We start from the raw sequence: 114,566 nt of genomic DNA on the forward strand, positions 1-114,566 counted from the left end.
GTTCGTGTCCAGGGCAAGGCCGTGATGGTGGCCCTTGCCGCTGTCGATCCCCGCCCATATCCGGCTCATCGTGCTCCTGACATGCGTGTTCGTTCTGTTCGTGCCACGGACGACCTCGCCGGCATTGCTCTACTCAGCGACTGGTTCGCACTTCCTAATCGGCGGCCGAGTCGTCGTGGGGTGCCGGGCGGCGAAGCGTCGAATGCCACGGACGGCAGCGGACTGATAGCCACACCCAGCACCCCTGGGCGACCCAACCCTACGAATGGCTCGATCAACCCGATCAAGAAGGTAGAGCGGACTGACCCGCTCCCCCGCCGGCCCAGGGCTCTTCTGATGGATCTCCGTGGGAGAAGGAGCAGCGTTCGGTGCGTGCTCTCGGCGTGCCGGGCGTCGCGACGCCGCGGAGATCCATCAGAAGAGCCCTAGTCCCCCATCACCAGCCCGTCCTTCGCCGCGCCGCGGCTGAGGACGACGTCCCGGATGCGGTCGCGTACTCCTCGTACGTCGGCGCCCTGCTTGAGCGCCTGGTTGAGGTCGACCGCGCGGCCGGCGTCGATGTCGAACTGCTGGGGAATGAACTCGGCCCTGGTCACCTCCCAGCGGCTGCCCGGCCGCGCGGGCGGGGCGAAGGTGAAGCGGGCGATGCTGGACTCGTTGCCGCGCGGGTCCTGGACGCCCTGGTGGTTGTACATCTCGCCGGCGATCTGGTCGCCCATGCCGTAGACCACCCAGGTGCCGTTGACCTTCTCGTACGCCTGCGGGATGTGGGCGTGGGTGCCGAGGATGAGGTCGATGTCGGGGCGGCCGCCCGTGCGGGAGGCGGTGAGCTGCTGGGCCAGGGCGAGCTGCTGCTGGTCGGGGTCGTCCTGCCATTCGGTGCCCCAGTGCAGGGAGACGACGACCACGTCGGCGCCCGCCTTCCGGGCGGCCCGGGCGTCCGCGACGATCCTGTTCTCGTCGATGAGGTTGACCGCCCACGGCTCGCCCTGAGGCAGCGCGAAGCCGTTGGTGTCGTAGGTGTAGGCGAGGTGGGCGACCCTCGCCCCGCCCGCGCGCAGGACGGTGACGGTGCGCGCCTCCGCCTCGGTGCGCGCCGTACCGGCGTGCCGCACACCCGCCCGGTCGAGGGCGTCGAGGGTGCGCAGGATGCCGTAGCAGCCGTCGTCGAGGCTGTGGTTGGAGGCGGTGGAGCAGCCGTCGTAGCCGGCGGCGGCGAGGGCCTGGGCGACCTCGGGCGGGGATTTGAAGGTGGGGTAGCCGGAGTAGTCGCCGTTCGCGCCGTAGACGGTCTCCATGTGACACAGCGCCAGATCGGCCCGGGAGACGACAGGTCTGATGCCGGAGAACATGGGCCGGAAGTCGTAGCCGGCACCGCCCGCGTCGAAGCGGGCACGGTCGATGATCGAGCTGTGCGGGAGGACGTCACCGGAGGCGACCAGCGTGAAGGCACGGGTCGCCCCCGGCGCCGGGCGGCCGGCCGCCTCGCGGTGCTGGGCCTGACAGGCGGCGCCCGCGGCCAGCAGGACCGTGAGCGCCAGGGCAACCTGGCGTCTGCGTGCAATCATCAGCTCACCCCAATGAGGTCACATTTACCCATAAATAGGTACGAAGCTGAGTGCGCCCCCAAACAACCCCGGGGCACCGATTAGCCCGTCCGGCGCGCACGGACGGGCCTCCGCGACCGGCGCACGGCGCGTCGGGGACCGTTCGTCGTACCGTTCGTCGACGCGATCGACCGTCCGCCGCAGATCCCGGTGCGGGCCCTGTCCCAAATCGGCACCCTGCGATGCCATACGGCCATGACGGCCGGAACCACCCTCACGCACGGGACGACCGCCGAGCACGAGCTCGCCGCGCTGCAGCGCGAGCACGGCCGGCCCCTCTTCGCACTCCTCCTCCGGCTCTGCGACGGCGACCGGCAGCGCGCCGAGGACCTCGTGCAGGAGACCCTCGTACGCGCCTGGCAGCATCCCGAGGCGCTGCGCGCCGACGACTTCGACTCCGTACGGCCGTGGCTGATGACCGTCGGGCGGCGGCTCGCCATCGACGCGCGGCGGGCCCGGCAGGCGCGGCCGGCCGAGGTCGGGGACGCGATCCTGGAGAACGCGCGGGTGATCGGCGACCACGCCGAGCGGGCGGCCGCCACCCTCGACGTACGCGAGGCTGTGAAGACACTCACTCCGGAGCACCGTGAAGTCCTGGTGCTCGTGTACTTCCAGGGGGCGAGTGTTGCGGAAGCCGCGGAGGCCCTCGGGATCCCGCCCGGTACGGTGAAGTCCCGCGCGTACTACGCGTTGCGCGCCCTGCGCCGGGTGCTTCCCGGATATGCGGCCGACCTGCGGTGAAACCAACGGATCAGTCAAACCTCCGTAAAGCGCCTTGCTGAGGACCCCGGTTGAGTAATCGGCTGTCTTCATCCGTGTTCCGGACTGGGGGCTCGGGGCCCCCGAATGGGGCCCGGAGTCGGGCGACGCGCACGCACCGGAGGAAGGCAGGAAGGGATGTTGCACAGAGGTCAAGAGAGCACGGACGGCACCGGCGGCGGTGAACTGGTCGTCCCCATGGCCTGGTTGTACGCCGAGTACATCGCCGACGAGCTGCTCCGGACGGGCGATCTGATGCCGCCGACGTCCTTCGAGTTCCGCGCCGGGCGCGATGCGCTGGCGCTGACCATCTTCCTCTCGGACACCGACGGCGAACTCTCCGGCATCCGGGTGGTCTCCCAACTGGAGAACTGGCTGTCGCTGACGGCCTACGACCAGCCGTGGCAGGACTGGGTGGGCGAGCGGATGGCGATGCTCGCCGCCGAGGCGGCCGAGTCCGGCGGGCCCGCGCCCGACGTGGAACTGGCGGAGGCGGCCTGGCGCTGGCTGGAGGAGACCGAGTTGCTCGCGCCGGACCTGAACGCGGTGCCGGGCGGTGCCGCGGTGTTCGGCGAGGACGAGGGTCCGAAGGTGTGGACGAAGGCATGGCAGCTGGGGCTGCCGCTCGGCCATCTCGCCATCCACCTTTTTTGAGACTGGTTTCGAACCGGACCAATCCGCGGGCCGGGCCGCTCCGAATCCCTTGGTTGCGATTCTGTGTGTGCCTTGAGTGAATCGGCGGTCTGGTGCGTACCGGTGGGAGCAAGGAGTAACCCCACCCGCACCCAACGGCACGAGGATTCGGCATGAGGTCCCAGGAGAGGCATCGCGACGTCGCCGCGTACGCGCTCGGCGTGCTGGACGAGGCGGACGCCTTCCGCTTCGAGGACCACCTCATGGAGTGCGCGCGCTGCGCGGCCTCCGTGACCGAGTTCGGGCCGATCACCCGGCAGCTGATGCTGTACCGCCGGTCGACGCCCCGGTTCGTGCACCCCATGACGCGGCCCGGCCCGCAGCTGCTGGACCGGTTGCTCGGTGCGGTGGCCGCGCGCCACCGGGCCGGGCGGCGGCGCTTCCTGTACGCCGTGGCCGCGTCCGTGGCGATCGGGCTGGCCGGGCCCGGGCTCGCGATGATGTCGGACGGCGGCGGCAAGGAGGCCGTGGCCCTGCGGATCGCGACCACCGACACGACGTCGGGCGTGTGGGCCCAGGTCACCACCGAGGACGAGGACATGGGCAGCCAGGTCAAGCTCGAGGTGAAGGACGGCTCGGGCCCCCGGCACTGTCATCTCGTCGCCGTGGGCCGCGACGGATCCGAGCAAACCGTGACGAGTTGGACCGTGCCCGCGCACGAAGCCCACGCGATCACCATGCAGGGCAGCACGGCGATGCACACGAGCGAGATCGCCCGCTACGAGATCCGCACGTCGGACGGGGAACACCTGGTGACGCTCAAGGCTCACTAGGACCCGGCGCTCACGGATTCACCGGTCCGTCAGAACCCGCTCGAGCGCCGCCCGGCCCGCGGGCCCCCAGGTCCGCTGCCCTCCGGGAAGTCCCCGCTCCCAGGCCTGCCCGATGCCGGCGAGGGAAAGGCCCCGCAGAACGGCCCAGCCCCGCGCCCGCCTGAGCGTCGCCTCGTCCGTGCACCCGTAGGCCTCGAAGAACCCGGCCGCCGCACCGGCCGGCAGAAGCACCCAGGCGGCCGCGAGATCCGTCGCCGGATCGCCCGCGCAGAGGTCCCCGAAGTCGATCACGCCGGAGAGGGTCCCGTCCCCGACGACGACGTTCGCGGGGTGGAGGTCGCCGTGCAGCCAGAGGGGCGGTCCCTGCCAGTCCGGTGCCGCGACCGCTTCATCCCATATACGTTGAATGTCGGCGACGGCGACGCGGGCGGCGACGGATTGCAGGGTCCGGGCGAACCCGTCGGCGAGTGTCCTGAGGGGAACACCGCGATCGCCGCCGGCCGGCGCCTCGGGCGGTGCCGGGATGTGCAGTGCCCTCAGAAATCCCGCGAGAGTGTCGGCCGCGCGCCTGCCGTCGCTGATCGGGGTGCGGTCGGCCGGCTCGCCGGGCACCCATCGGGCGATGTTCCAGGGGCCGGGGAAGCGGGGCGAGGGTTCGCCGACGCGTACGGGGGTCGGCACCGGGAGCGGGAGGCGCGGAGCCAGGACGGGCAGCCACCGGTGCTCCTTGCGGAGCAGGGTCGGGGCACGCTCGGTGCGCGGCAGTCGTACGGCCAACTCCTGCCCCAGACGCCACAGTTGGTTGTCCCAGCCGGACGCCACCCGGCGCAGCCCCAGACCCGCGAGGTCCGGGTGCTGCTCGTGCAGAAGCGAGCGGACCAGGGCCTCGTCGATCTCGGTGTCGTTCACGGGTGTGACAGTACGGGCCGCCGTTGCGCTGTAGCGAGAGCGACGGGGTTTTGTCGTGATGCGGAGTGGGTGCACAGGTGTTGTTGGCGGACCGCTATGAGCTGGACGAGCCGCTGGGGCGCGGCGCGATGGGCGATGTGTGGCGGGCCACCGACCAGGTCCTCGGACGGTCCGTCGCGGTCAAGGTGCTGCGGGCGGAAGAGGCCACGGACACCGAGCGGTTCCGCATGGAGGCGCAGACCGCGGGCCGCCTCAACCACCCCAATGTCGTGGGCGTGTACGACTTCGGCACCCACCACGACCGGCTCTTCCTCGTGATGGAACTCGTCGACGGCTGGACCCTGGCCCAGGAACGCTCCCTGCGCGGCACCCTGCCCCCGTGCGAGGCGGCCGCCCTCGCGGCGCAGATGGCGGCCGGCCTCGCCGCTGCGCACCGGCAGGGCGTGATCCACCGGGACATCAAGCCCGCCAACGTGATGCTCACCACCGACGGCACCGCCAAGATCACCGACTTCGGTATCGCCCGCTTCGCCGACGACGCCACCAGCACGCTCACCGCGACCGGGAAGATCCTCGGCACCGCCGATTACCTGGCCCCCGAGCGGGCCCTGGGCCGGCCCGCCCAACCCGCCGTCGACGTCTACTCGCTGGGCTGCGTGCTGTACGAACTGCTCACCGGGCGCCCACCGTTCCGCGGCGCGACCTCGCTCGCGGTGGTGCAGCAGCACGTCGACGCCGAACCCGTGGCACCCCTCCTGCTGCGGCCCGAGATCCCCGTGCCACTGTCCGACTACGTGCTGCGCCTGCTGGCCAAGGACCCGGCGCTGCGGCCGACCGCGGAGGAGGCGGCCGGCCGGCTGAGTGGCCAGGAGCAGGAGCCGTCCCCGGCCGAGGCGGGCGCCGCCACCGCCTTCAGGCCCGTGGCGTCCGGGCCTCCGGCTCGCGCCCGCGCCTCGCACTCCCGTCCGCGCGGCCGGGGCCGACTGGCCGCGAAGGCCGCGGTGGGCGCCGGTGCCGTGGCGCTGTTCGCGGCGGCCGCGGCGCTCGGGGCGTCGCTCAACTCCGGTGATCAGCAGCCTTCCACGCCGGTTTCGCCGACAGCGACGACGGCCACGTCCGCGCCTGCCGTCGAGACCTCCACCGTCACTGCGCCGCCCGCCGCCCCGACCACCTCACCGCCCCCGGCGAAGGAGGACCACGGAGACGGCAAGGAGCACAAGGGCAAGGGAAAGCACGGCAAGGGCAAGGGCTCCGACGGCTGACCGGGCTGTGCCGACGTCCTCCGGCGCTACATGTCCAGGACGATGTCGCCGCCGGGCCGGGCGCAGCAGATGAGGACCGCGCCTTCGGGCGGAGGCTCCAACGGGTCGGGAGCGTAGGTGACTTCGCCGGACAGCAGGGGTGTGGTGCAGGTGTGGCACACGCCGGTGCGGCAGCTCCAGCGGGCGGGGACGTCACAGGCGTCGGCGAGTTCGAGGACGCTGCGGGTGTCGTCGGGGAACGGCACCGAGAGGCCGCTGCGGGCGAACGTCACCAACGGGCCGGTGCCGGGCGGGCCCGAGGGCGGGTGGGGCGGTCGGGCCGGCTGCTCGGTGAGGCCGGGGTTGATGGCGGGCAGGGCTCCGAACAGCTCGGTGTGGATGCGGGCCGGGTCGATGCCGGCCGTGGTGAGGGCGTGCCGCATGTCCGCCATGAAGGAGGCGGGCCCGCAGACGTAGGCGGTCGCGTCGGCGGGGACGGACAGGGCGATCAGCCTGTTCTCGGTGAGGCGCCCGACGTGGGTGTGTTCCCCTTCGGTGGCCGCGCTGAAGAACACGTGCTCGTGGGCGTGCGGCAGTTCGGCGAGCAGGGCGTGCGCCTCGGCGGCCAGCGGGTGCTCCTGCGGGCTGCGGGCGCCGTGGATCCACCAGATGTCGCGGTCGCTGCCCCGCGCGGCGAGTTCGTGCAGCATCGACAGCACGGGGGTGAGGCCGATGCCGGCGGACACCAGGAGCAGCGGGCCGGTGCCTTCGGTGAGCGTGAACTCACCGCGGGGTGCGGCGACTTGGAGGATCGTGTCCGGCCGCAGCCGGGTGGTCAGATAGCCGCTCGCGGTGCCGTGCGGCTCGTGCTTGACGCTGATCCGGTAGGTGCCGGCATCGGTCGCCGAGGACAGTGAGTAGCTGCGTACGGCGGCGGATTGGGCGCCCTCGGGGATGCGCAGGGTGAGGTACTGGCCCGCGCGGGCGGGCGGGAGCCGGGTTCCGTCGGGGGCGGCCAGGCGGATCGAGGTGACCGTCGTGCTCTCGCGCACCACCTCGGTCACGCGCAGGGCCCGGAAGCCGTTCCAGGCCGGGCCGTCGGTGCTGGGGGTGCCCTCGGCGGCGTCGAGCAGTTCGCGGAAGGAGCCCTGCCAACCCGGGCTCAGGGCGGGGATGTTCAGGGCGCGGCGCAGCATCGCGGGGTCGCGGCCCGGGAGGTAGAGCAGTGCGTCGGTGTCGGCGACGGTCAGCGCGCCGGGCCCGGTCCGGGTGCGGACGATCTCGTCGCCGGCCTCGATGTGCCCCTCGCGCAGGACCCGCATGTAGAAGCCGGGACGGCGGTGGCTGACCAGCAGTGCGGGCAGTTCCGGTGCGCCGAATCGCATCCCGACGCGGTAGCAGGTGACCCGTGGCTGGGTGACCTCGAACTCGGCCTCGCCGATGCGGTACCGGTCGCCGATGCAGACCTCGTCGTCGGGCAGGCCGTCGACGGTGAGGTTCTCGCCGAACCGGCCGTAGGAGAGGTCGTCGCGGCCGAAGTGCCCCTGCCAGTGCCGGTAGGAGTCGATCTGGTAGACGAGCACGGCCCGCATCTCCCCGCCGTGGCCCTGGGTGTCGCCCTGTCCGTCGCCGTCGATGTTGAGGCGGCGGACCATCGCGGGGCCGTGCACCGGGTACTTCCAGACGCCGGTGTGGACGGTGCGGCCCTGCCATGCCACGTCCTTCGGCAGGCCGACGTTCACCGACAGCAAGGACGGCATCGTGCGCTCCTTCCGGTGGTGACGGCCACTGCGGCGGTGCCGGTCACGGCTGCCGGGCGGCGGCCGTCTCGTCCAGGTCGAGGTTGCGGTCGACGCCGTGCGGGACGACGGTCTGGCCGGGTTCCAGCCTCTGCCGGACGCCGTCGAGATGCACCTCGATCTCGTCGGGCTCGAACGACACCATCCCGGAGATGCGCCGTACCTCGGTCCACGCGTCCTCGTACGACCAGGCCGCGCGACGGGCGCCTGCGATGTCGTAGTAACTGGCCAGGCCCTTGTACGGGCAGAACGTCCGGCCCTCGGCCCCGGTCAGCGCGGACTCGTCGACGTCGGCGCGCGGGACGTACCAGCGGGGCGCGAACCCGGACTCGTACAGGACCAGCGGTCGGGTGGTGTCGGCGACGACGCGTTCGCCGCTGCGGACGACGAGGTGGCGGCTGGTGCGGCGGATGTCGATGCGGTGGTGGCCGTCGGCGGCGTGGCCGACGATGCGGTCGTCCTCCTCGTAGAAGGCGTCCATCGCCCGCCAGGCGAAGGCGACCCTGCCCTTCAACTCCTGTGCGTGGTCGGGCAGTTCGGTGTGCTGCCAGGCCGCGCGCGGTTTGCTGTGCGTTCCGGCGCCGACGGTGTACCAGGCGGTCGGCCCCAGGTCGCGGTGCCGGGTGGTGTGCTCGGTCGCCTGCAGGGCGCCGGGAGCGATGTCGGCGAGCGGGAAGTAGGCCACGGGGTAGCGGCCGGGCTCGTGCAGCAGGACGACGCCCTCGCTGTCGGCGATCCACGCGTCGGCGAACCGGACGCGCATGCGCCGGCGCAGTGGCTCGGCGAACAGCATCCGCTCGGGCAGCGGATCGGGGACCAGGAACCGGCCGACCGCTCCGGGGGCGAGCGGTCCTTGCTGCCAGGAGAGGCCCATCGTCTCGTTCCTTTCCGGTCTGTGGGGTGGGGGGTCAGGCGAGCGGTTCAGGTGTCGGCCGCGCTGCTGGTGATCGTCGCGGCCGACGTGACCCTGGTGTCGAAGGAGAGCCCGACCGCGTCGCGGTCCGGGTCGGCGAGGCGGCCACATGCGTGCCGAGGCGGTGGACACCATGTGGTCGACGGTGCCGGGCCGTTTGCCGAGGGCGGCGATCGACGCTCGTCGGTGAGGTCGACGGCCTCGGCGGCGAGGGCGGGCTCGCCCGCGTAGGCGTGGGCGGGGGCGCACCGGTCGCGTCCTGCGGTGACCACGCGGGCTCCAGTGTCCCGGGCGGCCAGGACGACAGCGCGGGCGATCCCGCCGCCGCTCCCGACGAACAGCACCGTCTCGCCCCGCAGGGGCCGGTCACGGCAGTGCCCTTTCAAGGAAGCCGCGGATGGAGCCGGCGGCGGCGTCGAGGTGGCTTTCGAGCAGGAAGTGGCCGCCGTCGAGCAGGCAGATCTCGGCGCCGGGTGCGTCGTCGGCGAAGGCGAGCGCGCCCTCGGGGAGGAAGATCTCGTCGTTGCGGCCCCAGACGGCCAGCAGCGGCACGCCGCTCTCGCGGAGGTAGGCATGCAGCTTCGGGTACAGCGGGAGGTTGCCCGCGTAGTCGGCGAACAGCCGCAGCTGCACCAGGTCGTTGCCGGGCCGGGACAGCAGCGCGAAGTCGTGGTGCCAGGTGTCGGGGCTGACCAGGCTCTCGTCCGGCACACCGTGCAGGTACTGCCAGCGGGTGACCTCGAGGGTCAGCGCCTGGCGCACGGCCGCCTCGGTCTGCGGGTTCTTCTCCTGCCAGTACTCGCGCACCGGCTTCCAGAACTCCGGTGCGAGACCGGCCTCGTAGCCGTTGCCGTTCTGGGTGACGATCGCCGTGACCGCGGCCGGGTTCGCCAGGGCCAGGCGCCAGCCGATGGGCGCGCCGTAGTCCTGCACGTACAGGGCGAACCTCGTGACCCCGAGCTGGGTCAGCAGGCCCTGGGTCAGGTCCGCCAGGGCGTCGAAGGTGTAGTCGAACTCGTCCGCGCTCGGCGCGTCGGACAGGCCGAAGCCCAGATGGTCGGGGGCGATCACGTGATAGCGGTCGGCCAGCAGCGGGATCAGGTTCCGGAACATGAACGAGCTGGTCGGAAAGCCGTGCAGGAGGACGACGGTGGGCGCCCCGGCGGGGCCCGCCTCCCGGTAGAAGAGCTGCTGCCCGCGGACGGTCGCGTAACGGTGGTGGACGGTCGTCATGACTGCTCCGTTCGGTGTCGGCCGACCCCGGTCGGCATCTAACCTCTGTTCGAGCATTGAGCGGTTATAGCTGGAGTCAACCATCCGACCGCTAACCAGTCAAGTGACAATTAAGGGTTAGATTGAGAGTGGGGGTGCTACTTGAGAAGCCGCGACATCCGGCGGTCCGCCAGCGGCTTGCCGCCCGTCTGGCAGGTCGGGCAGTACTGCAGGGAGGAGTCGCTGAAGGAGACCTCGCGGATGGTGTCGCCGCAGATGGGGCAGGGCTCGCCGGTGCGGCCGTGGACGCGCAGGCCGCTCTTCTTCTCCGCCTTCAGACGGCCGGCCGCGACTCCGCGGGAGCGCTCGACCGCTTCGGTGAGGGTGGTGCGCAGGGCCTCGTAGAGACGGGTGGTCTCTTCGGGCGTGAGGGTCGCGGCCAGTTTGAAGGGGGACATCTTCGCCGCGTGGAGGATCTCGTCGCTGTAGGCGTTGCCCACGCCGGCGATCAGGCTCTGGTCGCGCAGGGCGCCCTTGAGTTGGCGGCGCTCGGGTTGGAGGAGTTCGGCGAAGCGGCTCTCGTCGAAGTCGTCCGCCAGCGGGTCGGGGCCGAGGCGGGCGACGCCCGGGATCTCCTGCGGGTCGTGGACGACGTAGACGGCGAGGCGTTTTTGGGTGCCCGCCTCGGTGAGGTCGAAGCCCTCGCCCGTCTCGAGCGCGACGCGCAGCGCGAGGGGGCCCTTGCCGGGGCGGGGCGGGCCGTCCGGGAGCCGGTCCTTCCAGTGGAGCCAGCCCGCGCGGGCCAGATGGGTCACGAAGCGCGGGCCGCCGTCCGTCTCGAGGTCCAGGAACTTGCCGTGCCGGTGCACGGCGACGACCTCGCGGCCCTCGACGGCGGAGAGCGGAGGGTCGTACGTCTTCAGGACGCTGATCGCCACGGGCAGCACGCGCACGATCTCGTGACCGACCAGGTGCTCGGTCAGGAAGTCCTTGAGCGCTTCGACCTCGGGGAGTTCCGGCATACGTCCAGAGTGCCACCCGGCACCGACAGTGCCAGGTGGGTCGGACCCGCAGTACCGGGAGATCCGTCCCGCCGTGCCCGGTGCTCAGTCCCCTTCCGGGACCACGAACTCGCACCACACGCACTTGCCGCCGCCCCGCGCCTCCACCCCCCACACGTCCGTGAGCAGGTCGACCAGGAGCAGGCCGCGGCCGGAGACGCCCGACTCGCCCGCCTCACGGCGGCGGGGCAGGGCGCTGGAGGAGTCCTCGACCTCGACGCGCAGACGGCGGTCGCTGCCGGCGAGGACCCGTAGGGTGACGATCGCCGATCCCTCGGTGTGCATCAGGGCGTTGGTGATCATTTCGTCGGCGACGAGTTCGACCTCGTCGGCGCGTTCCTTGGCGCCCCAGGCGCGGACCGCGGCGCGGATCATGTGCCGGGCCTGAGTGAGGGCCTCGGGGTCGCCGGGTGCCACGTGCTGCTGGAGCCGGCCGCCGGTCTGCGGGGTGTCCAGACCGCGGCGGCGCAGCAGGAGCAGGGCCACGTCGTCCTCGCCGCCGCGTTCCTCGGCCACGTCGATCAGGCAGTCCGCGAGGTCGCGTACGTCGTCCGGGCCGCCGGTGATCAGGCCGGTGAGCCTCTGCATGCCGTCGTCGAGGTCCGCGCCGGGCTGTTCGACGAGGCCGTCGGTGCACAGGAGAAGTGTGTGTCCGGGGTCCAGCTCGATGGTGCCGACCGGGTACTCGAGCCGCCCGAACTCGGCGGACAGGCCGAGCGGCAGTCCGCCCTCCACGGTGATGCGGCGGCAGCTGCCGTCGGTGCCGCGGATCACCGGGTCGATGTGGCCGGCCCGGACCATCTGGACGACCCCGGTGGACAGGTCGGCCTCGGCGTAGAGGCAGGTCGCGAAGCGGTCGGTGTCGAGTTCATGGAGGAAGACGGAGGCGCGGGCCATGACCGTGGCCGGGGTGTGGCCCTCGGCGGCGTAGGCGCGCAGCACGATGCGCAGCTGGCCCATGACGGCGGCGGCGTGCGTGTCGTGGCCCTGGACGTCGCCGATGACGGCGCCGACCCGGCCGCCGGGCAGCGGGATCAGGTCGTACCAGTCGCCGCCGATGTCCCGGCCGAGGGAGGCCGAGCGGTAGCGGACGGCGACGTCGGCGCCGCGGACGCTGGGGATGGTGCGCGGCAGCATGGCCTGCTGGAGGCCGGTGGCGAGGTCCTTCTCCTGCTCGTAGAACATGGCCCGCTGCATGCTCTGCGCGATGCTGCTGCCGAGGGCGACCAGGACGTTGCGGTCCTCCGGCGAGAAGCCGTGCCGGTCGTTGTAGAGCAGGCCCATGGCGCCTATCGGGCGGGCCTGGACGATCAGCGGCAGATAGGCGGCCGAGGTGATGTTCAGGTCGGTGAGGTGCGGCCACAGAAGGGGGAAGCCCTCGGCGAACTCGTCCGGGGACTCGATGAAGCGGGGCGTGAGGGTCCGTACGACCTCGCTCATCGGGTAGGGCTCGTCGATACGGGTGACGAGGGTGCCCGGGACGAAGCTGCCGGCGGGGCCCTCGGCGATCAGCCGGATGCGGCCCGCCTCGACCAGACCCATGACCAGGCTGGTGGCACCGAGGTGGGTCAGGCCGTGGGTGTCCTTGAGGACGTCGATGACGTCCTGGACGGTACGGGCGTGCGCGAGCGCGGCGGTGGTGAGCTGGACGACGTTGGTCTGCTCGCGTCGGGCCGCGTCCTGGGCGGCCGCCTCCCGGCGGTCCTGGCTCTCGCTGAGCTCCTGGGTGGCGTCCCGGACGATGCCGATGATGCGGCGCGGGCGGCCCGTCTCGTCGCGCCGGATGTAGCCCTGGGTGTGGGTCCAGCGCATGGCGCCGTCGCGGCAGCGGATGCGGAAGTAGGCGCCGTAGTTCTCGCTGCCGTCCTTGAGGGCATGGGCGACCAGGCCGTCGAGCCGGTACGCCTCGGCCGGCGGGACCCGGACGGCGAGGGTCTCGGGGTGGTTGTCGTACTCGTCGGGGCGCAGGTCGAAGACCTCGTGGGCCTGGGCGTCCATGTGGAACAGGCCGGTGTCCAGGTCCCAGTCGAAGCTGCCCATCTGGTTGAGCGCCAGGATCGGATCCGGGTGGGCGGGCCAGTCGTCCGGGACTGCCAGGGTGCTCGCTCCCCGATCAGCCATGGGGCCACCTTGCCAGGGTTTGCCCGATTCTTCGAGCGGGGAGGCCGGGGTAATTCCCGTGCTCCCCGGTCTCGGTGGGCGGTCAGCTGTCAAAGACGTCGGTGGGGCTGTCGAAGATGCTGCGGTCGGTGTCGTCGGGGATCGGTCCGGAGGAATGCGGTGCCGTGGTCGGCGGTGTGGAGGTGACCGTCGCCGTCGGGCAGTCGGTGGGCGAGGCGGACGGCGCCGCGGTCGTCACGTCGTCGGTGGCGCCCGGGGTGACGGTCACGGTCGCGGTCGCGCAGTCGGTGGCCGAGCCGGACGGCGAGGAACTCGTGTCGCTCGGGGAGGCGCTGCTCTCGCCGGGCGAGGTGCCGGCGCTGGTGTGCGGCGAGGCGGTGGACTTGCCGGCGTCCGGGCGCGGCGCCGGTGTGCGCGAAGGTGTCGCTGTCCGCGAAGGCGTGGGAGTCCGTGACGGCGTGGGCGTCCGCGAAGGCGTCGGTGTCACCCGTGCCGGTGGTGGCACCTTGTGGTCGTGATGGACGTCGTGGCCGACATGCCGCTCGATCCAGGTGTGGTGGACGATGTCGACGATCGTGATGTTGATGATCACCTGGGGTGCCGGCGTCACCACGACCACCTGAGCGGGCCGGTATCCGGACCAGGGGCGGCCGTTGGACGCCTGGTTGCCCTGTGTCGCGGTGGCCGGCTTCAGCGGGTTGCCGCAGGCGCAGCGCACGCGGGGCACGCCCCGGTTGTCGACGAGCACGGCGGTGCCGGCCTGGAGCACGGACTGGAAGCCGGTCGCCCGGCCGTCGCGGTAGCCGTGGTTGGTGACCCGGGTGTCGGCGCGCAGCACGACGGGGGCGAGGCCGCGCAGATAGTCCGGGACCGACGCCGGTGAGACGCCCGCGACCTGGGCGAAGGCACGGGCCTTGGCCTGGTCGGAGGTCAGATGGCGGATCTGCCGGTCGACGTCGCAACTGCCGACGCGCTCGGTGCCGCCGTAGAGACCGGGCGTGGCGCCCGAGACCGACTGTGCGGATCCGTCCGGCGTCGGCGTTGCGGGAGTGACGGGCGACGGGGTGGCCGTCGTCGTGGTGTCGGTGGAGGCGGTGAAGGGGTCGGGGCCCTGCGCCGCGACGGGCTGCAGAAAGACCTCGCCGCCCGCCTTCGTGTCCTTGTCCCCGCTGCCGCCGCAGGCGGCGAAGAGGAGCGCCGCCGTGAGCGCGCAGACGGTGGCGAAGGTTCCGGTGACTGTTCGCACCTCGTCCTCCCGCCTCGCATCAGGCAAGTTCGTCACTATTGTCTGCTTCACTCACTCGGGTTACGCAAGCGGAGTGGGGATACACGGAGCGTGACGCAGCGCTTCGGCGCGACAATGGAGTGAGGAGCGCATGGCACCGTGGACTGGTTCACCGCACCCGAGTACTGGATGAGCCGGCTGGTCTTCCAGCGGGCTCTCGCCGGCCTGTACCTCGTGGCGTTCCTGACGGCGGCACTGCAGTTCCGTGCGCTGCTCGGCGAGCGCGGCATGCTGCCGATCCCCCGCTTCGTCGCACGGGCGCGCTTCAAGCAGGCGCCGAGCCTGTTCCAACTCCACTACTCGGACCGCTTCTTCGCGGCCTGCTGCTGGACGGGCTGCGCGGTGTCGGCGGCCCTGCTCGCCGGACTGGACTCCCAACTCCCGCTGTGGACAGGCATGTTGCTGTGGCTGGTCCCCTGGGCGCTGTATCTGTCGGTCGTCAACGTCGGCCAGACCTGGTACGCCTTCGGCTGGGAGTCCCTGCTGCTGGAGGTGGGCTTCCTGGCCGTCTTCCTCGGCAACGACGAGGTGGCGCCGCCGATCGTGGTCCTCTTCCTGCTGCGCTGGATCCTGTTCCGGGTGGAGTTCGGCGCGGGCCTGATCAAGATGCGCGGCGACGCGTGCTGGCGGAAGCTGACGTGCCTGGACTACCACCATGAGACCCAGCCGATGCCGGGCCCGCTGAGCTGGTTCTTCCACCATCTGCCCAAGCCCGCGCACCGGGTGGAGGTGGCCGCGAACCACGTCACCCAACTCGTCGTCCCCGTCCTCCTGTTCACCCCTCAGCCGATCGCCACGGCCGCCGCGTCCCTGATGATCGTCACCCAGCTGTGGCTGGTCCTGTCGGGCAACTTCTCCTGGCTGAACTGGATCACCATCGTGCTGGCCACGTCGGCACTCGCTCTCCCGTCCGACGTGCCGTCCCTACCGGCGACTCCGCTCTGGTACGAGATCGTGGTCCTCGCGGTGGCCGCGCTGCTGGCCGGCCTCAGCTACCGCCCGGTCGCGAACATGATCTCGCGCCGCCAGATCATGAACCGCTCCTTCGACCCCCTCCACCTCGTCAACACCTACGGCGCGTTCGGCTCCGTCAGCCGTCTCCGGTACGAGGTGGTGATCGAGGGCACGGACGACGCCGTACCGCACGAGGACTCCGACTGGCGGGAGTACGAGTTCAAGGGCAAGCCGGGCGATCCACGGCGCTGGCCACGCCAGTTCGCGCCCTACCACCTGCGCCTGGACTGGCTGATGTGGTTCGCCGCGCTCTCGCCGTCCTACGCCGGTGCCTGGTTCGGCGCCCTGGTGGAACGGCTCCTGGAGAACGACCACGACACGCTACGACTCCTTCGCCGCTCCCCCTTCCCACCCGACGCGCCACCGCGCTACATCCGCGCCCGACTGTTCCGCTACCGGTACACGAGCTGGCGGGAGCTGCGGGAGACGGGGGCGTGCTGGGAGCGGACGTATGTGCGGGAGTATTTGCCGCCTACGCGGCTGGCGGGGGTGGCGCAGCGGTACTGAGAGTCATCAGGAGAACAGGCGCACCGCAGGGTGGCGGGCCGACGCTCCGTCCAGCAGGCCCGCGTCGTCCCGGCCGCGCAGCCAGCGATCGAAGAAGGCGGCGAGGCAGGCGCGTTCGGCGGCGATCGCGTGCCGCGGGGCGATCGTGCCGATGTTCTCGACGACCGTCTTCCGGGGCAGGCGGAGCTGACGGGCGATCTGCGGGACGAGGGCCTCCGCGTCGGTGTACGTGGCGTGTTCCGCGCCGCGCAGGGTCAGCCCCCGGTGCCAGCCGCGGCTGTGCCGCCACAGGGCGTCCCAGGACGGCACCGTGCCGAGGTCGTTACCGTCCTTGCCCATCAGCAGAAAGGGGCGGTCGAGGCCGTCGGCGGCGACGGTGGAGAGGTCGCCGGGGGTGCTGTCCTCCTGGACGTAGGCGAGCACGCCGTCGAGGTCGGCCGCCGCCGCGATGCGCCGGTCGTCATGCATCGCCTGCAGGGCGGTGAAGCCGCCCGCCGACTGACCGAACATGCCGATGCGCTCCCTGTCCACACTGCCGCGCAGCGCTCGGGGCAGGGCCCTGGGCAGTTCGTCGAGGAGGAAGCGGGTGTCGGCGACCCGCACGGCGAGCGTCTTGCGCAGGAGGGCCGTGATGCGCTCCGGGTCCGGGGATGCCTGGGCGAACTCCGCAGGCAGGACGGTGTGTTCGACACGTCCGCCGGGGAACTGAACGGCCGTGGCGTCGTAGGTGTGATCGAGTGCGACCACGACATGGCCGCGGGAGGCGAGGTCGTCGCAGAGGGTGGTGCCCAGGGAGCGCGGGTCCCCGGCGCCGGGTGAGTAGACGACGACCGGGTACGGGCCGCCGTCCTGGTCGACCGGGGCGCCCTCGTGGGCGTGCGTGCGGGTGGCCGCCCAGTCGACCTTGTCGCCGGGCACACCGGTGAAGCTGTTGAGGGCCGCGAAACCGGCGGCCTCCCCGGGGAGCATCTGCGGTGCGGCGGGGTGTCCGCCGACGGCGCAGGCCGGATAGCGGACGCCGACCATGAGCTCCCGGTAGGGCTGCGACGTGATCCAGGGATCGGGCCGTGAGGCGTCGACGAGGTGCAGGGAGACCGTCCCCACCGGATGCGGCCCGCTGAGCGGGGGCAACGTCAGCCGCACCGGTCCGGCCGCGCGTGGCGTGGCGGAAGCGGTTCGGGCGGAGATGCCGGACAGGGTGACGGCGGCAGCGGCCGACATCAGGGCAGCACGGCGAGTCAGCATGACAGAACCTCTTTGTCCGTACGAGTTCAGCGACTCCCTTCACCTTTGTTGATCGACTCGGCCGTCACCATCCGGCAGACCGGTCGACGCGCCTGGGGGAAAACCCGTACGCGTACGAACACGGGCACGTCACAGGGTGTAGACGCGGGTGGCCGTGTTCCCGAAGACCTCCGCCCGCTCGGACTCGCCCAGCAGAGAGGTCAACTGCGCCGCCGCGTCGATGACTTCACCGTACGTTGCCGCCAACGCGCACACCGGCCAGTCCGACCCGAACATCAGGCGCTCCGGGCCGAAGGCCTCCAAAGCCGTGTCCGCGTACGGGCGGAGGTCATCGACACTCCAGGAGGCGGGGTCGGCCTCGGTGACCAGGCCGGAGAGCTTGGCGAACGTGTTGGGCAGGGCGGCGAGGGCGCGGAGTTCGGAGGCCCAGGGCTCCAGGGCGCCGGAGGCGATGGGAGGCTTGCCCAAGTGGTCCAGGACGAAGGTGAGTTGGGGCAAGGCTGCCGCCGCCTTGGTGCAGGACGGCAGCTGGTGCGACAGGACCACCAAGTCGTAGACCAGGCCCGCTTCCGCCACCGCGGACAGGCCCCGGTGTACGTCCGGGCGCAGCAGCCACTCGGGGTCCGGCTCGCCCTGGACCTGGTGGCGGATGCCCTTCAGGTACTGGCCGCCGGGGAGGGCGCGCAGCCGGGCGAGTTCCTCGGAGATGTCCGGAAGGGTGAGATCCGTCCAGCCGACCACACCCGCGATCAGGTCATGGGCGGCGGCCAGTTCCAGGAACTCCGGGGTCTCCTCCGGGACCGTGATCGTCTGGACCAGGACCGTGCGGTCCACGCCCGCTGCGCTCGCCTCCGGTTCGAGGTCCGTGACGGTGAAGTCCCGGCGGATCGGGCTGTGTTCGGGGATCCAGTCCTGGTCCCTCACCGCCAGGTCCCACACGTGGTGATGGGCGTCCACCGTCATGGCAGCTCCCAGACCACCGGCAGACCCGCGTCCGCGCCCTCGTCGGAGTAGTCGTGGACGACGTCCAGCAGGTCCGCCATGCGGGCCTGCCAGGCGATGTTGACCGGGAGTTTCTCCAGTTCGGCGAGGAGGCGGGCGTAGTCCTCGCAGTCCAGGACGTGGAAGAGGTCCGTGCCGCTGCGCCAGATCGTCCACGAGGTCGCGCCAGCCGCGCGGATCGCGTCCGTCAGCTCCTTCGGCACCTCCCGGTGGGCGGCCTCGTACTCGGCGATGCGGTCCGCGCGGACCTTGGTGTGCAGAGCGACTCTCATCACGCTTCCTCGGCGGGGACGGGGGCGTCGGCCGGCAGGAGGCCCTCCTCGCGCAGCTCCTGCCAGAAGGCGGCGGGTACGTCGGCCGCGAACTGCTCGGCGCAGTCCAGGACTTCCGCCGCCGAACGAGCGCCTACGAGCACGCTCGCGACCGCCGGATGCGCGGCGCAGAAGGCCAGAGCGGCGGCACGCAGCGTGGTGCCGTGGCGGTCGGCGACCGTCTTCAGGCGGAGGGCGCGGGTCAGCAACTCCTGCGGTGCGGCTGCGTAGTTGTACGTCGACCCGGGTCTCGGGTCGGCCAGCAGGCCCGAGTTGAAGGCGCCGCCGATCACCACCGACGTGCCCCTCTGCTCGGCCGCGGGCAGCAGCTCGGCCAGCGCCCGCTGGTCGAGCAGCGTGTAGCGACCCGCGCACAACACCACGTCGACGTCCGTGTCGCGGACGAAGCGGGTCAACATCTCCGCCTGGTTCATCCCGGCGCCGATCGCGCCGACCAGGCCCTCCGAGCGCAGCTTCTCCAGGGCCGGATAGCCCTCCCGGAAGGCCTGCTCGGCGTGGTCGTCGGGGTCGTGGAGGTAGACGACATCGACATGGTCGAGGCCGAGCCGCTCCAGGCTCGCCTCGAGGGTGCGTCGTACGCCGTCCGCGCTGAAGTCCCACACCCGGCGCTTGGTGGCCGGTACCGCGAAGCCGTTGGCCAGGTCGTCGCCGCCACCGTCCCAGGGCTCCAGACGGCGGCCCACCTTGGTGGAGATCGTGCAGTCCGTACGGGGGTGCCCGCGCAGGGCGGTGCCGAGGCGGCGTTCGGACAGGCCGAGGCCGTAGTGCGGGGCGGTGTCGAAGTAGCGGATGCCCCGCTGCCAGGCGGCCTCCACGGCCTCGTACGCCTGCTCCTCGGTCACCTCGGTGAAGAGGTTGCCGATCGCCGCCCCGCCGAAGGCCAGCGGAGTGACCTCGACGTCGCTGCTGCCGAGCCGGTTCACCGGCCCACCGGCCGCAGGCGCAGGCCCTGCATACCGCCGTCGACGGCGAGGGAGGTGCCGGTCGTGGCACCGGACAGCGGGCTGGCCAAGTAGGCGATGGCGCCCGCGACTTCGCTCGGCGAGACGAGGCGGCCGGTGGGCTGGCGGGCCTCCAGGGCAGCCTTCTCCGCGGCCGGGTCGGGGGCCTTCGACAGCAGCCGGCCGACCCACGGAGTGTCCACCGTGCCGGGGTTGACGCAGTTGACGCGGATGCCCTCGCGGACATGGTCGGCGGCCATGGCGAGGGTCAGCGAGTACACGGCGCCCTTCGTCGCGCTGTACAGCGCGCGCTGCGGAAGGCCGGCGGTGGCCGCGATCGAGCAGGTGTTGACGATCGCCGCGTTCTGCGACTGCCTCAGGTGCGGCAGGGCGGCGCGGGCCACCCGCACCATGCCGACCACGTTGACGTCGAGGACCCGGTGCCACTCGGCGTCGTCGTTGTCCTCCACCGTCCCCTGGGCGCCGATGCCCGCGTTGTTGATCAGCGCGTCGAGGCCGCCCAGGTCGGTGACGGCGGCGGCCACCGCCTCCCGCACGGACGTGTCGTCGGTGACGTCGGCCCGGAAGCCGAGCAGCGGCTTCTCGACCGAGGCCGGGTCGAGGTCGAGGACGGCGACCTGGGCGCCGCGGGCGGCCAGGAGTTCGGCCGTGGCCCGTCCGATGCCGGAGGCGCCGCCCGTGACCAGGGCCTTGAGCCCCTCGAAGTCGGTCATGCCGCCTGTCCCTTCTTCGCGTCGAGGTCGGCGACCCAGAAGTCACCGTCGGGGAAGGTGTACCGCGCGATCGACTCTGGGCGCATGGCCGCCGAGAAACCGGGCGCGGTGGGTGCCGTGTAGTGACCCTCTCGGATCACCACCGGGTCCAGGAAGTGGTCGTGCAGATGGTCGACGTACTCGATGACCCGGTCCTCGGTGGTGCCGGTGACCGCGACGTAGTCGAACATCGAGAGGTGCTGGACGAGTTCGCACAGGCCGACACCGCCCGCGTGCGGGCACACCGGCACCCCGAACTTGGCGGCGAGCAGCAGGATGGCGAGGTTCTCGTTGACGCCGCCGACGCGGGCCGCGTCGATCTGGACGACGTCGAGGGCGCCGGCCTGCAGGAGCTGCTTGAAGACGATGCGGTTCTGGACGTGCTCGCCGGTCGCGACCTTGACGGGGGCGACCGCCTTGCGGATGGCCGCATGGCCGAGGACGTCGTCGGGGCTGGTGGGTTCCTCGATCCAGTACGGGTCGAACTCGGCGAGGGCCTTGGTCCAGCGGATGGCTTCGTCGACGTCCCAGCGCTGGTTGGCGTCGATCGCCATACGGATGTCCGGGCCGACGACCGAGCGCGCGACCCGGCAGCGCCGTACATCGTCCTCCAGGTCGGCGCCGACCTTCAGCTTGATCTGCCGGAAGCCGTCGGCCACCGCCTGGGCGGCGAGCCGGGTGAGCTTCTCGTCGCTGTAGCCGAGCCAGCCGGCGGACGTCGTGTAGCCCGGGTAACCGCGCTCCAGCAGCCGGGCCGTGCGCTCCTCGGCGCCCGGCCGCCCCCGGCGCAGGATCTCCAGCGCCTCCTCCGGGGTGAGGGCATCGGTGAGGTACCGGAAGTCGATCTGCCCGACCAGCCACTCGGGGTCGGCCTCGGCGAGCAGCCGCCACAACGGCTTGTCGGCGCGCTTGGCCGCGAGGTCCCACACGGCGTTGATGACCGCGCCGATCGCCATGTGCATCACCCCCTTCTCGGGCCCCAGCCAACGGAGTTGGCTGTCCCCGATCAGGTCCCGGTAGACCGACCCCGGGTCGGCGCACACCTCGTCCACCGACCGTCCGACCACGTGGTGGCGCAGCGCGTGGATCGCAGCGACCTGGACCTCGTTGCCCCGCCCGATGGTGAAGGTGAAGCCGTGCCCCTCCGGACCGTCCTCGGCATCGGTACGCAGCACGACGTACGCGGCCGAGTAGTCGGGGTCCGGATTCATCGCGTCGGAGCCGTCGACCTCGCGCGAGGTCGGGAACCGGATGTCATAGGTGTCGACCGCGGAGATACGGACGGGGGTGCCGGGCGTCGGGGACACGGAGGGCCTTTCGGTCGGTGACAGAGAACGGAGTCGGTGTCAGTCCTGGGCGCGGCCCGTCGTCACACGGGCGATCATGAGGGCGACCAGGATGATTCCGCCGTAGATGGCCTGGATCCAGAAGGACGGCACCTGGGCGAGCGTGAGCAGGTTCTGCACCACCCCGAGCAGGAGTACGCCGGTCAGGGCACCGAACATGGTGCCCTTGCCGCCGTCCAGGCTGATGCCGCCGATGACCGCCGCCGCGAACACGGTGAAGATCATGTTCTGGCCCTGGTTGGCGCTGATCGCTCCCACGTATCCGGTCTGCATGATCCCGCCCACCGCGGCCAGGACACCGGCGACGACGTACACACCGAGCATCACGCGATCGACCCGGATGCCGGCCGCGCGGGCCGCGTCCGCGTTGCCGCCGATGGCGTACAGGGAGCGGCCGACGCGGTGGTACTTCAGGACCAGCCCGGCGACGGCGAAGGCAACTGCCGCCAGCCACACGGACATCGGGACGGTCAGGAAGGTGGAGGTGGCCAGGGAGTAGAAGCTGTCGGGCATGCCGAACAGCGTCTTGCCCTTGGTCGCGCCGACCAGCAGTCCGCGCAGCACGATCAGCATCGCGAGCGTCACGATGAAGGCGTTCAGCTTGAACTTGACGACCAGGACGCCGTTGAAGGCGCCGACGGCCCCGCCCACCAGCAGGATCGCGAACAGGGCCAGCCCGGCCGGGAGTTCGGTCCCCCAGCCCGACTGCGCGGCCGGTAGCACGAGCAGCGCTCCCACCGCGGGTGCGATGCCGACGACCGACTCCAGGGACAGGTCGAACTTGCCGGTGATCAACACCAGCGACTCGGCGAGCACGACCATCGCGAGCGCGGCGGAAGCGCCCAGGATGGAGATCAGGTTGCGCTCGGTGAGGAACGAGTCGTTGACCACCGCACCGAGCACCATGAGCAGCAACAGGGCCGGTACGAGGGCCAGTTCGCGGGCCCGGCGCAACAGCACCGTCCTGGCCGACCGCACGGCGGGGGCCTTCAGCGGCGCAAGGGGCTCGGCCGCCTTGGTGTCAGCCATGGTGGTCCACTCCTTCGATGGAGGCGATCAGCTCGTGGTCGCGCCAGCCCGCCGGGTGCTCGGCGACCACGCGGCCGTGGAAGAGGACGAGGACGCGGTCGCAGCGCCGCAGGTCGTCGAGTTCGTCGGAGACGACCAGGACCGCGGTCCCGTCCTCGCGGGCGCTGTCCACGCGGGCGAGCAGCGACTCCTTGGACTTCACGTCCACGCCCGCGGTGGGGTTGATGAGGACGAGCAACCGCGGTTCGGAGGCGAGGGCGCGGGCCATGACGACCTTCTGCGCGTTGCCGCCGGACAGGTCGGAGACCGGCTGCTCGGGACCCTCGGTGTGAATGTCGAGTCGGTCGATCAGCTCGGTGGCGAAGCCGCGTTTGCGGTCGGTGCCGATGAAGCCGAAGCGGCCGAGCCGGTCCAGGACGCTCATGGTGGCGTTGTCGCCGATGGTCATGCCACGCACCAGGCCCTGCTCGTGCCGGTCGCGCGGCACACAGCCGATGCCGGCCTTCAGCGCGGCCTGCACCGACCCGAACCGCAGCCGCTCACCGTCGAGTTGAGCCGTTCCGGCGGTGGGCGAGCGCAGACCCGCGAAGGCCTCCGCCAGTTCGATCTTGCCACTGGCGCTGGAACCGGCGAGCCCGACGACCTCGCCGCGGCGGACGGTCAGGTCGACGTTCTCGTACGTGTCCGAGGTGAGCCCGCGGGCTTCGAGGAGGACGGGCGCGGAGTCGTCGACGATCTGTTCCTGTACGGCCTGTTCGGCGATCGTCTCGATGGACTCCCCCGCCATGGCCTCGATCAGCGCGGCCCTCGGCAGGTCGGCGACCGGGGCCGTGCTGATCCAGCGGGCGTCGCGCAGCACCGTGACGGTCTGGCAGACCTCGTAGACCTCCTGGAGGTGGTGCGAGATGAACAGGAAGGTGACGCCGGAGTCCTGCAGGCCGCGCATCCGGTCGAAGAGCCGCTCGATCTCGCGGTTGTCGAGCTGGGCGGTCGGCTCGTCGAGGACGATGAAGCGGGCGCCGAAGCTCAACGCGCGTGCGATCTCCACCATTTGGCGGTCCTCGACCTTGAGGTCGGCGGTGCGCGCCTCGGGGTCGACGTGCACGTCCCAGGTGTCGAGGAGCGCGGCCGCCTCGGTCTTCAGCCGACGCCAGCTGATGAACCCGCGCTGCAGCGGCTGACGGTTGATGAAGAGATTCTCGGCGACCGTCAACTCGGGGACGACCGTGGGGTGTTGGTAGACGCAGGCCACCTTGCGGCGCCAGGCGTCACGGTCGGCGAGCGGGGGCGCGGGTTCGCCGTCGAAGCGGACCGCGCCCTCGTCGGTCGCCTCCAGGCCGGTGAGGATCCGGACCAGGGTCGACTTGCCGGCGCCGTTGCGGCCGACGAGGGCGTGGGACTCGCCGGGCAGCACGGTGAGCCGGCCGTCCGCGAGGGCGGTGGTGGGGCCGTACCGCTTGACGATGTCCCGGGCTTCCACGAGCGGGGTGCTGGGGCTGCTCATTTGACCGTGTTGCCCCACAGCTTGGGGTCGTCCACGTTGTCCTTGGTCACCAGCGGCGCGGGCAGCTGGTCCTCGAGGATGCCGCTGGACAGCTTGACGATGGTCGAGTCGTGGTCGGTGGGGCCGGGCTCGAACGTCTTCCCCTGCATCGCCGCCTTGATGTAGTACATGCCGTACTTGGCGTAGGCGTCGGCGGGCTGGGAGACGGTCGCGTCGATCTGGCCCTTGCGGATCGCGTCGAACTCCTGCGGGATGCCGTCGTTGGAGACGATGACGATGTGGCCCTTCTGGCCCGCCGTCTTGAGCATGCTCTTCGACTTCAGGGTCTGCAGGGTGGGCGCGAGGTAGACGCCGCCTGCCTGCATGTAGATGCCCTTGATGTCGGGGTTGGCGTTCAGGAGCGTGTCGAGCTTCGAAGCGGCCGTGTCGGACTCCCACTTGGCGGGGATCTCCAGGACCTTGAGCTTCGGGTACTTCTTCTTCACGCAGGAGCGGAATGCCTCGGAGCGGTCGCGGCCGTTGACCGAGGCCAGGTCGCCCATGATCTGCACGACCTTGCCGCTGGTGATGTGTGCGCCGAGGTACTCGCAGGCCTTCTCGCCGTAGGCGACGTTGTCGGCGCGTACGACCATGGCGACCTTGCCCTTGTCCGGCGCCACGTCCACGGCGACGACCGGTACGCCCTTGCGCTCGGCCTGGTCCAGGCCGGCCTCGATGGCGGCGCTGTCCAGCGGGGCCACGACCAGGCCCTTGACGCCCTGGTTGAGCTGGTTGTTGATGTCGGTGATCTGCTGCGAGGGGTCGCTGTTGGAGTTGACCGTCTTCAGCGCGTCGACACCCTCGGACTTCGCCATCTTCGGCACGTAGTCGTTGTACGACTGCCAGAACGGCGAGGTCAGCAGGGGCAGGATCACCCCGACCTTGCCGGTGCCGCCGCCCCCCGCGCTGCCGGAGCCTCCGGTGTCCTTGGTACTGCCGCACGCGGCGAGCGCGAGCGAGGCGCCGGCGGCCACGGCCACCGCGCCGATCATTCGAAACCTGTTCCGCTTCCCCACTGTCCTGCCGGGCATCTGGCGGCTCCTCGTTGAGCGTGTTCGAGCAGATGCCCGCATACTTATCAGACCACTCGGCCGGAAGAACAGCCTCCAGCGGCAGATTTTCCCAGATTCCAGCCATAGTGGTCCGACCACCTTGCCGGTTAGACTGCGGCGCACCCGGTGAGCGGAGGAATGGCGTGGACGAGACCCTGGACCAAGGGGCACAGCCCGGACCCGCCCCGCAGAAGGGCACCGTGACGCAGCGCGCCATCGAGCAGATCAAGGCGTTGATCGCGGAGGGCCGGCTCGAGCCCGGCCAGCGCCTGCCCACCGAGCGCGACCTCGCCGCCCAGCTGGGCATCTCCCGCAGTTCGATGCGCGAGGCGATCCGCGCGCTCACCGTGCTCGGCGTGCTGGAGGCCCGGCACGGCTCCGGCATCTACGTCACCCAGCTGGAGGCCGGCGATCTCCTGGAGACCTTCGGCGTGGTCGCCGACCTCTCCCGCGGCCCGCGTCTGGTGGAGCTGCTCGAGGTGCGGCGCATCCTGGAGTCGACGGCGACCGCGCTGGCGGCGGCCCGTATCACGCCGGACCAACTGGCCGAGGTCGAGAAGCACTTGATGGCGATGAACGCCACCGACGACCCCGAGGAGATCCTCGCCCACGACCTTGCCTTCCACCGCGAGATCGCCGCCGCGGCCGGCAACGACACCATGGCGGCCATCCTGGAGGGCCTGTCCTCCCGCACCTTCCGCGCCCGCGTCTGGCGCGGCTACCAGGAGGAGGGCGCCTTCGCCCGCACCCGCCGCGAGCACGCGGCGATCCACCGCGCGCTGGTGGCACACGACCCGGAGGCGGCGCGGGCGGCGGCGGCCGCGCATGTGGGGGAGGTGGAGGAGTGGCTGCGGTCGCAGCTCAGCGCGTGACCGCAGCCCGTACGGTGACCGGCCCTTCGGCAGTGGTGCTCCGGTCCGGCGCATCGCCCGAGGCGAACAGCTGCCAGGGGCCGGCGATCGAGCCGTCCGGTTCCCAGCCGAACGCCCGGCCGTAAGCCACCCGGTTCAGGCGCCCGCCGCGGGCAGCGACGCGTCCGTGGGCCGGCCCTGCGTCTCGGCCCACTCCCGCAGCTCGTTGCCGCCCACCTCCTCGATCGCCGCCTGCAGCGCGGCCCGCGCCGTCGCGTCGCGTTCGGGCGGCGACAGCAGCAGGTAGCGGTCGACGGCACGGCGCAGGGTCTCGCGGGACTGCGCGGCGACGACCCAGCGGGAGCCGGGGTTGAACAGCTGCCGTATGCCGGTGAAGAAGACGGCGCCGCCCGCTATCAGAGCGGTCAGCCATGCCGGAGCGTGCAGCCCGGCGGCGACGACGGTCGCCGACGTGGAGGCGAGCGCGCCCAGCTCCGTCGCGTGGTGCAGGCGTCTGGCCCGGTCGCGGGTCCGCCCGTAGAACGCCAAATCCTGCCGCGCGAGGGCCAGTACCGGATCCGGCTCCGCGGACCAGTCCCGGTCGATGACCGTTCTTCGTCTCATCGGCACATCATCGAGGGCGCACACACGCGGAGGAAAGCCGACCGGGCGGCAAACGCGTCAAGGCACCTGGATGCCCCCTCCTGGCGGCCGGTCTGACAGCGCTTCCCCCTGCCAGGCCAGTCCTCCCGCGGGGCGGTGAGCAGGTTCTGATACCCCATCTTCGTCCCGCCGGTACGGCCCTACGCCCGCCGCAGCCGCAGCGTCACCAGCTCGAAGGGGCGCAGCCGTACGGCGATGCGGTGGCCGTTGTGCTCGACCGAGGCGCCGTCGGTCGACGGCCGCTCCAGCAGGTCCGTCACGGTGACGTCGGCGGCCTCGAACCCGGCGGTCAGCACAGCCCGGGCACGCCCCCCGTGCGCCTCATGGAACCGCACCACCACGTCCCCGCTCCCGTCGTCCGCCAGCTTCACCGCCGTCACCACGACCGCCTCCTGATCGACCGTCACCAGCGGTGCAACCGAACGGGCACCCTCAACTCGCCGTTCCGGCAGGTTGATGCGCCACCCTTCCCGCACCGCGTCCCCGATCCCCGCTCCCGGCACCAGCGCATGCCGGAAGCGGTGCACGCCCTGGTCGGTCTCGGGGTCGGGGAAGCGCGGGGCGCGCAACAGGGACACGCGGACCGTGGTGGTCGTACCGCGATCGCCGTCGGTGCGGACCGTGCGGGTCACGTCGTGGCCGTACGTGGAGTCGTTGACGACGGCGACGCCCCAGCCGGGTTCCTCGAAGTGGACGAAGCGGTGGTTGCAGGCCTCGAACTTGGCCGCCTCCCAGGAGGTGTTGGTGTGCGTGGGCCGGTGGAAGTGCCCGAACTGGGTCTCCGACGCGTACCGTTCGGCGTGCACGTCGAGCGGGAAGGCGAGCTTGAGGAACTTCTCCGTCTCGTGCCAGTCCACCTCCGTCTCCAGCACCAGCCGCCGCTCCCCCGGCGCCAGCGACAGCACCTGCGTGACGCGCGACGCCCCGAAGGACCGGACGATGCGTACCGATTCACCGTCCTCGCCAGGCACGACCTCGTCGGCGTCGGTGAGATCGGTGACCGTGTTGCGGTAGAACTCGTCGACGTCCCACGCGTCCCACATGTTCGGGAAATCCGGGTGGAGTTGGAGCAGATTGGCGGCGCGGCCCGGTGCGATGGTCTCTCGGTCTGCTGCGATGTCGTAGGCCGATACGAGGAGACCCTGGGCGTCGATCTCGATCCGCAGCAGGCCGTTGTCGAGGACGTGTCCGCCGCCGGGGCGCGGGGTCAGGGTCGTGTCGCCGTCGGTGGTGGCCCTTCCGGCGGCGCCCGCCAGGACTCCATGACGGCTGTGGGGCGCCGAGTTGAAGAGGAGAGGCGTCGATCCCTCGCCCGCCAGGGCGCGTTGGGCCGCGTCGATGAGGGAGTTGAGTTCTGCCGCCAGGCGTTCGTATGTCGCCCGCGCCTCCCGGTGCACCCACGCGATGGACGAGCCCGGCAGGATGTCGTGGAACTGGTGCAGCAGCACCGTCTTCCAGATCCGGTCCAACTCCTCGTACGGATAAGGGAATCCGGTCCGTACGGCGGCCGTGGCGGCCCAGAGTTCGGCCTCGCGCAGGAGGTGTTCGCTGCGGCGGTTGCCCTGCTTGGTCCCGGCCTGGCTGGTGAGGGTGGCGCGGTGGAGTTCGAGGTAGAGCTCGCCGACCCAGACGGGCGGTTCGGGGTATTCGGCCTCGGCCTTCTCGAAGAACTCCTGTGGGGTCTCCCAGACGACCCGCGCCGAGCCCTCCAGATCCCGCAGCCGGGCGGCCTTCGCGACCATCTCGCGGGTGGTGCCGCCGCCTCCGTCGCCCCAGCCGGTCGGGGCGAGCGAGTGGCGGGCGACTCCCTTGTCCTTGAAGTTGCTTGCCGCGTGGGCGATTTCGCTGCCCTTCATGGAGCAGTTGTAGGTGTCGACGGGCGGGAAGTGCGTGAAGATCCGGGTGCCGTCGATGCCCTCCCAGCGGAAGGTGTGGTGCGGGAACTTGTTGGTCTGCGACCAGGAGATCTTCTGCGTGAGCAGCCACTTGGAGCCCGCCGCCTTGATGATCTGCGGCAGTCCGGCGGCGAAGCCGAAGGTGTCGGGCAGCCAGGCCTCGTCGTTCTCGATGCCGAACTCGTCGAGGAAGAACCGTTTGCCGTGCACGAACTGACGGGCCATCGCCTCCGAGCCGGGCATGTTGGTGTCCGACTCCACCCACATACCGCCGGCGGGCACGAACCGTCCGTCCGCCACCGCCTTCTTCACCCGCGCCCACACCTCGGGCCGGTGCTCCTTCACCCACGCCCACTGCTGCGCCTGCGACATGGCGAACACGAAGTCGGGCTCGTCGTCGAGGAGCGCGGTCATGTTGGACGTCGTACGGGCGACCTTGCGCACCGTCTCGCGCAACGGCCACAGCCAGGCCGAGTCGATGTGCGCGTGGCCGACGGCGCTGATGCGGTGGGAGGAGGGGGCGGCGGGCGCGGACAGAACGCCGGCCAGGCGCGAACGGGCGTCGCCCGCCGTGCCGTTGACGTCCTGGAGGTCCACCGCGTCGAGCGCCTTCTCCACCGCGCGCAGGATCTCCCAGCGCCGCGCCGACTCCACCGGCAGCTCGGCCATCAGCTCGCCGAGCACCTCCAGGTCGATGACCAGCTGCCACACCGTCTCGTCGAAGACGGCGAGGTCCATGCGGGTGAGGACGTACTGCGGTGCGCTGCCGGCGGTCTCCCTGTCGCCCAACTGGGTCGGCTGGAAGGGGTGGTAGTCGAGGATGACGGGGTTGGAGGCGGCCTCGATGTGCAGCCGCACCTCCTCGCCGCCCTCGACGGGCGCGCCGATGCGCACCCACTGGTTGCGCGGGTTGAGGCCCTTCACCGGGGTGCCGTCGGGCCGGTGGACCAGGCCCTCGCACTGGAAGCCGGGCATGTTCTCGTCGAAGCCGAGGTCGAGGATCGCCTCGACGGTCTTTCCGGCCCACGCCTCGGGGACCGTCCCGGTGACCCGGAACCAGCTGGTCCCCCACGGAGCACCCCACCGGGCGCCCACCGCGATCGGCTCGGGCTCGGCCGCCAGCCCCTCGGCGACCGGCACCGGCTCGTCGGGCGCATGCCACACCGCGACGTGCAGCGGTACGGACTCCGGGTACACGGCGGGGCGGATGCGCTCGTCGAGTACGCGCTTGAGACGGGCTTCGACCAGGTTGCGGTCGTCATGCATGCGGGGTGCTCCGTAGGTCTTACCGGGGTCTTCCGGTGGTGGGTGGTTACCAGGTGTGGGTCACGGTGACGGGGTCCGACGAGGTGTACAGCTCCCCCACGGCACGCAGCTCGAACTGCGCCTGCGACTCGCCCTGTTGGGGCTGCAGGCCCGCGAGGAAGTACGCCCGCTGGCCGGTGGCTCCGAGGAAGCGCCGGGTGCCGTCGGGCAGGAGACGGTGCAGGGTGTAGTGGCGTATGCCGCCGGGGGCGGGGTTCCAGGCGAGGCGCAGATCGCCTCCGGAGGCGGCGGTGATACGCAGGCCGGAGGGGGCGGCGGGTGTCCCGATCGTTTCCCGGACCGCGAGCCCGCCGAGACGCCACTTCACGGGCCCGTCGGTCGCGGTGAGCCGCACGCCGATCGCATGGACGCTCCCGGAGAGGCCTGTGAGCGGGACGGCCACGGTCTGCCAGCCGTTGACCGAGTTCACAGCCACACCGCCGTGCGCCCGAACTCCCCGCCGCCCCTTGTTGACCGAGTTCACAGGCAGATACGTGTACGGCGGTGTCGCACCCGGCCCGCTCGGCTCGGCGGTGGCCACGGCGAGCTCGACGTTCACAGCCCCCGCGTCGGTCCGGTGCGTGAGCTCGACAACCGTGTCAACAGCAATCGGCAGCCGTGTCGCGTACAGCTCCACCGTCGTGGGTTCGTCCAGTTCACCGTCCACCAGCACACTGCTGCCGCCACGCCACGCATCCGCGAAGTCGAACGAGACGGCAGGCCGCTCCCCTTCCGTCCGCACCGCCCACCGCCGCGACGGCAGCCGGTCCTGCAGCCCGAGATGGTTCCACGGCGTGTCCGAGGTGACCGCCCCGGCCTCGTACCACCGCAGCCCGTGCCCGGTGTTGAACACGCTCGCGAACGGCGCCCCGGACACGGTCGACCGGTCCGCGACCGACACCGCGGGCGCCCGCCAGGGATCGGAGGCGTCCGGCCGTGAGGGATCCAGCGAACGGCCGGTCCAGAACCGGTCGTCGGCGGCGTGGAAGTCGCCCGGAGCGCGGGAGGCGGGCAGATGGTTACGGGTCCACTCGGGCCGATAGAACCCGATCGACGTGACATGCGCCTTACTGCTCGGCACGATCGCGTCCCAACTCACCGACGTGTTCGAGCCGTTGGACTCGACATCGACGCCCGCCCACAACTCGTACCGGCTGCGCCCCAGTTGGTCGGCCTTCGTCCCGGACGAGGCCAGCGTGCTCGCGCTCCACCGGAAGTCGACGAACATGTCGTCGGCGGCCTGGAAGAACGCCTGGTTCTGGCTGTTGAGCGCGCCCTGCCAGCTCACCGTGCCGTTGACGGTCATCGCGTCGTACCAGGTCACCCGCTGCCCACGCGTGGCGGCCAGCGACTTCAGCTCCTTGACGAAACCGAGCATGTCCGCGCCCAGCGCCGCATTCCCGCCGCCGGTCTCGGCGTTGACGAACCACCCGTCGAAGCCGTACGCCGCCGCGACCGCGACGAGCTGGGCGGCGAGCGGATAGTGCCCGGAGGAATCCTTCTGCACCAGGTCCCGCGTCCACTGCAGTTGCCCGCCGTACGCGACGGGCGGCAGGAAGATGTTGCCGAGGACCGGCACACCGTGGCGGTGGGCCGCGTCCACGATCGGCGCGTTCGGGGCGAGGATCAGCCCTTCACCCGACGACCCGCCCCAGAACACCAGCTCGTCGACGTACGCCCAGTGCGTGAGCGCGTAGTAGTCGGCGGTGGCCGAACCCTGCGACGGATTGCCGGCCGTCGGCCCGAAGGAGACCAGCGACTGGATACGGGCCTGCCCCGAGCGTGCGGTGCCGTTCACCGGCGTCGGGGTGAAGCGTGGCGCGAGCGGCACGGACGCGGCGTTGAAGGCGAGGTCCGCGTCACCGTCGGCCGCCCAGGACTTGAGGCTGCGCCAGGTGATGCCGGTGCCCGGCGTGCCCGAGGGCAGCGAGTCCGGGTACCAGTACGAGGCGTACGGCGGGGTCGCGGGGGCCGCGGCCTTCGGTGCCGCGCCGGCGGGCAGCGGCGGGAGCAGGGCGGCCGCGGCGCCGGCGATCAGGACGGTGCGTCTGGTGGGGTTCACGAGCTGGTGCCTCCTTGTGGGGTTTGGAGTACCTGTTCGGGAGTGACGACTTCGGTGATGCCGCGGGCGGCAAGGTGGTCCTTGTCGTCCGCGCGTGTGTCGAGGACGGTCGTGGGTCGGGCGCCGTCGGAGGTCAGCCGGAAGTAGGCGTCGAAGACGGGGCCGCCGGGGGCGCACAGCGAGCGGACGGCGGGGTCGGCAGGGACGACGAGCGCCGTGGTGCGGGGAGCGGCCGGGTAGGTGTCCGCGCGGGCCGCTGCTTCCGCCAATGCCCGCGCCGTGTCCTTCGGGCGCCGGTCGTTCGTCAACAGGCCCAGCCCGTACTCGAGTTCGGGAAAGTCAGCGAGCTCCCGGGACACGTCGTGGGAGCACCACCAGGTGATGCCCCACAGGTCGGGGCAGTCGAGGGCGTTCGCGACGGTGGCCTCGGTGAAGGCGGCGGCGTGCTCGGGCGGGATCAGGGGGGCGGGTGCGCCGACCTCCTGGAGCCAGACGGGGCGACGGGGGTCGTCGGCCCAGGCCTTGCTGAGTTCGACGAGGTAGGCGGCGTGGTGTTGGGTCGGGACAGACGTAAGGCCGTGCCGCTGGGCGGTGCCGTTGAAGACCCAGGAGTGCACGGCGGTGACGGCACCGTGGCGGGCGGCCTGGGCCGGGGTGAACGGCATGTCGTCCTGGTACCAGGTCGCGTCGTACTCGGCGTGCAGATGCAGCTTGCCGGGGGCACCCTCCTCGCACGCGGCCAGCATGCGCGCGAGCCAGGCCTCGATCTCGTCGGACGTGGCGCGGTCCGGGTCGGGATGCGGGCCCGCCGAGAACTGGTTGACCTCGTTGCCGAGCGTCATGCCGAGGAAGCCCGGGCGTTCGGCGAGGGCGGCGGCGAGGGTGCGCAGGTAGGCGGCCTGGCCGTCGAGGACGTCCGGGTCGGTGAACAGGTTCCGCCGGTGCCAGGTGCGCGTCCAGGCGGGCAGGAAGTCGAAGCTGCTCAAGTGCCCCTGCAGACCGTCCACGTTGACGTCGAGTCCGCGCTCGGCGGCCGCGTCCACCAGCGCGACGAGCTGCTCGACGGCCCGCGGCCGGATGAGGCTGCGGTTGGGCTGGAAGTAGGGCCACAGCGGGAAGACCCGGATGTGGTCCAGGCCCAGCGCGGCGATCGAGTCGAGGTCGGCCCGTACGGAGTCCAGGTCGAAGTCGAGCCAGTGGTGGAACCACCCTTCGCTGGGGGTGTAGTTGACGCCGAAGCGCACGGCAGAAGGCATGCGGAAGTCCTTGAGCTCAGGGGAGGTCAGCCCTTTACGGCCCCCTCGCCCACCCCGCGGAAGAAGTACCGCTGCAGACAGGCGAAGAGGACGATCAGCGGTGCGACGGCGATCACCGTGCCCGCGGCGACGAGCCGTTCGTCGTTGGCGAAGGTGCCGTGCAGATAGTTGAGGCCGATGGTCAGCGTGAACCTGGACGGGTCGCTCAGCACGATCAGCGGCCACAGGAAGTCGTCCCAGGCGCCCATGAAGGCGAAGATCGCGACGACGGCGAGGGTCCCCTTCACGGCGGGCAGCGCGATGCGCAGGAACCGCTGCCAGACATTGGCGCCGTCGACGTAGGCCGCCTCCTCGATCTCGTACGGCAGGTTGAGGAAGGCGTTGCGCATCAGCAGCACGTTCATGGCGCCGATGCAGCCCGGCAGGACCACCCCGACCAGGGTGTTGTTGAGGCCGAGCTCCCGCATGGTCGTGAACTGGGCGATGATGATGCCCTCCACGGGCACGAGCATCGCCAGGATGAAGGCGAGGGTGGCGCCCCGGCGGCCGCGGTAGCGCAGCCGGGCCAGCGCGTAGCCGGCGAGGGCCGAACCGACGCAGTTGGTCACGACGTTGGCGGTGGCGACCTTCAGCGAGTTGAGGGCGTAGTCCCAGACGGGGATGGTGTCGGAGACGCGCTCGTAGTTGTGCAGGGTGGGGTGGCCGGGCAGGAAGCTCGGCGGGGAGCTGTAGATGTCCTCGGTCGGGCCCTTGAGCGAGGTGGACAGCTGCCACAGGAACGGGCCGACGGTCAGGGCGAGGACGGCGAGCAACAGCACGTAGCGCAGGGCGAGCTCCCACACCCGGATGCGGCGGCCGTGCTCGTCGGTGACGCGGGGTTCACGGGCAACGGCCGGCCTCGAAGCAGTGGGCCGCACCTTCTCCATCACACTCATGCCTCGTCCCTCCGATCCGCCCGCAGCACGAGCAGCATCAGCACGACGGTGACGACGAAGACGACGACCGAGATGGCGGATGCGTAGCCGACACGGCCGGTCAGGCCGGTGCCGGTGCGCTGGACGAGCATGACGAGGGTGGTGTCCTCGCCGGCCGGGCCGCCGCTGGGGCCCGCCATCAGGTACACCTCGGAGAACACCTTGAAGGCGGCGACCGAGGAGAGCGCGCCGACCAGGACCATGGTGGAGCGGACGGCGGGCACGGTGACGCTGAGGAAGCGGCGGACCGCGCCCGCGCCGTCGACGGCGGCGGCCTCGTGCAGTTCGCGTGGGACGTTCGCCAGCGCCGCCAGATAAATGATCATGTAGTAGCCGAGGCCCTTCCAGACCGTGACCGCCATGGCGCTCAGCAGAAGCAGCCACTGGTCGCTGAGGAAGCCGACCCGGCCGACCCCGATGCTCTCCAGCAGGGAGTTGACCAGGCCGCGTTCGTCGAGCAGCCACACCCAGATCAGGCCGACGACGACGATCGAGGCGACGACGGGGGTGTAGAAGGCGGACCGGAAGAAGGTGATGCCGGGGATGTTCTTCTGCACCAGCAGCGCGAGCAGCAGCGGCAGGATCACCAGCGCCGGGACGACCCCGAGGACGTAGAGCGTGCTGTTGCGCAGGCCGATCCAGAACATGTCGTCGTGCAGCAGTTCGCGGAAGTTGGCGAGGCCCACGAACCGGCCCGGGATCAGGGTCCGGCGGTCGGTGAAGGCGTTGACCAGCGTGGAGACGAACGGGTACAGGATGAACGCGCCGGTGATCAGCAGCCCGGGTGCGGCGAACAGCCAGGGGCTGGTGGGCAGTTGACGCCGCACATGCCTTGCGCTCCGCACCCGGGACACGGCAGAAGTGGCCATCGCGCGCTAACCCTGCTGCTGGAGGAGCGTGTTGCAGGCCTTGACAGCGTTGTCCAGAGCCGTCTTGGGGCTCTCCTTGCCCTGAAATGCCTTGGCCACCTCGTTCCGCAGCGCCGTCTTCATCTGCTCACTGAACAGGACGGGCGTGTAATTGACCGCGTTCTTCAGCGACTTGGCGGCGGCGATCCGCACGCGCGTCTCGTCGGTCCCGTCCTCCTTGGTGAAGTACGGGTCGTCGAGCGAGCCGGCGGTGCTCGGGAAGATGGCGACCTTCTTGGCGAAGGACATCTGGTGCTCGGCGTCGGTGACGAAGTGGGCGAAGGCGACGGCGGCGGGCGTGTGCTTGGTCTTGGAGTTGACCATCACGCCCATCACGTACATGTTGACGTGGCCGGTGCTGGTGATCTGGTCGGTGATGCCGATGTTCTTGTACAGGTTCGGCGCGTTCTTCTTGAAGTTGCCGAGGTCGAGGGCGCTGCCGGGGTTCATGGCGACGGCCTCGGTGAGGAACTTCTTGCCGGACGACTCGGGCGTGGCGGTCAGCGCCTGCGGGTCGAGCGCCTTGGCGTCGTACAACTCCTTGTATTGGGTGAGCAGTTGTACGCCCTTGGTGTCGTTGAAGGCGAAGGCGGTGCCCTGCTTGTTCATGAGCCCGACGCCGTAGCGGCCGAAGTCCTCGATGGTGGGCACGTTGGCGAGGGTGGCGACCTTGCCGTCGCTCTTCTTCGCCAACTCCAGGGCGTCGGCGAAGAGTTCGTCGTACGTCTTCGGCGGCCGGTCGGGGTCGAGTCCGGCCTTCTTGAACAGGGACTTGTTGTAGAAGAGCGGCCCGGTGTTGAGGTACCAGGGGAAGGCGTACGTCCCGGTCATGCCCGGTATGCGGTGGCTGGCCCAGGCCCCTTCCAGGTACTCCTTCTTGTACTTGGCCGCCGCCTTGTCGAGGTCGAGGGCCAGGCCGGCCTTGGCGAGCGGGGCGACGAGGTCCGGGGAGACGTTGACGACGTCGGGCAGGGTGCCGCCGGCCGCGTCGGCGCTGATCTTGTCGGCGTAGCCCTCGGCGGGCTGGTCGACCCACTTCACATGGGTGTCCGGGTACTTCTTCTCGAACTCGGCGATCACGCCCTCGAAGTAGTCCTTGAAGTTGGCTCGCAGGTTCCAGGTCTGGAAGGTGATGTCGCCCTCGACCTTGCCGGAGGCGTCGGCCGATCCCCCGTCCCCGTTCCCGGAGCCGCAGGCGCTCAGCGGCAGGACGAGGGCGGCGACGGCGGCAGCGGCGAAGGTTCTGCGGGATGTGGGCACGGTGACACGGCTCCCCTGGGAGTGTCGGTGGCGGTGACGCCTGGGACCATGCCCGCGGCCTTCCGGAGAAGTCAATGGATTGGCTGCAACTAAAGAAATTCACTCTTCATTAGTGCAGGTCAGACGAGTACAGATGAAAACTTGCCAGACTTCGCTAATGCGCTTTAGGGTTCTTGCACTCAAGCGCATTAGCTGCAACCTGTCAGAAATGGGGAGCAACGTGCCGGCCAAGCGTTCCCCGGCCCGTCGGCCGACGATGAAGGACATCGCGCAACGCGCGGGTGTCTCCGAGAGCGCGGTCTCCTTCGCGCTCAACGGCCGTCCCGGAGTCTCCGAGCTCACCCGCGACCGGGTGCGCCGGGTCGCCGAGCAGCTGGGCTGGCGGCCCAGTGCGGCGGCCCGCCAGCTGTCCGGGGAGGGCGCGGCGACGGTCGGCTTCGTCCTGGCCCGCCCCGCGGACACCCTCGGCGTCGACTCCTTCTTCCTCCAACTGGTCTCCGGCATACAGGAGGTGCTGGCGGAGCGTCACCTCGGCCTGCTCTTCCAGGTGGTGGAGGACGTCGCCGACGAGTGCGCGGTCTACCGGCGCTGGTGGGCCGAGCACCGCGTGGACGGCGTACTGGTCGTCGACCCGCGCACCGACGACCCGCGCCCCGATCTCCTCGACGAACTCGGCCTGCCCGCCGTGGTGATCGGCGGCACCCCCGACGAACGCCACCCCGGCCTGTCGACGGTGTGGGCGGACGACGCGGGCGCGATGGCCTCGGTGGTGGACGAGCTCTACGCGCTCGGCCACCGCCGGATCGTGCACATCGCGGGCCTTCCGGGCCTGGCCCACACCGAGCGCCGTATCCGCACCCTGCGCACCGAGGCCGGGCGCCGGGGCCTGACCGAGGTCGAGTCGGTCACCACCGACTACTCCGACGCGGAGGGCGCGGCCGTCACCCGCCGGGTCCTGCAACACCCCGCTCCCCCCACCGCGTTGATCTACGACAACGACGTGATGGCCGTCGCCGGCGTGGCCACCGCGGCCGAACTCGGCTTCTCCGTACCGGCGGACGTGTCGGTGGTGGCCTGGGAGGACTCGGCCCTGTGCCGCATGGTCAAGCCGTGGCTGTCGGCGCTGTCGCGGGACAGCGTGGAGTTCGGGCGCACGGCGGCAAGGGAGTTGACGGCGCTGGTGGACGGCGGGCCGGCGCGGACGGTGCGGGTGCCGGTGCCCCAGGTGATCGTGCGGGACAGCACCGGAGTCGCGCGGGACGCGTGAGTCAGTAGCGTGCCGCGCTCTGCACCAGGGGCGGGTACACCGCACTCGGCTCGCCGTCCACGGTGGCGCCCGCGTACTTCAGCATCGCCCCCACCCTGCGGTTGAGGTCGTAGGGGAAGTTCAGCGTCGGGGCCGACACCTCGTCCAGGGTCGCGGTCTGCTCCGGGGTGAGGCGCACGTCGAGGCCGGCGAGGTTGGCCTCCAGGTGCTCGAGGGTGCGCGGGCCGATGAGGGTGGAGCTGACGCCGGGGCGGCTCTGCACCCATGCCAGCGCTACGGCCGCCGGGCTCGCGCCGGCCTCCTCGGCGACGGTGGTCAGCGCCTCGATCACGGTGAACTGTTCGTCGCTGGGCAGCCCGAGGACGGCCGCCCGCCTGGCGTCGCCGGGACCGGCCTGGCCCCGGCGGTACTTGCCGGACAGGTAGCCGCTCTTCAGCGGGCTCCACGGCAGCACGCCCATGCCGGCGTCCTGCGCGAGCGGGATCAGCTCGCCCTCGATGGTGCGCTCCAGCAGGGAGTACTCCATCTGCAGCGCGGTGACCGGGGTCCAGCCGCGCAGCAGGGCGGTGGTGTGGGCCTTGGCGGTGAACCAGGCCGGGGTGTCGGAGAAGCCGACGTAGCGGATCTTGCCCGCGGTGACGAGGTCGTCCAGGGTGCGCAGGGTCTCCTCGATCGGGGTGGACCGGTCGTGGTTGTGCAGCCAGTACAGGTCGATGTAGTCGGTGCGCAGCCGTCGCAGCGACTCCTCCAGCTGGCCGATGATCGCCTTGCGGCTCGCGCCGCCGCCGTTGGGGTCGCCGAGGTGGAGGTTGCCGTAGAACTTGGTGGCCAGCACCAGGCGGTCGCGCAGGCCGGGTCGGGCGGCGAAGTAGTCGCCGAGGATCGCCTCCGAGTGGCCGTTGGTGTAGAAGTTCGCGGTGTCGAGGAAGTTGCCGCCGCGGTCGAGGTAGGTCTGCAGGATCTTCTCGGACTCCTCGACGCTGCAGCCGAATCCGCCGTCCTCGCCGAAGTTCATGGCGCCGAGGCAGAAGGGGCTGACCTTGAGGCCGGAGCGGCCGAGACCTACGTATGAATCGAGTGTCATGAAAGTGCTCCGTTGTTGGTTTGTCGGGAAGCGGACTCTTCGAGCAAACCACTCTGATCAGCGCACTTGTTAGTGCGATCCCACCGGTCTCTTGCACGATCCTGTCGAATTGGCCCGGATCCGCGTTGCGCGGAATCGGTCCGCGGTCTTCAATCGGAAGGGTGTCCCTGGATGAGTTGCGCACCCTGATCGCCCGGCACGCGGGACGGTCCACCGGCGGGGTCGACGGTCTGATGCTGTCGGCGCAGGACCGGCCGACGCCGCCGCGCGCCGGGATCTCCGATCCCGTGCTGGCGGTCGTTGCGCAGGGCGCGAAGAGGCTCGTCCTCGGCGACCGCGTCTACGACTACGGTGCCGGCCAGCATCTGGTGATCCCGCTGGGTCTGCCGGTCAGCGGCCATGTCTCACAGGCCAGTTCGCAGTGTCCGATGCTGGGCGCCGGGCTCGCCCTCGATCCGGCCGTGATCGCCTCGCTCCTCCTGGAGACGGGCTCGGACCGCGGCAACAGGACCCCGTCGCCCGGTCTGACGGTGAGCGACGCACCGGCCGACCTTCTCGACGCCTTCGTCCGCATGATCCGGCTCCTCGACCGGCCGGCCGACGTGCCGGTGCTCGCCCCGATGATCGAGCGGGAGATCATGTGGCGGCTGATCAACGGCGAACAGGGCGCGCTGGTACGGCAGATCGGGCTGGGAGACAGCCGCCTGACCCATATCGGCCGGGCCCTGCAGTGGATCCGCGAGCACTACACGGAGACCCTGCGCGTCGAGGACCTGGCCCGGATGTCGGGGATGAGCCTGTCGCCATTCCACCGCCACTTCCGCGCGCTGACCGCGATGACGCCGATCCAGTACCAGAAGCAGATCCGCCTCCAGGAGGCCCGGCTGCGGCTGATGAGCGGCACCGAGGACGTCGCGACCGTCGGGTTCGCGGTCGGCTACGACAGCGCCTCCCAGTTCAGCCGCGAATACCGCCGCCACTTCGGCCTGCCCCCGGGCCAGGACGCGGCACGCCTGCGCACGGAGCCGCGCGAGGAGGCGACCGCCGCATCGGCGACTCCTTGGTGACCCGGCGACGCACAGCCGCTCTCTCCGGAGGCCAAGTGGTGAACTGCCTTGATCCAATGCATAGTTGCGGGTGAAAACTCGAGACGACGCGGCGCGTCGGCGTCAGGCAGTCAGGGAGGCTGAAGTGTCCACGGACCCCGATACGTCACCGGGACCGCCTGACAGCGACACAAGCGGTACAGACGCAGCGCCGCAGCAGGCACCGTCACCGTCTCCCTTCAGGGATCGGACCCACTGGGCGACACTCGTCGTCCTGCCGATGGTCGGCGCGATCGCCTTCTGGGCCGTCCAAGGCTTGTGGGGCTGGACCTGGGCGAAAATCACCGGCCCGCCCGGGCTGACGGCGTACACGCCAGGACCCGGTGGCTGCGTGCCCCGCTATCACGGCGACGTGCCGGAGCAGGATCCGGGCACCGCCGAGGGCGTTCCGATCACGGCGAAGGGGTACAGGCCCGCGGAGCTTCCCCTCACCCTGCAGGCGAAGACCGACGAGGCCATCGTGGTCACCGGGGTCGAGGTCGAGGTCCGGTCGAGCCAGGACAGTCCGACGCTGGGCACGGTGACCGACCCGCACGGCTGCGGCGGGGGCATGAACGCCCGCAAATTCGACGTGCGTCTGACACAGACTCCGGTGCCCGTGGTGGCCGCGGCCGGCTCCGGCAGCAAGGCCAAGGACTTCCCCTTCACGGTCTCCGCCAGTGATCCGAAACAGCTGAGCCTCCGACTCGACCCGAGCGACCAGGACATCCGGTTCTCGGTCAAGGTCGAGTGGGTGGCCGACGGGGAGTACGGCAGCGTGACCCTGGACAACGACGACGCCCGCGAACCGGCCGACCGCGGCCAGGGCTACCGCGTGATGGGGCGGCCCGAACTGCCGTAAAGCAGAACCGCCGTAAGCACGAACGGCCGGACACCGCCCCCCACTTCATGTGAAGCTTTGACCATGACCTCCGAAGACCCGCTGGCCGACCGGCTCCAGCTGGACCAGCCGCATTCGGCCCGTGTGTGGAACTTCCTGCTCGGCGGCAAGGATAACTACGCCGCCGACCGCCAGGCGGGCGAGATGATCCTGCAGATGTTCCCGGACATCGCCCTGCTCGCCCGGCTCCAACGGCGTTTCCTGGTACGGGCCGTACGCTATCTCGCCGCCGAGGCGGGCATCCGTCAGTTCCTGGACGTCGGCACCGGGCTGCCCACCGTCGACAACACCCACGAGGTCGCGCAGCGGGTCGCCCCCGACAGCCGCATCGTGTACGTCGACAACGACCCGCTGGTGCTGGTGCACGCCCAGGCCCTGCTCACCAGTACCCCCGAGGGTGCCTGTGCCTACCTCGACGCGGATGTGCGCGATCCCGAGCGGATCCTCGAAGAGGCCGCCAAGACGCTGGACTTCAGCAAGCCGGTGGCGCTGACCATGCTGGGCATCCTGGGCCAGATCCCCGACTCCGACGAGCCGGAAGCCGTCGTGGCCCGCTTCCTCGACGCGCTCCCGCCGGGCAGCTATCTCGCCCTGAGTGACGGCACCGACACCAACGAGGCGCTCAACCAGGCGATTTCCGTCTACAACGCCAACTCCGCCAGCTCCTACCACCTGCGCGGACCCGAGCGGATCGCGGCCTACTTCGAAGGTCTGGAGGTCATCGAGCCCGGCATCGTCCCCACTTCGCAGTGGCACCCGGAGCCGGTCGACGTGGGCCGCTCCCCCTCCGAGGTGGACGCGATCTGCGGCATCGGCCGCAAGGGCTGAGCCGGGGCCTGTCCTTCGCCGAGCAGATCCGAAGGGCAGGCCCTCAGACCTCGATCCCCCGTGTCACAGCCGGCAAATCCCCCGCGTCACAGCCGGAACAGGGCCCAGACGACCTTTCCGCCACCGGCCCGGGGGTTCCAGCCCCACATGTCACTCAGCACCGACACGACCTGCAGCCCCCGCCCCGACTCCGCGAGCTCGTCCGCCTCCACGGCCACGGGGACCAGGTCGCTCTCGTCCGTGACCGCGCACAGCGCGCAGGACAGCTGCTCCCAGAACGCCACCCACAGCGACGGCTGCAACTCCCCCTCGCCGTCGGCTGATCGGCCGTAGCGCAGGGCGTTGCTCACCAGTTCCGAGACGGTGACCGCCACGTCGTCGATCCGCTCGGCCGCGGCCAGTTCGAGCAGTGTCGTTCTCGCGAAGTCGCGGGCCAGATGGGCGGATTGGGGGATCGGCGGTACGACGAGGACGGAGCAGTGGGCCGGGCCCTGGCCGTCCCGCGCGGCGGGAGTGAGCGGGAAGCGGTACCCGGGCTCGGGTCTGCCCAGGCGCTCGACCGCCTGGCACAACCACTCCCAAGTCGCCTCGATCCGCAGGGGGTTGGTTGGTTGTGCGACTTGCTCTGCGGACATCGCGACCCCTGGGACCCCTGCGGAGAGAACTACCGAGCGCTACACCTGTGCGAAGTATCGTGCTCCGTCCGGCAGTCCGGGCGCAAGTGCATCGGCAATTACCGCTGCAATTGCAGACGATCTTGCCGAGCGGCATGCGCCACCGCTATCGTCCCGTTCACCACGAGTGGATGCAATTGAGGATGCAATTGCACGGCCGCCCGCGACTCCGTCTCGAAGAGGGTTCAGATGCAGCACGTGAGCAACGGCACACCGGCCACCCAGCTGAGAGGAGCGGTCTGGCGCAAGAGCCAGCACAGCAACCCCGAGGGCAACTGCGTCGAACTCGCAGCACTTCCGGACGGCAGCGTCGCCGTGCGCAACTCCCGTCACCCCGAAGGTCCCGCGCTCGTCTACACCGGCGCCGAGATCTCCGCCTTCGTCCGCGGTGTGAAGGACGGCGACTTCGACGGCCTACTCCCCGGCCGCTGAGGTCAGGCAGCACCCGCGGACGGCCGGAAGGCGCGGTCAAGGACCGTCGCCTTCCGGCCACTTCACGCAACGCAGCCGTACGACACCTGGGTGCTACTCTCCTTGGTTGAGTCCCGTAGACATGTCGAGTCCCGAAGACGTGCAGAGCCGGGACAGGCGGAGCCGGTGCGGCGGCCGAGGGGATGGACATGACTGCGACAGCTCGACCAGAACCCGTTCCCTCCGGTTCCGACGTCCTGAGCCTGCGGCGCGGCGGCCCGACCGTCCAGCGCATCGTGCTGGGCACGCGACTGCGCCGCCTGCGCGAATCCCTCAACATCAGCCGGGACGCGGCCGCTTCGACGATACGGGCCTCCGACGCCAAGCTCTGCCGCATGGAGCTGGGCCGCGTCGGCTTCAAGGAACGCGACATCGCCGACCTGCTCACGCTGTACGGCGTCCAGGACCCGGACGTACGCCAGGAGTTCCTGGACTCGGTGCGGCGGACCAACGAACCCGGCTGGTGGCGGGCGTACGGCGACGCCTTCCCCAGCTGGTTCGAGCAGCACCTGGGGCTCGAGGAGGCCGCCTCCCTCATCCGCACCTACGAAGTCCAGTTCATCCCGGGCCTGTTGCAGACCCCCGCGTACGCCGAGGCCGTCATCCGGCTCGGCCACCCCATCACCTCCCCGGACGCGATCGGGCGCCGCGTCGAACTCCGCATGACCCGGCAGGCATTGCTCGCCAAGCCCGACGCACCGAAGCTGTGGGTCGTCGTCGACGAGGCGGCGCTGCGCCGTCCGCTCGGCGGCGTCGACGTGATGCGCGCGCAGCTGCGGCACCTCATCGAGGCCGCGGCGCTGCCGAACGTCACGCTCCAGGTGCTGCCCTTCCACGTCGGCGGCCACGCGGCGGCCGGCGGCCCGATCACCGTGCTGCGCTTCCCCGTTCCCGACCTGCCCGACATCGTCTACCTCGAGCAGCTCTCCAGCGCCCTGTACCTGGACAAGCCCGAGGAGGTCGACCACTACCTCGCGGTCATGGACCGCCTCAGCCTGGTGGCCGCCCCCGCGGCGGACTCGTTGGCCTTCCTGGAACAGGTCCTCAAGGAGATCTGAGCCGCAGAATCGCTTCGCCGCGCATGCCGCACCGGCGGCTATCGTGCCGCGAATGACAGCACCGACCACCACCACGCTGAGCGACGCCGACTTCGCCGTGCCCATCGACGACCGGTACTTCGAGGACTACGTGCCGGGCGCGGTCTACGTCTACGGCAGCATCACCGTCACCGAGGAGGAGATCCTCCGGTTCGCCGGCGAGTTCGACCCGCAGGCCATCCACACCGACCCGCAGGCCGCGCTGCGCGGCCCCCACCAGGGCCTGATCGCCAGCGGCTGGCACACCTGCGCCGTGATGATGCGGCTGTACGCCGACCACTACATCAGCAAGGTGGGCGGCCTGGCCTCCCCCGGCATCGACAAGCTGCGCTGGGTCCGGCCGGTCCGGCCCGGCGACAGCCTGTCGCTGCGCACCACCGTGCGTGAGTCCCGCGTCTCGCGCTCCAAGCCGGACCGCGGGGTCGTGCACACCGGGATCGAGGTCCTCAACCAGCACGGCGAGCCGGTCCTGACCATGACCGCGGTGAACTTCCTGCTGCGCCGCACGGCCGCGGAAGGGACCGCCTGAGCGGGGTACTCGTAACCGCCTGGGAAGGGAGCCGGCGGATGAGCGCTCTCACCCACTGGCTCGCCGATCTGTCCGGGCCCGTGGTCTACGTCGTGGTCGTGGCCCTGGTCTTCGCCGAGGACGCGCTGTTCTTCGGGTTCCTGCTGCCGGGCGAGACCGCGGTGATCGTCGGCGGCGTCCTGGCCCGGCAGGGCACCGTCGACCTGGCCTGGCTGACGCTCGCCGTCGTCCTCGCGGCGATCGCCGGGGACAGCGTCGGCTACGAGATCGGCCGGCGCCTCGGACCGCCGCTGCTCGAGCGCCGCCCCCTGCGCGGCCGCGCCGAGCGCGTGGCCAGGGCCCGCGAGCTGATCCGCCGGCGCGGCCCGGCGGCGGTCTTCCTCGGCCGCTTCGTCGCCCTCTTCCGCTCCCTCGTCCCGGCGCTGGCGGGCGCGTCGGAGATGCCGTACCGCCGCTTCCTCCTCTACAACGCGCTCGGCGGCGTCATCTGGGGCGTCGGCAACGCCCTCGTGGGCTACGCCGCGGGTGCCGCCTACGAGCGGGCCGAGAGCATGGTCGGCCGGACGGTCGCACTGGTGACGGCCGGACTCGTGGTCGTGGGCCTCGTGGTGTGGCGCATACGGCGACACCGTCGCCGGCACTCATGACCGCATTCCGGGCGAGTCGCAGGACCCCGAGTTCGGTGGGGCGGTCACCAGGTCGCCGACGCCCTGGTGACCGCCCGGCTCGGCTCCCCCTCAGACGCGTGACCGGTACAGCCCGAACTCCGCGAGATGTACGGCCGCCCGGGCCGCCGTGACCCGCACCCGCCAACGCCGGGCCCGTACCGGCGCGTCCAGCAGCAGGATGCGGCTCGCGCCAATCGTGCCCGCCGTCGCGACCTGCGCCCAGGCCCCGTCCACGACGGCCTCGACGACGAAGTTCTCGACCTGCTGCCCCTGCCGGATGTCCTCCGCGAGCCGGATCCGGTCCACCTCGCGTGCCGCACCGAGGTCGACGGTGCGCACTCCGGAGGAGTCGGTGACGCGCGCGCCCCGGGTGAGGTCGGCGGGCAGCTCCCGTTCGACGCGCTGGCGGAACTCGCGCAGCCGTGCCACATCGCGGTCCGCGAGCAGACCGTCGGTGTCCGGCGGCACGTTGAGCAGCAGGACCGAGTTGCGACCCACCGAGCCGAAGTAGATGTCGATCAACTCGTCGACGCTCTTGGGGAGTTGGTCGGGATGGTAGAACCAGCCGTCGTGGATCGACACATCGCACTCGGCGGGCCACCACTGCAGGTAGTCGGTGTTCGGCTGCGCGGTGACGAGCGCCGTGCGGCTGCCCTCGTCGGGGGTGTCGTACGACAACGCCCAGTCGGTGCGGCCGTACTGGTTCTCCTTGACCGGGATGACGCTCCACTCGTTCTCCCGCGCGGTCCCGGCCTCGTTGCCCACCCAGCGCAGGTCCGGGCCGGTCACGGCGATCGCCGCGTCCGGGGCCAGCGATCTGACCAGCGAGTACCAGCTGTCCCAGTCGTAGTCCTCGACCTTGCCCGGCGGGATGCGGCCCTGGGCGCCGTCGAACCAGACCTCGTCGACCGGGCCGTACTCGGTGAGCACCTCGTAGAGGGTGTTGAGCATGTGGGCGCCGTAGTCGGTGGCGTCCAGCGTGTAGAAGCGCTGCGGGGAGCGGTCGTCGCCGTCGACGAGCGTCGGGACGGTCCGTGTGGAGCGGGCGCTGCCGTTGGCGTACACGCCGTGCAGGTACTGGTTCTCGTCGGCGGGCGAGATGTAGACGCCGACCTTGAGGCCGTACCGGCGCATGGAGTCGGCGAAGGAACGCAGCACGTCGCCGTGGCCGCCCTGCCAACTGCTCGACGCCACCGTGTGGTTGGTGTAGCGGGAGGGGTAGAGGACGAAGCCGTCGTGGTGCTTGACGGTGAGGATGGCGAGCTTGAAGCCGCCGTCCAGCAGTGCCCGGGCCCACTGGTCGGTGTTCAGGCCGGTGGGCTGGAAGACGTTCGGGTCCTCGTCGCCGGTGCCCCATTCGAGGCCGGTGAAGGTGTTGACGCCGAAGTGCAGGAAGGCCGTCTGCCCGAATTGCTGCCAGGCGATCTGCCGTGCGGTGGGCCGGACTCGGGAGGCCTTGTGGACCAGCTCGTCGGGTGTGTCGTCGGGACTGACGGGGATGCGGTAGCGGGACTCGGCGGGCGACTGGGCGGCCGAGGCGGGCAGCGCGGGCAGGCCGGTGGCGGCGACCACCGCGGCCGAGGTGACGAAGAGGCGTCTCGAGAGGGCCATGCGAGGTCAACTCCTCACATCAGGAAGCGGTCGGGTACCACACGGCGGGCGTGTGCTGGTCGGGCGGGTACTGCAGGAGCCGGCCGTCGTCCGCCGGGCTCACGGCCATCTGCGTGATGGTGTTGACGAGCCGGAAGCCACCGGCGGCGGGCTGCAACTCCCAGCGCTGCAGGGTGTTCTGGGCGTCGCAGATCTCCCAGGTCGCCTCGACGCCCGGCTGGAGCGGCACGTTGAGCGTGAGCTTGCCGCCGCGGACCTCGAGGCAGCCGTCCGCGGACCGTACAGTCGCGTAGCCCTCCGCCGTGCGCTGCACCTGTGCCTGGAACGAACGGCCGCCCGACTGGAAGGTGTACGTCCCCTCCGCCACCGGCAGCCGGGTGAGGTCCCGCCACCCGGGCGCATGCCCCACCGCCGTGCCGCGCACCGTGAACTCGGCGTAGGTGGCGTCGGGATGGGGGTCGCCCCAGGTGGCCTGCGCGATGTGCCGCAGCGCGGGCCAGAGTTCGACGGCGACCTCGTTCTCGGTCTCGCCGCGCCCGTTGTCCGGCCAGAGGCTGATCTTCGCCCCGGTGATGCCCTTGCTGGACGTCAGTTTCTCGCCCTCGAAGCTGCGCGGGTCCCAGCTCTGGTCGTACAGAGACTTGGTGTCGGAGTGGAAGCCGCCGCGGACGAGGTAGAGGGAGTAGGCGGCGTTCATCAACGGGTAGCCCTGCGCAACGATTTGGCTGGGTTTCACCGCCACGTTCAGCCAGTGCTCGACGGTCGTGCCTGCGGCCACCGGCACGGTGTTGGCGCCGGTCAGGCCGTCGTTCCAGATGCGCAGCTTCTTGCCCTTGCCCGCCGCGTAGGCCTGAACGCGGTTGATGAAGTCGATGTAGGCGTCCTGCGGGGTGGCGCCCGAACCGTACTTCTCCTGGGCGTACTTGAGCATCTGCGGGTACTTGGAGTAGTCGGAGCCGAGCATGTACTCGTCGGCGCCCATGTGCCAGGACCTCGCGGTGAAGACCTGCGCGTACTCGTCCATCAGGCTGGTGTAGTAGTCGAAGGCGGCCTGCCGGGTGACGTCGAGACGGGCGGGCTGCTTGTTGCCGTCGGAGTCGGTCAGCTGCAGGTCGGGGCGGTTCTCGATCCACGGGTCCATGTGACCCGGGGAGTTGATCTCGGGAATGATCTCGACGTGGTACTTGTCGCCGAGCGCGACGAGCTGCCGTATCTCGTCCTTGGTGTAGTAGCCCCAGGTGTTGGCCTCGGGGTGGGCGTCGCTCTTCACCTTCAGCTCGACGAGCAGCTGGTTGAGCTTGTTGTACGCCATCTCGCGGACGAGGTTCTCCAGCCAGGGCAGCGAGATGTGGACGTAGCAGGCGCAGACGCCGACGCCGCGTTCCTTGTAGCGCGGCACGTCGACGGTCCGTCCGGCGGGGATCCGGTCGCCCTGCGCGAGGAGTTGGAGGACGGTACGGGTGCCGTAGAAGGCGCCGGTCTCGGTGGCTCCGGTCACCGACAGCCGCTTGCCGGCGTGGAGTTCGTACCCCTCGGCTCCCAGTGCGGTCCTGGACGCCTGGACGTCGATCACGATGTCGCCGGTGCGGGCGCCGCCGCGGACGACCGGGACGGTGCCGTGGCCCGCCTCGCGCAGGTCGTCGGCGAGAGTGTCGGCGACCCGGCGCTCGACCGGACTGTCGGCGACCAGCCGGGCACCGCGGCCGTACTCGTAACTGCCTTGTTCCGCCGACCAGTTGGTCAGTGAGGGCACCGTCACCGGCGCCTTCTGCGTCTCCTGCGCGACCGCCGACGTCGGCGCCACGAGCAGGGTCAGCGCCGCCGTCATGCCGAGCAGCCGCAGCGCTCTCTTTCTGAACTCACCCATGCCACTCCACCTTGAACACCCACACGTGCTGTCCCGCTCTACGGGCTGTCTCGGGTACGTCGATCACCAGTGCTCCCTTGCCGGCCGTCCAGGTCAGGGGCCGGTCGTGGCCGAGCATCGTCACCTTGTCGCCGGCCCGGATCGGCACCGGAGCCTCGACGGTGAGCTTCGCGCCCGGCCGGGTCAGGGAGTGGATGTAGAAGGCCCGGTCGGGCCGGACCGTGAAGCGCAGGTCGTCGCCGAGCTGGGCCATGCGCGACCAGTACGTCGTGTCGTAGATCGCCTCGCCGTTGACCTCGAGCCAGGCACCGGTCTCCCGCAGCCGGGTCTGCATGATCTGCGGGATGGTGCCGTCGGCACGCGGGCCGATGTCGAGCAGGAAGTTGCCGTTCTTGGAGACGATGTCGACGAGGCTGTGCACGACCTCCTCGGTCGTCATGTAGGCGTCGTCCGGGGTCGCGCTGTTGTAGCCGTAGCTGAAGGGGTCGAGGCCGCGGCTGGACTCCCACTTGGCGACGACCGTGTTCTCGTACGTCGTGTACTCGGGCGTCGTGAAGTCGTGGAAGGCAATTCCGGAACGGTTGTTGACGGTCACGTCGATCGGACGGGCCCGGTTCTTGGCGTGGTTGAAGTACTCGGCCAGGACGTGGAGGCTGTCGTTCACGCCGCCGATGTCGCACCAGATGAGCTCCGGGTCGTAGCCGTGGATCAGCTCCAGCATCTGCGGGGCCTGGTAGTCCCGCACATACTCCTTGCCGGAGGTGTATCCGGTGTACGGGACCGGTTCGAGGGTGTACGGGTTGCGCGGGGCGTGGCCCATCCACGGGTTGTCGGGGTTGAACCACTCGGGCATCGAGAAGTAGAGCCCGCGGTGGAGTTCGGGAGCGTAGCGCCGGGACGCCTCGAACAGCTCCTTGACCAAGTCCCGCTTGGGGCCCAGCTTCACGGCGTTGCGGTCGGAGACCTTGGTGTCCCACAGGGCGAAGCCCTCGTGATGCTTCGAGGTCAGCACGTGGTATTGGGCGCCGGCGTCCCGGAACAGCTCGACCCAGGCCCGCGGGTCGAACTTCTCCGCGGTGAAGCGCGGGATGAAGTCGTCGTAGGCGAAGTCCTCGCCGTAGGTGGCGCGGTGGTGGGCGTACGTCGGGTTGTTCGGGTCCTGCATCTGGTCCCAGTACCACTCGGCGTACTGCTTGCCGACCGGCGCCCAGGCGGGCACCGCGTAGACGCCCCAGTGGATGAAGATGCCGAACTTGGCGCCGTTGAACCAGTAAGGCGCCTGGTGGCCGGCGAGGGACGCCTCGGTGGGCTGGTAGTCGGCCGTGCCGAGCGTCAGCCTGCCGCGGGCGACGGCGACTTGGGTGCCTCGTCCGGTGAGCGTCACCGAGCCGTCCCGTGCGGTGCCGGGTGCGGTGCCCGCGCGGTTGCGGATGCCGACGCGGACGCGTGCCTGCTCGCCGGGGTCGAGGCTGCGGACACGGGCGGGTTCGACGGTGCGGGCGCCGGGGACGTCAACCCGTACGGACACGTTGTCGGCGCCCAGGATCGCGACGGTGCCCGCGTTGACGACGGTGGCCTCGACGCTCTGGGCACCCGTACGGTCCAGCAGCGCGTTCGTGGAGTGCGCGTCGCGCAGCGCCAACGCCCGTCCCTGGGCGACGGGCTGGAGGGACAGTGCGAAGACGTGCAGTGAAGTCCTGCCCGCCTCGGCCGGGTTGGTGACCGGCAGGGTGACGGCGACCGCCTCGCGCTGCGGATCGGTCCACACCTCCGAGGTGCCGATCCCGACGCCGTGCTGGTCCTTGGTGCCGTCCGGCTTGTAGCGGTACGGCGCCGAGAGCGAGCCGCCCGCCGAGTACCAGTCGGCGCCGCTCAGGCCGGCGGTGCTGGTCGAGCCGTCGGCGTAGTGGACGGTGACCCTGCCGGAGGCGTTGCCGTAGCTGCCGGCGGTGAGGAAGACGGCCGACAGGTAGGCGCCCTTGGGCAGTTCGATGCGCTGGCCGAGGGCGACGACGTTGTTCTTGGCGCCCTCGGCGGCGGCCGGGAAGAGGAAGGGGATGCCGTCGACCTCGACGCGGCCGGCGGGGAGTTCCTCGCCCGGGAACGTGTAGCCGGAGCCGTCGAAGTCGCCGCCGCGGGCGGAGGCGGTGTCGATGCCGTCGTTGTCGTAGAGACCGTCGAGCGGGACGGGGACCGGGTCGGGGACGGGGACCCATGGAGACGATCCGGGACGGCCGTCGACCTGCTCGGCGGCGTGCGCCCCGGTCGTGGCGGTGAGGGGCAGGGCGGCCGCGGCGGCGGCTCCGGCCGCGGCAGAAAGGACCTGGCGTCTGGGATAGGGATTCACACTCATGAGCGGCTCCCGATTCATCGGAGGTCTGATCATTGGGCTGGCTCAGGGACCTGTCAATGGGGTGCGAATGGGCTGGAGTTGAGGCATTGATCGGATGACCTGCGGGTCAAGGAACGACGCGCTCCGCACGTCCCGCGAAAAGTCCAATAAGAGCTGCTCGAATGTCCAAGAGCAGGTGCTCTCGACGCCGGGCCCGCGGCGGGGCAGAGTGCACTGCGTACTCATGAGTAGTGCCACGCCCTGCACCCCAAGGAGCGCCCGTGACCAGCTGGGTCGGCCGGACCGCCGCCGAGATCGCCGCCGCCGTACGCGAGAAGCGGGCCACGCCCCGTGAAGTGGTGGCCGAGCACCTGGAGCGGATCGAGCGGCTGGACGGGCGGGTCGGAGCGTTCCGGGTCGTGCGGGCGGAGGCGGCGCTCGCCGAGGCCGACGAGGTGGCCTCCCGCGGGGATCTGGCCGAACTGCCGCTCGCCGGCGTGCCGGTGGCCGTCAAGGACAACCTCGCCGTACGCGGCGAGTCGACCCGTGTGGGCTCCGCCGCGACACCGGACACGCCCGCCGAGGAGGACCACGTCACGGTGGCCCGGCTGCGGGCGGCGGGCGCCGTGGTCGTGGGGCTGACGAACGTGCCAGAGCTGTGCATCTTCGGCACCACCGAGGGCGTGCTCGGCACCGCCCGCAACCCGTGGGACCTGACCCGCACGGCAGGCGGGTCCTCGGGCGGCAGCGCGGCCGCGGTCGCCGCCGGTCTGGTGCCGATCGCCCTCGGCAACGACGGCATGGGCTCGCTCCGCATCCCCGCCGCCAACTGCGGCCTGGTCACCATCAAGCCGGGCCACGGCGTGGTCCCCGCGGGCATCGGCGAGGGCGACTGGTTCGGCATGTCGGAGAACGGCCCGCTCGCCACGACGGTCGAGGACGCGCGCCTGATGCTGTCGGTCCTCGCGGACACGGACGCGGAGGCGGTAGGGCCGGAGACGCCCGCCATGCGCAAGATCGCCGTCTCGCTGCGCAGCCCCCTGGTGGGCGTCACGATCAGCGGGCCGTACACGACCGCGACCCGTGACGCGGCCGGCGTCCTGATCAAGGCCGGGCACCAGGTACGGCGCGCCGACCCGCCGTACCCCCTCTCGCTGAGCACGACGTCCCTCGCGCACTGGACGGCGGGCACGGCGGTGGACGCCCACAGCCTCGATCCGCGCCTGCTGACCCGGCGCTCGCGGGTGCACGCGGCCGTCGGCCGCCGCTTCGTCAACGGCGTCCGCACCGGCGACAGCCGAGAGCGGCTGCGCCGCCGTATGGAACCCTTCTTCGAGGAGTACGACGTCCTGCTCACCCCGGCACTCGCCCGCCGCTCCCCCAAGTCGGTGGCCTGGCACGAGCGCGGCTGGCTGGCCAACGTGCTCATCAACACCAACTACTCGCCGCTCACCCCGCCGTGGAACCTGACCGGCTGGCCGGCGATGTCCGTCCCCTTCGGCACCCTTCCCTCGGGCGCCCCGGCCGCCGTCCAACTGGTGGGCCGCCCCGGCTCGGAGGCGACCCTGCTGGAGGTGGCGGAACAACTGGAGCGGCTGCACCCGTGGCAGCGGACGGCGCCGCTCGACTAGGGCTCTTCTGATGGATCTCCGTGGGAGAAGGAGCGGCGTTCGGCGCGTGCTCTCGGCGTGCCGGGCGGAAGCCCTCGTAGCGGAGCTACTAGGGCTTTTGACCGGTGCGGCGAGAGGGCGTGCCGGGCGTCGCGACGCCGCGGAGATCCATCAGAAGAGCCCTAGCCGCTATGGTGCTCAGCGACCTGCAACCACGATCTCTCGACGGGGGAACTGATCCGCGTGGGCGCCATCGTGTTCAATCTGACGACCGCGGCGCTGATGGTGCTGATGTTCAAGTGCGGTCTGACTCTTGTCGGCGAGGACACCCTCCGCCGGCGCCCGATCCCGTGGGCGGCCGTCGGCGTCACGGCGGTGGCGGTCGGCGGGGTGGTGCTCCAGCACAGCTGGTCGGGGGCGATGGACGCCCTCGACAGCGATCCGCGCAGAAGCGGCTGGTGGCGGGTGGTGACGTCGGTCTTCATGCAGAACGGCGGCTTCTTCGGCGCCCTGTGGAACATCGTCACGCTCGCGGCGATGGCCGCGCTGGCCCAGTGGTTCTGGCGCGGCCCGCTGATGCTGGTGCTGTTCGCCGCCGGCATCCTGCTGCCCGAGCACATCGACGCGCTGTTCGGTGGGACCTCCCGCAGCACCGACCCGCGCAACTTCGCCGGCAGCTCCGGCGCGACGTATTTCCTCGCTGCCACCCTCGCGTCGGCCCTCCTGCTGACCACCACCGACACCAGGCAGCGCCTGCTGGCACTGTGCGTGCCCGCGGCCGGCCTGGCGATGTGGCTGGCCCAGGACAACGGGCACGGCCTGGTCTCGGTCTACGGCTTCGCCCTCGGCGCGGCGGCCCTGCCCCTGGCCCGCCGCATCGCGCGGCCGGCGCCCGCGGGCGAGGCGGAGGCGTAGGCCCTCCGTCGAGGATCTCCCGGCGGTGATCTCCGGAGGAAATAGGGCTGAAGCCCGGCCCCTCCCCGTGCTTGCATGGATCGCATGATGTCCGCCGACCGTCTGCTCGCCTTCGCGGCGCTGTCGTTCCTGCTGATCGTGATCCCCGGCCCCAGCGTGCTGTTCGTCATCGGACGGGCGCTCGCGCAGGGGCGCCGCGCCGCGCTGACCACCGTCGTGGGGAACACGCTCGGCGCCTACCTGCTCGTCCTGGCCGTGGCGGTCGGTATCGGCTCCGTGGTGGAGCGCTCGGTGCTGGTCTTCACCGCGCTGAAGCTGGCCGGCGCCGCCTACCTGGTGTATCTCGGCGTCAAGGCGTGGCGGCAACGCGGTTCGCTGCGGGCCGCGTTCTCGGATGACGCCGGTGTGCCGCGCGGCGGCCTGCGCACGTTCTGGGAGGGCTTCGCCGTCGGCGTGACCAACCCCAAGACCATCGTGTTCTTCGCGGCCGTGCTCCCCCAGTTCGTCGACCCCGGCGCGGGCCATGTCACGCTGCAGATGCTGCTGCTCGGCCTGATCTTCAACGCCATCGCCGTCACCTGCGACAGCATCTGGGGCCTGGCCGCCTCCACCGCCCGCGACTGGTTCGCCCGCTCCCCGCGCCGCCTCTCCCTGGTCGGCGGGGTGGGAGGCCTGACCATGATCGGCCTCGGCGTGACGGTGGCGGTGACGGGACGCAAGGACTGACCGGCGGACCCGAGGGCCGGCCGGGTTGCCCGGGAGGGCAACCCGACGGGTCCTACGGGATGGTGAGCGGCTTGGTCTTGTCCTCCGGGTCGACCGCCGGCTTGTCGGGGTGGACCGCGACCAGCCTGGCGCCCTTGGCGTACTTGCTGTCCCGGCCGTGGAACCGGTAGCCGGCGCCGAGGAGTTGGACGATCTCGTGGCCCAGCATCGCCTGCGGTCCGCCCTCGTCGGCCGTCTTGTTGTTGTCCCAGAGCGCGCTGGATCCCAGCTTCTCGACCTCGTCCCAGAAGTTGGCCGTGGTGAGTTGTCCGCCGAGCAGCATGCCTTCGATCCGCGGCCCCAGGCTGGTCAGGATCTTGAAGACCGCGCGCTCCTGGATGCCGCCGTCCATGAACGCGTAGTTGACGGGCACGGACCACTTGCCGGTGTTCAGCCGCCGCCCCAGCCGATCGCCCAGCGGAAGCCTGTCACCGCCCTCGGCCTTGCCCTTCTGGTAGTCGGCCCAGTCCCCGGTGTCGTGGGCGCGGCCGAGGACGAGCTTCCGCTTCGCCCTGCCCGCCGCCGACGCGGAGTCCGCCATCGTCTGTGACGAGGTGTCCTGCAGGTCCGCCCGGATGCCGTCCCTGAGTGCGGTGGCGAGCTCGGCCTTGCTGCGCCCGGCGGGCTCGCCCACATAGGCGTCGATGGCCTCGATCGTGTCGGCGAGGTCGGCATTCATCGCGATCCACTTGTAGTTGCCGGACGACCACTTGCCGTAGTCGGCCAGGTAGTCGTCGATGCCGCTCTCGAGCTGGTCGAAGATCCTCTGGACCTCGTCGTCGATCTTGCCCGGGTGCTCGACGCGCTGGATGTGGCTCGACTGCCCGGGGCCCGCCGCCTCCGCGGCATGTGAACCGGCGGCCGCCGGGCCCGCCGACGCCGGAGTACCGCTCAGCACGCGCCGCGCCGTGGCCTCCGCCTCGCGCTCGAACCTGTCCGAAGGGTCACTGACGCGCAGCCCGTCGCCCCGGTCGGTGCCGGCCACGGGCCCCTTGCGCTGCTGCAGGACGTGGGTCAACTCGTGGGCGAGGGTGTGCCGGTCGATGGCTGCGGCACCGGCGACGATGTGACTGCCGGAGGTATAGGCCCTGGCGCCGACCTCGGCGGCGGAGGCTTTGGCCGCGGCGTCGGTGTGGATGCGTACGTCGGAGAAGTCGGCCCCGAACCGCGTCTCCATGTCGGTGCGGCTCTGCGCGTCGAGCGGCTGCCCGCTGCTGCGCAGCACGTCGTGCACGGCGGAGCGCTGCACCGGCGGCTGCTCCTCGGCATGCCCGCAGCCGGGACCGTGCCGGTGCCGGTCCTGCGCCCCGGCGGGTCCGCCCTGGCGCACCATCTGCACCACGGCCGCGTTCCCGACCGCGCGCTGGAGGGCGAGCAGGGCCTCGGGCGGCGCGACCGCCCGCGCCCCGGACCTGCGGGCCTTCGTGGCATCCGGCCGGTCTGCGGCTCGGCTGCTCGCGTGGTCGTACAAGGCGGTTCCCTCCGGCGCCGGGGTGCATGCCCTGCCGGTATACCCGAGCCGGACGAGGAGTCGCCATGTACCAGGGGGCAGAGTTCCGGCCCCGGCGGGCAACCACAGGGACCGGGCCGCCTCCTCGGAGGTGGCCCGGTCCCGTGCGTAGGTCTCGCCGGCGGCGACGATGCGGGGTCGGCGATCGCGAGAGGTCCGTCCTGCCGGACTGTCAGTCGACGCTGGGCAGGATGTGGGGTTCGGCGAGGTCGTCCTCGTAGCCGGCCAGGCGGATCGGGGCCGCGTGGGCCCAGACTTCCAGGCTGCCGAGTTCGTCCGACCGTCGGCCGGGGCGCTCCGTGCGTTCCTTGGGGCGCTGTTCGCGATTCGTCTTCTCCGGTGTCACCGCGCACTCCTTATGTGTCGGGTCACCCTCGGGGCGTGCCGGTCAGTCTGCGGTCCGGCGCCTGACGCCCGCTCAGGTGTGAGTCGAAAGCTGTTCGGACGCGGTGGCGCCGGTAACTCGTGTGAGAGCAGGCCGCTGTGAACCGGCTTGTCCCGGGACGGACGTGGGTGTGGGTGGGACCCGGTGGTACTGTCCGTCCGCTCCAGATTAACCAAATGAGCGGGCACCCGCTCTATGGGGCTGAAAACTTGAGGTTACTGTCTTGATTCGCCCGGTTTTCCCCCTCGCCCCTGTCACCCGTTCGGCGTAGAGGTCTGCCGTTACGGCAACACCCGTTCCATCCTGGGTTGCAGGGACATGTCCCCCGGTTCGGAGGGACGTGCCCGGGAGGGGGGAGGTCATGGCGTCCGTCACCTTCGACAAGGTCACCCGCCGCTTCCCGTCGATGACCAGGCCGGTCGTCGACGCGCTGGACCTCGAGATCGAGGACGGCGAGTTCATGGTTCTGCTGGGTCCTTCCGGCTGTGGAAAGTCGACCTGTCTGCGCTTGCTGGCCGGACTCGACGAAGTCGACTCCGGTTCGATCCTCATCGGTGTCCGGGACGTGACCCATCTTCCGCCCCGGGACCGCGACGTCGCGATGGTGTTCCAGGACTACGCCCTCTACCCGCATTTGTCGGCTGCCGACAACATCGGCTTCGCCCTCAAGATCGCCCGCATGCCCCGGCGCCGTGCCCGGCAGCGGGTCGAGTACGCGGCTGCCGTCCTGGACATCGAGCAGTACCTCGGCCGCAGGCCCGACTCGCTCGCGGGCGGCGAGCGGCAGCGGGTCGCGACGGGGCGGGCGCTGGTCAGGGATCCGCGGGTGTACCTGATGGACGAGCCGCTCTCCAATCTCGACGCCCCGTTGCGGGCGGAGACCCGCGCGCAGATCGTGCGGCTGCAGAGCCATCTCGGCATCACCACCGTGTACGTCACCCATGACCAGGTCGAGGCGATGGCCATGGGCGACCGGATCGCCGTGCTCAACGACGGGGTGCTGCAGCAGGTGGGCAGGCCGAGGGAGGTGTTCGCGCATCCGGCGAACACGTTCGTCGGCGGTTTCATCGGCTCTCCGGCGATGAACCTGCTGCGGCTTCCACTGTCCGCGGAGGGTGCCCGGCTCGGCGCCCTGACCGTGCCGCTGCCCCGCGGCACGCTGCGCGCGGCCGGGGCCGAGGGCGCCGACGAGGTGGTGCTCGGCGTACGGCCCGAGCAGTTCGAGTTCCTCTCGGCCGAGGACCGGGAGACTCCGGGGCTCGACCTCGAGGTCGAGACGGTCGAGGACACCGGCGCTGTCGTATACCTCCATACGACGGCCCGGTCCGGCGCGGGCCTCACCGACATCGTCGTACGGCTTCCCGGACGCCCCACCCACGGCAAGGGAGCCTCGCTCCGGGTGGCGATCCGCCCGGACGCCCTGCACTGCTTCTCGGCGGTGACCGGAATGCGGCTCCCCGAGGCGGCGGACACGGCACCGGTGCGCTGAGGCGCGCCCCTCACTCAGCGCACCGAATTGGCCACGCAGTTCAAGTCCCGTTGGCCGAATCGAAACACGGCCATGATCTGCTGACGGACGGCAACGGCTTGTCCGGCGGGAGGACTGACGCATGGAGCTGCGCAGTGTCGAAGAGCTGATGGATCTGCTGTACGCCTGCCGACATCAACATGCGCTGCGGACCGCCGCGCTGCTGCGCCGACGCCGCCCCGCCGACAAGGAGCTCCAGGTGGCGGGGCTGGTGCACGGCATAGGGCAGCTGCTGTGCCCGGGCGACGAGACCCGCCGGGCCGAGCACGCCGCCGAGGCGGTACGTCCGCTGCTCGGCGAGCGCGTCTACCGTCTCGTACGCCACCACGGCCCGGCCGGCGACGACGACCTGGTGCGGCTGCGGATGGCGGACGAGGAGAGCCGCACCGCGGGGTTCGACGCCGGGGTCCTGGAGGACTGGCGCACGGTCCTGGAACTCGTCGCGGCCCGCAACTCCCGTCTCGGGGCTGTCGACTGACGGCCCGTCATGAGACGGTACGGCGATGACGCCGTCGTACACGCACAACGGGCTGCAGGGCAGGGTCGCCGTCGTGACCGGCGGCACCCGCGGCATCGGTCGCGCGGTCGCCGCGCAGCTGGCCGCGGCCGGGGCGCGGGTGTGCGTGACCGCACGGGACGCCGACGAGGTGCGGCGTACGGCCGCCGAGCTGGGTGGTGTCGGTGTGAGCGGCAGCGTCGCCGAGCCGGGGCATCTGCGGGAGGTCGTCGAGGTCGCCCTGCGCGAGTTCGGCCGGATCGACGTCGTGGTGAACAACGCGGCGACGAACCAGCCGTACGGACCGCTCATGGAGGTCGAACCGCGGGCGTGGGGGCAGGCGTTCGCGGTGAACGTCGAGGCGCCGCTGCGGCTCGTGCAGCTGGTCTGGCGGGCGTGGATGCGGGAGCACGGCGGGTCGGTCGTCAACATCTGCACCGAGGGCGCGGAGCACGTGGGACCCAACGTCGGGGCGTACGGCACGAGCAAGGCGGCCCTGCTGCACCTGACGCGGCAGCTCGCCGGGGAGCTGGCGCCGAAGGTGCGGGTCAACTCCGTGTCCCCCGGGCTCGTGCGCACCGAGATGGCCCGGTTCGTGTGGGAGCCGGGCGAGGAGCAGCTGGCCGCGGGGCTGCCGCTGGGCCGGATCGGGGAGCCTCAGGACGTCGCGCGGGCCGTGGTGTGGCTGGCCTCGGACGCGGCGGAATGGATCACCGGCGCGGATCTGCTGGTGGACGGGGGGACGCGGGTCAGGACGGCGTACCCCGGGCCGGGGTACGCCGTCGACGACCGTCTTCGCTCATACGCACCACCTCGCAGGTGACGGCGGTTACGGTGCCCTCACGGGAACAGTGCGATGCCCATGAGGACGATCAGGACGGCGAACGCGACAAGCGCGATCGTGCCCCAGGTCCAGGGGTGCTTGTACGGATCGTGGCTGGAGCCGCCGCGGGGCCGGTCCTCCGGCAGCGAGGCGTCGTCCGGGCGGTCGCTCGCGTAGAACTGCTCGTCCGTCGGGTAATGGTTGCGTGGATCGCCGAATGCGCGCGGATCAATGCTGTGTGGAGTGCCCATGACCCCTCCTGGCGCGGTACTCGTCGGAGGCCGGGTACCCGACGGCCGTCGGGCGACACGTCACGCAGGTGGATCACCACTTGCCGGGCGCGTAGTCCTTCAGGAAGACGCCGTACAGGTCCTCGCCCTGCTCGCCGCGCACAATCGGATCGTAGACCCGGGCCGCCCCGTCGACCAGATCCAGCGGGGCGTGGAAACCCTCCTCGGCCAGGCGCAGCTTGTCGTAGTGGGGGCGCTCGTCGGTGATCCAGCCGGTGTCGACGGAGGTCATGAGGATGCCGTCGGTCTGGAGCATCTCCTGGGCGCTGGTCCGCGTCACCATGTTCATGGCGGCCTTGGCGGCGTTGGTGTTGGGGTGGCCCGCGCCCTTGTAGCCGCGGCCGAACACGCCCTCCATGGCCGAGACGTTCACGACGTAGGCGCGCCCGCTCACGGCCTTCTTCGCGGCGTCGGCCATGGCCGGGCGGAGCTTGCTGATCAGGATGAACGGCGCCGTGTAGTTGCACAGCTGGGTCTCGAGGAGCTCCACCGGGGAGATCTGCTCGATGGTCTGCACCCAGGTGTTGGTGTCGACGACGTCGGGGACCAGGCCGCCCGCGTCGATGGCGGTGCCGTCGAGGTGCCGGGCGACGCTGGCGTTCCCGGCGACCAGGGCGAGGTCGGCGACCTGCTGGGCGTCGAGGCCGGAGATCCCGACGGGCAGCGCGGCCAGGCCGTCGACGGCGCCGGAGCCGAAGGCGCCGATCACGTGGTGGGCGGGCAGCTCACCGGCGGGCAGCGGGGCGCTCTCGCCGTCGATCAGGGCGGCGTAGGCGGAGGGCAGCCGTCGTACGGTCTGCGTCGCGTTGTTGATCAGGATGTCCAGCGGGCCCGCCTCGGCGACCTGGTCGGCGAGGGCGACGGCCTGGGCCGGGTCGCGCAGGTCGATGCCGACGACCTCGAGGCGGTGCATCCAGTCCGCCGAGTCGTCCATCGCCTTGAAGCGGCGGATGGCGTCCTTCGGGAACCGCGTGGTGATCGTGGTGTGCGCGCCGTCGCGCAGCAGCCGCAGCGCGATGTACATGCCGATCTTGGCGCGGCCGCCGGTGAGCAGGGCGCGCTTGCCGGTGAGGTCGGCGCGGACGTCGCGCTTGTCCCGGTTCAGGGTGGCGCAGTCCGGACAGAGCTGGTGGTAGAAGTAGTCGACTTCCACGTACCGGGTCTTGCACGTGTAGCAGGAGCGGGGGCGCTGGAGTATCCCCGCGATCCTGCCCTCCTCGGTGATCGACGACGGCAGGATGCCCTCGGTCTCGTCGTCGATGCGCTGGGCGGAGCCGGTCGCCGTGGCCTCCGTGACCGCCTTGTCGTGCGCGGTCTTGGCGGCCCGGCGCTCCTGGCGGCGGCGCTGCTTGACGGTGCGGTAGATGCCGGCGGTGGCCCGGCGCACGGCGATCGCGTCCGGGTGGTCGACGTCCAGCCTGTCGAGCTCGTCGAGCACGCTGAGGCAGACGGCCAGCCGCTCCGGGTCGATGCCGGGCCCGTACACGACCTCGTCCGTGGTCGCCGAGCCTTCCTCTGTCACCGTCATCGCGCTGCCGCTTCCCTGATCACCCGCGCGGCGCTCCGACCGCGTCCGCTTTCGAACGGGGAATTGTACGGAGCGCCGGGCCGGTCCTCCAAAATCCGCCCGGCAAGGGGGCTCAGCCGCCGCAGGCGGCGCTGAGGGCCGCGACCTCCTCGGTGAGGGCGGCGGCCAGCCGGTCCAGGTCCGGCACGGCCGCGGCGTCCGCGACGAGGCCGTAGTGGACGTGGCCGCGGTACGTCGAGACGGCCACCGCCAGCGCCTGGCCGCGGGCCAGCGGGGCGAGCGGGTAGACCTCCGTGACCGGGTTGCCGCCGAGCTTCAGGCCGAGGCTGGGCAGCGGCACGCTGGTGACCAGGATGTCGAACCAGAGCCGCGCGGCCTGGCTGACCAGCGGTCCGCCGAGCCGGTGACCGAGCGCGGGCACATGGTCGGCGAGCAGGGCGACGGCGCCCGCGCCGCGGTTCGGGCCGGCGTCCTTGTTGCGGTCCATGGCGCTGCGGACCGTGTCGAGCCGGCCGAGCGGGTCGGGGTCGTCGACGGGAAGCCGTATCAGGTAGCCGGAGAGCCGGTTGCCCTGGGGGGTGGCGGTGCGCGGACGGCGCTTGGAGACGGGGATCAGGGCGCGCGGCCGGACGCCCTCGCTGCCGTCGCCGCGCTCGTCGAGCCAGCGGCGCAGCGCACCGGCGACCACCGCGATCAGCACGTCGTTGACGGTGCCGCCCTCGGACTTGCGGATGCGGTGCACGTCGTCGAGGTCGAGGACGACGCCGGCGGTGCGGCGGGTGCCGGTGGCCTCCGCGGTGAACGCCGAGGAGGAGCGCACGCCCAGGCTGGACACGGCCAGCGAGGCGCCGATGTCGAGGGCCCGGCCCACGTCGGACACGGCGCCCCGGACCAGGCCCGGCAGCTTGCGCACATCGGGCAGCAGGCCGCGCCTGGGCTCCTCGGGGCGGGGTTTGCGCTCCGGCATGTCCATCGGGTCCAGGATGGCGGCGGCGAGCGTCAGCGCACGCAGCCCGTCGGCCAGGGCGTGGTGGAACTTGAACAGCACGGCGAAGGAGACGCCGTCCTCCCCCGGCAGCACGTGGGCCTCCCACGGCGGCCGGCCGCGCTCCAGCGAGCGCTCCATGAGCCGGCCCGCCTCCGCATGGAAGTCGGAGGTGGGGGCGTGCAGGCGGACGTGGTGGAGCGGGTCGAAGTCCGGGTCCACCTCGCGCGTGGCACTGCCGAAGGACAGCGGGCGCAGCGGCGACGGCTGCCACACGTCCCGGATCCGCATCCGCAGCCCGGGCACCGCCGCGGCCCGGGCGGCGAGCAGGTCGGCCGCGTGGGCGCCGGCGGTGGGCGAGTGGGCCGAGAACACCCCGAGGGCACCGAGGTGCATGGGGTGTTCGGCGGACTCGATGTTCCAGAACGCCAGGTCGAGAGGAGCGAGCAGGTCAGAAGTCAATGGCTTGCCTCGCGTCGTCGAAGGGTGAGCAAGCAGTCAACCTCCCTCTCGCGATTACGGTCAAGTACGATCAAGCTACGCACAGTTAACAGCAGATTAAGTCCCGCCCCTCCGGAAAGGGGCGGGACTCATGGGACGCAAGTGGTCACTTCAGTGCGGGCGGCGCCGCCTCGGGTGACGTACCCCACTCAGACGGGCGCGGGCCGACCGTGAAGGCGAGCGAGCGCAGGGAGCGCAGCGCGCCGGTCGTCAGATACGTCCGCTCGTACGCCGTCCCGTCCGCCCGCGCCGACCGGATGTACCGGTCGGTGCCGGAGGTGCCCTGCGCGGTGATGGTCAGGGCGTCGCGTGGGTAGTAGCGGCGGTCCAGCGTCAGGTCGACCCGGTCGAACACGGGTGTGGACAGTCCCCACGTGTCGTAGCCGGGCTGCACCGGGAAGATCCCGATCGACGACAGCACGTTCCAGGCGGACATCGTGCCGAGGTCGTCGTTGCCGGTCATGCCGGTCGGCGCGTCCGTGAAGAGGGTCAGCGCCGCGTGCACGACGTCGGTCGTCTTCCACGGCTGCCCGGTCGACAGGTAGGTGTACGGGGCGATGAGGTCGGGCTCGTTCTGCGGGTTGTACTTGTCGGTGTTGTAGTAGTCGTACGGCCCGTTCACCCACACCTCGCGGGCCGTCTTCGCCGGGTCGGCCAGCAGCTGGTCGTAGGCGAAGAACGAGTCCAGGCGGTCGTTGGCGGCCTGCTCGCCGCCGATCAGGCCGACCATGCCGGGCAGATCCTGCGGCACCAGCCACTGGTACTGCCAGGCCGTGCCCTCGTGGAAGCCCTCGCTCTGCGCCGGGTCGGCAGGCCCGGTGAAGGCACCGGAGGCGTCACGGGCGCGGAAGAAGCCGGTCGAGGGGTCGAAGATGTGGCGGTAGCTCTGGGCGCGGGCGGCATACCGGTCGGCGTCCGCCGCATGCCCGAGGTCACGGGCCATCTGGGCGAGCATCGCGTCCGACAGGGCGTACTCCAGGGTCGCCGAGGCCCCGTGGTCGTAGTCCGAGTCGCCCGGCTTCACATGCGGGCGGTCCTTGATGTACGGCGCGAACCCGTCGGCGATGTACTCCTTGTCGGCCTCCCGGCCCACCGCCGGCGAGTCCGCGGGCGGCACCCCGTCGGCGTTCTGCTTCAGCGCCCGGTACGCCCGCTCCTCGTACCCCTTGAGCAGGCCCTGCTGGTAGGCGTTGGTCAGGAACGGGGTGACCGGGTCGCCGGTCATGATGTTCGTCTCGACCGTGCCGTAGCCCCACTTGGGCAGCCAGCCGCTCTCCTCGGAGATCTTGATCACCGAGATCGCCATGTCGCGGGCCTCGCGGGGCGCGAGCAGCGACAGGAGCTGGGACTGGGTGCGGTAGGTGTCCCACAGGGACCAGTTCTGGTAGTAGGTGAAGCCGTCGGTCCGGTGGATCTTCTGGTCCCAGCCGGTGTAGCGGCCGTCCGCGTCGCTGCCGATGTTCGGTGCGAGGAACGACCGGTACAGGGACGAGTAGAAGGTCCGCCGCAGGCTGTCGCCGCCGCCCTGTGCACGCACGTCGTCGAGCCGGTCCTCCCACGCCTGCTGCGCACCGCGGTGCACCGCGTCGAAGGAACGGCCGCCCTCCGCACGGAGGTTGACCGCCGCGCCGTGCCCGTCGACATAGGAGAGCGCGGTGGTCGCCTCGACCGTGCGGTCCTCGGTGGTGTCGAAACGGACGTACACGCCGCCGGCCCCGCTCTTCGAACCCGCGGTCGCGGTCGAGCCGTCCCAGGTGCCGTACGCGGTGAAGGGCCGGTCGAAGCGGGTGATCGTGTAGACCGTGTACGGCTTGGTGTCCTGGCAGAAGCCGCGGCCGGTGATGGCGGTGCGCACGGTGCGGCTGTCGAGGATCTCGGCCTTGGCGGAGACCGTGGTGTGCAGGGACTGGCCCGCGTTGAGAAGGACGTTGGCCTTGTCGGTGGCCGGGAAGGTGTAGCGCTGCACGCCGGTGCGCGCGGTCGCCGTCAGCTCGGCCTCGATACCGGTCTTCAGGCCGACCCGGTAGTAGCCGGGGCTCGCCGCCTCGTCGTCGTGGCTGAACTCGGCGGCGTACTTGGCGTAGTCCGTCTGTGTGACGTCGCCCGTGGTCGGCAGCACGGGCAGATCGCCGCCGAGGCCGCAGCCGACGCCGGACAGATGGACGAGCGAGAAGCCGCGGATGTGGTTCTGGGAGTAGTCGTAGCCGGTGTTGTGGCCGGTGTCCGGCGAGAGCTGCACCATGCCGAAGGGCACGGCGGCGCCGGGATAGGTGTTGCCCTCGTTCTCGGTACCGATGAACGGGTTGACCAGATCGGTGAGTTGGCGTTCGGTCGGCTCGGCGGCCCGGGCGGCGGGAGCGGCCAGCAGCGCGGACGCCGCCACCACCCCCGCCGTGCACAGGCGCAGGCGCCGGGTCCATCTCATGTCGGGAGTCCTCCGGGGTTCAGGGGGTCGGGCAGCCTGCGGGAGTCGCCCGGGAAGCGTCGCGGATCAGGGCCTGCTGAGCGGCGTGCACACGCTGGACGTCCGGCTTGAGCACCCTGCGGTCGTACGTCAGCAGGCCGTTGAGCTCGCCCTCGACGTCCGAGATCTGGGTGTAGACCGCGCCGTTGCTCCCCTTGCAGGCCAGGGCGCGCACCTCGGCGAGCTTGGTCAGGTAGTCGTCGGTGTAGGTCGCCGGGTCGACGTCCACGTACGACTGCTGCACCGACCAGGCGTGGCCCGGCACCGCGAGGCCGAGGCCGCCGTACTCGCCGGTGACCAGGGCGCGTTGACCGTCGGGGTGGGGTGGCAGGGCGGGGCTGGGATAGCCGTGCTCGTCCATGATGTCGCCGGTGCCGCCGTCGGCCCCGAGGTTGAGCCCGGACATGGAGTTGACGAGCCGGGTCGGGTCCCACGCCTTCGCCTGGTCGGCGATGCGGGCCATGTCGTACTGGCCCCACCCCTCGTTGAAGGTCACCCACATGACGACCGACGGGCTGCTGATGTGCTCGTCGATCATCTGCTTCATCTCGCGCTCGTACTCGGCGCGGGCGGCGGCGGACGGGTTCACTCCGGCGGTCGTCGCGGGCATGTCCTGCCACACCATGAGGCCCAGCCGGTCGGCCCAGTAGAACCAGCGGTCGGGCTCGACCTTGATGTGCTTGCGCACGGAGTTGAAGCCGAGCTGCTTGTGGACCCTCAGGTCGTGGGCGAGGGCCTCGTCGGTGGGCGCCGTGTACAGGCCGTCGGGCCAGAAGCCCTGGTCGAGGGTGGCCATCATGAAGATCGGCTTGCCGTTGAGCACGGTGCGCGGGACGCCGTTGATCTTCTCGACGGCGACGGAGCGCATGCCGAAGTAGCTGCCGACCTGGTCGGCGCCGACGGTGACCTTGAGGCCGTAGAGGAAGGGGTCGTCCGGCGACCACAGGTGCGGGTCGTCGATCGTCAGGGTCAGCGGGCCACCGGTGCGGCCACGGGCCGTGGCGACCTTGCGGAGTCCGTCGTACGCCGTCGCCGTGATGGCTACGCCGTCCCGAACTCCCTTTGCCTCGACGGTCAGTCGGCTCCTGGCGACGTCCGGGGTGAGCTTCAGCGCGTCGACATGATCGGTCGCCACCGGTTCCATCCACACCGTCTGCCAGATGCCCGAGGTCGGCGTGTACCAGATGCCGCTCGGGTCCAGGCGCTGCTTGCCGATCGGCGGGTTCTCGCCGTCGGCCGCGTCGGTGGGGTCGTAGACGCCGACGATCAGTTCCTGGGTGCGGCCGGGCTTCAGGGCGTCGGTGACGTCGGCGCTGAACTTGTCGTAGCCGCCCTGGTGTTGGGCGACCCTGGTGCCGTTGACGTACACCTCGGCGCGCCAGTCGACGGCGCCGAAGTTCAGCTGCAGCCGCTTACCCGAGCCGATCCCCCAGTCGGCGGGGACGGTGAAGGTGCGGCGGTACCACATGCGGTCCTCGTGCCGTTCGAGGCCGGAGAGCTGTGACTCCACGGGGTACGGGACGAGGATGCGCTCGGCGAGGGTCTTGCCGACGGGCGGCTGCTCGCCCGCCTGGGCGGCGGCGAACTGCCAACTGCCGTTGAGGTTGCGCCAGTCGGTGCGGGTGAGCTGGGGGCGCGGGTACTCCGGGAGGGCGTTGTCCGGGCCCACCTGGTCGGCCCATTTCGTGCGCAGCTCGTACGTGGAGCGGTTGGGGCCGCTGCTCCAGAAGGCTTTGACAACGTTGCCATCGGCGTCGGTCAGGCCGCCACCTCCGTCGTAGCGGACGTCGGCGGTGCCGCGGGCGGTGCCGGTCTTGTTGCCGACGACGGGCTCCTTGAGGGCGACGAGGAGGGCGCGCGGGTCGGCGGGGTCCAACTGGGCGCTGCCCAAAGGCCACTTGGCGCCACCGATCACCGCTTGGAGGTGGTCGGTGAAGCCGGCCGGGGGTGCGCCGAGGCGCTGGGCGAAGTCGAGCCTGAGGGTACGGCCGGTGTCGGCGACCGTGGCGGCAATGGCTCCGTCGTAGGCCCAGCCGTCGGGGAGCCGGAACGCCGACTGCGGGACGGCCTCCTTCGTGCCGCCGGGCTGGGTCCAGCGGAGGTGGAGGTTGGAGCCGCCGTAGTGCTCGAAGTACTCGACCTTGATGTCGTAGGCCTGGCCGGCGGTCAACTCGACGGGCTGGGCGGTCTGTTCGCGGTCCCAGTCGTCGACCCAGTGGTCGATGGTGAGGTTGCCGTCGATCCACAGGCGGAAGCCGTTGTCGCCGATGATCGAGAAGGTGTGCGGGCCTGTCTTCTCCGGGACGATCTTCCCAGTCCAGCGGACGCTGACGTCGTCCGACTGCCCGGTGGTGAAGGCCAGGCGCGGCTCCAGGTTGTCGAAGTCGAGTTTCGGGTCGAAGCCGGTGGCCTTGAGCTCGTGGAAGTCGAAGGCGCCGGGGGCGGACTGGGTGTAGTACTCGCCCTTCAGGCCGTGGACCTCGACGGGGTCGTCGGCGGCGGTGGCGGTGGGAGCGGCGGCGAGGCCGGCCGCTCCGAGGGCCGCGGCGAGCAGTAACGCGAGTCGGTCTCTGAGGCGTCTGATTTGCACGGAACCTCCCATAACAACGTTGTCATGGACAGCAGTTGGCATGACAACACGGATTCCGCTTTGCGTCCAGGGACATGACAAGTCCTACCGGATGCCGTTCGCCCGGCAGGCGCGGAGGATGGGCAGGAGAGCCCACCTCGGCGGAGAGAAGGCGACGGAGATGCCGAAGGTTTCCAGGGAGACGGCCACCCAGGGCGGCGACTACGGTCTGGTCGTGGACCGCTCCGAGGAGTTCGACGAGTACACGGTCGACTTCCTGACGTTCCGCGAGGACGTCGACCACCGGCCGTTGCTCAAGGGACTGCCCGACGACCGGTGCCAGTGCCCGCACTGGGGCTATGTCTTCAAGGGCGAGCTCACCTTCCACTACGCGGATCACGACGAGGTGTACCGGAGCGGGGACGCGTTCTACGCCCCGCCCGGCCATGTGCCCGTCCACACCGAGCCAGGCAGCGAGTATCTGCAGATCAGCCCCAAGGACGAGCTGCGCCGGACCAGCGAGATGATCATGAAGAACTTCGAGGCGATGCGGCCGCCCGGCTGAGCCTCCCCGTGCCTACGACACGATCTGCCCCTTGCCGAGCGCGATCACCCCGCCCTTGGACACCGTGTACAGCTCCGCGTCCCGTTCCGGGTTGACGCCGATCGTCGCGCCCGGCGGTACCTCGACGTTCTTGTCCAGGACCGCACCGCGCACCACCGCGCCGCGGCCGATGTGGACGTTGTCGTGCAGGATCGAGCCCTGGACCACCGCGCCCGGGTCGATCCTGACGCCCGGCGACAGGATCGACCGCGTGACCTGGCCCCGGATCAGGCAGCCGGCGCTGATGATCGACTCGCTGGCCATGCCGCCCGCGTTGAAGCGGGCCGGGGAGAGCTGGTTGGCGTGGGTGTAGATGGGCCACTGCCGGTTGTAGAGGTTGAAGGCGGGGCGCTCTGCGATCAGGTCCATGTGGGCGTCGTAGTACGCGTCCAGGGTGCCGACGTCGCGCCAGTAGCCGCGGTCGCGGTTGGTCTCGCCGGGCACGTGGTTGGAGCTGAAGTCGTACAGCTGGGCCTCGCCGCGGTCGGTGAGCTGGGGCAGGATCGAGCCGCCCATGTCGTGCACGGAGTGCTCGGCCTCGGCGTCCCGCTGCAGTGCCTCGATCAGGGCCTTGGTGGTGAAGATGTAGTTGCCCATCGAGGCGAAGACCGTCTCCGGGTCGTCCGCCAGGCCGGGCGGGTCGGCGGGCTTCTCCAGGAAGCGCTCCACGGTCAGGCCGTCCGAGCCCGGGGTGATCACGCCGAACTGCGACGACTCCGCGCGCGGCACCCGGATACCGGCCACCGTCACGCCCGCGCCGCTCTCGATGTGCTGGTTGAGCATCTGCCGCGGGTCCATGCGGTAGACGTGGTCGGCGCCGAACACCACGACGTACTCGGGGCTCTCGTCGTGCACCAGGTTCAGCGACTGCAGGATGGCGTCGGCGCTGCCCAGGTACCAGCGCGGCCCGAGCCGCTGCTGGGCGGGTACCGGGGTGACGTAGTTGCCGAGCAGGCTCGACATCCGCCAGGTGGTGGTGATGTGCCGGTCCAGCGAGTGCGACTTGTACTGCGTGAGCACGCAGATGCGCAGGATGTCGCCGTTGACGAGGTTGGACAGGACGAAGTCGACGAGGCGGTATGTGCCGCCGAAGGTGACCGCTGGTTTCGCGCGGTCCGTTGTCAGGGGCATCAGGCGCTTGCCTTCTCCGCCCGCCAGTACGATCCCGAGCACCGAAGGTCCGCCACGACGCATGGCCGCTCCCCTCACCGTGGTTGATCCATGCCTGCCCTTGAGCAGAGCGGTGTAAGCCTGTTCGAGGAACTCCCGATCGTTCTCTTCCTGTCTACTCCTGCTTGAGGGTTTCCTCGTAAAGCCTGACCGTACGGCGGGCGACGGCATCCCAGCCGAACTCCCCCACCGCTCGCTCCCGCCCCGCGTCGCCCATCCGCCGGGCGGCCTCCGAGTCGCCGACCACCTGGTCCAGCGCCCTCGCGAGGCCCGCCTCGAAGTCGTCGTCCACGTCGACCAGCAGGCCCGTCTTGCCGTCGTCCACGACCTCGGGGATGCCGCCGACCCGGGAGGCCACGACGGGTGTGCCGCAGGCCATCGCCTCGAGGTTGACGATTCCGAGGGGTTCGTACACCGACGGGCAGGCGAATGCGGTGGCATGGGTGAGGAGTTGGATCACCTCGGGCCGCGGCAGCATCTGCGGGATCCAGTGCACATGCTCGCGGACCCGGCTGAGCTCCTGGTAGAGATCGCGGAACTCCCGGTCGATCTCCGGCGTGTCGGGCGCCCCGGCGCACAGCACGACCTGCACGCCCGGGTCGATGTCCCGCACGGCGCGCAGCAGGTGGGGTACGCCCTTCTGGCGGGTGATGCGCCCGACGAACAGGATGTAGGGGCGGCCGGTGTCGAGGCCGATGCGCCGTAGGACGTCGGTGCCGTGATCGGGCCGGTAGAGCGTGGTGTCGATGCCGTTGTGCACAACGTGGACCTTGGCCGCGTCCAGCGTCGGGTAGCAGTTCAGGATGTCCTCGCGCATGGCACCGGACACGGCGATCACGGCGTCGGCGCTCTCGATGGCGGTGCGCTCGGCCCAGCTGGACAGGGCGTACCCGCCGCCGAGTTGCTCGGCCTTCCAGGGGCGCAGCGGCTCCAGGGAGTGGGCGGTCATCACATGCGGTATGCCGTACAGCAGCTTGCCGAAGTGGCCGGCGAGGTTGGCGTACCAGGTGTGGGAGTGGACCAGCTCGCGGCCCTCGATGCCGGCGGCCATGGCGAGGTCCACGGAGAAGGTGCGCAGCGCGTCGTTGGCGGTGTCGAGGGCGGCCCAGGAGCGATGGCGCACGACGCCCACTCCGCGGCCCTCGCCCCAGCAGTGCACCTCGAGGTCGACCAGGGAGTTCAACTCCCGGGCGAGGAACTCCACATGGACGCCCGCGCCGCCGTACACATCCGGGGGGTACTCCCGGGTCAGCAGTCCCACACGCACCCGCAACCCCCATGTCTTGGCGACCGGATTCCCATGGTCACCCAGATGCGGCGCGCGGGGAAGAGCGCGGCGGTCGTGTGAAGCAACAGTCACCGCACACGCCCCCGCCGGGCACCCGGTAGTAGAGGCAGCAGCTGCGCCGCCGGAAGGCGGTGCCGGTGAGGGTGCCGGCGCCGGCGAGGAGGGGGTGGGTGAGGAGTTCGGCGGTGAGGGCGCGGGCCGGGGTACCCAGCTGTCGGGCGGCTCCCACCAGCGCGGAGGCCGCGTTGCCCCACAGCAGGCCGGGGGCGATCCGGTAGTGCGCGCGGAGGGCCGCTGCCAGGGGTTCGAGGTGGCCGTGCAGGACGACGTCCGCGACGGTCGTGGCGTCGGCGGGCAGCGGGCGCACCTCCGACAGCCACAGGTCGTCGGGGGCACCGGCGTCCGGGTCCCAGTGCAGCAGCCCGGCATCCAGGTCGGGCACGCGGCCGTAGACCGCGGCGCATCCGAGCATCACCGACCACAGCCGGGCCGCGAGTCCCTGCTGGGCGATCGAGGCGGCGATCCGGGGCTCGGGTGCGCGCAGAGAATGGGCGACCTTTTCCACCCGGAAAGTAATAGGATTTCCGTAAACAACCGAAGACCCGTTCTGGTAGACGAGGGCGAGCGTCGGAGGCGCTCCGCCCTCGCGCGAGCCGGTGCGCAGTACGAAGAAGCCGCCGAGCGCTCCGAGGGCGGCGAGGTCGGGGTCGAGGTCCACGAAGAGCAGTAGTACCAAGTCCCCTAAGGGTGCCCATTGAGGGGTGTCCACCCCGTGTCGCCCACCTTGGGGAGGACGCCGCCCGATTCGTACTCCATCGGCAGTAGGACCCATTGCCTGCTCAGGGACGACGACGGGAACAGATCGACAAGGCATCGTGTTTGCCATGGAAGACGACCGTTCGTCGCGCCGGGGTCACCGCCCCCGCCTTACGCAGAGGAGCAGCTCATGAGTGCCCTCGCGTTGTCCGTGCTGCTGTCACTGGTCTCCGCCGTCGCGTACGCGGGCGGGGCCATCGTGCAGGAGCGCGTGGCGGTGTCCTCCCCCGACCAGCAGTACGCGCCGCTGCGCCGGCCGACCTGGTGGGCCGCGGTGGCGCTGAACGGCCTGGGCGGCCTCCTGCACGTGGTGGCCCTCGCCTACGGCCCGCTGAGCCTGGTGCAGCCGCTGGGCGCGCTGACCATCGTGTTCGCGCTGCCGATGGCGGCACTGTTCGTGGGCCGCAAGGCCGGGGCGACCGCCTGGCGGGGCGCGATCATGGCGACCGTGGGCCTCGCCGGCCTGCTCGCGCTGGTCGGCTCCTCCGACGCGCAGTCGCTGGACACCGCCCAGCGCATCGCCGTGGCCGTGGTCTCCGGCAGCGTGGTCGTGACGCTGATGATCGCCGGCCGGGCCGCCCACCGGCACCCGGCGGTGCGCAGCATGCTGCTCGCGACCGCGTCCGGCATAGCCTTCGGCATGTCCTCGGTGTTCACCAAGACCGTCGCGGTCGACTGGACCGGCGGCGTCTCCGCGGGCGACCTGCCCTCCCTCGCGGTGATCGGCGTCTTCGCCACGGCCGGCATGCTGCTGTCGCAGGCCTCCTACCGCGGCGCCGGACTCGCCGCGCCGCTGGCCACACTGACCGTCGTGAACCCGGTGGTGGCGGCCGCCGTCGGCATCACGATGTTCGGCGAGACCTTCCGCTACGGCACCACCGGCACCGCGCTCGCCCTGAGCTGCGGCGTCGTCGCGGCCGGCGGCCTGATCCTGCTGACGACGGAGCGCATCGCCCGCACCGCCGCCGAGGAGACCGTCCCGGCACTGCCCGAGCAGACCGTCGCCGAGCCCACGCCCGTCGAGGAGTTGCTCGCCGCGCTGCCCGAGCAGCCGGTGTCCGTGCCCCGCGAGGAGGTCCTGGTACCGGCCCAGGTCGGCCCCGCGGTCCTGGAGGTCTCCTACGCCGAGCACGACGGGGAGCACGGGGAAGACGAGGACGACGCACTGCTCACCGACCCCGCCCGCTACCGCTTCTACGGCCCCTTCTACGGCGGCTCGTACGTCCCGGCGCCAGTCGTGGACCGGCACCGGGTGCGGGTCAAATCCTGACGCCGCCGGCCCTGAGATACGCGACAGGGTCGACATCCGTACCGAAACCGGGCCCCGTCCGCACCTCGAAGTGCAGATGAGGGCCCGTAGCGTTGCCCGTGGACCCCGAGCGGCCGATGCGCTGGCCGCCGCCCACGCCCTGGCCGGCCTTCACGGAGATCGCCGACAGATGGGCGTACTGGGTGTAGCGGCCGTCGGAGTGCCGGATCAGCACCTGGTAGCCGTAGGACCCGGCCCAGCCGGCGCTGACCACGCGGCCCGCCGCGACCGACTTCACCGAAGTCCCGGTGGGCACGGGGAAGTCGACGCCGGTGTGGTAGCCCTTCGACCAGGAGGAGCCGGCCACGTGGTACGGGGTGCCGATGGGGCCGCTCACCGGGGCGACGAGGGAGTGGCTGCTGGTGGTGGCCTTCTCTTCGGTGGCCGAAGAGGCCTTCTCCGTCGAGGACTTGGCGCCGGTGTGGGTCGTCGTGGGGGCTTTCCCCCGCAGGTTCAGCCGCTGTCCCGGCAGGATCAGGTCCGGATCCGACCCGATGGTCTTCCGGTTCGCGGCGTACAGCCGCTGCCATCCGCCCTGTACGTGCTCGGTGTCGGCGATCTGCGAGAGGCTGTCGCCGCGCACCACGGTGTACATCTCCGCCGTGCCCGCCCTCGACTGGGGCGTGGTCTGCGGCTGTACGTCCTTCACCGAGGTCTTCTTGGTGGTGGTGCCGTCGGTGTGGATGTCGGGGGTGCCGCCGCCCCGCGTCAGCCCGGCCTTGACCGAGCAGACCGGCCAGGCGCGCGGTCCCTGCCCCTCCAGGACCTTCTCGGCCACGGCTATCTGCTGGTCCTTGGTGGCCAGATCGGCGCGCCCGGCGTACTGCTTGCCGCCGTAGGCCTCCCAGGTGGACTGGGTGAACTGCAGTCCGCCGTAGAAGCCGTTGCCGGTGTTGATGCTCCAGTTGTTGGTGGACTCGCAGGCGGCGACCTTGTTCCAGGTGGCCACGTCGGCCGCGTGGGCGGAGCCGGTGCCGATCAGCGGGATCGCCATGCCGGCGCCGCCCGCGGTGATGAGTGAGGCGCGGTTGATCCTGTTCGGCTGATACCGGCGGTGCCGGCCGCGTACGGCCATGAAGATCCCCCTCGACATGCGTCAGGAGGGCCAAAACTAAGCGCCGCGAACAGGCCATGACAAGACGGCAATCGGCCGCCCTGTCCCTCAAGCAACCAGGAATACACGGCAGTTGTGGAACGGATGAGGCAGGTGGGGTCCGACGTGCGTATCTGCGTACGGAACGTCGGGCACCCCGGACATGCGCGCGGCGTACCGGCAAGTCAGGATGGTCGGTGGGGCGATACTGACGTGCACGACCGGCACCACCGATACCGGATCCTTTAGGAGCCAACCGAATGAGCAACTCAGCCCAGATCGGCGTCACGGGACTCGCGGTCATGGGCCGCAATCTCGCCCGGAACTTCGCGCGCAACGGCTACACGGTCGCCTTGCACAACCGGACGGCGGCGCGCACGCACGCCCTGGTGGAGGAGTTCGGGCACGAGGGCGACTTCGTCGCGGCGGAGACGGCCAAGGAGTTCGTGGCGGCACTGGAGCGGCCGCGGCGCCTGGTCATCATGGTCAAGGCGGGCGGTCCGACGGACGCGGTGATCGACGAGTTCGCGCCGCTCCTGGAGCCCGGCGACATGATCATCGACGGCGGCAACGCGCACTTCGCCGACACCCGCCGCCGCGAGAAGGCGCTGCGGGAGCAGGGCATCCACTTCGTCGGCATGGGCGTCTCCGGCGGCGAGGAGGGCGCGCTGAACGGGCCCAGCATCATGCCGGGCGGCCCGAAGGAGTCGTACGACTCGCTCGGTCCGATGCTGGAGAAGATCTCGGCGAAGGCGAAGGACGGCGCGCCCTGCGTGACGCACGTCGGTCCGGACGGCGCCGGGCACTTCGTGAAGATGGTCCACAACGGCATCGAGTACGCCGACATGCAGCTGATCGGCGAGGCGTACCAGCTGCTGCGCGACGTGGCCGGCTACTCCCCCGCCCAGATCGCGGAGATCTTCCGCACCTGGAACACCGGCCGCCTCGACTCGTACCTGATCGAGATCACCGCCGAGGTGCTGTCGCACGTGGACGCGGCGACGGGCAAGCCGTTCGTGGACGTGGTCGTGGACCAGGCCGAACAGAAGGGCACCGGCCGCTGGACCGTCCAGATCGCCCTCGACCTGGGCGTCCCGGTGTCGGGCATCGCGGAGGCGGTCTTCGCCCGATCGCTCTCCGGCCACGCGGCGCTGCGCGAGGCCTCGCGCGACCTGGCGGGCCCGAAGGCGACCCCGCTGTCCGAGTCCGAAGCAGGGGCCTTCGCCGACCGCGTCGAGCAGGCCCTGTACGCCTCGAAGATCGTCTCCTACACCCAGGGCTTCCACGAGATCGCGGCGGCCCGTGAGGAGTACGACTGGGACATCGACCTGGGCGCGGTCTCCGCGATCTGGCGCGGCGGCTGCATCATCCGCGCCGCCTTCCTGGACCGCATCCGGTCCGCCTACGACACCCGGGCCGACCTGCCCAGCCTCCTCTCGGACGACACGTTCGCCCGCGAGATCGCCGAGGCCCAGGACGACTGGCGCGAGGTCATCGTCGCCGCCACCCGCCAGGGCGTCCCGACCCCCGGCTTCGCCGCGGCCCTCGCCTACTACGACGCCCTCCGCGCGGAGCGGCTGCCGGCGGCACTGACGCAGGGACAGCGGGACTTCTTCGGCGCGCACACCTACCGGCGGACGGACCGGGACGGGTCGTTCCACACGCTGTGGGGCGGGGACCGGTCGGAGGTGTCGGCCTAGGACGCGGCTTTGCCCGCCGGAGGACGGGTCGCCGGATCTCCGGCGGCCCGCTCCGGCACCCCGTCGGCGCGGCACCGACCGGAGCATCCGCCGGACGACGGGTCCGGGGTCCGCCGGGACGGCCTGCCCTCCCCCAGCAGGCGCTGGACGAGTTCCCTGCGCAGAGTGAGCAGGCGCGCGTCGGTGGTGTAGCCGCGATGGCCTTCGATGGGCGGGAACACGGGCTTGGTCTTGGTGCGCTCGCACTTCCCGTCCTCGGCACCCGCGCCGTCCTCGCCGTCGTCCGGCCACCGCTCGTCCACGCAGTCCAGCCGCACGGGTCCGCCCAGCGGGTCGGTGTCCCGCCAGACATTGGTCCAGCCGGCGAGCGTGCCCTCACCGCAGGGAGCCAGACAGGCGATCGAGTCGGCACAGACGAAGCCCGGATAGTGCCGGGTGAAGTACGTCCGCACCGGAGAGCCGGTCGTCAGCAGGGCGATGCGCCTGCGCGCCGGGCCCTTGAGCTGCCACACCGCCGCCAGCACCAGAACGGATCCCATCGAGTTGGCCCGGATCAGGACGCGCCGGTCCTTGCCCTTCTCCTCCAGCAGGGCCTTCAGCCGCCAGACAAACTCGGGCACGGCCCGCACCGTCCACGGCGGCGGCGCGAAGGGATGGACGGCCCGCGGCCAGAACGCACCGAAGGCCCAGGCCAGTCCGGCGTTCTGGCGCATCTCCGGCCGCAGGGCGAGGGTGCGGAAGGCGAGCAGCATCAGGCCGGCGAGTGCGGCGAGCATCGGCACGCTCGCCGTCCCCAGCGCGTCGTACACGAGGTTCCTCGCGCCTTCCTGGGACGGCCGGATCCCCAGGTGGCAGTAGTAGGCCGCCACGAAGAACACGATCAGCAGTGCCGTGAACGCCAGCAGCCAGTCCAGCGCCTTCAGCAGGTAGTGGTGTCGACGGCGGGCCGCCTCGACCTTCTGCAGATGACGCTGCTCGTCCTTGGACAGCGCGGGCTCGGAAATCTCGTCCTCGGAGACGCCGGGCCGAGATCGTGCCGCGCGGGTTCGGCCGGTCTTCCGGTCTCGGTCCCGGTCGCACGGCGGCACCGGCAGGAGGCGAACCACGGCGCTGATCACGCCCCACGCCGCCGCTGCCGTGATCAGGACCGGCACCAGCATCATGCCCATCAGCTGAACGGGCTCCGGGACCTTGGGCCCCTTCTCCCCCTTCGGGGCGAGCCAGGAACTCGTCCACTGGGCGACGGCGTCCGTGTAGAGCCAGCCGACGAAGCAGGCGATCACGGCCACCGCTGCACCGGCGAGACCGTAGAGCGCAATGCTGCGTCGTTTCGTCCGCCCCGAGGAGGTGCCTGTCCGGCCGGGCAGGAGCAGGGCGCCGGCCAGGAGCAGCAGTATGCCGAACCCCTGTGCCACGAGGAGAGAGGTCGACTGCACAAGGATTCCGGGCAGTTGGCCGCGCACCTTCCAGTCCCGTCCGGGCCACAGGCAGTAGATCACCGCGACCGCGTTGACCATCGCGCAGCAGATCCCGGCGAGGACGGGGTACCGCGTCGGCCACAGGGGAAGCAGGTCGACCTGCTCCTTGCCGCCGGACGGCGACGAGCGTTCGACCTCGATCTTCTTGTCACGGAGGTACCGCAGACCGAGCAGCCGCCTGCGGGGTGACCCCTCGGGCAGGGTGAGACCGAAGTGGTTGTGCAGCCACGGCACGGACAGGACCACCACCAGCGCCATGACGAGGATGACAGCGAAGAACACGACGCCGAACGCCTTCCGGGCGCTGCCCTGAGGGTCTTCGTGCATGGGTGTCCACGTCAGCAGGGCAGCGGTGGTGAGCAACCCCGCCCACACGTGCTGGGAGGCGATCCCGGGAGATCGCCGGTTGTGCTCCCAGAAGCCCGGCAATCCAAGGGGTGCCCGTCCTCGCCCTTCGTCGCGCGCTTCCGCCGCGCCTTTTCCGCCTCTTGGGCCGTGACGGTCGGCTTCACCGGCAGATACTCCTGCCGGGAATCCCGCGCGAAGAACAACAGGACGAACACCACGACGGCGGGCAGCAGCGCCGCCAGCACCAACCCGAACTGCGGACCGGGCAGTTGCTGCAGCATGTGCACGGCCTGCTTGCCATCGGCGCACGGCCCTCCCTGCGGAGCGCACTGCCACGCGAACTGGTCCATGGCCACCTGGCCGAAGGTGCCCACGACCAGCACGGTGAGCGACAGGGCCAGCAGGCGAGCGCCGAACTCGTAGACGGCACCGGACACTTTGGTGTGCAGCTTGTCCGTGCCGCACGGCCAGCGCGGCTGCATCCACGCCACCAGGTTGATCAGCAGGAAGGGCAGCAGGAACAGCCACAGCGCACGCCACGCGCCGCCGATGGTCAAGCGCGTCCAGTCGTACACCTCGCGCTTGAGCTGCACGACCGGACGCCCTTGGTCGTCGGTGACAAGACCGTTGTCCGGATCCGTGCCGCGGTACAGGCCGGCCTTGTTGTCACCGCTGACCCGGTCGACACCGGTGGGCCGCAATAACGCGTCCCTGTCGATCGCCCCCAGGCCCGGCACCAGGATCTCCACGACCTCCACGGCCGACTGTGCCTGTCCGGGCTTCTGCACCTGCGCATTCTCGAGCTTCGCGACATCGATCATCGCGGGACCCCCGTCCCCCGTTCGCCCCCCGTGGGCCTTCCTCGCATCAGGTTGACAGGGCACCAACTCGTCACGCAATGGAGTTGGAGTACGAGAAAATCTCACCCTCCGTGAGATCCGCTCAGCTCAGGGGCGGCCCGGGTTCCGGGTTCGGCACTGGCTCCGGACCCGGTGGAATCGGGCTCGGCGACGGCTCCGGTGTCGGCCGGGGGCCCGGGGTCGGGTCCGGTGGCGAGGGTGGGGTGGGTTCCGGACCGGGAGGTGCGGGTGGGGTGGGTTCCGGACCCGGAGGTGCCGGTGGGGTGGGTTCCGGGCCCGGCTGGGGGGTGGGGACCGGGTAGGGGTCCGGCGGCTGGGGGCCCGGGCCGGGGGTGGGTCCGGGCGGTACGGGGGAGGGGTGCGGGTCGGTCATGGTGTCCTCCGGCCAGTCGGTCGACGTCGGCTCTGGACTACTCCCCCGCGTACCCGACGGCCGCCTTTGCACTCACCCGCCCGTATGACGGCGGCCGCCCGGGTGGACCTACCCGGCGCGCACCGCCTCCGCGCCCGCCGCGAGGCCCGGGCGGGGGCTGGACAGCACCGGGACCGACGTGGTCGTCAGGTGCTGGGCCGGGGCCATGGAGCCCTGGGCGAGGACGATCGCGTCGGCGTCGGTGACCGCGTCGGCCGCGGCCGCGACGAGACGGGCGCAGCCCCCGGTGTCGCCCGCCGCGAAGGCGTCCCAGGCCCCGTCGACGAGACGGGTCCGCACCTCCACGGGGCGCCCGGCGCGGCGGGCCTCCTCCTCGATCAGAGACACCGTCGGCCCGAACGTGCTCTCCACACTGGCGAGCACGACGATCCGCGCACCGGCGGCCACCGCCGCGGCCGCCATCGGACGGTCGCTGCGCAGCACCGGCACCCCGGCCCCGGCGGCCGCCGCCTCCGCGACGGCGCCGATCGTCGAGCAGGTGCACAGCACGGCCCGGGCCCCCTCGCCCACGGCCTTGTCCAGCGCGGCCCGCACGTCGTCCGCCACCGCCTCGGGGCTCTCGCGGCGGGCCCGGGCCAGCAGTTCCTCGTCGACGAAGTGCCGCAGTTCCAGGCCTGGATGGTCCTCGTCGCGCAGTGCCTCGAAGACCGGGACGTGCGCGGGCGAGGTGTGCAGGAGGGCGAGCATGCGGGGACATGCCTTTCTCGAAGGTGCGGTGCGTCTCGTCTGTGCCTGCTCGGAACCCTCCGCGTCGGCTCAGAAACGGCCCGGGTGCGCCGCCAGCCACGCCTTCGCCGCCCGCAGCAGTTCCGGGTCGGCGGCCGGGGCCTCGTCGGGGTGGCGTTCGGCCCACTTGGTGACGTACGGGCACAGCGGGGCGACGACGACGCCCTCGCGCTCGGCGATGACGTACAACTCGCGTGCCAGCGAGCCCGCGATGCCCTTTCCCTCGTGGGCCGGTTCCACGATGGTGTGGACCGGGACCAGGGCGTGCCCGGGCGATTCGAGGATGAAGTACTCGATGTGGCCGACGACTTCGCCGTCCGTACCGTCGCCGATCGCCTCCAGGCGGCCCGCCGCCCGGTCGTCGCGGATCTCGATCTCGCTCATGGGCACGCTCCTGGTCCGAAAGTCGGGGAGGTCGGAGAGGTCGGTGATCAGGCCGGTACGGCCTGCGGGCTGCGCTCCTGGTCCGAACCCGGTACCGGCTCGGACGGGTCGGCGCCCAGGGCCACGATGCGGTTGTCGCGGTCCACGTGCACGACGTGGGGTTCGAGTGCCCGTGCCTCGGCGTCGGTCACCTGAGCGTAGCTGATGATGATCACCAGGTCGCCGGGCTTGACGAGATGGGCGGCGGCCCCGTTGATCCCGATCACGCCGGAGCCGCGCTCGCCCTCGATGACGTACGTCTCCAGACGGGCGCCGTTGGTGATGTCGACGATGTGCACCAGCTCGCCGGGCAACAGGTCGGCGGCGTCGAGCAGTTCGGCGTCGATGGTCACCGATCCCACGTAGTGCAGGTCGGCCTGGGTGACGGTGGCGCGGTGGATCTTCGATTTGAACATGGTTCGAAGCACGGAGAACTCCCGAATTGTCTGCTCCCTGCCTGCTTTTTGCAGGTCAAGGGCGGTGTTCGGAGACTACAGCGATTCACGGGTCCGGTCAGCGGTCTGCAGGTGTCTCGGGACTCACATTGACTTGTCGCCGATTCGCCGAGGGGATCAGCGGGTGCGGATCCAGACGGTCTTCTCCCGGGTCCACTGGTCGAAGGCGTCGGTCGACTTCTCCACGCCGCCGAACCCGGACTGTTTCCAGCCGCCGAAGGGGGTGGTGATGTCGCCCTCGCTGTAGGCGTTGACGGAGACCACGCCGGCCTCGATGCCGCGTGCGAGTCGGAGGGCGGTGTCGAGGTCGCGGGTCCACACCGAGGCGGCAAGGCCGTATTCGGTGGCGTTCGCCAGATACGTCGCCTCGTCTTCGGTGGTGAAGGTCTGGACGGTGACGACGGGACCGAACAGTTCTCTGGTGAGTACGTCGCTGCCTTCGGGCGCGTGGGTGATCACGGTGGGCGGGTAGTAGGCGCCACGCTGCGGCAGGCCGTGCGGCAGCCCTCCGGTGTGAATGCGGGCTCCACCGGCCCGGGCTGCTTCCACCGCCGTCGCGACCCGGTCGAATGCGGCCCGGTCGATCAGTGGCCCCAGCTGCGTGCGGGGGTCCGCGGGGTCGCCGATGACCAGGCGTTTCGCGGCGGCCGTGAACCGCTCCAGCACCTCGTCGGCGATGCTGTGGTGGACCAGGACGCGGGAACCGGCCGTGCAGTTCTGCCCCATCGTCAGGAATGCGGCCTCGATCATGTGGTCGATGAGCTCGTCGCCGTAGAAGAGCGCGTCGGCCATCAGCACCTGGGGGCTCTTGCCGCCCATCTCCAGCGAGACGCGCTTGAAGTTGGTGTCGGCGGCGTCCTTGAGGATGCGGCGCCCGGTTCCGGTGGAGCCGGTGAACGAGAGGGCGCCCACGACGGGGCTGCGGGCCAGGGCGGCGCCGGTGACGGAGCCGTGGCCGGTCAGGACCGTGAGGACCCCTTCGGGGAGGCCGGCCTCGGCGGCGAGTTCGGCCAGGTGCAGGGCCGAGCGCGGGGTCGCCTCGGCGGGCTTGACCAGCAGGCAGTTGCCGGCGGCGAGAGCGGGACCGACCTTCCACGCGGTCATCGCCAGCGGGTAGTTCCAGGGCAGGATCGCCGCGACCACGCCGACCGGTTCCCGGCTCATCAGGCCCAGGCCGTCCGGTCCGCCGGGGGCGATCCGGCCGAACACCTTGTCGGCCGCTTCGGCGAACCAGCGGATCGACTCGACAGCGCCGGGTACGTCACCGGTGAGGCACTCGGTGATCGGCTTTCCCGCGTCCTCGCTGTCCATCCGGGCCAGGATCCCGGTGTCGCGTTCCATCAGGTCGGCGAGGCGCAGCAGCACCGCGCTGCGCTCCCGGACCGGCAGTCGCGACCAGACGCCGGAGGCGAAGACCTGTTCCGCCCGCGCTGCGGCCTTGGCGACGTCTTCGGCGCTCGTGGCCGGCACGGTGGTGATCGGCTCCCCGGTGGCCGGGTTGACGACGCTCAGCGTGCCGGGGCTCTCGACTGCGGTCATTTCTCCTCCACCAGTTCCCAGCGGCCGTCGGTCTGCCGGGCCAGTCCCCGGCGGCGCAGCTCCTCCAGGTAGCGGGCCATGCCGCGCTCCCCTCTGCGCCGGAACAGCGGGAAGATCTTCGGCAGCAGGTTCGGCGCCAGCAACGCGAAACGGACCAGGCGGGACTCGCCGGGCCGGGGGTAGGCCTCCAGGCGGGGCCTGTCGAGCAGGCTGACCACCGCCGCCACGACGTCGGCGGGCTGCTGCGGCGGGTCCTGGAACTGCATGGAGTTGCCGCCGTCCACGGCCTCCTGGCGCAGCATCCGGGTGTCGGTCGCCGACGGCAGCACCGACCCGGCCAGGATGCCCTTGCTCCTCAGATCGAGCCCGAGGGCGAGCATCGCCCCGCGCAGCCCGAACTTCGAGGCCGTGTAGATCGGGGTCTCGCCCAGCGGGAAGATCCCGCCGAGGGAGACGGTGGTGACCACACGGGCGTCCCGGGAGGCCTGCAGCAGCGGGATCGCGATCCTCGTGGCCACCAGCGGCGAGGTCAGGTTGAGGGTGATCTCCTGCTCGATGCTCTCGACGCTGCGCACGTCGAAGCGTTCGGCGCTGGTCATTCCCACGTTGTTGACGAGCACGTCGAGGCGGCCGTACGCATCGGCGACCTGATCGAAAAGCTGCTCCACCTGAGCCCGGTCCACCAGGTCGCAGCCCAGGGCGGTGTGGCCGGCGCCGGGGAGTTCGACGGCGACCCGCTTGGCGCGGGCCTCGTCGATGTCGACGACCACGCAGCGGGCGCCCCCGGCGGCGAAGCGGCGGCACATCGCGCTGCCGATCCCGCCGGCACCGCCGGTCACCAGCATGACCTTGTCACGGAAGTCGAAGCCGCTCATGACATCGCCTCCACGCCCCGCGGGGACCGCACGCGCGGTGGCCGGCCCTCGGTGCGCCAGCCCATGTCGGCCGCGATCCTGCCGAGGTGCTTCACGAGGGCCGCGCTGTCGACGTAGCCGGTGTGCCGGGGCGAGTCGACGAACTTGATCCCGCCGGACAGGTCCGGGCGGTCGGTACGGATCATGCTCGCGAACCGCTCCGCGTTCGGCAGCCCCTGCGCCACGTCGTGGATGTGCCCGGCGACCAGTTGGGCCTGGGTGTCGAAGAGCCGGTACGCGCCGGAGTTGGTCTCGACGAAGCCGACTCCGAAAAGGCCCTGGTGCTCGCGGGAGAACGACGACAGGTACAGGTCGGGGTGCTGCTCGTCGCCGAAGTACTTCTGCGCGACCGGAACCTGGTGGACATAGCCGGTGGCCAGCAGGATCAGGTCGAAGTCGTCGCGGGTGCCGTCCGTGAAGTGGACCGTTCTGCCCTCGGTGCGGGCGATCCCCGGCTTGGCGGCGATGTCGCCGTGCTGAAGGTGGTGGATCAGCATCGAGTTGATCGCGGGGTGGGTCTCGAACAGCTTGTGGTCCGGCTTCTGCAGGCCCAGGCGCGTCGGGTCGCCGTTGAGGAATCGCAGGAGGGTGCCGAAGACCCGCTGCGCCAGCCACATCGGCAGATGCGGCCCGCCGCTCGCGATCGTGTCCACCGGCCGGCCGAAGAGGTGCTTGGGGATGAACCAGTAGCCGCGGCGCATGCTGATCACCGCGTGGTCCGCGCTTCGGGCCGCATCGCAGGCGATGTCGCAGCCGGAGTTCCCCGCACCCACGACCAGGACCCGCCTGCCGCGCAGTTCCTCCGCGCTGCGGTAGCCGACCGTGTGGCGGACCTCGCCGGTGAAACTGCCGGGCAGTTCCGGAACGTTGGGGTGCCACTGGGAGCCGGTGCACACCACGACGTGGCTGTGCACGGTCTGCTGCCCGTCGGTCCGGGTGACCGTCCAGGTGCCGTCCGCGTTCTTGTCGACGTTTTCGACCTCGACGCCGAACTGGATGCGCTCCGTCAGTTCGTAGGCGTCGGCGAACGACGTCAGATACGAGAGGATCTGCCGATGCGGAGGATAATCGGCGAATTCGTCGGGCATCGGAAAACCTCCGAATCCCGAGAGCGTCCTGCTGGAAATGAAATGGGCCGACTCGTACATCGGGCTGCCGGGGTTGTCGATGTCCCAGATACCGCCCGGCCCGGTGTGCCGCTCGAGATGCGTGTACGGCAGATTCCGCTCCGTCAGGGCTCTTGCGACCGCCAGGCCGGCAGGTCCCGCCCCGATCACGCATGTGTCGTACTGAATGTTTCCCATGAATCGGATCCTTTTTTCCAAACTCTCTCGGTTCCATTCCCGAAGGGCTGAGGAGAACTTATTCATCTGCCGTTCAGCGGGAAATGATCCGTGCGGTCAAAGAGGGGGCCTGGGCGGCCAAGCGAAAGACCGTGCCGTCACCAGGAGCGCGAGGACGAGTGCGGCGGGGATCCCGTAGGCCAGGCGGAAGTGGCCGGTGGACCCGAGGATTCCGCTGGCGGCCCCGCCCGCGAGCACGCCTGCGTAGTTGAAGACGTTCATTCGGGCCAGGACCGCTTCGGTCGCCCCCGGTCGCAGGCGTCCGGCGGAGGCAAGGCACAGGGGGACGAGCGCGGACACCCCGAGCCCGGTGCATGCGGCCGCCAGGACCGCGTACGGCCAGGCGGGGGCGACTGCCAGTCCGGCCAGGGCCACGGCGGTGAGCAGGGTGGCGGCACGGATCACGGCCACCGGACCGATCGTGCGTACGAGGCGGTCGGCGCAGGACCGCCCGGTGACGGTGCCGACCTGGTAGGCCGCATAGGCCAGCGGTGCGAGGGACAGGGCGGTGTCCAGGGTCTGGTGGAGATAGAGCGTCGACCACGACGAGACCGTGGAGTCGATGACGTAGGCGACCAGCAGGACAAGGCCGAACGGGGCGAGTTGGACCCACAGCCCGCGGCCGAGCGCGACGGACTCCCCGTGGCCGGACACGGCGGATGGTGCGTCGGCGGGAAGCGCGTGCGAGCGGACGGTCAGGGCGAGGACCAGGACGACACCGGCCTGCGCGGTCAGGGTGTACTCGGCAGACAGGCCGAGGCGGGCCGTGCCCGCTGTCAGCAGTGCGGCCGCAACGCCCGCTGCGCTCCAGGCGGCGTAGAAGGAGGCGAAGATGCTCCGGCCGTAGTGGCGTTCGACGGCCGCGGCCCGGGCGTTCGCCGACACGTCGATGCAGCCCAGCGTCATGCCGAACAACGCGTACGACACCGCGACCGCGGCCTGGCTGGGAGCCCAGCCGATCAGCAGCAGGGCCACGGCGGTGGCCACGACGGCGGCCCGCATGGCGGCGGCCTGCCCCAGACGCCGGATCACGGCCAGTCCGGCGAAGCTGCCGACGCCCGCGCTCAACGCGACCGTCACGACGAGCACGGTCATCGTCAGCGGAGAGAGCGAGAGGCGCTCCTTGACGGCGGGCACCGTGGTGGACACCGCGGCCACCGCCGCCCCCTGGGCGGCGAACACCGTCGCCACGGCACGCCGGGGCGCCGCGAGCGGGCTCCGCCGCACGGATCGAAGCCGAGCCTTGGCCTGGAGAGGTGCAGTCATGGTGACCCTTGCGGAAGGTGGCGGGTTTCCGCACAAGGTAGGGAGGGCGGAAAGGCCGTGTGCAGCGCGTCAGAGGCCGAAATGGGGGCTCCGGCGGCCACACCCGCGACAGACGGGGCCCGGCTGCTTACAGTGAGTCGAGAAACGCCCTGGTGAGAGGGGATGCGATGCCCGATGCTCCCGCTCCGGTCACTTCTCCGGGAACGAGCCGCAGCACTTCGGCCACCATCGCGCCGAACATCCTCCGCTACCTGGCCCGGGTAGCCGGCGAGTACGGCGTCGACCTGCAGCCGCTGCTGACCCGGGTCGGGCTGGACCCGACGGTGATGGGCTCCGCCGCGCTGCGGGTCTCCTACCGGCAGGGCAGCGACGTCATCCGGCAGGCGGTGGAGCGGACCGGGGACGAGCAGCTGGGGCTGCGCGTGGGCGCGGTGCAGCACCTGACCGCGTGGGGGCTGCTCGGCTTGGCCATGATGGCCGCCGACACGCTTCAGGACGCCATCGAGACGGGCGTGCGCTATCAGAACCTGTCCGGGGCGATGACGGTGTGGTCGGCCCGCTGGGAGGACGCCGGCTACGTGTTGCGCGCCGATCTGCCGGACCCCGCACTGGATCCGACGGTCGCCGTCTTCCTGATCGAGGAGGCGTACTCCAGCGTCGTCACCCTCACCCGGCTGAGCGTCGGCGCCCAATTCGCCCCGCAGGCGGTCGAGTTCGCCTTCCCCGCCCCGCGCGACACGGGCCCGTTCGACGAACTCTTCCGCTGCCCACTGCGGTTCGACGCCGCCGGCAACCGCATGGTGTTCCCCGCCCGGTGGGCCCGTACGGCCATGCCGGGACGGGACCCCATCACGTACGCCTCGGTGCTCGACGTGCTGGACAAGGAGATGGCGTCACGGCGCGACCAGCAGGACCTGCTCGAGGTGCTGGAGATCTCCATCGCGCAGAGCCTTCCGGCCGTCCCCTCGTTCACCGAGCAGGCCCGCCGGCACGCGTCCAGCGAACGCACCCTGCGCCGTCGCCTGGCCGAGTGCGGCACCACGTACGAGGCGATCGTCGACGGGGTACGCCGCGAGCAGGTCGAACAGCTGCTACGGCGACCGGAACTGACGCTCCGTGACATCACCCGCCAGGCGGGCTTCGCCGACGTGAGCGCGCTCCGGCGCGCGGTGCGCCGGTGGCACGGAGTGACCCCGCTCGAGCTGCGCACCGGGCTGCTGGAGCGGGAGGCACCCACCGGCCGACCGCACGCGTGACGCTGTCGGGATCCGCGCCCCGGCCTGCCTAGGGCTCTTCTGATGGAATCTCCGCGGCGTCGCGACGCCCGGCACGCCCTCTCGCCGCACCGGTCAAAAGCCCTAGTGGCTCCGCTACGAGGGCTTCCGCCCGGCACGCCGAGAGCACGCACCGAACGCCGCTCCTTCTCCCACGGAGATCCATCAGAAGAGCCCTAGCCGTGTCGCTCGCACACGAAACCGTGGCTGCCCGGACCGAGGTCGGACACGGTGACCGTCCCGTCGGTCACCCGCACGCCACGCGTCGACGCCCGGTGCCCGTCCCAGAGCGTCCGGCGGTCGGCACGCACGGTCTGCCGGTGCGCGTCGCCGGGGAACGCGATCGATCCCCGCGTGTGTGCCGGTACGTGGGCGGTGAGGCGGAAGGCGTGGGCGGTGTTCTCCCACTCGACGCGCAACGGGCCCTGCGGTGTGGGCAGTTGGCCCGTCGCCCAGTCGACGTCGCCGGGTTGCGGCCGTATCTCCCAGGTGGCGTAGCCCGGAGACGTGGGGCGGGCCCCGAGCAGGTGGTGGGTCAGGGCCGGCAGGACACCGGTGGACCAGCCGTGGGCCATGCTCGTGTAGGCGCCCTCGTACAGGGAGCCGTCGGGGCCGATGCCCTCCCAGTGGGTGATGCCGGGGTCGTTCTTGTCCATCCAGCCGTAGGTGCGCCGGATCTGGTCGAGCGCGGACGCGGCCCGGCCCGCGAGGAAGCGGGCCTCGATCTCGGGGTAGGAGGTGAAGGCGTAGACGCGCTGGGAGGCCTGGTCGAAGAGGGTGTCGTTGTCCATGAAGGCGTTGCCGTACGGCCGCCTCGTCGTCGCGTCGAGATGGGCCAGCGCCGATGCGGCGCGGTCCGCGCCGGCGATGCCGGTGACGACGGCCAGTGCGTTGCCGTCCTGCGCATGGCGCGCCGGGCCGGTCGTGGAGTCCAGGTAGGCTCCCGCCGCCGCGTCCCACAGCAGCGCGTTGACGGCCTGCGCGACCTTGTCCGCTCTGGCGTTCCAGCGCTCGGCGTCGCTTCCGCGGCCCAGCAGGAGGGCCAGCCGGGCACCGGCCCGCAGGGCCTGCACGTACAGGGCGTTGTAGTAGGTGACCTGGCCGGTGCGGCCCAGGAACGCGTAGTCGCCGTACCCGCCGGTGCCGCCCAGGCCCTTGCGCAGCAGGCCCGAGTCGTCCGTGACGCCGGGACACCAGCTGTCCAGGACCTTGACCAGGTTCGGGTGGTGCCGGGCGGCGTAGGAGCTGTCGCCGGTGTAGAGGACGTAGTCCCAGCTGCAGGTGACCCAGTACAGCGGATAGTCGAAGAGGGGCAGGGTGTAGCCCGCGATGGAGGCGGGCGGGATCCAGCCGTCGGCGCGCTGGTGCGCGGCGAGGTCGGCCAGCACGTTGCGGACCGCCTCGGCGGTGTCGTCGTGCGTCAGGTACAGGGTGCGCGCGGAGACCGCGAGGTCGCCGACGTAGGGGTCGCGGTCGCGCTTGGCGCCGTCGTGCAGGACCAGCTTGCCCTCCAGGGTGGCGCTCCAGGCGCCGCGCGGATCGACGTCGTCCTGGCGGAAGGTGTCCGTGACCAGTTCGTTGGTGTACGACGCCCCGTACCAGTAGCGGTTCAACTCCTCGTCGGAGCACAGGAACCAGCCGCGGTAGGTGCTCGGCGTGCCGAGGTAGGCGCTGAACTGCAGGGCCACCGAGTCGATTTCGACCTCCCCCCAGGGCTGCGCGGCGGGAGCGTCCGCGGGCAGGGCGTCGAGGGCGATCCTGAGGTAGCGGAAGCCGTGCAGCCCGTCCGCGAAGACCTTGTCACCGGCCTGGAAGCCCTTGAGGTCGGTCCAGTCGGCGCCGCCTGCCGGCACGGCGAACTGGTCCGTGCCCTGCCCGGTGCCGCCTGCCTGGTCGGAGCGGGTGAAGTCCGAGCGGTCCGTGAGGAACTGCCGGGTCTCGGAGAACGCCACCCGCACGCCCGGGGAGTTGTCGGAGGCCGAGGTGAACCGGATCCGCGGGTATCCGACCACGACCTTGCCGAAGTCCACGGTGACGCTCGGCACGGCGATCGGCTCGACGGGCGCGGGCCAGACTTCGTTGATACGGGTGAAGGCGCCGCGCGGTGTGTCCTGCACGCTCGTCACGGTGATGCGTACGAGGTCGGTCGTCACCGGCTCGGCGAAGGGGACGGCCCGCTGGATGACATCGTTGTCCACGACCGTGGCTGCGGTCTGCCATGCACCGTCGCACCGCACCTCGACGGTGAACGCCGTCGGTACGCCGTCACTGTTGGAGACGACGGTGATGCCCGGAAGCGACGTCGGCTGCGGCAGGACGACGGTGAGGGTGTCGGGGAACTCCCCCAGCGTGTCGTCGTTCCAGAACGTGTCCGGATCGCCGTCGATGGCGTTGACGGCGTCATAGGTCCGCGGGCGTCCGTCGTTGCCGTTGTTGCCGGCGTGGGCCGAGGAGGCCTCGGCGGTGGTGCCCTCGGGCCAGCGGGGTGCCGCCGCGGGGCGGGGACGCCGCAGGACCGTCGCGGCCCCGCCGGGCTGGAGCAGCGCCTCGGCGTTCTCGACATCGCCGCTGGTCGCGACGGTCCGGAGGGGCCGGACGGTGCGCGAGGACGGTGCCTGTACGTAGCGGTGCCAGCGGTTGGCGCGGTGGGCCGGGTCGTCGGCGACGGGGGCGGCTCCCTCCTCGGCGGGGAGCGCCGCCGCCGCGGGGAGTCCGGCGGAGGCGAGAGCCGCCGTCAGCCCGACCGCGCCGGCCCCGGCCATCACGGTGCGTCTGGGGATGTCCTTCTCCGATGTGCCGTTCGACGTCACAGCGCCTCCCTGAACAGACGGGATTGAATCGTTTCAGACGATGGTGGTGACGTGACGGTATCCCGAACACCGGGCGCACGTACAGGGATTGGACAGGAGTCGGCCGCCCCTGCGCGTCAACTTCTCGGCCGGTCAAGGCACTTCCGGTCCGCCGAACGGTCCGGTCGCGCCGTTGTTCGGTCGCCACCGGGCAGTCCCGGACACTTCCTCCCGACGCGACGGCGGCGTGCGTACGGTCCGGACACCGAGGCGGGTCGCCAGCACCGGCCCGCGCACTCAACGGCACACAAAGGGAGGCGTTGTGGCGAGTGTGGAAGTGTCGCTCAAGGAGATGATGGCCGGGATCGAAGGAGCCCTGGGAGCTGCCGTCGTCGACTACACCAGCGGAATGGCGCTGGGCACGCTCGGCGGGAGCAAGGACCTGGATTTGACCGTCGCCGCGGCCGGCAACACAGATGTCATCCGGGCCAAGGTCCGCACCATGGAGCAGCTGGGTCTCAAGGGCAAGATCGAGGACATTCTGATCACACTGGACCGCCAGTACCACGTGATCCGCCTGGTGACCGGTCGTACGGGCAACGGGCTGTTCCTCTACCTCGTCCTCGACAAGGCCCGCTCGAACCTGGCGATGGCCCGTCACCAACTCAAGCGCGTGGAGGAGGCGATCGAGATCTAGCCCGCCCGAGGACACCGGTGGCTTCGTCTGCCCATCATGTGAAGACTTCTTCAAGTCACCACATCAGCATGGTCCCAATGTGCGTTCCTGCCGGGTCCGAGGCGTGAAGGATCGGCATCCGAAGGCGGTCTGCGGTGCGGCGGTGTCCCCGGACGCCGTCGCACCGCGGCGGCCGCAGTCCCATCCACCCGACCAGGAGCGAGCATCCATGCAGGCCCCCCTCTACCAAGTGAAGGCGGAGTTCTTCCGCATGCTCGGCCACCCCGTACGCATCAGGGTGCTGGAACTCCTCCAGCACGGGCCGGTGTCCGTACGGGACCTGCTGGCCGACATCGAGATCGAGCCGTCCAGCCTGTCGCAGCAGCTGGCCGTCCTCCGGCGCTCGGGCATCATCGTGTCGATACGGGAGGGCTCCACCGTCCGCTATGCGCTCGCCGGCGGAGACGTCGCCGAACTGCTGCGTGCCGCCCGCCGGATCCTCACCGAGCTCCTCACCGGCCAGAACCAGCTCCTCACCGAACTCCAGCAGGCCGACGCCCCGGCCACCCTGCACACCACCCGATGACTCGGGATCGGATCCGGGTCCTCACTCCGCGTCGGCGACGACCGACCCGACCCGCTCCGCCAGGCTCGGATCCCGGCGGACCAGCAGCGTCGCGTAGCCGACGGAGAGCAGGAGCGCGGCGAGGGCCGCGACGGGGAACCAGTTGTACGGCGCCGGCTGGCCGGGCTTGGCCAGGTAGTACAGCGGCACCAGGATCGCCAGCGCGCCGAGGGCGGGCAGCACCAGGTGGCGGACCGTGCGGAACTCCTGGGGCCGGTAGCGGCGGTAGTACAGCGGCAGGGCGATGTTGGACGCGAGGTAGACCAGCAGGATCAGGATGGAGCCCAGGCTGGAGGACTCGGTGAAGAAGACCACCGGGTTCATCGAGCGGCCCTCGGAGCCGAGCAGATGGCCCAGGCCCCAACCGCCGATGATCAGCAGGGAGATGGCGGCGAAGGTGACGATCGCGTTGTTGGGCGTACGGCGCCTGGGATGGACGTAGCCGAAGAAGGACGGGAGGAGTCCCTCGCGTCCGGCGTTGAACACCAGGCGGGCCTGGGAGTTGATGCCGGCGATCAGCACACCGAGGGTGGAGGTAAGGCCGCCGATGTAGGCGAGGAAGGCGAGCGCGCCGAGGGTGTCGTGGGCGACGTCGATGAACGGGATGCGGGCCTCGCCGAGTCTGGCGACGTCGTAGTCGAAGCCGGTGACGGTGGCGTAGGAGAAGAGGATGTAGCTCACGGTCATGATCGCGATGGAGGAGAGGACGGCGCGGCCGACGTTGCGCCGGGGGTTCTCCGTCTCCTCGGCGAGGGCCGCGGAGTTCTCCCAGCCGATGAAGAGGTAGACCGCGAGCGGGAAACCGGCGGCCAGGCCCCGCAGGCCGTGGTGGATGTGGTCGGGCAGGAAGGGGGCGGCGGAGAGGTTGCCGCGGTGTTCGACGAGCGCCGCGACCGAGACCACGACGAGGACGAGCATCTCGACGCCGAAGAAGTAGCCGGCCCACTTGGTGGAGACCACCACCCCGCGCAGCATCAGCACCACCGACAGGCCGGTCAGCAGCAGCGTCCAGATGATCCACGGCAGGTCGACGCCGGTGTAGTGGTGCAGGGTGATCTGCACGAACCCGCCGGAGATCGCGATCACTGAGGCCATCGCGATGATGTAGCCGAGTCCGGCCAGCAGGGCCGTGGTGACCGCGCTGACCGGGCCGAAGGTCTTGCCGACGAAGGTGATGAAGCTGCCCGCCGAGGGGTGTGCGCGGGAGAACTGGGCGAGCGTGTTGCCCAGCAGCGCGACCGCGATGCCCGCGGCGAGGATGGTCAGCGGGGACGCGACGCCCGCCGTGGTGGACAGGAAGGCGAAGCCGAAGAAGAAGCTCATGGCCGGGCCGACGTTGGCCATGGTGGCGGCCGCGATGTCCGCCATGCCGAGAACACCGCCACGCAGCCGCTGGGGCGTGCCGCCGACGGCACCCGGCGCCGGCGGCGGGCCGACGGCTTTGGGGTGGGGCATGGCGGCAGCTCCTTCTGTTGCGGGGCGGTGCAGGCGATGCGCGGGGATGTCAGCCGGGATGATGGGCGTGGTGGTGTGCCTTGACCGCCTGTACGGCCGGGTCGAGCGCGCCGCGGGCGAGTTCGGCGAGCAGGTCGGCGTGGTGGCGGTTCTGCGCCCGTACGACCGCGGGGTCCGGGGCGGGCTGCACCAGGCACAGCCGGCCGAGGAGGTCGGCGGTGAGTTCGCGGACGCCCGCGCCGCCGAGTGCCTCGGCGAGGTCGAGGTGGAAGCGGGTCTCCAGCATGAGCAGTCGTCCGGGGTCGTCGGTCAGGTCCATCTCCTCGACCAGCACCTTCAGCCCGTCGAGCCGGTCGGCCGGTACCTCACCCGCGCCGTGGGCCACGAGGCCGCACTCCAGGAGCAGGTGGAAGGCGCTCAGCGAGGCCGCCTCGTCGGCGTCGTGCAGCACCGGGACGACCGTGCCCCATCCCTGAGCGACGAAGGTGCCACCGGTCCGGCCGCGCCGCCGGTCGAGCAGGCCGTCCTGGCACATCGCCTCCAGCGCGCGGCGCACGGTGATCTCGCCGATGCCCAGCTCCTCGGCCAGGACGCCGGCGTCCGGCAGCCGGTCGCCCGGGGAGACGGAGGTCAGGCGCACCTGCAGGGCGATCCGTGAGCGGACGAGCTCCGCTCCCGTCTGGCCCCGGCCGGGCAGCACTCGGGCGTCGTGCACACCGGCGACCGACGCCGGAGCCGGCTGACCGTAGGGCCCGAACTTGCCCGCTGCATTCACCACGACGTCACCTTAACGGCCTGTTGAGCGGGGGTTACGGCGGGCGGGGGCACGGTGTCCTGTGCATGCACGGAAAATAGAGCAACATGAACAATTAAACAAGACTGTTCTTTTGGATCGTACTGAACTAATTTCCCCGGCACGGCGCCCGTCCCTTTCGTCCGCACCTCCTCCAGAGAGATGTCGAGATGACCACACGTCCCCCTGTTTCCGCTCCGGCCCCGGTGACCAGCACCGACGGCCCCTCAGCAGACTCCGGCCTGCAGGCCGGCCTGAAGAACCGCCACCTGTCGATGATCGCGATCGGCGGCGTCATCGGCGCCGGTCTGTTCGTCGGCTCCGGCTCCGGCATCGCCGCCGCGGGCCCCGGCATCCTCGTCTCCTACGCCCTGGTCGGCGTCCTCGTCGTCCTCGTCATGCGGATGCTCGGTGAGATGGCCGCGGCCAACCCCACCTCGGGTTCGTTCTCCGCGTACGCCGACCGCGCCCTGGGGCGCTGGGCCGGGTTCACCATCGGCTGGCTGTACTGGTTCTTCTGGGTCGTGGTGCTCGCGGTCGAGGCGACGGCCGGCGCCAAGATCCTGGCCGGGTGGATACCGGCGGTCCCGCAGTGGGGCTGGGCCCTGATCGTCATGGTCGTCCTGACCGCCTCCAACCTGGTGTCGGTCAGCTCCTACGGCGAGTTCGAGTTCTGGTTCGCGGGCATCAAGGTCGTCGCCATCGCCGCGTTCATCGTGGTGGGCGGTCTCGCGATCTTCGGCCTGCTGCCCGGCTCCGACCACCCGGCCTCCGGGTTCTCCAACCTGACCGCGCACGGCGGCTTCCTGCCGAACGGGCCGGGAGCGATCCTCACCGGCGTGCTGATGGTGGTCTTCTCCTTCATGGGCAGCGAGATCGTCACGCTCGCGGCCGGCGAGTCCGCGGACCCGCAGGGTGCGGTCACCAAGGCCACCAACAGCGTGATCTGGCGGATCGCGGTGTTCTACCTGGGCTCGATCCTGATCGTGGTGTCGCTGCTGCGCTGGGACGACCCGGCGATCCTGAAGGACGGCTCGTACGTCGCCGCGCTGAGCTCCATCGGCATCCCGCACGCCGCGCAGATCATGAACGCCATCGTGCTGACGTCCGTGCTGTCCTGTCTCAACTCCGGCCTGTACACCGCCTCCCGCATGGCGTTCTCGCTCGCCCGCCGCAGTGACGCCCCGGCCTCCTTCGGGCGCACCACCCAGCGCGGTGTGCCGCGGGCGGCCATCCTGGCCTCGGTGGTCTTCGGCTTCGTCGCGGTCGCCTTCAACTACCTGTGGCCGGACACGGTCTTCCAGTTCCTGCTCAACTCCTCCGGTGCGATCGCCCTGTTCGTGTGGCTGGTGATCTGCTTCTCGCAGCTGCGGATGCGCAAGATCATCGAGCGGGAGACGCCGGAGAAGCTCGTCGTCAGGATGTGGCTGTACCCGTACCTGACCTGGGCGACCATCGCCCTGATCACCTTCGTTCTGGGCTACATGCTCACCGACACGGCCGACGGCGGCGGCCGCGACCAGGTGGTCCTGTCCACCCTGGTGGCCGTGGCCGTGGTGGTCTTCGCGCTGGTCCGCGAGCGACTGGGCCGGAAGCAGGACGCGCTGGTCTCCTAGCAGAGCGGCAGGACCCCGAGTGGCGGCAGCACCGCCACTCGGGGCCCACGTCTTTCCTACGCCACGGCCTCCCCGGCGGCGGCGATCTCCGGCACCTCCGTCGCCGACTGCCCAGGCGCGCGACCCGGCTCGTCCGGACGGCCCCGCGACCTGCGCCCCGTTCTCCCTGAGCCGGGCGCTGCGCCGCCGGCGCACCACGCTCGCGGCAGGCGGCCGGGCGGCGATCTCCTCGACTTCCGCGCCGCATGGACCGCCGGTCCGACCGCGCTGGGTCAACGACCGCACGGCGTGCGAGTGTTGGACTCGACGACCTGCCGCCCATGGAGCGGTCGAGGCCCTCTACGCCACGGCCTCCCCCGTCGGCGCGATCTCCGGCACCTCCGCCGCCGGCGCACCACGCTCGCGGCAGGCGGCCGGGCGGCGATCTCCTCGACCTCCGCGCCGCATGAACCGCCGGTCCGACCGGGCTCGGTCAACAACCGTACGGCGTACGGGTGTTGGACTCGACGACCTGCCGCCCATGGAGCGGTCGAGGCCCTCTACGCCACGGCCTCCCCGGCCGACGCGATCTCCGGCACCTCCGCCGCCGACGCACCACGCTCGCGGCAGGCGGCCGGGCGGCGATCTCCTCGACTTCCGCGCCGCATGGACCGCCGGTCCGACCGCGCTCGGTCAACAACCGTACAGCGTACGGGTGTTGGACTCGACGACCTGCCGCCCATGGAGCGGTCGAGGCCCTCTACGCCACGGCCTCCCCGGCCGTCGCGATCTCCGGCACCTCCGCCGCCCGCTCCTCGAACTGCGTGCGGTACAGCTCCGCGTACCGGCCGTCGGCCGCCAGCAGTTCCTCGTGCCTGCCCCGCTCCACGATCAGGCCGCCCTCGATCACCAGGATCTGGTCCGCTGCCCGCACCGTGGACAGCCGGTGGGCGATCACTACCGCGGTCCGGCCCTCGAGTGCCTCCGTCAGCGCCTCCTGGACGGCGGCCTCGGAGGTGTTGTCGAGGTGGGCGGTGGCCTCGTCGAGAATGACGACGCGCTGTCGGGCCAGCAGCAGGCGGGCGATGGTCATGCGCTGGCGCTCGCCGCCGGAGAGCCGGTAGCCGCGCTCGCCGACCACCGTGTCCAGACCGTCGGGCAGGGACCGTACGAGATCGTCGAGCCGGGAGCGGCGCAGGGCGTCCCACAGTTCGGTCTCGGTCGCCTCGGGGCGGGCCAGCAGGAGGTTGGCGCGGACAGAGTCATGGAAGAGGTGGCCGTCCTGGGTGACCATGCCGAGCGTCGAGCGCAGCGACCCGGCGGTCAGATCACGGACGTCGACGCCGCCGACCCGGACGGCGCCCCCGTCGACGTCGTAGAGACGCGGCAGGAGCCCGGCGATCGTCGACTTGCCCGCGCCGGAGGAGCCGACGAGTGCCACGGTCTGGCCGGGTTCGGCGCGGAACGTGATGCCGTGCAGGACCTCCGCTCCGCCCCGGGTGTCGAGGGAGGCGACCTCCTCCAGGGAGGCGAGGGAGACCTTGTCGGCGGACGGGTAGGCGAAGCGGACGTCCTTGAACTCCACCGCGACCGGGCCGTCGGGGACCTGGCGGGCGTCCGGTTTCTCCTCGATCAGGGGCTTGAGGTCGAGGACCTCGAAGACCCGCTCGAAGCTGACCAGGGCGCTCATCACCTCGACGCGGGCGCCGGCCAGCGCCGTGAGCGGCGCGTACATACGGGTCAGGAGCAGGGCCAGGGACACGACGGCGCCCGGCTCCAGGGTGCCGCGCAGGGCGAACCAGCCGCCGAGGCCGTAGACCAGGGCGAGGGCCAGGGAGGAGACCAGGGTCAGCGCGGTGATGAACACCGACTGGGCCGTGGCCGTCCGGACCCCGATGTCCGCGACCCGGCGGGCGCGGTCCGCGAACTCCTCGGACTCCTCCTCCGGGCGCCCGAAGAGCTTGACCAGCGTGGCGCCCGGCGCCGAGAACCGCTCGGTCATCCGGGTGCCCATCGCCGCGTTCAGGGTCGCCGCCTCGCGCTGCATACGGGCCATGCGGCTGCCCATGCGCCGGGCGGGCACGACGAACACCGGGAGCAGGGCGAGCGCGATCAGGGTGATCTGCCAGGACAGGGTGAGCATGACGACGAGCGTGAGCACCAGCGTGACCAGGTTGCTGACCACTCCGGAGAGTGTGTTGCTGAAGGCACGCTGGGCGCCGATGACGTCGTTGTTGAGTCGGGAGACCAGTGCACCCGTACGTGTACGTGTGAAGAACGCGACCGGCATCCGCTGCACATGATCGAACACAGCCGTGCGCAGATCGAGGATGAGTCCCTCCCCGAGCGACGCCGAGAGCCTCCTGCCGAGGATGCCGAGCGCCGCCTCCGCGACCGCCAGAAACGCGATGAGCAGGGCAAGTCGTACGACCGTGCCCTCGTCGCGGCCCGCCACGATCGCGTTCACGACACGCCCGGCCAGCACGGGGGTCGCCACGGCGAGCAGCGCGGTCACCACACCGAGCAGCACGAACTGGGCGATACGGGCGCGATGCGGACGGGCGAACGCGCCGATACGGCGCAGCGTGGCACGCGCCACAGGGCGCCGTTCCTGCTGGGCTGTCATGACACTGTGCAGCTGTGTCCACGCTGTGGTTTCCATGCTCATGGGAGAGAACCTAGAACCTCGAGCGTTATTGAGGTCAACACTCCCGCCGCTCCGTCCCCTCCCCCGAAGGACCTCATGGCCCTGCCTCCCCACCCGCTTCCCGTCCGTAAGCCGCTCGCCGCAATCCCGCAACCCGCAGTTGGCGCGGCGCGGAAACCCTCTAGCGATGTGACTGCGGTACAACTCCCCCAAGGGCCGCTCCCCGAGGGACGCTTTCCCCGACGCGTCCCGGCCCGCCAGCTCCGCCAGATCCTGTGTCTGGTTCCGCTCCTGCTGGTCACCGTCGTCGCCGTGCAGCACCGCTCGGTCCTCGCCGAGGGCTTCGGTCATCTGCGCAGCGCCGAGTGGCCGTGGCTGCTTGCGGCGATCGGTGCCACCTGTCTGACCTGGGTGGCGGCCGCCTTCACCCGCCAGGGCGCGGTCGTCGAGCGGCTGCCCAAGCGGCGGCTGCTCGCCACCCAGTTCGCAGCAGGCGCGGCCAACCATCTGCTGCCCACCGGCCTCGGCGCCAGCGCCGTCAACCTCCGCTTCATGACGGTGTGCGGCGTTCCGCTCGCCCGCTCCTCGGCCGCGCTCGCGCTGTATCTGCTGGCGGAGTCCGTCGCCCGCCTGGGCCTGCTGACCGCACTGCTGCTCGCCTTCCCGGACGCGCTGAGCTTCGGCGAGCTGCTGCCCGAGCACGCGATGGGTCCGCTGCTGCTCGGCGTGGTCGCGGTGCTGGTCGTGGCGGCGGGCGTCCTCGCGTTCGTACGACGGCTGCGTACGGCCGTGGTGTCGTTCCTGCGCACCGCGCTGGGCGAACTGCGCTCGGTGCACACCCGTCCGTGCCGTGCGTTCGCCCTGTGGGGCGGTTCGTTCGCCTTCCCCCTGCTGCAGGCGGCCGGGCTGGTCCTGGTCGGGCAGGCGCTGGGGCTGCCGGTGTCGCCGGTGCACATGGCCGTGGCGTATCTGGCGGCGACGGTCGCGGTCGCGCTGGTGCCGACGCCGGGCGGGCTCGGCTCGGTGGAGGCGGCGCTGGTCGTGGCGCTGGTGGCGGCGGGCGGTCCGGCGGCCGTGGCGACGGCGGTGGTGCTCGCCTACCGGATCATCACGGTGTGGCTGCCGCTGGTGCCCGGAGCGGTGACGCTGGGCGCGCTGGTGCGACTGAAGGTGATCTGAGCCGGGGGCTCTTGGGGGCTTGCGGCTCACTCACCAGGGCACGGGTTCGCCGTCCCGGTAGAAGCCCCCGGTCGGCCCGTCGTCGGGCAGGGTCGCCGCCCAGACGATCCCGGCCGCGCCCTGGTCGACCGGCCGCCCGCCGGGGCCGCCCATGTCGGTGGCGACCCAGCCGGGGCAGATCGCGTTGACCAGGATGCGCTGCCCGCGCAGCTCGCCGGCCAGCAGGCGGGTGAGGGCGTTGAGCGCCGCCTTGGAGACGCTGTAGGCGGGGGTGCCGCCGCTCATCGAGTGCAGCGAGCCGCCCTCGCTGCTGACCATGACGACCCTCGGGTGCGGGCTGCGCCGCAGCAGCGGGAGCAGTGCCTGGGTGACCTGCCAGGCACCGAACAGGTTGGTGTCCAGGGCCCGTTGGACCTCGCCGAGGTCCGCCGACCGGGCCTGGGCCCAGGTGTCGTACAGGATCGCCGCGTTGTTGACGACCACGTCCACGCGCCCCAGGGTCCGGGTGGCCCACTCCGCCATGGCGGTCACGCTCGCCTCGTCGGAGACGTCGAGCTCCACTGCGGTCACGCTCTCTCCGCCCGGGTCGATGCGTGCTGCGGCGGCTTGGCCCTGGGCGAGGTCGCGGGCGCCGAGGACGACCCGGTGGTGGCGGTGGGCGAGCTGTCGTACCACCTCGTGTCCGATGCCGCGGTTGGCGCCGGTCACCACGGCGACCGGGAGGCCTGCGTCCGCGACTGCCATCAGGAAGACTCCCTCTGTACGGAATCTCAGACTCGCACAGGGAAAGAGGGCCCAGTATGCCGGTCCGGACCGAGCGCCAGGGACACGTCACCACCGTCGTCCTCTCCCGTCCCGAGGTCCGCAACGCGGTCGACGGGCCGACGGCCGCCGAACTCGCGGACGCCTTCCGGGAGTTCGAGGCGGACGAGGAGGCGCGGGTCGCGGTGCTGTGGGGCGAGGGCGGCACGTTCTGCGCGGGCGCCGACCTCAAGGCGCTCGGCGGCGAGCGCAGCAACCGGGTCGCGGAGGACGGGGACGGTCCGATGGGGCCGACCCGGATGCGGCTGTCCAAGCCGGTGATCGCCGCGGTCGCGGGTCACGCCGTGGCCGGCGGACTGGAGCTGGCGCTCTGGTGCGATCTGCGGGTCGCCGAGGAGGACGCCGTCTTCGGCGTGTTCTGCCGCCGCTGGGGTGTGCCGCTGATCGACGGCGGCACGGTGCGGCTGCCCCGTTTGATCGGGCAGAGTCGCGCCATGGACATGATCCTCACGGGCCGGCCGGTGGACGCGCGGGAGGCCTACGCGATGGGGCTGGCCAACCGCGTCGTCCCCGCCGGCACGGCACGTTTCGCGGCCGAGGCCCTGGCCGCCGAGATCGCCCGTTTCCCGCAGGCCTGTCTGCGGGGCGACCGGGCGTCGGTGCTGGAGCAGGACGGGTCGGACGAAGAGACGGCGATGCGCGGCGAACTCCGGCACGGGACGGAGGTGTTGGCGGAGAGCCTGGAGGGAGCTGCACGGTTCGCGGCCGGTGCCGGTCGGGGCGGGTCGTTCACGGACCTGTGACGGCTGCGCCTCCGGCCGGGTGGTGGATCACAGGTCACTGAGCCAGCCGGCCACCGCGGGAGGTTCCCGCCTCGTCGCGGAGGCGCCCATGCCGTCGATGTCCCGCTCGGCGGCATCCACCAGCTGCCTGCCGAGGTCCTGCAGCGCCCTGCCCGCCGCCAGCTCGTCGCCGATCTCCGGCACGTCCGTGTCCCCGGGACTGCAGTGCGCGACCCCGTGACCCGTGAGCGAGGCGGTTCCGGTGTCAAGCACCACCCGTGCCTTCGTGGTCCCCTCGTCCTCGAAGAGGCGGAGACGGATCTTCCATTCCGCAGTGTGAGGCATCGCTTCCTCCTCATCCCGCCGGCGGCTGCCGCTCGACACGGCACGCATCGCCTCCTCCATGTTCGGACGCCGGCGCGGCCCGGTCACGTGGCCGGACGTCCCTGTCGGCAGGCCCCGGGGGGTGGGTCGCCGACGGGGCCGCCGACGCTCATGATGGAGGGAGAGTCACCTGGCTCTCCGGGCTCACGTCCGCGGAGACGCGCAGTCATTCCGTGCGGCGAAGGGAGGTAGAGCCATGAAGGTCGGAGTGCTGACCGGCGGCGGCGACTGCCCCGGTCTGAACGCCGTGATCCGCAGCGTCGTCCGCAAGGGTGTCCAGGAGTACGGCTTTGAATTCGCCGGCCTGCGGGACGGCTGGCTCGGCGCGCTCCAGGGCAATGTCGTGCCGCTGGACATCGCACACGTGCGGGGGATCCTTCCGCGTGGCGGAACCATCCTCGGTTCCTCCCGCACCAACCCGTTCAAGCACGAGGACGGGGTGCAGCGCATCCGGGACACCCTTGCCGCACACCGGATGGACGCGCTCGTCGTGATCGGCGGCGAGGACACGCTCGGTGCGGCCACCGAGCTGAGCCGTCAGGGCATCAATCTGGTCGGCGTGCCCAAGACCATCGACAACGACGTACGCGGCACCGACTACACCTTCGGCTTCGACACCGCCGTCGGCATCGCGACCGAGGCCATCGACCGCCTCCACACCACCGCCGAGTCGCACATGCGCACCCTGGTCGTGGAGGTGATGGGCCGGCACTCCGGATGGATCGCGCTGCACGCCGGCGTCGCGGGCGGCGCCAACGTCATCCTCATCCCGGAGCGGCCGTTCGACATCGATCAGGTCTGTGCCTGGGTGACAAGCCGATTCAAGATTAACTACGCGCCGATCGTGGTCGTCGCCGAGGGCGCCGTCCCCAAAGAGGGACAGATGATCCTCAAGGACCGGACGCTGGACGAGTACGGCCACGTGCACCTGTCCGGCATCGGCGAGTGGCTGGCCCAGGAGATCGAACAACGCACCGGCACGGACGCCCGCACCACGGTCCTCGGCCACATCCAGCGCGGCGGCACCCCGAGCGCCTTCGACCGCTGGCTGGCCACCCGCTTCGGGCTGCACGCCGTCGACGCGGTCAAGGACGGGGACTTCGGCACGCTGGTGGCCCTGCGCGGCACCGACATCGTCCGCATCCCGCTCGACGAGAGCCGGGGCAGGACCAAGACGGTCGATCCGGCGCTGTACGGCGAGTTCGAGGTGTTCTTCGGCTGATCCGCTCCGCCGTCAGCCGGCGTGCGGTACGACCGCCACCGGGCAGCGGGTGTGGTGCAGTACGGCATGGGTCACCGGACCCAGCCGGCCCTCGGCCGCCCGGGCGTCGGTGCGGCGGCCCACGACCAGCAGGTCTCCACCTCGGGAGGCGTTCAGGAGCGCCTGCGCGGGATGGAGCAGGACGACATCGGCGCGGGTCGTCACCTCCGGGTACTTGTCCTGCCACGTGCGCAGGGCGTCGGCCATCTGCAGGACCTCCTGGTCTTCCCAGGTGGCACGGTCCTCCTCGGTCACGAACAGCGTCCGCGGCGACACGGCCTCGGCCGGCAGGGCCCAGGCCTGCACCGCCCGCACCGGCGCCCTGCGCGCCTCGGCGGCTGCGAACGCGAATTCCGCCACCTCGTCGACCGGACGGTGCGCGTCGAACCCCACCACGACCTGGGCAGCGCCTGCCTCCCTCGTTCCGCCATCGAAGGCTCCGACCGGCCGTTCGGGCACCAGGACGACAGGGCAAGCGGCTGCTGCCGCCGTCCCAAGGGCCACCGAGCCGACCGCGAGGCCGTCGAAGCCACCGGAGCCTCGCGCACCGATCACGAGGAGCTCGGCGCCGCGCGCGGCGCCGAGGAGTGCCACGGCCGGGGCGTCGGCCGTCTGCTCGCCCCGCACCCGCAGCTCCGGGTGGCGGGCGCCGAGGTCGGCGATCGCCCGTTGGAGCATGCGCTCACCCACGTCGTGCAGCGTCTGAACGGCCGGAGCCGGAACGGCATCGCCCGGCAGCGGCGGTAAGGCGTGCACGAGACGCAGCGGTACGCCCCGCAGCACCGCTTCCCGCGCAGCCCAGTCGGCTGCCTCCAGGCTGTGCCCGGATCCGTCGATGCCCGCCAGCACGGAGCGACTCATCGCGCCCTCCTTCGCCACCGCCACCTGCGCAGGCGCGGCCCCGCGCACCCTTGACGTCTCTTCCACTGTTCCACGCAAGGCCCCGGAGCTCCCGGCGAGCGACTTCACCGGAGATCGAGTCCAGCCGTCCTCTTCGACGGAGGGGTCAGCGGACGCTCACCCGCACCGGCCCGCCCTTCGGGTCGATCCGGCTCGTCCAGCCCGCCGAGAGCCGCAGGGTGCGGTTCGGTACGGCGCTTGCCACGCGCTCGCGGTGCAGGAGGCGGCCGTCCTGGACGACGTACAGGACCGGCCGGGTCAGGAAGGCGGTGGTGCGCAGGACGTACGGGTGGCGGTCGCCCGGGGTGACCCGGTTCGGGGCGATCCAGCGCAGGGGCGGGGCCACGGTCAGGGGGATGCCGGTCGCCCAGTCGGCTTGCGTGAGCCACTCCCGGACCGCAGCCGCCGCCCGCGCGCCCTCGCTGGCCGCCGTGGCCGCGCTCTCCACGGCATGCAGCATGCTGCCGACGGCGAAGACGCCAGGACGTGAGGTGCGCAGGGCGCCGTCGACGGCGGGGCCGCGCGTGCCGGGGTCGAGCAACAGGCCGCCGCGCCGGGCGAGTTCGTGGTCGGGGACGAAGTCGCCGGTGAAGACGACCGTGTCGCACAGCAGCGTGGCTGTACGGCCGTCGCGGTGGTGGACGCGCACGCCCGTCAGGCGTCCGTGGCCGAGGAGTTCGGTGACGGTGGTGTGGGTGAGCAGGGGGATGCCGTGGCGGAGGCGGGTCTGCTGCGCGCGGGCCGGGGTCGTCTGGGCTCGGGGCTGGTCGGTGACCATGGCGACGACGTCGGCTCCGGCGGTCCGTACGGTCTCGGCGGCCGAGTACGAGACGTCCTCCGCGCCGACGATCACTGCTCGGCTGCCGATCCGCTGCCCGTGGAGGTGTACGGACTGCTGGAGTTCGCCCGTGGTGTAGACGCCGGCGGGGCGGGTGCCCGGCACCAGGCGTGCGGCGCGCGGGCGTTCGCGGGCTCCGGTGGCCAGGACGATCGCACGGGCGGCGATGGTCTCCGGGCCCTGCGGGCCGACGGTGGTCAGGGCCAGGGCGCCCGCCCAGTCGAGGGCGGTCACACCGGTGCGTACGGCGGCTCCGGTGCGTACGGCCGCGTCGGCGAGCAGGCGGGCGTGGGCGGGGCCGGTGAGCGGGTGCAGCCAGGTGCCGAAGCCGCCGTGGGCGCAGTGCCGGGGGACCCCTCCGGCCTGCTGTTCGCGGTCCAGCACCTCGACGGTGCCTGCGCCCGAGGCGGCGAGGCGGGCGGCGGCCGCGAGGCCGGCGGGTCCGGCGCCCACGACAAGGACGTCCACCTTCCTCACGCCTCGGCCCCCTCGAACAGCGCCCGCACCGTCGCCCCGCAGTAGAACCCCTGGCAGCGGCCCGCCCGTGCCCGGGTGCGGCGGCGCAGGCCGTCGAGGGTGCGCGGCGGGATCGTACTGGCCAGGGCGTCGCGGATCTCGCCGCGGGAGACGCGCTCGCAGTGGCAGACGAGGGTGCCGTACTCCGGGTCGGCGGCGATGAGTCCGGGGTGTTGGTGGGGGCGTGGGAAGGCCTCGCCGAGGTTGGGCATGCGGACCGGTTCCAGGTCGCGCTTCGAGCCCAACTCGAGTCCGATGTCGGCGAGTTGGTCGACGACGTGGGCCGCGATGGCGAGCGAGGCGGTCAGGCCGGTGGAGCGGATGCCGCCGACGGTGACGTACGACTGGTCAGGGTGCGCGGTGATGCGGTAGTCCTCGTGTTCCGTGGCGGCGCGCAGGCCCGCGTAGACCGCGGTGACCTCCTCGTCGACGAGTTCGGGCAGGATGCGGCGGCCCTTCTCGCGCAGGAGGGCCAGCGCGACGGCGGTCGAACCGGTGGCGCGCTTGTCGTGCAGGTCCTCGGCGGTGGGGCCGAGGAGGACATTGCCGTACACGGTGGGGGCGACCAGGACGCCCTTGCCGAGTGCCGTGGGGACGGGCAGCAGGATGTGCCGGACCAGGGCGCGGGCGAACTTGTCGTAGACGATGAGCTGGCCGCGGCGCGGGGTGACGGTGAAGTCGTCGTGGCCGAGCTGCCGGTCGAGGGTGTTGGCGTTAAGGCCGGCGGAGTTGACCAGGTGGCGGGCGTGGAGGGTGCCTCGGGGGGTACGCAGGCGGTGGACGGAGCCCGCGTAACTTGCCTGCTGAACCGGCGAGTTGAGGTGGAGGTCGACTCCGTTGCGAACTGCTTGGGTGGCGAAGGCCAGGGTCGTCGTCCAGGGGCAGATGATGCTCTCGCCGGGGATGTGCAGGGCGCCCAGGGCGCCGGGGCCCAAGTGCGGTTCGCGGGCGTGGAGTTCGGGTGCGCCGATCAGGCGTGCTTCCTGGTAGTCGTTGCGCTCGGCCTTCTCGGCCAGGCGGGGCAACGCGGCGAGTTGGTCTTCGTCCCAGGCGACCAGCAGTGCGCCGACCGGTTCGACGGGGATGCCCGACTCGGCTGCGTACGCGGCGAGTCGGCGGGCGCCCTCGCGGACGAGCCGGGCCTCCAGGGAGCCCGGGACCGCGTCGAACCCGGTGTGCAGGATCGCGGTGTTGGCCTTCGAGGTGCCCTGGCCCACATCGTCCTGGGATTCGACGAGGGCGATGCGCAGGCCCGGGTGGTGGGCGAGGGCGCGGGCGATCGCGCTGCCGACGACTCCGGCGCCGATGATCGCCACGTCGTAGGTGGTCTGCGGGAGGAGGCCGGTGGTGGTGACCGTCATGCGGGCGCCGCCTTCGGCTCAGCGGGCTTCCTTTCCGTGGACCGCTGCAGCAGCGCGTTGACCTCTGCGCGGAAGCCCGCGCGGCGTTCGGCGGCCTCGTCGGCGGTGATGCGCGGTTCGTAGACGGCGGATGGTTTCCAGTCCGGCAGCGCTTCGGCGATCGTCAGCCCGGGCTGGGCGCCCAGCCGGGCCAGGGCGGCGACGCCGAGTGCGGTCGCGTCGGGCAGGGCGGAGACCTCGACGGGGCGTTGCAGCAGGTCGGCCTGGGTCTGCATGAGCAGGGTGGAGCGGGTCAGCCCGCCGTCGACGCGCAGTGCGGACAGGGGTTCTCCGAGGTCGGCCGCGGCGGCGTCGGCGAGTTCGGCGACCTGCGCCGCGATCCCCTCGCACAGGGCGCGCACCAGGTGCCCGGGGCCGGTGTCGAGGCCGAGGCCGGTGAGCGAGCCGCGCAGGTCGCCGCGCCACCACGGGGCGGCGAGCCCGGCGAGAGCCGGTACGAAGGTGACTCCGCCGCTGTCCGGGACGGTGCCGCCCAGGGTGTCGAGGTCGGCGGCGCCCTTGATGACGCCCAGGTCGGTGAGCCAGCGGACGGCGGAGGCGGCCGTGTAGACCTGGCCGTCGAGGCAGTAACTGGTGTGTCCGGCAAGGCGCCAGGCCACGCAGCTGACCAGGCCCGAGGTGCCGTGGCGTGGGGTGTCGCCGGTGTGGGCGAGGAGGAACGCGCCGGTGCCGTAGGTGCACTTGGCGCCGCCGGGTACGGTGATGCGCTGGGCGAGCAGGGCGGCCTGTTGGTCGACGGCGAGACCGGTCAGTGGGATCTCCGGTCCGAACTCCCTTGTCGCGGCGACCCGTTGGGCGTTGTCGACGACTTCCGGCGGTCGCTCGTCCGCCAGTCCGTAGAGGGCGAGGGCGCGTGGTGACCATTGTGTGCCGTCGAGATCGAGGAGCTGGGTGCGGCCGGCGGTGGCGGCGTCGGTGGCGTAGGCGCCCGTGAGGCGGTGGATCAGCCAGGCGTCGCTGGTGGTGACGACTCCCTCGCGGGTGAGGTGCCGTCGTATCCAGGCCATCTTCGGTGCGGCGAAGTACGGGTCGAGGGGCAGGCCGGTGAGTGTCTGCAACTCCTCGGCGTGCGGGGCGAGTTCGGCGCATATGGATTCGGCGCGGCGGTCCTGCCAGACGAGGGCGTCGGTCAGCGGGCGGCCGGTGTCGGGGTCCCAGGCGAGGACGGTCTCGCCCTGGTTGGCCAGGCCGAGCGCGGTGACGGGTTCGCGGGCCTCGGCGAGCGCCCTGCTGCCCGCGTCCAGCACCGAGCGGTACAGCTCCTCCGGGTCGACCTCCACCAGGCCGCCGGGCAGATGGCGGGGGTGGACTTCGGCGAACCCGGTGCCGATGACTCCGCGTTCGGGGCAGACGACCAGTGCCTTGGTGCCGGACGTGCCCTGGTCGACCGCGAGCACCGGACCCGTCATCGCTCCCTCTCCCCCTCGGCGATCACTGCGCGCCAGCCTGCCGCCGCGCCGCACACCACGTCAAGCAACCCCCAACCGCCCGCCACCTCACAGGTGTTCGAAAGCATGCGCAAACGGGTGGAGAGGCGGAACGTTGGCCTCTACAGTGACCGACCGAACCGACGCGCACTCCACAACTGCCGCCCACTGGAGGGCTGCACGTCCCGCCTACGATGCCGCCGGTCACGACTCCGACCTGCGCACGGCCCTCCAGGAGCTGCGCCGTACTGAACCTCTTCGGCGTCCGCCTGGTCGGCGTGCTCAACTCGATCAGCGTGTGGTGGCACCCGGCCGGCGTCGCGCTCATCGTCGGCGCGCCGGCGATCGTCCCGGACCACCACCAGTCGGCGTCCTTCGTGTTCACCAGGTTCGTCAACGACACCGGCTGGTCCAACCCCGTCTACGTGGCGGCGATCGGCCTGCTGCTCGCGCAGCCTTCTGCGGCCACGACGCCTCCGCCCACCTCTCCGAGGAGACCTCCAACGCCTCGGTGTCGCCCGCGCGAGGCATCGTGCGCTCCATCCGGGTGTCGTGGATCGCCGGTTTCGTCCTGCTCGCCGGTCCCTTCGCCATCCAGGACTACGAGGCCACCCGCGCCGGCGAGACCGGGGTGCCGCCGGCGCAGATCCTGCTCGACGGGCTCGGCACCGACGGCGCGAGCCCGCTGCTGCTCGTCGTGATCGTCGCCCAACTGTTCTGCTGCAACGCCGAAGTGGCTGCCGCCGGCCGCTTGGTGTTCGGGTTCAGCCGGGACCGGGCGCTGCCCGGTTCGGGCATGTGGCGCAGGGTCAGCAGCCGCACCCGGACGCCGGTCGCCGCCGTCTGGCTGTCCGTGGTCGTCGCCTGCCTGCTCGCGCTGCCGTCCCCGTACTTGGTCACGGCGTACGGCGCGGTCACCGCCATCAACGTCATCGGCATCACCGCGGCCTACACCATCCCCGTCCTGCTGCGGCTGCGCGGGGGCGACCGCTTCACGCCCGGTCCGTGGAACCTGGGCCACTGGAGCCGGCGGTCGGCTGGATCACGGCGGTGTGGGTGGCGTGTGTCACGGTGCTGTTCTGTCTGCCGCAGTCCTCGCCGGTGACGGTCGACTCGATGAACTACGCCGCCATCGCCCTGGCCGTCGTACTCGTACTCGCCAGTGTGTGGTGGTACCTCGCCCGCCGTTCGTACGGGACACCCACGACGGCCGCGTACGGCTCGGACCGGGACCAGGCGGAACTGGCGGAGGGGATCGTCTGAAACCGTGCCATCCGGACGCCCACCTGGTACGAACTCCTGTGCGGGATAAGGCAGGATGAGCCGCTGCACATCCCGAACTTGGAGGTAGCCGGTGAACCGAGCGCTCACCGTGGACGACCTGGTCATCGCCGGAATCGCGCTGGCAGCGGGCCTGTTGGCCGCGTTCCTGCTGCGCATCCTGATGCGCTGGCTGGGCAAGCACGCCGACCGCACCCGCTGGAGCGGCGACGACGTCATCGTCGACGCACTGCGCACGGTGGTGCCGTGGGCGGCGTTCGTGGGCGGTGCCGCCTCCGCGGGCGCGGCGCTGCCGCTGACCAGAACCGTCCAGAACCACGTCAACCAGGTGCTGACGGTGGTGCTCATCTTCGTCGTCACGGTGACGGCGGCCCGGGTGATCGCCGGTCTGGTGCGGGCGGTCACCACGTCACGTTCCGGGGTCGCCGGATCGGCCACGATCTTCGTGAACATCACCCGGGTCCTGGTCCTGGCGATCGGCTTCCTGGTGGTGCTGCAGACGCTGGGCATCTCCATAGCGCCGCTGCTCACCGCCCTGGGTGTCGGCGGTCTGGCCGTCGCGCTCGCCCTGCAGGACACCCTCGCCAACCTGTTCGCGGGCATCCACATCCTCGCCTCGAAGACCGTGCAGCCCGGCGACTACATCCGGCTGAGCAGCGGCGAGGAGGGCTACGTCGAGGACATCAACTGGCGTCAGACGACGGTCCGCGCGCTCTCCAACAACCTGATCGTCATCCCCAACGGGGAGCTGGCGAAGGCGAACATGACCAACTTCATGCGCCCCGAGCAGCAGTTGACGATCCTCGTCCAGGTCGGCGTCGCCTACGACAGCGACCTGGAGCACGTCGAGCAGGTGACCATGGACGTCATCGCCGAGGTGATGACCGGGGTCGCCGGAGCGGTCCCGGAGCACGAGCCGGCCATCCGCTTCCACACCTTCGGCGACTCCCGGATCGGCTTCACGGTCATCCTCGGCGTGGGCGAGTTCAGCGACCAGTTCCGCATCAAGCACGAGTTCATCAAGGCGCTGCACAAGCGCTACCGCGCGGAGGGCATCCGCATCCCGGCGCCCGCGCGGACCGTGGCCCTGCAGCAGGGGTCGGTGGCCATCCCGCAGCAGCGGACCGCCGAGGAGGTGGGCGACGCGAACGTCGCCCACCTCGACTGACGGATCAGAGAGTCGCCGAGTTCTCGTGCCAGTGCCCGCCCCTGCGGCTGTGCGGTGAGGCGAGCGCCGAGCTCACCGGCTTGACCGTCCAGTCCGGGTGGCCGGGCATACGCGGCGTCTTGGTGCCGTAGAGCCAGTCCCGCAGGAAGCCGGACTGGTCCTGGCCGGAGACCTCCGAGGCGACGGCGATGTAGTCCTCCGTCGTCGCCGAGGAGTTCCGGAACCGGTCCAGGAACCCGCGCTCGATGGCGTGGAACGTGTCCTCGCCGACCAGTTGGCGCAGCGCGTACAGGACCAGGACACCGCCCGTGTAGCGCTGGCTGTCGAAGAGGTTGACCGCGTTGGGCGCGGCGACCGGGCCCGAGTCGTGCCGCCACTGGTCGCCGAGGCCGTACGTGTACTTCATGCGGTCCTCGAAGGTGCTGTAGCCGAGGGAGTCGGTCCAGCCGCGCTCGTAGCGGTACAGCAGCCCGTAGAAGTCGGCGTGCCCCTCGTTGAGCCACAGGTCGGACCAGGTGGCCGGGCTGACCAGGTTGCCGAACCAGGAGTGGACCAGTTCGTGCATCATGTGCGAGCCGATCTTCTTCTCCTCCTGGAGCAGGAAGTTCGGCTTGTACAGGGTGAGGGTCTGGGTCTCCAGGCCGGTGAAGTCGAAGGCGTTCGCGTTGTCCGAGTTGCAGGGCAGCAGCCCGTACGTCTCGAAGGGGAACGCGCCGAGCCGCTGCTCGATCCACTCGACCAGGCCGGGCGTCAGCGCGAGGGCGGGCTCCAGCGCGGCGGCCCGGGCGGTGGGCACGACGTCGCGCAGCGGCAGTCCGTTCGGGCCCTGCCGGTCCTTGACGACGTAGTCGCCGACCGTGATCTGCGCCAGCTCGGTGGCCATCGGCTCACGGGAGACGTATGTGTACGCGGTCCGGTCGCCGTCGAGGCTCTCCGTGTCGACCAGCAGGCCGTTCGCGACACCGCGCAGGCCGTTGGGGACCGTGACGCGGAAGGTGAAGTCCGCCTTGTCCGACGGGTGGTCGTTGCAGGGGAAGACGGTGTGCGCGGAGTTCGGCTGCGGGCAGATCGCGAAGCCGTCCGGGGTGACGACCCAGGCGGTGTGCGCCAGGGTGCGGCTCGGGTCGGCGCCGTACTCGACGCAGACGGTCACGCGGGCCTTCGCGGGCAGGGGCCGGGCGGGCGTGATGCGCAGCTTCTCGTCCGCCTGCTCGAAGGCGGCGGTGCGGCCGCCGACGCGGACGGAGCGTATGTCCAGGCCGAGGGCGTCCAGGGACAGCCGGGTGAGCGGCTGGGTGGTGCGGATCCGCAGGGTCGCGGTGGCCTCGACGAGCTTGGTCGTGGCGTCGTAGGCGAGGTCGAGGTGGTAGGCCAAGGCGCGGTAGCCGTCGTTGCCGAGGCTCGGGAAGACGGGGTCGCCGAGGGTCTCGGGGCCCGGAGAGGCGGTGTCCTTCGGAGCTGCCTGGGCCGTTCCCCCCACGGTCAGTGCCGCGGCCGTACCGAACAGGGCGGCCGCAGGGGCCGTCACTCTGGTGCGATATCTCATGGTCAGCTTTCGCTCGGGCGGCCGGGTGGTCAGCTCCGGCCGTCGACGATCAGATGCACGATCTACATCCATGACCGTGAGAGCGGACGTTTGGTTGCACACCGGTGAGGTGTTCGGTGTTCCGGAGTGTGGGACGCGTGGGCGGACCCCTGTCGAGCCCGCCTCGATCACGAGATATCTTGATGTCGAGCAATGTTGCAGACGTGGAGCGGAGCACCCGGTGACTGACTCGACCATCTTCTATACGCACACTGACGAGGCCCCGGCCCTGGCGACGTATTCCTTCCTGCCGGTGGTCCAGGCGTACGCCTCGCAGGCGGGTGTCTCCGTGGAGACCCGTGACATCTCGCTGGCCGGGCGCATCATCGCCCTGTTCCCGGAGTACCTGTCCGAGGACCAGCGGATCCCGGACGCCCTCCACGAGCTGGGCGAGCTGGCGAAGACGCCCGAGGCCAACATCGTCAAGCTGCCGAACGTCTCGGCGTCGATCCCGCAGCTGAAGGCCGCGGTCGCCGAGCTGCAGGGCCAGGGCTACGCGCTGCCGAACTACCCGGACGACCCGAAGACCGACGAGGAGCGGGAGATCCAGGCCCGCTACGACAAGGTCAAGGGCTCCGCGGTCAACCCGGTCCTGCGTGAGGGCAACTCCGACCGCCGCGCCCCCGCCTCGGTCAAGAACTACGCCAAGACCCACCCGCACCGCATGGGCGCCTGGTCGGCCGACTCCAAGACCAACGTCGCGACCATGGGCGAGAACGACTTCCGCTCCACCGAGAAGTCCGCCGTGATCTCCGAGGCGGGCTCGCTGAAGATCGAGCTGGTCGGCGACGACGGCACCACCACCGTGCTGCGCGAGTCCGTACCGGTCCTCGAAGGCGAGGTCGTCGACGCCTCCGTGATGCGTGTCGCCGCGCTGCGCGAGTTCCTGACCGCGCAGGTCGCCAGGGCCAAGGCGGAGGGTGTGCTGTTCTCCGTGCACCTCAAGGCCACGATGATGAAGGTCTCCGACCCGATCGTCTTCGGCCACGTGGTGCGCGCCTTCTTCCCGAAGACCTTCGCGAAGTACGGCGAGACGCTCGCCGCGGCCGGCCTGACCCCGAACGACGGTCTGGGCGGCATCTACAAGGGTCTGGAGGCCCTGCCCGAGGGCGCCGAGATCAAGGCCTCCTTCGACGCCGAGCTCGCCGAGGGCCCGGAGCTGGCGATGGTCGACTCCGACAAGGGCATCACCAACCTGCACGTGCCGTCCGACGTCATCGTCGACGCCTCCATGCCGGCCATGATCCGCACCTCCGGCCACATGTGGGGCCCGGACGGCCAGGAGGCCGACACCCTCGCGGTGCTGCCGGACTCCTCCTACTCCGGCGTCTACCAGGCCGTGATCGACGACTGCCGTGCCAACGGCGCCTACGACCCGTCGACCATGGGCTCGGTCCCGAACGTCGGCCTGATGGCGCAGAAGGCCGAGGAGTACGGCTCCCACGACAAGACCTTCGAGATCGCCACCACCGGCACGGTCCGCCTCGTCGACCAGGCCGGCAACGTGGTGATCGAGCAGGCCGTCTCGGCCGGCGACATCTTCCGCGCCTGCCAGACCAAGGACGCCCCGATCAAGGACTGGGTGAAGCTGGCCGTCACCCGCGCCCGCGCCACCGGCGACCCGGCCGTGTTCTGGCTGGACGAGACCCGCGCGCACGACGCCAACCTGATCGCCAAGGTCAACGCCTACCTGCCGGAGCACGACACCGAGGGCCTGGACATCCGTGTCCTCGCCCCGGTCGACGCGACCAAGCTGTCGGTGGAGCGCATCCGCCGCGGCGAGTCCACCATCTCGGTGACCGGCAACGTGCTGCGTGACTACCTCACCGACCTGTTCCCGATCCTGGAGCTGGGCACCAGCGCCAAGATGCTGTCGGTCGTCCCGCTGATGGCGGGCGGCGGCCTGTTCGAGACGGGCGCCGGCGGCTCCGCGCCGAAGCACGTCCAGCAGCTGGTCAAGGAGAACTACCTGCGCTGGGACTCGCTCGGCGAGTTCTTCGCGCTCGTGCCCTCCTTCGAGCAGTACGCCACGGCGACCGGCAACGCCCGCGCCAAGGTGCTGGCCGACACCCTCGACCGCGCCACGGCGACCTTCCTCAACGAGGACAAGTCCCCGACGCGTCGCGTCGGCGGCATCGACAACCGCGGCAGCCACTTCTTCCTGTCCCTGTACTGGGCGCAGGAGCTGGCGGCGCAGACCGACGACGCGGACCTGGCCAAGGCCTTCGCCCCGCTCGCCGAGACCCTCTCCGCCAACGAGCAGAAGATCGTCGACGAGCTGATCGCCGTCCAGGGCCGGCCGGTCGACATCGGCGGCTACTACCAGCCGGACCCGGCGAAGGCCGCCGCGGTCATGCGGCCGTCCGCCACGTGGAACGAGGCGCTGGCGTCTCTCAGCTGACGCGAGGGGCCTGAAGGCCCGCCTCCAAGGTCTCCTGCCCCGGCCGGCACCGTGCCCGGCCGGGGCAGAGCCATGTCACGAACGGCGTACCACCACAGGTGGCCCACCGCCCGGATCGGTCTACTGGGCAGGGGGAACCGACCGGAGGAGGCATATCCCATGGCAGTTGTGTTGTCCTTGCGCTGGAGCGGGGTCACGCCCGAGCAGTACGACACGGTGCGGGACACGGTGCGCTGGGAGGAGCAGCAACCGGAGGGCGCCGTCCTGCATGTGGCCTGGTTCGACGGGGGCGCGCTGCACGTCACCGACGTGTGGAACAGCCAGGCGGCGTTCGAGCGGTTCTTCGCCGAGCGGCTGACGCCCGGCCTGAAGGAAGCCGGCATCGTCGGCGAACCCGAGACCCGGTTCTCGCCGCTCCACCGGCGTTTCGTGGCCTCCGGGGTCAGCGGCGCCGCCTGACGAGCTCCAACTCGAGCCAGCGGGCCAGGTCTTCGATCTCCCGGTCGATCTCCGCGCTCATCGCCCCGGTGAACGCAACGTCCTGGTGGACGGCGTCGACCCGCAGCACCCCCGCCTTGCGGTCGGCGGTGGCGTCGAGTTTGCCGACGAGACGGTCGCCGTACAGGATCGGCAGCGCGAAGTAGCCCCAGCGGCGCTTGGCTGCGGGCTTGTACATCTCCAGCTGGTACTCGTACTCGAACAGCTCTGTCGTGCGCCTGCGGTCGTGCACGAGCCGGTCGAACGGGGACAGCAGTGCCGCGCGTCCCTCGAAGGGGCGGCCCAACTGGGCAGGGTCCACCCGCCACTTGCCCCGTACGCCCTCGACCACGGCGGCTTCGCCCGCCTCGCCGACGTCCGCCGGCTCGACCTGGCACTCCGGGCCGCGGGCGCGGGCGATGCCGAGGGCGCGCAGCCGGCGCTCGTCGCGGATGCGCAGGGCCTCCTCGACCGGGATCGCCGGTGCGTCGGGGTAGACGCGGTCCGCCAGGTCCCACAGGCGGTCGCCGCCGGAGCGGCCCGCGACGGCGACCTCGCCGCGCTGCACCATGAGCTCCAGAAGCTTGGTGACATTGCGGTTGTTGGTCCAGCCGCTCGACTTCCACGGCTTGGCGCAGGTGTCCGGCAGGGCGCGGGAGGGCAGCGGTCCCTCCGCGCCGAGCCGGTCGAGGATGTCCCGGCGGCACGCGTCGTTGGCGGCCACCCAGGTCCGGTGGTACTCCCGCCAGGACGACGGCGTCCCCCGCTCGGGCCACTCGGCCATCTCCGCGCGGTACAGCGCGAGGTCCTCGGCGGGCCGGATCATCGCCTGCAGCTCCAGCAGCGAGCGCTTCTCCAGCGCGGCGCCCAACTGTGCCGGTGCATACGGCGATCCGAGCCGGCTCCACGCCACGAGGTCGGCGTTGGGTGCGATGGCGGCCGTCGGGTCGATCTGCAGCAGGGTCAGCCCGCGCACCACGGCCGGCAGCCCGTCCGGCCGTACGGCATCCAGGAGTTGGGCGCGCACTGCGATACGCCGGGCGTCGGTGCGCGAGAGCTCATGGACGGTCATGGCTCTGAGACTAGGCGAGGGGGCTGACAACGGCCCTCGGTCACTCTGCGCGACATTCGGATGTCGTTCGTGAAGTCTGCATGTCAGGCCGGACGGGACGCTGGTCCGCCCTGGTGGGCTGTGGTTCTCTCGTCGCATGACGGTGCTTGTGACCCGACGCCACGTCGACTACGTGCGTGTCACCACGACGGGGTGTCGTGCCGTGAGCTGACGCTCCGCTCCGGCCTTCCCTTCACCCCTCCGTCTTCCCGCACGAGGAGCACCATGAGCCAGCCCATCGACTCCGTCACCGCCGGTCACACGCCCGAGGAGGCGCCGGCCGGGCCCGACACCTCGGCCTGGTCGTTCGAGACCCGGCAGATCCACGCCGGGGCCGCGC

At 71.0% G+C, this 114,566-nt stretch carries 96 protein-coding genes and 1 pseudogene (1 of these 97 running past the window's edge); 35 read left to right on the forward strand and 62 right to left on the reverse strand.

The genetic code is table 11. The annotated features are described in order from the left end of the window. Nucleotides 1-425: 425 nt before the first annotated feature. Entirely contained in the window at nt 426-1,568 is a 1,143-nt protein-coding gene (locus tag ABZ880_RS07145; protein WP_361258207.1) for a CapA family protein, read from the reverse strand. Nucleotides 1,569-1,802: 234 nt separating this feature from the next. Between ABZ880_RS07145 and ABZ880_RS07150 the strand changes: the two genes are divergently transcribed. From ABZ880_RS07150 to ABZ880_RS07160, 3 genes are all read left to right on the forward strand, one after another. Next, on the forward strand, nt 1,803-2,348 hold the full coding sequence (locus ABZ880_RS07150) for a sigma-70 family RNA polymerase sigma factor (RefSeq protein ID WP_361258210.1): 546 nt from the start codon (nt 1,803-1,805) through the stop codon (nt 2,346-2,348). Nucleotides 2,349-2,504: 156 nt separating this feature from the next. Continuing rightward, on the forward strand, nt 2,505-3,020 hold the full coding sequence (locus ABZ880_RS07155) for a hypothetical protein (protein WP_361258213.1): 516 nt from the start codon (nt 2,505-2,507) through the stop codon (nt 3,018-3,020). A gap of 152 nt (nt 3,021-3,172) precedes the next feature. Continuing rightward, nucleotides 3,173-3,832, forward strand: coding sequence for a zf-HC2 domain-containing protein (locus ABZ880_RS07160; protein WP_361258216.1), 660 nt, complete (start codon nt 3,173-3,175; stop codon nt 3,830-3,832). An 18-nt stretch (nt 3,833-3,850) separates the two neighbouring features. On the opposite strand, the gene ABZ880_RS07165 is transcribed toward ABZ880_RS07160, so the two are convergent. After that, a complete protein-coding gene (locus ABZ880_RS07165) occupies nt 3,851-4,741 on the reverse strand; it encodes an aminoglycoside phosphotransferase family protein (protein ID WP_361258219.1) in 891 nt (296 codons plus the stop codon). Between the two features lie 77 nt (nt 4,742-4,818). Between ABZ880_RS07165 and ABZ880_RS07170 the strand changes: the two genes are divergently transcribed. Continuing rightward, nucleotides 4,819-6,003, forward strand: a complete 1,185-nt coding sequence (locus ABZ880_RS07170; protein ID WP_361258222.1) for a serine/threonine-protein kinase — start codon at nt 4,819-4,821, stop codon at nt 6,001-6,003. Between the two features lie 26 nt (nt 6,004-6,029). On the opposite strand, the gene ABZ880_RS07175 is transcribed toward ABZ880_RS07170, so the two are convergent. The 7 genes from ABZ880_RS07175 to ABZ880_RS07205 form a co-directional block, all read right to left on the reverse strand. Beyond that, nucleotides 6,030-7,742 (reverse strand): MOSC and FAD-binding oxidoreductase domain-containing protein, encoded by a 1,713-nt coding sequence (locus ABZ880_RS07175; protein WP_361258224.1) that lies wholly within the window; start codon nt 7,740-7,742, stop codon nt 6,030-6,032. A gap of 43 nt (nt 7,743-7,785) precedes the next feature. After that, nucleotides 7,786-8,655 (reverse strand): DUF427 domain-containing protein, encoded by an 870-nt coding sequence (locus ABZ880_RS07180; protein WP_361258227.1) that lies wholly within the window; start codon nt 8,653-8,655, stop codon nt 7,786-7,788. A gap of 47 nt (nt 8,656-8,702) precedes the next feature. Next, nucleotides 8,703-9,038, reverse strand: a complete 336-nt coding sequence (locus tag ABZ880_RS07185; RefSeq protein WP_361258230.1) for a hypothetical protein — start codon at nt 9,036-9,038, stop codon at nt 8,703-8,705. 22 nt (nt 9,039-9,060) lie between these two features. Further along, nucleotides 9,061-9,927, reverse strand: coding sequence for an alpha/beta hydrolase (locus ABZ880_RS07190; protein WP_361258233.1), 867 nt, complete (start codon nt 9,925-9,927; stop codon nt 9,061-9,063). A 137-nt stretch (nt 9,928-10,064) separates the two neighbouring features. Beyond that, nucleotides 10,065-10,928 carry a DNA-formamidopyrimidine glycosylase family protein gene (locus ABZ880_RS07195; protein WP_361258236.1) on the reverse strand — a complete coding sequence of 288 codons (864 nt, stop codon included), beginning with the start codon at nt 10,926-10,928 and terminating at the stop codon, nt 10,065-10,067. A gap of 84 nt (nt 10,929-11,012) precedes the next feature. Beyond that, nucleotides 11,013-13,088 (reverse strand): SpoIIE family protein phosphatase, encoded by a 2,076-nt coding sequence (locus ABZ880_RS07200; RefSeq protein ID WP_361258239.1) that lies wholly within the window; start codon nt 13,086-13,088, stop codon nt 11,013-11,015. Between the two features lie 82 nt (nt 13,089-13,170). Then, the gene (locus ABZ880_RS07205; RefSeq protein ID WP_361258242.1) at nt 13,171-14,334 is read right to left on the reverse strand and encodes a DUF6777 domain-containing protein; all 1,164 of its coding nucleotides are present in this window, start codon (nt 14,332-14,334) and stop codon (nt 13,171-13,173) included. A 138-nt stretch (nt 14,335-14,472) separates the two neighbouring features. Between ABZ880_RS07205 and ABZ880_RS07210 the strand changes: the two genes are divergently transcribed. Beyond that, nucleotides 14,473-15,894, forward strand: coding sequence for a lipase maturation factor family protein (locus ABZ880_RS07210; protein ID WP_361258245.1), 1,422 nt, complete (start codon nt 14,473-14,475; stop codon nt 15,892-15,894). A 6-nt stretch (nt 15,895-15,900) separates the two neighbouring features. Here ABZ880_RS07210 and ABZ880_RS07215 read toward each other — a convergent pair whose 3' ends face one another. The 9 genes from ABZ880_RS07215 to ABZ880_RS07255 form a co-directional block, all read right to left on the reverse strand. Continuing rightward, nucleotides 15,901-17,139 carry a hydrolase gene (locus ABZ880_RS07215; RefSeq protein ID WP_361258248.1) on the reverse strand — a complete coding sequence of 413 codons (1,239 nt, stop codon included), beginning with the start codon at nt 17,137-17,139 and terminating at the stop codon, nt 15,901-15,903. Nucleotides 17,140-17,268: 129 nt separating this feature from the next. Next, on the reverse strand, nt 17,269-18,102 hold the full coding sequence (locus tag ABZ880_RS07220; protein WP_361258251.1) for an amidohydrolase family protein: 834 nt from the start codon (nt 18,100-18,102) through the stop codon (nt 17,269-17,271). Further along, entirely contained in the window at nt 18,099-18,413 is a 315-nt protein-coding gene (locus ABZ880_RS07225) for an L-rhamnose mutarotase (protein ID WP_361258254.1), read from the reverse strand. The genes ABZ880_RS07220 and ABZ880_RS07225 overlap by 4 nt, the downstream gene beginning before the upstream one ends. Then, complete coding sequence (locus tag ABZ880_RS07230) at nt 18,413-19,396, reverse strand: aldo/keto reductase (protein ID WP_361258257.1); 984 nt, start codon at nt 19,394-19,396, stop codon at nt 18,413-18,415. The genes ABZ880_RS07225 and ABZ880_RS07230 overlap by 1 nt, the downstream gene beginning before the upstream one ends. After that, on the reverse strand, nt 19,393-20,148 hold the full coding sequence (locus tag ABZ880_RS07235; protein WP_361258260.1) for an SDR family oxidoreductase: 756 nt from the start codon (nt 20,146-20,148) through the stop codon (nt 19,393-19,395). The genes ABZ880_RS07230 and ABZ880_RS07235 overlap by 4 nt, the downstream gene beginning before the upstream one ends. Further along, the gene (locus ABZ880_RS07240; RefSeq protein ID WP_361258263.1) at nt 20,145-21,494 is read right to left on the reverse strand and encodes an L-fuconate dehydratase; all 1,350 of its coding nucleotides are present in this window, start codon (nt 21,492-21,494) and stop codon (nt 20,145-20,147) included. The genes ABZ880_RS07235 and ABZ880_RS07240 overlap by 4 nt, the downstream gene beginning before the upstream one ends. 39 nt (nt 21,495-21,533) lie before the next feature. After that, nucleotides 21,534-22,562, reverse strand: a complete 1,029-nt coding sequence (locus ABZ880_RS07245) for an ABC transporter permease (protein WP_361258265.1) — start codon at nt 22,560-22,562, stop codon at nt 21,534-21,536. After that, a complete protein-coding gene (locus tag ABZ880_RS07250) occupies nt 22,555-24,066 on the reverse strand; it encodes a sugar ABC transporter ATP-binding protein (RefSeq protein WP_361258268.1) in 1,512 nt (503 codons plus the stop codon). The genes ABZ880_RS07245 and ABZ880_RS07250 overlap by 8 nt, the downstream gene beginning before the upstream one ends. Further along, on the reverse strand, nt 24,063-25,136 hold the full coding sequence (locus tag ABZ880_RS07255) for a sugar ABC transporter substrate-binding protein (RefSeq protein WP_361258271.1): 1,074 nt from the start codon (nt 25,134-25,136) through the stop codon (nt 24,063-24,065). The genes ABZ880_RS07250 and ABZ880_RS07255 overlap by 4 nt, the downstream gene beginning before the upstream one ends. Before the next feature lie 164 nt (nt 25,137-25,300). Here ABZ880_RS07255 and ABZ880_RS07260 point away from each other — a divergent pair, with 164 nt between their 5' ends. Then, nucleotides 25,301-26,029, forward strand: a complete 729-nt coding sequence (locus ABZ880_RS07260) for a FadR/GntR family transcriptional regulator (RefSeq protein WP_361258273.1) — start codon at nt 25,301-25,303, stop codon at nt 26,027-26,029. 135 nt (nt 26,030-26,164) lie between these two features. Here the strand turns inward: ABZ880_RS07260 and ABZ880_RS07265 are convergent, their stop codons facing one another. The 7 genes from ABZ880_RS07265 to ABZ880_RS07295 all read right to left on the reverse strand — a co-directional run bounded on the left by ABZ880_RS07265 (nt 26,165) and on the right by ABZ880_RS07295 (nt 36,331). Next, nucleotides 26,165-26,632, reverse strand: coding sequence for a DUF4231 domain-containing protein (locus ABZ880_RS07265; protein WP_361258276.1), 468 nt, complete (start codon nt 26,630-26,632; stop codon nt 26,165-26,167). A 179-nt stretch (nt 26,633-26,811) separates the two neighbouring features. Next, nucleotides 26,812-29,832 carry a glycoside hydrolase family 38 C-terminal domain-containing protein gene (locus ABZ880_RS07270; RefSeq protein ID WP_361258279.1) on the reverse strand — a complete coding sequence of 1,007 codons (3,021 nt, stop codon included), beginning with the start codon at nt 29,830-29,832 and terminating at the stop codon, nt 26,812-26,814. 46 nt (nt 29,833-29,878) lie between these two features. After that, nucleotides 29,879-31,933, reverse strand: a complete 2,055-nt coding sequence (locus ABZ880_RS07275) for an endo-beta-N-acetylglucosaminidase (protein WP_361258282.1) — start codon at nt 31,931-31,933, stop codon at nt 29,879-29,881. Then, the gene (locus tag ABZ880_RS07280; protein WP_361258285.1) at nt 31,930-33,189 is read right to left on the reverse strand and encodes a glycosyl hydrolase; all 1,260 of its coding nucleotides are present in this window, start codon (nt 33,187-33,189) and stop codon (nt 31,930-31,932) included. Before ABZ880_RS07280 ends, ABZ880_RS07275 begins: the two co-directional genes overlap by 4 nt. A 26-nt stretch (nt 33,190-33,215) precedes the next feature. Then, nucleotides 33,216-34,124, reverse strand: a complete 909-nt coding sequence (locus ABZ880_RS07285) for a carbohydrate ABC transporter permease (protein ID WP_361258288.1) — start codon at nt 34,122-34,124, stop codon at nt 33,216-33,218. Beyond that, the gene (locus ABZ880_RS07290) at nt 34,121-35,032 is read right to left on the reverse strand and encodes a sugar ABC transporter permease (protein ID WP_361258291.1); all 912 of its coding nucleotides are present in this window, start codon (nt 35,030-35,032) and stop codon (nt 34,121-34,123) included. The genes ABZ880_RS07285 and ABZ880_RS07290 overlap by 4 nt, the downstream gene beginning before the upstream one ends. A 6-nt stretch (nt 35,033-35,038) precedes the next feature. After that, nucleotides 35,039-36,331 carry a sugar ABC transporter substrate-binding protein gene (locus ABZ880_RS07295; protein ID WP_361258294.1) on the reverse strand — a complete coding sequence of 431 codons (1,293 nt, stop codon included), beginning with the start codon at nt 36,329-36,331 and terminating at the stop codon, nt 35,039-35,041. 220 nt (nt 36,332-36,551) lie between these two features. Here ABZ880_RS07295 and ABZ880_RS07300 point away from each other — a divergent pair, with 220 nt between their 5' ends. Next, nucleotides 36,552-37,598 carry a LacI family DNA-binding transcriptional regulator gene (locus tag ABZ880_RS07300; RefSeq protein WP_361259212.1) on the forward strand — a complete coding sequence of 349 codons (1,047 nt, stop codon included), beginning with the start codon at nt 36,552-36,554 and terminating at the stop codon, nt 37,596-37,598. 1 nt (nt 37,599) lies between these two features. Here the strand turns inward: ABZ880_RS07300 and ABZ880_RS07305 are convergent, their stop codons facing one another. Continuing rightward, on the reverse strand, nt 37,600-38,682 hold the full coding sequence (locus ABZ880_RS07305) for an aldo/keto reductase (RefSeq protein ID WP_361258296.1): 1,083 nt from the start codon (nt 38,680-38,682) through the stop codon (nt 37,600-37,602). 161 nt (nt 38,683-38,843) lie between these two features. On the opposite strand from ABZ880_RS07305, the gene ABZ880_RS07310 reads away from it, so the two are divergent. From ABZ880_RS07310 to ABZ880_RS07320, 3 genes are all read left to right on the forward strand, one after another. Then, nucleotides 38,844-39,749, forward strand: a complete 906-nt coding sequence (locus tag ABZ880_RS07310; RefSeq protein ID WP_361258299.1) for an AraC family transcriptional regulator — start codon at nt 38,844-38,846, stop codon at nt 39,747-39,749. A 259-nt stretch (nt 39,750-40,008) separates the two neighbouring features. After that, a complete protein-coding gene (locus ABZ880_RS07315; protein ID WP_361258302.1) occupies nt 40,009-40,629 on the forward strand; it encodes a hypothetical protein in 621 nt (206 codons plus the stop codon). A 63-nt stretch (nt 40,630-40,692) separates the two neighbouring features. Continuing rightward, complete coding sequence (locus ABZ880_RS07320; RefSeq protein WP_361258305.1) at nt 40,693-41,496, forward strand: SAM-dependent methyltransferase; 804 nt, start codon at nt 40,693-40,695, stop codon at nt 41,494-41,496. Between the two features lie 86 nt (nt 41,497-41,582). Here the strand turns inward: ABZ880_RS07320 and ABZ880_RS07325 are convergent, their stop codons facing one another. Then, on the reverse strand, nt 41,583-42,131 hold the full coding sequence (locus tag ABZ880_RS07325) for an ATP-binding protein (protein WP_361258308.1): 549 nt from the start codon (nt 42,129-42,131) through the stop codon (nt 41,583-41,585). 228 nt (nt 42,132-42,359) lie between these two features. Here ABZ880_RS07325 and ABZ880_RS07330 point away from each other — a divergent pair, with 228 nt between their 5' ends. From ABZ880_RS07330 to ABZ880_RS07345, 4 genes are all read left to right on the forward strand, one after another. Next, entirely contained in the window at nt 42,360-42,602 is a 243-nt protein-coding gene (locus ABZ880_RS07330; RefSeq protein ID WP_361258311.1) for a DUF397 domain-containing protein, read from the forward strand. Between the two features lie 188 nt (nt 42,603-42,790). Then, nucleotides 42,791-43,699, forward strand: coding sequence for a helix-turn-helix transcriptional regulator (locus tag ABZ880_RS07335; protein ID WP_361258314.1), 909 nt, complete (start codon nt 42,791-42,793; stop codon nt 43,697-43,699). Nucleotides 43,700-43,751: 52 nt separating this feature from the next. Next, complete coding sequence (locus ABZ880_RS07340) at nt 43,752-44,267, forward strand: MaoC family dehydratase (RefSeq protein ID WP_361258317.1); 516 nt, start codon at nt 43,752-43,754, stop codon at nt 44,265-44,267. 38 nt (nt 44,268-44,305) lie between these two features. Continuing rightward, complete coding sequence (locus ABZ880_RS07345) at nt 44,306-44,914, forward strand: DedA family protein (RefSeq protein ID WP_361258319.1); 609 nt, start codon at nt 44,306-44,308, stop codon at nt 44,912-44,914. 90 nt (nt 44,915-45,004) lie between these two features. Here the strand turns inward: ABZ880_RS07345 and ABZ880_RS07350 are convergent, their stop codons facing one another. From ABZ880_RS07350 to ABZ880_RS07360, 3 genes are read right to left on the reverse strand one after another with little or no spacing between them, the layout of a single operon-like run. Continuing rightward, nucleotides 45,005-46,546: an alpha-L-fucosidase gene (locus ABZ880_RS07350; protein WP_361258322.1), complete on the reverse strand. Its 1,542-nt coding sequence runs from the start codon at nt 46,544-46,546 to the stop codon at nt 45,005-45,007. Between the two features lie 19 nt (nt 46,547-46,565). Further along, nucleotides 46,566-48,413 carry a beta-N-acetylhexosaminidase gene (locus ABZ880_RS07355; RefSeq protein ID WP_361258325.1) on the reverse strand — a complete coding sequence of 616 codons (1,848 nt, stop codon included), beginning with the start codon at nt 48,411-48,413 and terminating at the stop codon, nt 46,566-46,568. Then, complete coding sequence (locus ABZ880_RS07360; protein ID WP_361258328.1) at nt 48,406-50,766, reverse strand: alpha-L-fucosidase; 2,361 nt, start codon at nt 50,764-50,766, stop codon at nt 48,406-48,408. The genes ABZ880_RS07355 and ABZ880_RS07360 overlap by 8 nt, the downstream gene beginning before the upstream one ends. Before the next feature lie 260 nt (nt 50,767-51,026). Between ABZ880_RS07360 and ABZ880_RS07365 the strand changes: the two genes are divergently transcribed. From ABZ880_RS07365 to ABZ880_RS07375, 3 genes are all read left to right on the forward strand, one after another. Next, a complete protein-coding gene (locus ABZ880_RS07365) occupies nt 51,027-52,376 on the forward strand; it encodes an amidase (RefSeq protein ID WP_361258330.1) in 1,350 nt (449 codons plus the stop codon). A gap of 222 nt (nt 52,377-52,598) precedes the next feature. Then, a complete protein-coding gene (locus tag ABZ880_RS07370; protein ID WP_361258333.1) occupies nt 52,599-53,270 on the forward strand; it encodes a hypothetical protein in 672 nt (223 codons plus the stop codon). Between the two features lie 84 nt (nt 53,271-53,354). After that, nucleotides 53,355-53,996 (forward strand): LysE family translocator, encoded by a 642-nt coding sequence (locus ABZ880_RS07375; protein WP_361259215.1) that lies wholly within the window; start codon nt 53,355-53,357, stop codon nt 53,994-53,996. 52 nt (nt 53,997-54,048) lie between these two features. On the opposite strand, the gene ABZ880_RS07380 is transcribed toward ABZ880_RS07375, so the two are convergent. Together ABZ880_RS07380 and ABZ880_RS07385 are read right to left on the reverse strand one after the other, a co-directional pair. Next, entirely contained in the window at nt 54,049-55,506 is a 1,458-nt protein-coding gene (locus ABZ880_RS07380) for a DUF4157 domain-containing protein (protein WP_361258335.1), read from the reverse strand. A 211-nt stretch (nt 55,507-55,717) separates the two neighbouring features. Then, nucleotides 55,718-55,891 carry a hypothetical protein gene (locus ABZ880_RS07385; RefSeq protein ID WP_180292383.1) on the reverse strand — a complete coding sequence of 58 codons (174 nt, stop codon included), beginning with the start codon at nt 55,889-55,891 and terminating at the stop codon, nt 55,718-55,720. A 400-nt stretch (nt 55,892-56,291) separates the two neighbouring features. Between ABZ880_RS07385 and ABZ880_RS07390 the strand changes: the two genes are divergently transcribed. The 3 genes from ABZ880_RS07390 (at nt 56,292) to ABZ880_RS07400 (ending at nt 58,777) form a co-directional block, all read left to right on the forward strand. Continuing rightward, complete coding sequence (locus ABZ880_RS07390; protein ID WP_361258339.1) at nt 56,292-57,419, forward strand: ATP-binding cassette domain-containing protein; 1,128 nt, start codon at nt 56,292-56,294, stop codon at nt 57,417-57,419. A gap of 121 nt (nt 57,420-57,540) precedes the next feature. Further along, nucleotides 57,541-57,936 (forward strand): hypothetical protein, encoded by a 396-nt coding sequence (locus ABZ880_RS07395; protein ID WP_361258342.1) that lies wholly within the window; start codon nt 57,541-57,543, stop codon nt 57,934-57,936. 25 nt (nt 57,937-57,961) lie between these two features. Beyond that, nucleotides 57,962-58,777 carry an SDR family oxidoreductase gene (locus tag ABZ880_RS07400; protein WP_361258345.1) on the forward strand — a complete coding sequence of 272 codons (816 nt, stop codon included), beginning with the start codon at nt 57,962-57,964 and terminating at the stop codon, nt 58,775-58,777. Nucleotides 58,778-58,794: 17 nt separating this feature from the next. Here ABZ880_RS07400 and ABZ880_RS07405 read toward each other — a convergent pair whose 3' ends face one another. From ABZ880_RS07405 to ABZ880_RS07425, 5 genes are all read right to left on the reverse strand, one after another. Then, nucleotides 58,795-59,028, reverse strand: coding sequence for a hypothetical protein (locus tag ABZ880_RS07405; RefSeq protein ID WP_361258347.1), 234 nt, complete (start codon nt 59,026-59,028; stop codon nt 58,795-58,797). Between the two features lie 73 nt (nt 59,029-59,101). Beyond that, the gene (locus ABZ880_RS07410) at nt 59,102-60,595 is read right to left on the reverse strand and encodes an SDR family NAD(P)-dependent oxidoreductase (protein WP_361258350.1); all 1,494 of its coding nucleotides are present in this window, start codon (nt 60,593-60,595) and stop codon (nt 59,102-59,104) included. Between the two features lie 112 nt (nt 60,596-60,707). Further along, on the reverse strand, nt 60,708-62,042 hold the full coding sequence (locus ABZ880_RS07415) for a wax ester/triacylglycerol synthase family O-acyltransferase (RefSeq protein WP_361258353.1): 1,335 nt from the start codon (nt 62,040-62,042) through the stop codon (nt 60,708-60,710). Nucleotides 62,043-62,187: 145 nt separating this feature from the next. After that, a complete protein-coding gene (locus tag ABZ880_RS07420; protein ID WP_361258356.1) occupies nt 62,188-64,506 on the reverse strand; it encodes a GH92 family glycosyl hydrolase in 2,319 nt (772 codons plus the stop codon). Nucleotides 64,507-64,525: 19 nt separating this feature from the next. Then, nucleotides 64,526-67,135, reverse strand: a complete 2,610-nt coding sequence (locus ABZ880_RS07425) for a PA14 domain-containing protein (protein ID WP_361258359.1) — start codon at nt 67,133-67,135, stop codon at nt 64,526-64,528. 160 nt (nt 67,136-67,295) lie between these two features. On the opposite strand from ABZ880_RS07425, the gene ABZ880_RS07430 reads away from it, so the two are divergent. Beyond that, nucleotides 67,296-67,679, forward strand: coding sequence for a hypothetical protein (locus ABZ880_RS07430; protein ID WP_361258362.1), 384 nt, complete (start codon nt 67,296-67,298; stop codon nt 67,677-67,679). Nucleotides 67,680-67,691: 12 nt separating this feature from the next. On the opposite strand, the gene glgC is transcribed toward ABZ880_RS07430, so the two are convergent. From glgC to ABZ880_RS07445, 3 genes are all read right to left on the reverse strand, one after another. Beyond that, nucleotides 67,692-68,912, reverse strand: coding sequence for a glucose-1-phosphate adenylyltransferase (gene glgC, locus ABZ880_RS07435; protein ID WP_361258365.1), 1,221 nt, complete (start codon nt 68,910-68,912; stop codon nt 67,692-67,694). 91 nt (nt 68,913-69,003) lie between these two features. Continuing rightward, nucleotides 69,004-70,155, reverse strand: coding sequence for a glycogen synthase (gene glgA / locus ABZ880_RS07440; protein WP_361258368.1), 1,152 nt, complete (start codon nt 70,153-70,155; stop codon nt 69,004-69,006). A 37-nt stretch (nt 70,156-70,192) separates the two neighbouring features. Next, entirely contained in the window at nt 70,193-70,912 is a 720-nt protein-coding gene (locus ABZ880_RS07445; RefSeq protein ID WP_361258371.1) for an IucA/IucC family C-terminal-domain containing protein, read from the reverse strand. A gap of 210 nt (nt 70,913-71,122) precedes the next feature. On the opposite strand from ABZ880_RS07445, the gene ABZ880_RS07450 reads away from it, so the two are divergent. Beyond that, on the forward strand, nt 71,123-72,262 hold the full coding sequence (locus ABZ880_RS07450) for a DMT family transporter (protein ID WP_361258374.1): 1,140 nt from the start codon (nt 71,123-71,125) through the stop codon (nt 72,260-72,262). Here ABZ880_RS07450 and ABZ880_RS07455 read toward each other — a convergent pair. Continuing rightward, complete coding sequence (locus ABZ880_RS07455; protein ID WP_361258376.1) at nt 72,252-73,376, reverse strand: transglycosylase family protein; 1,125 nt, start codon at nt 73,374-73,376, stop codon at nt 72,252-72,254. The genes ABZ880_RS07450 and ABZ880_RS07455 overlap by 11 nt on opposite strands. Nucleotides 73,377-73,654: 278 nt before the next feature. On the opposite strand from ABZ880_RS07455, the gene gndA reads away from it, so the two are divergent. Continuing rightward, nucleotides 73,655-75,094: an NADP-dependent phosphogluconate dehydrogenase gene (gndA, locus tag ABZ880_RS07460; RefSeq protein ID WP_361258379.1), complete on the forward strand. Its 1,440-nt coding sequence runs from the start codon at nt 73,655-73,657 to the stop codon at nt 75,092-75,094. Here gndA and ABZ880_RS07465 read toward each other — a convergent pair. From ABZ880_RS07465 to ABZ880_RS07505, 9 genes are all read right to left on the reverse strand, one after another. Then, nucleotides 75,091-76,899 carry a hypothetical protein gene (locus ABZ880_RS07465; RefSeq protein ID WP_361258381.1) on the reverse strand — a complete coding sequence of 603 codons (1,809 nt, stop codon included), beginning with the start codon at nt 76,897-76,899 and terminating at the stop codon, nt 75,091-75,093. The two genes, gndA and ABZ880_RS07465, sit on opposite strands and share 4 nt — an antisense overlap. 11 nt (nt 76,900-76,910) lie before the next feature. Next, nucleotides 76,911-77,741 carry a hypothetical protein gene (locus tag ABZ880_RS07470; protein ID WP_361258384.1) on the reverse strand — a complete coding sequence of 277 codons (831 nt, stop codon included), beginning with the start codon at nt 77,739-77,741 and terminating at the stop codon, nt 76,911-76,913. Nucleotides 77,742-78,261: 520 nt separating this feature from the next. Then, nucleotides 78,262-78,900, reverse strand: a complete 639-nt coding sequence (locus ABZ880_RS07475; protein WP_361258387.1) for an aspartate/glutamate racemase family protein — start codon at nt 78,898-78,900, stop codon at nt 78,262-78,264. A 69-nt stretch (nt 78,901-78,969) separates the two neighbouring features. Beyond that, nucleotides 78,970-79,323 (reverse strand): GNAT family N-acetyltransferase, encoded by a 354-nt coding sequence (locus ABZ880_RS07480; protein ID WP_361258390.1) that lies wholly within the window; start codon nt 79,321-79,323, stop codon nt 78,970-78,972. Nucleotides 79,324-79,370: 47 nt separating this feature from the next. Further along, nucleotides 79,371-79,790, reverse strand: a complete 420-nt coding sequence (gene panD / locus ABZ880_RS07485) for an aspartate 1-decarboxylase (protein WP_361258393.1) — start codon at nt 79,788-79,790, stop codon at nt 79,371-79,373. Between the two features lie 144 nt (nt 79,791-79,934). Beyond that, nucleotides 79,935-81,356 carry an aldehyde dehydrogenase family protein gene (locus ABZ880_RS07490; RefSeq protein WP_361258396.1) on the reverse strand — a complete coding sequence of 474 codons (1,422 nt, stop codon included), beginning with the start codon at nt 81,354-81,356 and terminating at the stop codon, nt 79,935-79,937. After that, nucleotides 81,353-82,231: an SDR family oxidoreductase gene (locus ABZ880_RS07495; RefSeq protein WP_361258399.1), complete on the reverse strand. Its 879-nt coding sequence runs from the start codon at nt 82,229-82,231 to the stop codon at nt 81,353-81,355. The genes ABZ880_RS07490 and ABZ880_RS07495 overlap by 4 nt, the downstream gene beginning before the upstream one ends. Then, a complete protein-coding gene (locus tag ABZ880_RS07500) occupies nt 82,228-83,574 on the reverse strand; it encodes an NAD(P)/FAD-dependent oxidoreductase (protein ID WP_361258402.1) in 1,347 nt (448 codons plus the stop codon). Before ABZ880_RS07500 ends, ABZ880_RS07495 begins: the two co-directional genes overlap by 4 nt. 96 nt (nt 83,575-83,670) lie before the next feature. Next, nucleotides 83,671-84,879 carry an MFS transporter gene (locus ABZ880_RS07505; protein ID WP_361258404.1) on the reverse strand — a complete coding sequence of 403 codons (1,209 nt, stop codon included), beginning with the start codon at nt 84,877-84,879 and terminating at the stop codon, nt 83,671-83,673. Nucleotides 84,880-85,046: 167 nt separating this feature from the next. Here ABZ880_RS07505 and ABZ880_RS07510 point away from each other — a divergent pair, with 167 nt between their 5' ends. Continuing rightward, nucleotides 85,047-86,135: an AraC family transcriptional regulator gene (locus tag ABZ880_RS07510; RefSeq protein WP_361258407.1), complete on the forward strand. Its 1,089-nt coding sequence runs from the start codon at nt 85,047-85,049 to the stop codon at nt 86,133-86,135. Nucleotides 86,136-86,329: 194 nt separating this feature from the next. Here ABZ880_RS07510 and ABZ880_RS07515 read toward each other — a convergent pair whose 3' ends face one another. Then, nucleotides 86,330-88,963 carry an alpha-L-rhamnosidase C-terminal domain-containing protein gene (locus tag ABZ880_RS07515; RefSeq protein WP_361258409.1) on the reverse strand — a complete coding sequence of 878 codons (2,634 nt, stop codon included), beginning with the start codon at nt 88,961-88,963 and terminating at the stop codon, nt 86,330-86,332. 301 nt (nt 88,964-89,264) lie between these two features. Here ABZ880_RS07515 and ABZ880_RS07520 point away from each other — a divergent pair, with 301 nt between their 5' ends. Continuing rightward, nucleotides 89,265-89,639, forward strand: a complete 375-nt coding sequence (locus ABZ880_RS07520; RefSeq protein ID WP_351465140.1) for a hypothetical protein — start codon at nt 89,265-89,267, stop codon at nt 89,637-89,639. A 208-nt stretch (nt 89,640-89,847) separates the two neighbouring features. Next, nucleotides 89,848-90,204, forward strand: coding sequence for a metalloregulator ArsR/SmtB family transcription factor (locus ABZ880_RS07525; protein ID WP_361258413.1), 357 nt, complete (start codon nt 89,848-89,850; stop codon nt 90,202-90,204). Nucleotides 90,205-90,225: 21 nt separating this feature from the next. On the opposite strand, the gene ABZ880_RS07530 is transcribed toward ABZ880_RS07525, so the two are convergent. Together ABZ880_RS07530 and ABZ880_RS07535 are read right to left on the reverse strand one after the other, a co-directional pair. Further along, entirely contained in the window at nt 90,226-91,698 is a 1,473-nt protein-coding gene (locus tag ABZ880_RS07530) for an APC family permease (protein ID WP_361258416.1), read from the reverse strand. Nucleotides 91,699-91,747: 49 nt separating this feature from the next. After that, nucleotides 91,748-92,476 (reverse strand): FCD domain-containing protein, encoded by a 729-nt coding sequence (locus ABZ880_RS07535; RefSeq protein WP_361258419.1) that lies wholly within the window; start codon nt 92,474-92,476, stop codon nt 91,748-91,750. 185 nt (nt 92,477-92,661) lie between these two features. Between ABZ880_RS07535 and ABZ880_RS07540 the strand changes: the two genes are divergently transcribed. Then, nucleotides 92,662-94,107: an amino acid permease gene (locus ABZ880_RS07540; protein ID WP_361258422.1), complete on the forward strand. Its 1,446-nt coding sequence runs from the start codon at nt 92,662-92,664 to the stop codon at nt 94,105-94,107. Nucleotides 94,108-94,846: 739 nt separating this feature from the next. Here ABZ880_RS07540 and ABZ880_RS07545 read toward each other — a convergent pair. Beyond that, complete coding sequence (locus ABZ880_RS07545) at nt 94,847-96,748, reverse strand: ABC transporter ATP-binding protein (RefSeq protein ID WP_361259217.1); 1,902 nt, start codon at nt 96,746-96,748, stop codon at nt 94,847-94,849. A gap of 174 nt (nt 96,749-96,922) precedes the next feature. On the opposite strand from ABZ880_RS07545, the gene ABZ880_RS07550 reads away from it, so the two are divergent. Further along, on the forward strand, nt 96,923-97,912 hold the full coding sequence (locus ABZ880_RS07550) for a lysylphosphatidylglycerol synthase transmembrane domain-containing protein (RefSeq protein WP_361258425.1): 990 nt from the start codon (nt 96,923-96,925) through the stop codon (nt 97,910-97,912). 30 nt (nt 97,913-97,942) lie between these two features. On the opposite strand, the gene ABZ880_RS07555 is transcribed toward ABZ880_RS07550, so the two are convergent. Continuing rightward, complete coding sequence (locus ABZ880_RS07555; RefSeq protein WP_361258427.1) at nt 97,943-98,656, reverse strand: SDR family oxidoreductase; 714 nt, start codon at nt 98,654-98,656, stop codon at nt 97,943-97,945. A gap of 56 nt (nt 98,657-98,712) precedes the next feature. Between ABZ880_RS07555 and ABZ880_RS07560 the strand changes: the two genes are divergently transcribed. Next, nucleotides 98,713-99,477, forward strand: coding sequence for a crotonase/enoyl-CoA hydratase family protein (locus ABZ880_RS07560; protein WP_361258429.1), 765 nt, complete (start codon nt 98,713-98,715; stop codon nt 99,475-99,477). A gap of 27 nt (nt 99,478-99,504) precedes the next feature. On the opposite strand, the gene ABZ880_RS07565 is transcribed toward ABZ880_RS07560, so the two are convergent. Then, complete coding sequence (locus ABZ880_RS07565; RefSeq protein ID WP_361258432.1) at nt 99,505-99,801, reverse strand: DUF1876 domain-containing protein; 297 nt, start codon at nt 99,799-99,801, stop codon at nt 99,505-99,507. Nucleotides 99,802-100,036: 235 nt separating this feature from the next. Between ABZ880_RS07565 and ABZ880_RS07570 the strand changes: the two genes are divergently transcribed. Then, entirely contained in the window at nt 100,037-101,062 is a 1,026-nt protein-coding gene (locus ABZ880_RS07570; RefSeq protein ID WP_361258434.1) for a 6-phosphofructokinase, read from the forward strand. 12 nt (nt 101,063-101,074) lie between these two features. Here the strand turns inward: ABZ880_RS07570 and ABZ880_RS07575 are convergent, their stop codons facing one another. From ABZ880_RS07575 to ABZ880_RS07590, 4 genes are all read right to left on the reverse strand, one after another. After that, on the reverse strand, nt 101,075-101,962 hold the full coding sequence (locus ABZ880_RS07575; protein WP_361258437.1) for a universal stress protein: 888 nt from the start codon (nt 101,960-101,962) through the stop codon (nt 101,075-101,077). Nucleotides 101,963-102,107: 145 nt separating this feature from the next. Next, nucleotides 102,108-103,316 (reverse strand): FAD-dependent oxidoreductase, encoded by a 1,209-nt coding sequence (locus ABZ880_RS07580; protein ID WP_361258439.1) that lies wholly within the window; start codon nt 103,314-103,316, stop codon nt 102,108-102,110. After that, nucleotides 103,313-104,716 (reverse strand): FAD-dependent oxidoreductase, encoded by a 1,404-nt coding sequence (locus ABZ880_RS07585; protein WP_361258442.1) that lies wholly within the window; start codon nt 104,714-104,716, stop codon nt 103,313-103,315. Before ABZ880_RS07585 ends, ABZ880_RS07580 begins: the two co-directional genes overlap by 4 nt. Next, nucleotides 104,713-106,185, reverse strand: a complete 1,473-nt coding sequence (locus ABZ880_RS07590) for an FGGY family carbohydrate kinase (RefSeq protein ID WP_361258444.1) — start codon at nt 106,183-106,185, stop codon at nt 104,713-104,715. The genes ABZ880_RS07585 and ABZ880_RS07590 overlap by 4 nt, the downstream gene beginning before the upstream one ends. A gap of 260 nt (nt 106,186-106,445) precedes the next feature. Here ABZ880_RS07590 and ABZ880_RS07595 point away from each other — a divergent pair. Both ABZ880_RS07595 and ABZ880_RS07600 read left to right on the forward strand, forming a co-directional pair. Then, nucleotides 106,446-107,466 (forward strand): annotated as a pseudogene (locus tag ABZ880_RS07595) (amino acid permease); the annotation flags it as partial. Between the two features lie 91 nt (nt 107,467-107,557). Beyond that, a complete protein-coding gene (locus ABZ880_RS07600; protein WP_361258447.1) occupies nt 107,558-108,652 on the forward strand; it encodes a mechanosensitive ion channel family protein in 1,095 nt (364 codons plus the stop codon). Between the two features lie 4 nt (nt 108,653-108,656). On the opposite strand, the gene ABZ880_RS07605 is transcribed toward ABZ880_RS07600, so the two are convergent. Further along, nucleotides 108,657-110,198 (reverse strand): M1 family metallopeptidase, encoded by a 1,542-nt coding sequence (locus tag ABZ880_RS07605; protein WP_361258450.1) that lies wholly within the window; start codon nt 110,196-110,198, stop codon nt 108,657-108,659. Nucleotides 110,199-110,418: 220 nt separating this feature from the next. Here ABZ880_RS07605 and ABZ880_RS07610 point away from each other — a divergent pair, with 220 nt between their 5' ends. Further along, nucleotides 110,419-112,638: an NADP-dependent isocitrate dehydrogenase gene (locus ABZ880_RS07610; protein ID WP_361258453.1), complete on the forward strand. Its 2,220-nt coding sequence runs from the start codon at nt 110,419-110,421 to the stop codon at nt 112,636-112,638. Nucleotides 112,639-112,797: 159 nt separating this feature from the next. Then, nucleotides 112,798-113,097 carry a hypothetical protein gene (locus ABZ880_RS07615; protein ID WP_361258456.1) on the forward strand — a complete coding sequence of 100 codons (300 nt, stop codon included), beginning with the start codon at nt 112,798-112,800 and terminating at the stop codon, nt 113,095-113,097. Here ABZ880_RS07615 and ABZ880_RS07620 read toward each other — a convergent pair. Further along, the gene (locus tag ABZ880_RS07620; RefSeq protein ID WP_361258459.1) at nt 113,081-114,187 is read right to left on the reverse strand and encodes a crosslink repair DNA glycosylase YcaQ family protein; all 1,107 of its coding nucleotides are present in this window, start codon (nt 114,185-114,187) and stop codon (nt 113,081-113,083) included. The two genes, ABZ880_RS07615 and ABZ880_RS07620, sit on opposite strands and share 17 nt — an antisense overlap. A gap of 264 nt (nt 114,188-114,451) precedes the next feature. Between ABZ880_RS07620 and ABZ880_RS07625 the strand changes: the two genes are divergently transcribed. Continuing rightward, nucleotides 114,452-114,566, forward strand: the start of a protein-coding gene (locus ABZ880_RS07625; RefSeq protein ID WP_361258462.1) for a bifunctional o-acetylhomoserine/o-acetylserine sulfhydrylase. It continues 1,250 nt past the right edge of the window; 115 of the gene's 1,365 nt are visible here — the first part of the coding sequence; the start codon lies at nt 114,452-114,454; its stop codon lies off the right edge, out of view.

Origin of the sequence: Streptomyces sp. NPDC047043, assembly GCF_040644055.1 — a bacterium.
Classification (GTDB): Bacteria; Actinomycetota; Actinomycetes; order Streptomycetales; family Streptomycetaceae; genus Streptomyces.

Coding starts and splice junctions, on each gene's coding strand:
- ABZ880_RS07145 (WP_361258207.1), bottom strand. CDS start 1,568: ATGATTGCACGCAGACGCCAGGTTGCCCTGGCGCTCACGGTCCTGCTG.
- ABZ880_RS07150 (WP_361258210.1), top strand. CDS start 1,803: ATGACGGCCGGAACCACCCTCACGCACGGGACGACCGCCGAGCACGAG.
- ABZ880_RS07155 (WP_361258213.1), top strand. CDS start 2,505: ATGTTGCACAGAGGTCAAGAGAGCACGGACGGCACCGGCGGCGGTGAA.
- ABZ880_RS07160 (WP_361258216.1), top strand. CDS start 3,173: ATGAGGTCCCAGGAGAGGCATCGCGACGTCGCCGCGTACGCGCTCGGC.
- ABZ880_RS07175 (WP_361258224.1), bottom strand. CDS start 7,742: ATGCCGTCCTTGCTGTCGGTGAACGTCGGCCTGCCGAAGGACGTGGCA.
- ABZ880_RS07180 (WP_361258227.1), bottom strand. CDS start 8,655: ATGGGCCTCTCCTGGCAGCAAGGACCGCTCGCCCCCGGAGCGGTCGGC.
- ABZ880_RS07190 (WP_361258233.1), bottom strand. CDS start 9,927: ATGACGACCGTCCACCACCGTTACGCGACCGTCCGCGGGCAGCAGCTC.
- ABZ880_RS07195 (WP_361258236.1), bottom strand. CDS start 10,928: ATGCCGGAACTCCCCGAGGTCGAAGCGCTCAAGGACTTCCTGACCGAG.
- ABZ880_RS07200 (WP_361258239.1), bottom strand. CDS start 13,088: ATGGCTGATCGGGGAGCGAGCACCCTGGCAGTCCCGGACGACTGGCCC.
- ABZ880_RS07215 (WP_361258248.1), bottom strand. CDS start 17,139: ATGCTGACTCGCCGTGCTGCCCTGATGTCGGCCGCTGCCGCCGTCACC.
- ABZ880_RS07220 (WP_361258251.1), bottom strand. CDS start 18,102: ATGACGGTGGACGCCCATCACCACGTGTGGGACCTGGCGGTGAGGGAC.
- ABZ880_RS07225 (WP_361258254.1), bottom strand. CDS start 18,413: ATGAGAGTCGCTCTGCACACCAAGGTCCGCGCGGACCGCATCGCCGAG.
- ABZ880_RS07235 (WP_361258260.1), bottom strand. CDS start 20,148: ATGACCGACTTCGAGGGGCTCAAGGCCCTGGTCACGGGCGGCGCCTCC.
- ABZ880_RS07245 (WP_361258265.1), bottom strand. CDS start 22,562: ATGGCTGACACCAAGGCGGCCGAGCCCCTTGCGCCGCTGAAGGCCCCC.
- ABZ880_RS07250 (WP_361258268.1), bottom strand. CDS start 24,066: ATGAGCAGCCCCAGCACCCCGCTCGTGGAAGCCCGGGACATCGTCAAG.
- ABZ880_RS07255 (WP_361258271.1), bottom strand. CDS start 25,136: ATGCCCGGCAGGACAGTGGGGAAGCGGAACAGGTTTCGAATGATCGGC.
- ABZ880_RS07265 (WP_361258276.1), bottom strand. CDS start 26,632: ATGAGACGAAGAACGGTCATCGACCGGGACTGGTCCGCGGAGCCGGAT.
- ABZ880_RS07270 (WP_361258279.1), bottom strand. CDS start 29,832: ATGCATGACGACCGCAACCTGGTCGAAGCCCGTCTCAAGCGCGTACTC.
- ABZ880_RS07280 (WP_361258285.1), bottom strand. CDS start 33,189: ATGCCTTCTGCCGTGCGCTTCGGCGTCAACTACACCCCCAGCGAAGGG.
- ABZ880_RS07285 (WP_361258288.1), bottom strand. CDS start 34,124: ATGAGTGTGATGGAGAAGGTGCGGCCCACTGCTTCGAGGCCGGCCGTT.
- ABZ880_RS07290 (WP_361258291.1), bottom strand. CDS start 35,032: ATGGCCACTTCTGCCGTGTCCCGGGTGCGGAGCGCAAGGCATGTGCGG.
- ABZ880_RS07305 (WP_361258296.1), bottom strand. CDS start 38,682: ATGACACTCGATTCATACGTAGGTCTCGGCCGCTCCGGCCTCAAGGTC.
- ABZ880_RS07315 (WP_361258302.1), top strand. CDS start 40,009: ATGGTCGGCGCGATCGCCTTCTGGGCCGTCCAAGGCTTGTGGGGCTGG.
- ABZ880_RS07320 (WP_361258305.1), top strand. CDS start 40,693: ATGACCTCCGAAGACCCGCTGGCCGACCGGCTCCAGCTGGACCAGCCG.
- ABZ880_RS07325 (WP_361258308.1), bottom strand. CDS start 42,131: ATGTCCGCAGAGCAAGTCGCACAACCAACCAACCCCCTGCGGATCGAG.
- ABZ880_RS07330 (WP_361258311.1), top strand. CDS start 42,360: ATGCAGCACGTGAGCAACGGCACACCGGCCACCCAGCTGAGAGGAGCG.
- ABZ880_RS07335 (WP_361258314.1), top strand. CDS start 42,791: ATGACTGCGACAGCTCGACCAGAACCCGTTCCCTCCGGTTCCGACGTC.
- ABZ880_RS07340 (WP_361258317.1), top strand. CDS start 43,752: ATGACAGCACCGACCACCACCACGCTGAGCGACGCCGACTTCGCCGTG.
- ABZ880_RS07345 (WP_361258319.1), top strand. CDS start 44,306: ATGAGCGCTCTCACCCACTGGCTCGCCGATCTGTCCGGGCCCGTGGTC.
- ABZ880_RS07350 (WP_361258322.1), bottom strand. CDS start 46,546: ATGGCCCTCTCGAGACGCCTCTTCGTCACCTCGGCCGCGGTGGTCGCC.
- ABZ880_RS07355 (WP_361258325.1), bottom strand. CDS start 48,413: ATGGGTGAGTTCAGAAAGAGAGCGCTGCGGCTGCTCGGCATGACGGCG.
- ABZ880_RS07360 (WP_361258328.1), bottom strand. CDS start 50,766: ATGAGTGTGAATCCCTATCCCAGACGCCAGGTCCTTTCTGCCGCGGCC.
- ABZ880_RS07375 (WP_361259215.1), top strand. CDS start 53,355: ATGATGTCCGCCGACCGTCTGCTCGCCTTCGCGGCGCTGTCGTTCCTG.
- ABZ880_RS07390 (WP_361258339.1), top strand. CDS start 56,292: ATGGCGTCCGTCACCTTCGACAAGGTCACCCGCCGCTTCCCGTCGATG.
- ABZ880_RS07395 (WP_361258342.1), top strand. CDS start 57,541: ATGGAGCTGCGCAGTGTCGAAGAGCTGATGGATCTGCTGTACGCCTGC.
- ABZ880_RS07400 (WP_361258345.1), top strand. CDS start 57,962: ATGACGCCGTCGTACACGCACAACGGGCTGCAGGGCAGGGTCGCCGTC.
- ABZ880_RS07405 (WP_361258347.1), bottom strand. CDS start 59,028: ATGGGCACTCCACACAGCATTGATCCGCGCGCATTCGGCGATCCACGC.
- ABZ880_RS07410 (WP_361258350.1), bottom strand. CDS start 60,595: ATGACGGTGACAGAGGAAGGCTCGGCGACCACGGACGAGGTCGTGTAC.
- ABZ880_RS07420 (WP_361258356.1), bottom strand. CDS start 64,506: ATGAGATGGACCCGGCGCCTGCGCCTGTGCACGGCGGGGGTGGTGGCG.
- ABZ880_RS07430 (WP_361258362.1), top strand. CDS start 67,296: ATGCCGAAGGTTTCCAGGGAGACGGCCACCCAGGGCGGCGACTACGGT.
- glgC (WP_361258365.1), bottom strand. CDS start 68,912: ATGCGTCGTGGCGGACCTTCGGTGCTCGGGATCGTACTGGCGGGCGGA.
- ABZ880_RS07450 (WP_361258374.1), top strand. CDS start 71,123: ATGAGTGCCCTCGCGTTGTCCGTGCTGCTGTCACTGGTCTCCGCCGTC.
- ABZ880_RS07455 (WP_361258376.1), bottom strand. CDS start 73,376: ATGGCCGTACGCGGCCGGCACCGCCGGTATCAGCCGAACAGGATCAAC.
- gndA (WP_361258379.1), top strand. CDS start 73,655: ATGAGCAACTCAGCCCAGATCGGCGTCACGGGACTCGCGGTCATGGGC.
- ABZ880_RS07465 (WP_361258381.1), bottom strand. CDS start 76,899: ATGCACGAAGACCCTCAGGGCAGCGCCCGGAAGGCGTTCGGCGTCGTG.
- ABZ880_RS07470 (WP_361258384.1), bottom strand. CDS start 77,741: ATGATCGATGTCGCGAAGCTCGAGAATGCGCAGGTGCAGAAGCCCGGA.
- ABZ880_RS07475 (WP_361258387.1), bottom strand. CDS start 78,900: ATGCTCGCCCTCCTGCACACCTCGCCCGCGCACGTCCCGGTCTTCGAG.
- ABZ880_RS07480 (WP_361258390.1), bottom strand. CDS start 79,323: ATGAGCGAGATCGAGATCCGCGACGACCGGGCGGCGGGCCGCCTGGAG.
- ABZ880_RS07490 (WP_361258396.1), bottom strand. CDS start 81,356: ATGACCGCAGTCGAGAGCCCCGGCACGCTGAGCGTCGTCAACCCGGCC.
- ABZ880_RS07495 (WP_361258399.1), bottom strand. CDS start 82,231: ATGAGCGGCTTCGACTTCCGTGACAAGGTCATGCTGGTGACCGGCGGT.
- ABZ880_RS07500 (WP_361258402.1), bottom strand. CDS start 83,574: ATGGGAAACATTCAGTACGACACATGCGTGATCGGGGCGGGACCTGCC.
- ABZ880_RS07505 (WP_361258404.1), bottom strand. CDS start 84,879: ATGACTGCACCTCTCCAGGCCAAGGCTCGGCTTCGATCCGTGCGGCGG.
- ABZ880_RS07510 (WP_361258407.1), top strand. CDS start 85,047: ATGCCCGATGCTCCCGCTCCGGTCACTTCTCCGGGAACGAGCCGCAGC.
- ABZ880_RS07525 (WP_361258413.1), top strand. CDS start 89,848: ATGCAGGCCCCCCTCTACCAAGTGAAGGCGGAGTTCTTCCGCATGCTC.
- ABZ880_RS07530 (WP_361258416.1), bottom strand. CDS start 91,698: ATGCCCCACCCCAAAGCCGTCGGCCCGCCGCCGGCGCCGGGTGCCGTC.
- ABZ880_RS07540 (WP_361258422.1), top strand. CDS start 92,662: ATGACCACACGTCCCCCTGTTTCCGCTCCGGCCCCGGTGACCAGCACC.
- ABZ880_RS07545 (WP_361259217.1), bottom strand. CDS start 96,748: ATGGAAACCACAGCGTGGACACAGCTGCACAGTGTCATGACAGCCCAG.
- ABZ880_RS07555 (WP_361258427.1), bottom strand. CDS start 98,656: ATGGCAGTCGCGGACGCAGGCCTCCCGGTCGCCGTGGTGACCGGCGCC.
- ABZ880_RS07560 (WP_361258429.1), top strand. CDS start 98,713: ATGCCGGTCCGGACCGAGCGCCAGGGACACGTCACCACCGTCGTCCTC.
- ABZ880_RS07565 (WP_361258432.1), bottom strand. CDS start 99,801: ATGCCTCACACTGCGGAATGGAAGATCCGTCTCCGCCTCTTCGAGGAC.
- ABZ880_RS07570 (WP_361258434.1), top strand. CDS start 100,037: ATGAAGGTCGGAGTGCTGACCGGCGGCGGCGACTGCCCCGGTCTGAAC.
- ABZ880_RS07575 (WP_361258437.1), bottom strand. CDS start 101,962: ATGAGTCGCTCCGTGCTGGCGGGCATCGACGGATCCGGGCACAGCCTG.
- ABZ880_RS07585 (WP_361258442.1), bottom strand. CDS start 104,716: ATGACGGTCACCACCACCGGCCTCCTCCCGCAGACCACCTACGACGTG.
- ABZ880_RS07590 (WP_361258444.1), bottom strand. CDS start 106,185: ATGACGGGTCCGGTGCTCGCGGTCGACCAGGGCACGTCCGGCACCAAG.
- ABZ880_RS07605 (WP_361258450.1), bottom strand. CDS start 110,198: ATGAGATATCGCACCAGAGTGACGGCCCCTGCGGCCGCCCTGTTCGGT.
- ABZ880_RS07615 (WP_361258456.1), top strand. CDS start 112,798: ATGGCAGTTGTGTTGTCCTTGCGCTGGAGCGGGGTCACGCCCGAGCAG.
- ABZ880_RS07620 (WP_361258459.1), bottom strand. CDS start 114,187: ATGACCGTCCATGAGCTCTCGCGCACCGACGCCCGGCGTATCGCAGTG.